The organism is Actinomadura chokoriensis (assembly GCF_041463665.1).
GTDB lineage: Bacteria > Actinomycetota > Actinomycetes > Streptosporangiales > Streptosporangiaceae > Spirillospora > Spirillospora chokoriensis_A.
This window is the reverse complement of record NZ_JAXCEJ010000018.1, coordinates 1-111,025: the sequence shown is the minus strand read 5'-3', so window position 1 is coordinate 111,025 and position 111,025 is coordinate 1. Positions and strand designations below refer to the sequence as shown.

110 protein-coding genes, 2 tRNA genes, 7 pseudogenes and 1 riboswitch (1 of these 120 cut by a window edge) are annotated in these 111,025 nt (G+C 70.4%); of the genes and pseudogenes, 63 read left to right on the top strand and 56 right to left on the bottom strand.

Annotated elements, in window-relative coordinates; translation table 11 throughout:
- Positions 1–163, top strand: the 3' end of a protein-coding gene (locus tag SM418_RS25925; RefSeq protein WP_371943726.1) for a bacterial proteasome activator family protein. It extends 377 nt beyond the left edge of the window; 163 of the gene's 540 nt are visible here — the last part of the coding sequence; the start codon falls outside the window, past its left edge; it ends in the stop codon at positions 161–163.
- Positions 164–220: 57 nt separating this feature from the next.
- Here the strand turns inward: SM418_RS25925 and SM418_RS25920 are convergent, their stop codons facing one another.
- Positions 221–1,024, bottom strand: coding sequence for a Cof-type HAD-IIB family hydrolase (locus tag SM418_RS25920; protein WP_371943727.1), 804 nt, complete (start codon positions 1,022–1,024; stop codon positions 221–223).
- Between the two features lie 129 nt (positions 1,025–1,153).
- On the opposite strand from SM418_RS25920, the gene SM418_RS25915 reads away from it, so the two are divergent.
- Positions 1,154–2,038: a tyrosine-protein phosphatase gene (locus tag SM418_RS25915; RefSeq protein WP_371943728.1), complete on the top strand. Its 885-nt coding sequence runs from the start codon at positions 1,154–1,156 to the stop codon at positions 2,036–2,038.
- Between the two features lie 49 nt (positions 2,039–2,087).
- On the opposite strand, the gene serS is transcribed toward SM418_RS25915, so the two are convergent.
- The 6 genes from serS to SM418_RS25885 form a co-directional block, all read right to left on the bottom strand.
- Positions 2,088–3,347, bottom strand: a complete 1,260-nt coding sequence (gene serS, locus SM418_RS25910) for a serine--tRNA ligase (RefSeq protein ID WP_371943729.1) — start codon at positions 3,345–3,347, stop codon at positions 2,088–2,090.
- 111 nt (positions 3,348–3,458) lie between these two features.
- Positions 3,459–4,265, bottom strand: coding sequence for a class I SAM-dependent methyltransferase (locus SM418_RS25905; protein WP_371943730.1), 807 nt, complete (start codon positions 4,263–4,265; stop codon positions 3,459–3,461).
- A 71-nt stretch (positions 4,266–4,336) separates the two neighbouring features.
- The gene (locus tag SM418_RS25900; RefSeq protein WP_371943731.1) at positions 4,337–5,050 is read right to left on the bottom strand and encodes a DsbA family oxidoreductase; all 714 of its coding nucleotides are present in this window, start codon (positions 5,048–5,050) and stop codon (positions 4,337–4,339) included.
- Positions 5,051–5,116: 66 nt separating this feature from the next.
- Positions 5,117–6,055 (bottom strand): prephenate dehydratase, encoded by a 939-nt coding sequence (gene pheA / locus SM418_RS25895; RefSeq protein WP_371943732.1) that lies wholly within the window; start codon positions 6,053–6,055, stop codon positions 5,117–5,119.
- 140 nt (positions 6,056–6,195) lie between these two features.
- Positions 6,196–6,651, bottom strand: coding sequence for a DUF4446 family protein (locus SM418_RS25890; RefSeq protein ID WP_371943828.1), 456 nt, complete (start codon positions 6,649–6,651; stop codon positions 6,196–6,198).
- Between the two features lie 26 nt (positions 6,652–6,677).
- Entirely contained in the window at positions 6,678–7,955 is a 1,278-nt protein-coding gene (locus SM418_RS25885) for a glycosyltransferase 87 family protein (RefSeq protein ID WP_371943733.1), read from the bottom strand.
- A gap of 53 nt (positions 7,956–8,008) precedes the next feature.
- Here SM418_RS25885 and SM418_RS25880 point away from each other — a divergent pair, with 53 nt between their 5' ends.
- Entirely contained in the window at positions 8,009–10,243 is a 2,235-nt protein-coding gene (locus tag SM418_RS25880) for a hypothetical protein (RefSeq protein ID WP_371943734.1), read from the top strand.
- Between the two features lie 505 nt (positions 10,244–10,748).
- Here the strand turns inward: SM418_RS25880 and mptB are convergent.
- The 3 genes and pseudogenes from mptB to SM418_RS25865 all read right to left on the bottom strand — a co-directional run.
- Positions 10,749–11,489, bottom strand: a pseudogene (gene mptB, locus SM418_RS38035) (polyprenol phosphomannose-dependent alpha 1,6 mannosyltransferase MptB); the annotation flags it as partial.
- 80 nt (positions 11,490–11,569) lie between these two features.
- Complete coding sequence (locus SM418_RS25870) at positions 11,570–12,301, bottom strand: glycosyltransferase family 2 protein (RefSeq protein WP_371943735.1); 732 nt, start codon at positions 12,299–12,301, stop codon at positions 11,570–11,572.
- A gap of 132 nt (positions 12,302–12,433) precedes the next feature.
- Positions 12,434–12,769: an STAS domain-containing protein gene (locus SM418_RS25865; protein WP_371943736.1), complete on the bottom strand. Its 336-nt coding sequence runs from the start codon at positions 12,767–12,769 to the stop codon at positions 12,434–12,436.
- Positions 12,770–12,990: 221 nt separating this feature from the next.
- Between SM418_RS25865 and SM418_RS25860 the strand changes: the two genes are divergently transcribed.
- The 3 genes from SM418_RS25860 to SM418_RS25850 all read left to right on the top strand — a co-directional run bounded on the left by SM418_RS25860 (position 12,991) and on the right by SM418_RS25850 (position 15,349).
- Positions 12,991–13,356 carry a hypothetical protein gene (locus SM418_RS25860; RefSeq protein ID WP_371943737.1) on the top strand — a complete coding sequence of 122 codons (366 nt, stop codon included), beginning with the start codon at positions 12,991–12,993 and terminating at the stop codon, positions 13,354–13,356.
- Positions 13,357–13,504: 148 nt separating this feature from the next.
- Complete coding sequence (locus SM418_RS25855) at positions 13,505–13,675, top strand: hypothetical protein (protein WP_371943738.1); 171 nt, start codon at positions 13,505–13,507, stop codon at positions 13,673–13,675.
- An 87-nt stretch (positions 13,676–13,762) separates the two neighbouring features.
- The gene (locus tag SM418_RS25850) at positions 13,763–15,349 is read left to right on the top strand and encodes a long-chain-fatty-acid--CoA ligase (protein WP_371943739.1); all 1,587 of its coding nucleotides are present in this window, start codon (positions 13,763–13,765) and stop codon (positions 15,347–15,349) included.
- Between the two features lie 34 nt (positions 15,350–15,383).
- On the opposite strand, the gene SM418_RS25845 is transcribed toward SM418_RS25850, so the two are convergent.
- From SM418_RS25845 to SM418_RS25835, 3 genes are all read right to left on the bottom strand, one after another.
- A complete protein-coding gene (locus SM418_RS25845) occupies positions 15,384–16,262 on the bottom strand; it encodes an endonuclease/exonuclease/phosphatase family protein (RefSeq protein ID WP_371943740.1) in 879 nt (292 codons plus the stop codon).
- Between the two features lie 168 nt (positions 16,263–16,430).
- Complete coding sequence (gene tuf / locus SM418_RS25840; RefSeq protein ID WP_371943741.1) at positions 16,431–17,615, bottom strand: elongation factor Tu; 1,185 nt, start codon at positions 17,613–17,615, stop codon at positions 16,431–16,433.
- Positions 17,616–17,880: 265 nt separating this feature from the next.
- Positions 17,881–19,143, bottom strand: coding sequence for an MFS transporter (locus SM418_RS25835; RefSeq protein ID WP_371943742.1), 1,263 nt, complete (start codon positions 19,141–19,143; stop codon positions 17,881–17,883).
- A 34-nt stretch (positions 19,144–19,177) separates the two neighbouring features.
- Between SM418_RS25835 and SM418_RS25830 the strand changes: the two genes are divergently transcribed.
- A complete protein-coding gene (locus SM418_RS25830) occupies positions 19,178–20,386 on the top strand; it encodes an arginine deiminase (protein ID WP_371943743.1) in 1,209 nt (402 codons plus the stop codon).
- 342 nt (positions 20,387–20,728) lie between these two features.
- Here the strand turns inward: SM418_RS25830 and SM418_RS25825 are convergent, their stop codons facing one another.
- The 4 genes from SM418_RS25825 to SM418_RS25810 all read right to left on the bottom strand — a co-directional run bounded on the left by SM418_RS25825 (position 20,729) and on the right by SM418_RS25810 (position 25,641).
- Positions 20,729–21,274: an ATP-binding protein gene (locus SM418_RS25825; RefSeq protein WP_371943744.1), complete on the bottom strand. Its 546-nt coding sequence runs from the start codon at positions 21,272–21,274 to the stop codon at positions 20,729–20,731.
- A 320-nt stretch (positions 21,275–21,594) separates the two neighbouring features.
- Positions 21,595–23,652 carry a sensor histidine kinase gene (locus tag SM418_RS25820; protein ID WP_371943745.1) on the bottom strand — a complete coding sequence of 686 codons (2,058 nt, stop codon included), beginning with the start codon at positions 23,650–23,652 and terminating at the stop codon, positions 21,595–21,597.
- Between the two features lie 76 nt (positions 23,653–23,728).
- Entirely contained in the window at positions 23,729–25,141 is a 1,413-nt protein-coding gene (locus SM418_RS25815; RefSeq protein ID WP_371943746.1) for a purine-cytosine permease family protein, read from the bottom strand.
- A riboswitch (TPP riboswitch) is annotated at positions 25,134–25,249 on the bottom strand. It overlaps the preceding gene by 8 nt.
- 56 nt (positions 25,250–25,305) lie before the next feature.
- Positions 25,306–25,641 (bottom strand): rhodanese-like domain-containing protein, encoded by a 336-nt coding sequence (locus SM418_RS25810; protein WP_371943747.1) that lies wholly within the window; start codon positions 25,639–25,641, stop codon positions 25,306–25,308.
- Between the two features lie 46 nt (positions 25,642–25,687).
- On the opposite strand from SM418_RS25810, the gene SM418_RS25805 reads away from it, so the two are divergent.
- On the top strand, positions 25,688–26,149 hold the full coding sequence (locus tag SM418_RS25805) for an SSI family serine proteinase inhibitor (protein ID WP_371943748.1): 462 nt from the start codon (positions 25,688–25,690) through the stop codon (positions 26,147–26,149).
- 135 nt (positions 26,150–26,284) lie between these two features.
- On the opposite strand, the gene SM418_RS25800 is transcribed toward SM418_RS25805, so the two are convergent.
- On the bottom strand, positions 26,285–27,139 hold the full coding sequence (locus tag SM418_RS25800; RefSeq protein ID WP_371943749.1) for an LURP-one-related/scramblase family protein: 855 nt from the start codon (positions 27,137–27,139) through the stop codon (positions 26,285–26,287).
- A 98-nt stretch (positions 27,140–27,237) separates the two neighbouring features.
- The gene (locus SM418_RS25795; protein WP_371943750.1) at positions 27,238–28,101 is read right to left on the bottom strand and encodes an Fpg/Nei family DNA glycosylase; all 864 of its coding nucleotides are present in this window, start codon (positions 28,099–28,101) and stop codon (positions 27,238–27,240) included.
- Between the two features lie 189 nt (positions 28,102–28,290).
- Here SM418_RS25795 and SM418_RS25790 point away from each other — a divergent pair, with 189 nt between their 5' ends.
- The 3 genes from SM418_RS25790 to SM418_RS25780 all read left to right on the top strand — a co-directional run bounded on the left by SM418_RS25790 (position 28,291) and on the right by SM418_RS25780 (position 31,836).
- Positions 28,291–28,497 carry a heavy-metal-associated domain-containing protein gene (locus tag SM418_RS25790; RefSeq protein WP_371943751.1) on the top strand — a complete coding sequence of 69 codons (207 nt, stop codon included), beginning with the start codon at positions 28,291–28,293 and terminating at the stop codon, positions 28,495–28,497.
- Between the two features lie 61 nt (positions 28,498–28,558).
- Positions 28,559–29,533, top strand: a complete 975-nt coding sequence (locus SM418_RS25785) for a DUF8832 domain-containing protein (RefSeq protein ID WP_371943752.1) — start codon at positions 28,559–28,561, stop codon at positions 29,531–29,533.
- 32 nt (positions 29,534–29,565) lie between these two features.
- Positions 29,566–31,836 carry a heavy metal translocating P-type ATPase gene (locus tag SM418_RS25780; RefSeq protein WP_371943753.1) on the top strand — a complete coding sequence of 757 codons (2,271 nt, stop codon included), beginning with the start codon at positions 29,566–29,568 and terminating at the stop codon, positions 31,834–31,836.
- A gap of 76 nt (positions 31,837–31,912) precedes the next feature.
- Here SM418_RS25780 and SM418_RS25775 read toward each other — a convergent pair whose 3' ends face one another.
- Positions 31,913–32,350, bottom strand: coding sequence for a MarR family winged helix-turn-helix transcriptional regulator (locus SM418_RS25775; protein WP_371943754.1), 438 nt, complete (start codon positions 32,348–32,350; stop codon positions 31,913–31,915).
- A 97-nt stretch (positions 32,351–32,447) separates the two neighbouring features.
- Here SM418_RS25775 and SM418_RS25770 point away from each other — a divergent pair, with 97 nt between their 5' ends.
- Both SM418_RS25770 and SM418_RS25765 read left to right on the top strand, forming a co-directional pair.
- A complete protein-coding gene (locus SM418_RS25770; RefSeq protein ID WP_371943755.1) occupies positions 32,448–32,831 on the top strand; it encodes a RidA family protein in 384 nt (127 codons plus the stop codon).
- A gap of 5 nt (positions 32,832–32,836) precedes the next feature.
- Positions 32,837–33,964 carry an alkene reductase gene (locus SM418_RS25765; protein WP_371943756.1) on the top strand — a complete coding sequence of 376 codons (1,128 nt, stop codon included), beginning with the start codon at positions 32,837–32,839 and terminating at the stop codon, positions 33,962–33,964.
- A gap of 3 nt (positions 33,965–33,967) precedes the next feature.
- On the opposite strand, the gene SM418_RS25760 is transcribed toward SM418_RS25765, so the two are convergent.
- Entirely contained in the window at positions 33,968–34,576 is a 609-nt protein-coding gene (locus SM418_RS25760; protein ID WP_371943757.1) for a TenA family protein, read from the bottom strand.
- Positions 34,577–34,771: 195 nt separating this feature from the next.
- Positions 34,772–36,763 (bottom strand): bifunctional polysaccharide deacetylase/glycosyltransferase family 2 protein, encoded by a 1,992-nt coding sequence (locus SM418_RS25755; RefSeq protein WP_371943758.1) that lies wholly within the window; start codon positions 36,761–36,763, stop codon positions 34,772–34,774.
- An 803-nt stretch (positions 36,764–37,566) separates the two neighbouring features.
- Between SM418_RS25755 and SM418_RS25750 the strand changes: the two genes are divergently transcribed.
- Positions 37,567–38,172: an RNA polymerase sigma factor gene (locus tag SM418_RS25750; protein ID WP_371943759.1), complete on the top strand. Its 606-nt coding sequence runs from the start codon at positions 37,567–37,569 to the stop codon at positions 38,170–38,172.
- Positions 38,169–38,819 carry a hypothetical protein gene (locus tag SM418_RS25745; protein ID WP_371943760.1) on the top strand — a complete coding sequence of 217 codons (651 nt, stop codon included), beginning with the start codon at positions 38,169–38,171 and terminating at the stop codon, positions 38,817–38,819. Before SM418_RS25750 ends, SM418_RS25745 begins: the two co-directional genes overlap by 4 nt.
- Before the next feature lie 20 nt (positions 38,820–38,839).
- Here the strand turns inward: SM418_RS25745 and SM418_RS25740 are convergent, their stop codons facing one another.
- The 3 genes from SM418_RS25740 to SM418_RS25730 form a co-directional block, all read right to left on the bottom strand.
- Entirely contained in the window at positions 38,840–39,643 is an 804-nt protein-coding gene (locus SM418_RS25740; protein ID WP_371943761.1) for a transporter substrate-binding domain-containing protein, read from the bottom strand.
- A 178-nt stretch (positions 39,644–39,821) separates the two neighbouring features.
- Complete coding sequence (locus tag SM418_RS25735; RefSeq protein ID WP_371943762.1) at positions 39,822–40,232, bottom strand: phosphoribosyl-AMP cyclohydrolase; 411 nt, start codon at positions 40,230–40,232, stop codon at positions 39,822–39,824.
- A 65-nt stretch (positions 40,233–40,297) separates the two neighbouring features.
- Complete coding sequence (locus tag SM418_RS25730) at positions 40,298–40,876, bottom strand: TetR/AcrR family transcriptional regulator (protein WP_371943763.1); 579 nt, start codon at positions 40,874–40,876, stop codon at positions 40,298–40,300.
- 81 nt (positions 40,877–40,957) lie between these two features.
- Here SM418_RS25730 and SM418_RS25725 point away from each other — a divergent pair, with 81 nt between their 5' ends.
- The 6 genes from SM418_RS25725 (at position 40,958) to SM418_RS25700 (ending at position 45,441) form a co-directional block, all read left to right on the top strand.
- Entirely contained in the window at positions 40,958–42,349 is a 1,392-nt protein-coding gene (locus tag SM418_RS25725) for an MFS transporter (RefSeq protein ID WP_371943764.1), read from the top strand.
- A gap of 82 nt (positions 42,350–42,431) precedes the next feature.
- Positions 42,432–43,448 (top strand): MDR family NADP-dependent oxidoreductase, encoded by a 1,017-nt coding sequence (locus SM418_RS25720; RefSeq protein WP_371943765.1) that lies wholly within the window; start codon positions 42,432–42,434, stop codon positions 43,446–43,448.
- A gap of 18 nt (positions 43,449–43,466) precedes the next feature.
- Positions 43,467–43,865 carry a MerR family transcriptional regulator gene (locus SM418_RS25715; protein WP_371943766.1) on the top strand — a complete coding sequence of 133 codons (399 nt, stop codon included), beginning with the start codon at positions 43,467–43,469 and terminating at the stop codon, positions 43,863–43,865.
- Between the two features lie 99 nt (positions 43,866–43,964).
- Entirely contained in the window at positions 43,965–44,810 is an 846-nt protein-coding gene (locus SM418_RS25710; RefSeq protein WP_371943767.1) for a GNAT family N-acetyltransferase, read from the top strand.
- A complete protein-coding gene (locus SM418_RS25705) occupies positions 44,810–45,127 on the top strand; it encodes a nucleotidyl transferase AbiEii/AbiGii toxin family protein (RefSeq protein WP_371943768.1) in 318 nt (105 codons plus the stop codon). Before SM418_RS25710 ends, SM418_RS25705 begins: the two co-directional genes overlap by 1 nt.
- The gene (locus SM418_RS25700; protein ID WP_371943769.1) at positions 45,124–45,441 is read left to right on the top strand and encodes a hypothetical protein; all 318 of its coding nucleotides are present in this window, start codon (positions 45,124–45,126) and stop codon (positions 45,439–45,441) included. Before SM418_RS25705 ends, SM418_RS25700 begins: the two co-directional genes overlap by 4 nt.
- A gap of 92 nt (positions 45,442–45,533) precedes the next feature.
- Here SM418_RS25700 and SM418_RS25695 read toward each other — a convergent pair whose 3' ends face one another.
- Both SM418_RS25695 and SM418_RS25690 read right to left on the bottom strand, forming a co-directional pair.
- Complete coding sequence (locus SM418_RS25695; RefSeq protein WP_371943770.1) at positions 45,534–45,737, bottom strand: DUF397 domain-containing protein; 204 nt, start codon at positions 45,735–45,737, stop codon at positions 45,534–45,536.
- A pseudogene (locus SM418_RS25690) lies at positions 45,734–46,614 on the bottom strand (helix-turn-helix domain-containing protein). Before SM418_RS25690 ends, SM418_RS25695 begins: the two are co-directional and overlap by 4 nt.
- Before the next feature lie 171 nt (positions 46,615–46,785).
- On the opposite strand from SM418_RS25690, the gene SM418_RS25685 reads away from it, so the two are divergent.
- Positions 46,786–47,217: an ATP-binding protein gene (locus tag SM418_RS25685; protein ID WP_371943771.1), complete on the top strand. Its 432-nt coding sequence runs from the start codon at positions 46,786–46,788 to the stop codon at positions 47,215–47,217.
- Between the two features lie 81 nt (positions 47,218–47,298).
- Positions 47,299–47,823: a GNAT family N-acetyltransferase gene (locus tag SM418_RS25680; RefSeq protein ID WP_371943772.1), complete on the top strand. Its 525-nt coding sequence runs from the start codon at positions 47,299–47,301 to the stop codon at positions 47,821–47,823.
- Between the two features lie 118 nt (positions 47,824–47,941).
- Here the strand turns inward: SM418_RS25680 and SM418_RS25675 are convergent, their stop codons facing one another.
- Positions 47,942–48,748, bottom strand: coding sequence for an SDR family NAD(P)-dependent oxidoreductase (locus tag SM418_RS25675; RefSeq protein WP_371943773.1), 807 nt, complete (start codon positions 48,746–48,748; stop codon positions 47,942–47,944).
- Between the two features lie 151 nt (positions 48,749–48,899).
- Positions 48,900–49,349, bottom strand: coding sequence for a hypothetical protein (locus SM418_RS25670; protein WP_371943774.1), 450 nt, complete (start codon positions 49,347–49,349; stop codon positions 48,900–48,902).
- A 132-nt stretch (positions 49,350–49,481) separates the two neighbouring features.
- Between SM418_RS25670 and SM418_RS25665 the strand changes: the two genes are divergently transcribed.
- Entirely contained in the window at positions 49,482–50,666 is a 1,185-nt protein-coding gene (locus SM418_RS25665) for a site-2 protease family protein (protein ID WP_371943775.1), read from the top strand.
- A gap of 82 nt (positions 50,667–50,748) precedes the next feature.
- On the opposite strand, the gene SM418_RS25660 is transcribed toward SM418_RS25665, so the two are convergent.
- Positions 50,749–52,212, bottom strand: a complete 1,464-nt coding sequence (locus tag SM418_RS25660; RefSeq protein WP_371943776.1) for an MFS transporter — start codon at positions 52,210–52,212, stop codon at positions 50,749–50,751.
- Positions 52,213–52,409: 197 nt separating this feature from the next.
- Between SM418_RS25660 and SM418_RS25655 the strand changes: the two genes are divergently transcribed.
- Entirely contained in the window at positions 52,410–52,883 is a 474-nt protein-coding gene (locus SM418_RS25655) for a MarR family winged helix-turn-helix transcriptional regulator (protein ID WP_371943777.1), read from the top strand.
- 52 nt (positions 52,884–52,935) lie between these two features.
- On the opposite strand, the gene SM418_RS25650 is transcribed toward SM418_RS25655, so the two are convergent.
- Positions 52,936–55,728, bottom strand: a complete 2,793-nt coding sequence (locus SM418_RS25650; protein WP_371943778.1) for a TIR domain-containing protein — start codon at positions 55,726–55,728, stop codon at positions 52,936–52,938.
- Positions 55,729–55,730: 2 nt separating this feature from the next.
- The gene (locus SM418_RS25645; protein WP_371943779.1) at positions 55,731–56,363 is read right to left on the bottom strand and encodes a hypothetical protein; all 633 of its coding nucleotides are present in this window, start codon (positions 56,361–56,363) and stop codon (positions 55,731–55,733) included.
- Between the two features lie 231 nt (positions 56,364–56,594).
- On the opposite strand from SM418_RS25645, the pseudogene SM418_RS25640 reads away from it, so the two are divergent.
- From SM418_RS25640 to SM418_RS25625, 4 genes and pseudogenes are all read left to right on the top strand, one after another.
- Positions 56,595–56,879, top strand: a pseudogene (locus SM418_RS25640) (RNA polymerase sigma factor); the annotation flags it as partial.
- A 285-nt stretch (positions 56,880–57,164) separates the two neighbouring features.
- The gene (locus SM418_RS25635; protein ID WP_371943829.1) at positions 57,165–57,971 is read left to right on the top strand and encodes a phytanoyl-CoA dioxygenase family protein; all 807 of its coding nucleotides are present in this window, start codon (positions 57,165–57,167) and stop codon (positions 57,969–57,971) included.
- A 54-nt stretch (positions 57,972–58,025) separates the two neighbouring features.
- A complete protein-coding gene (locus SM418_RS25630; RefSeq protein ID WP_371943780.1) occupies positions 58,026–58,892 on the top strand; it encodes an AraC family transcriptional regulator in 867 nt (288 codons plus the stop codon).
- 312 nt (positions 58,893–59,204) lie between these two features.
- Positions 59,205–59,471 (top strand): annotated as a pseudogene (locus tag SM418_RS25625) (GNAT family N-acetyltransferase); the annotation flags it as partial.
- Between the two features lie 98 nt (positions 59,472–59,569).
- On the opposite strand, the gene SM418_RS25620 reads toward SM418_RS25625, so the two are convergent.
- A complete protein-coding gene (locus tag SM418_RS25620) occupies positions 59,570–60,541 on the bottom strand; it encodes a LysR family transcriptional regulator (RefSeq protein WP_371943781.1) in 972 nt (323 codons plus the stop codon).
- 89 nt (positions 60,542–60,630) lie between these two features.
- Here SM418_RS25620 and SM418_RS25615 point away from each other — a divergent pair, with 89 nt between their 5' ends.
- The 3 genes from SM418_RS25615 to SM418_RS25605 are packed head-to-tail and all read left to right on the top strand — an operon-like array spanning position 60,631 to position 63,283.
- Complete coding sequence (locus tag SM418_RS25615; RefSeq protein WP_371943782.1) at positions 60,631–61,551, top strand: zinc-binding dehydrogenase; 921 nt, start codon at positions 60,631–60,633, stop codon at positions 61,549–61,551.
- Positions 61,548–62,540 carry an alpha/beta hydrolase family protein gene (locus tag SM418_RS25610; RefSeq protein ID WP_371943783.1) on the top strand — a complete coding sequence of 331 codons (993 nt, stop codon included), beginning with the start codon at positions 61,548–61,550 and terminating at the stop codon, positions 62,538–62,540. The genes SM418_RS25615 and SM418_RS25610 overlap by 4 nt, the downstream gene beginning before the upstream one ends.
- Positions 62,537–63,283: an SDR family NAD(P)-dependent oxidoreductase gene (locus tag SM418_RS25605; RefSeq protein ID WP_371943784.1), complete on the top strand. Its 747-nt coding sequence runs from the start codon at positions 62,537–62,539 to the stop codon at positions 63,281–63,283. Before SM418_RS25610 ends, SM418_RS25605 begins: the two co-directional genes overlap by 4 nt.
- Before the next feature lie 119 nt (positions 63,284–63,402).
- Here SM418_RS25605 and SM418_RS25600 read toward each other — a convergent pair whose 3' ends face one another.
- Entirely contained in the window at positions 63,403–64,248 is an 846-nt protein-coding gene (locus SM418_RS25600; protein ID WP_371943785.1) for a class I SAM-dependent methyltransferase, read from the bottom strand.
- Positions 64,249–64,558: 310 nt separating this feature from the next.
- Positions 64,559–64,914 (bottom strand): annotated as a pseudogene (locus SM418_RS25595) (transposase); the annotation flags it as partial.
- A 125-nt stretch (positions 64,915–65,039) separates the two neighbouring features.
- Here SM418_RS25595 and SM418_RS25590 point away from each other — a divergent pair.
- Together SM418_RS25590 and SM418_RS25585 are read left to right on the top strand one after the other, a co-directional pair.
- Positions 65,040–66,134, top strand: a complete 1,095-nt coding sequence (locus SM418_RS25590) for an NAD(P)/FAD-dependent oxidoreductase (RefSeq protein WP_371943786.1) — start codon at positions 65,040–65,042, stop codon at positions 66,132–66,134.
- Positions 66,131–66,418 (top strand): aldo/keto reductase, encoded by a 288-nt coding sequence (locus tag SM418_RS25585; protein WP_371966115.1) that lies wholly within the window; start codon positions 66,131–66,133, stop codon positions 66,416–66,418. The genes SM418_RS25590 and SM418_RS25585 overlap by 4 nt, the downstream gene beginning before the upstream one ends.
- Before the next feature lie 188 nt (positions 66,419–66,606).
- Here SM418_RS25585 and SM418_RS25580 read toward each other — a convergent pair.
- Positions 66,607–66,692, bottom strand: a tRNA-Leu gene (locus SM418_RS25580).
- 128 nt (positions 66,693–66,820) lie between these two features.
- Here SM418_RS25580 and SM418_RS25575 point away from each other — a divergent pair.
- Genes SM418_RS25575 through pknB form a run of 7 tightly spaced genes read left to right on the top strand, consistent with a single transcriptional unit; the run spans position 66,821 to position 75,966 of the window.
- Positions 66,821–67,576 carry an FHA domain-containing protein gene (locus SM418_RS25575; protein ID WP_371943787.1) on the top strand — a complete coding sequence of 252 codons (756 nt, stop codon included), beginning with the start codon at positions 66,821–66,823 and terminating at the stop codon, positions 67,574–67,576.
- 11 nt (positions 67,577–67,587) lie between these two features.
- Positions 67,588–68,085 (top strand): FHA domain-containing protein FhaB/FipA, encoded by a 498-nt coding sequence (locus tag SM418_RS25570; protein ID WP_371943788.1) that lies wholly within the window; start codon positions 67,588–67,590, stop codon positions 68,083–68,085.
- Positions 68,082–69,656, top strand: a complete 1,575-nt coding sequence (locus SM418_RS25565) for a Stp1/IreP family PP2C-type Ser/Thr phosphatase (protein ID WP_371943789.1) — start codon at positions 68,082–68,084, stop codon at positions 69,654–69,656. The genes SM418_RS25570 and SM418_RS25565 overlap by 4 nt, the downstream gene beginning before the upstream one ends.
- The gene (locus tag SM418_RS25560) at positions 69,657–71,243 is read left to right on the top strand and encodes an FtsW/RodA/SpoVE family cell cycle protein (protein WP_371943790.1); all 1,587 of its coding nucleotides are present in this window, start codon (positions 69,657–69,659) and stop codon (positions 71,241–71,243) included.
- A gap of 10 nt (positions 71,244–71,253) precedes the next feature.
- Positions 71,254–72,735 carry a peptidoglycan D,D-transpeptidase FtsI family protein gene (locus SM418_RS25555; RefSeq protein WP_371943791.1) on the top strand — a complete coding sequence of 494 codons (1,482 nt, stop codon included), beginning with the start codon at positions 71,254–71,256 and terminating at the stop codon, positions 72,733–72,735.
- Positions 72,732–74,123 (top strand): serine/threonine-protein kinase, encoded by a 1,392-nt coding sequence (locus SM418_RS25550; protein WP_371943792.1) that lies wholly within the window; start codon positions 72,732–72,734, stop codon positions 74,121–74,123. Before SM418_RS25555 ends, SM418_RS25550 begins: the two co-directional genes overlap by 4 nt.
- A 22-nt stretch (positions 74,124–74,145) precedes the next feature.
- A complete protein-coding gene (gene pknB, locus SM418_RS25545) occupies positions 74,146–75,966 on the top strand; it encodes a Stk1 family PASTA domain-containing Ser/Thr kinase (RefSeq protein WP_371943793.1) in 1,821 nt (606 codons plus the stop codon).
- Between the two features lie 236 nt (positions 75,967–76,202).
- Here the strand turns inward: pknB and SM418_RS25540 are convergent, their stop codons facing one another.
- Genes SM418_RS25540 through SM418_RS25530 form a run of 3 tightly spaced genes read right to left on the bottom strand, consistent with a single transcriptional unit; the run spans position 76,203 to position 77,857 of the window.
- Positions 76,203–76,406 carry a hypothetical protein gene (locus tag SM418_RS25540; RefSeq protein WP_371943794.1) on the bottom strand — a complete coding sequence of 68 codons (204 nt, stop codon included), beginning with the start codon at positions 76,404–76,406 and terminating at the stop codon, positions 76,203–76,205.
- A gap of 8 nt (positions 76,407–76,414) precedes the next feature.
- Positions 76,415–77,059, bottom strand: a complete 645-nt coding sequence (locus SM418_RS25535; RefSeq protein WP_371943795.1) for a class E sortase — start codon at positions 77,057–77,059, stop codon at positions 76,415–76,417.
- Between the two features lie 48 nt (positions 77,060–77,107).
- The gene (locus SM418_RS25530) at positions 77,108–77,857 is read right to left on the bottom strand and encodes a DUF881 domain-containing protein (RefSeq protein WP_371943796.1); all 750 of its coding nucleotides are present in this window, start codon (positions 77,855–77,857) and stop codon (positions 77,108–77,110) included.
- 110 nt (positions 77,858–77,967) lie between these two features.
- Between SM418_RS25530 and SM418_RS25525 the strand changes: the two genes are divergently transcribed.
- A complete protein-coding gene (locus tag SM418_RS25525; protein ID WP_021597057.1) occupies positions 77,968–78,225 on the top strand; it encodes a cell division protein CrgA in 258 nt (85 codons plus the stop codon).
- Positions 78,226–78,372: 147 nt separating this feature from the next.
- Here SM418_RS25525 and SM418_RS25520 read toward each other — a convergent pair whose 3' ends face one another.
- The gene (locus SM418_RS25520) at positions 78,373–79,269 is read right to left on the bottom strand and encodes a rhomboid family intramembrane serine protease (RefSeq protein ID WP_371943797.1); all 897 of its coding nucleotides are present in this window, start codon (positions 79,267–79,269) and stop codon (positions 78,373–78,375) included.
- A 73-nt stretch (positions 79,270–79,342) separates the two neighbouring features.
- Positions 79,343–79,867 carry a peptidylprolyl isomerase gene (locus SM418_RS25515; protein WP_371943798.1) on the bottom strand — a complete coding sequence of 175 codons (525 nt, stop codon included), beginning with the start codon at positions 79,865–79,867 and terminating at the stop codon, positions 79,343–79,345.
- Between the two features lie 178 nt (positions 79,868–80,045).
- On the opposite strand from SM418_RS25515, the gene SM418_RS25510 reads away from it, so the two are divergent.
- Positions 80,046–80,519 carry a hypothetical protein gene (locus tag SM418_RS25510; RefSeq protein WP_371943799.1) on the top strand — a complete coding sequence of 158 codons (474 nt, stop codon included), beginning with the start codon at positions 80,046–80,048 and terminating at the stop codon, positions 80,517–80,519.
- A gap of 123 nt (positions 80,520–80,642) precedes the next feature.
- Positions 80,643–81,482, top strand: a complete 840-nt coding sequence (locus SM418_RS25505) for an acyltransferase (protein WP_371943800.1) — start codon at positions 80,643–80,645, stop codon at positions 81,480–81,482.
- 97 nt (positions 81,483–81,579) lie between these two features.
- Here the strand turns inward: SM418_RS25505 and SM418_RS25500 are convergent, their stop codons facing one another.
- A complete protein-coding gene (locus tag SM418_RS25500; protein ID WP_371943801.1) occupies positions 81,580–83,073 on the bottom strand; it encodes a DEAD/DEAH box helicase in 1,494 nt (497 codons plus the stop codon).
- Positions 83,074–83,240: 167 nt separating this feature from the next.
- Positions 83,241–83,693 (bottom strand): rhodanese-like domain-containing protein, encoded by a 453-nt coding sequence (locus SM418_RS25495; RefSeq protein WP_371943802.1) that lies wholly within the window; start codon positions 83,691–83,693, stop codon positions 83,241–83,243.
- A gap of 111 nt (positions 83,694–83,804) precedes the next feature.
- On the opposite strand from SM418_RS25495, the gene SM418_RS25490 reads away from it, so the two are divergent.
- The 6 genes from SM418_RS25490 to cydC all read left to right on the top strand — a co-directional run bounded on the left by SM418_RS25490 (position 83,805) and on the right by cydC (position 91,983).
- Complete coding sequence (locus SM418_RS25490; RefSeq protein WP_371943803.1) at positions 83,805–84,782, top strand: helix-turn-helix domain-containing protein; 978 nt, start codon at positions 83,805–83,807, stop codon at positions 84,780–84,782.
- Between the two features lie 273 nt (positions 84,783–85,055).
- On the top strand, positions 85,056–85,922 hold the full coding sequence (locus SM418_RS25485; protein ID WP_371943804.1) for a S1 family peptidase: 867 nt from the start codon (positions 85,056–85,058) through the stop codon (positions 85,920–85,922).
- 160 nt (positions 85,923–86,082) lie between these two features.
- On the top strand, positions 86,083–87,513 hold the full coding sequence (locus SM418_RS25480) for a cytochrome ubiquinol oxidase subunit I (RefSeq protein ID WP_371943805.1): 1,431 nt from the start codon (positions 86,083–86,085) through the stop codon (positions 87,511–87,513).
- An 11-nt stretch (positions 87,514–87,524) separates the two neighbouring features.
- Positions 87,525–88,541, top strand: coding sequence for a cytochrome d ubiquinol oxidase subunit II (gene cydB, locus SM418_RS25475; RefSeq protein WP_371943806.1), 1,017 nt, complete (start codon positions 87,525–87,527; stop codon positions 88,539–88,541).
- Positions 88,538–90,187, top strand: coding sequence for a thiol reductant ABC exporter subunit CydD (gene cydD, locus SM418_RS25470; RefSeq protein ID WP_371943807.1), 1,650 nt, complete (start codon positions 88,538–88,540; stop codon positions 90,185–90,187). Before cydB ends, cydD begins: the two co-directional genes overlap by 4 nt.
- Positions 90,188–90,240: 53 nt before the next feature.
- Positions 90,241–91,983 carry a thiol reductant ABC exporter subunit CydC gene (gene cydC / locus SM418_RS25465; RefSeq protein WP_371943808.1) on the top strand — a complete coding sequence of 581 codons (1,743 nt, stop codon included), beginning with the start codon at positions 90,241–90,243 and terminating at the stop codon, positions 91,981–91,983.
- Positions 91,984–92,067: 84 nt separating this feature from the next.
- Here the strand turns inward: cydC and SM418_RS25460 are convergent, their stop codons facing one another.
- The 3 genes from SM418_RS25460 to SM418_RS25450 form a co-directional block, all read right to left on the bottom strand.
- Complete coding sequence (locus tag SM418_RS25460; protein ID WP_371943831.1) at positions 92,068–93,213, bottom strand: RNA polymerase sigma factor; 1,146 nt, start codon at positions 93,211–93,213, stop codon at positions 92,068–92,070.
- An 8-nt stretch (positions 93,214–93,221) separates the two neighbouring features.
- Positions 93,222–93,629: a YciI family protein gene (locus SM418_RS25455; protein ID WP_371943809.1), complete on the bottom strand. Its 408-nt coding sequence runs from the start codon at positions 93,627–93,629 to the stop codon at positions 93,222–93,224.
- Between the two features lie 232 nt (positions 93,630–93,861).
- Complete coding sequence (locus SM418_RS25450) at positions 93,862–94,254, bottom strand: VOC family protein (RefSeq protein WP_443098398.1); 393 nt, start codon at positions 94,252–94,254, stop codon at positions 93,862–93,864.
- A 131-nt stretch (positions 94,255–94,385) separates the two neighbouring features.
- Between SM418_RS25450 and SM418_RS25445 the strand changes: the two genes are divergently transcribed.
- The 3 genes from SM418_RS25445 to SM418_RS25435 all read left to right on the top strand — a co-directional run bounded on the left by SM418_RS25445 (position 94,386) and on the right by SM418_RS25435 (position 96,089).
- Positions 94,386–94,736: a hypothetical protein gene (locus SM418_RS25445; protein WP_371943811.1), complete on the top strand. Its 351-nt coding sequence runs from the start codon at positions 94,386–94,388 to the stop codon at positions 94,734–94,736.
- A gap of 205 nt (positions 94,737–94,941) precedes the next feature.
- Positions 94,942–95,301: a hypothetical protein gene (locus SM418_RS25440; protein ID WP_371943812.1), complete on the top strand. Its 360-nt coding sequence runs from the start codon at positions 94,942–94,944 to the stop codon at positions 95,299–95,301.
- A gap of 299 nt (positions 95,302–95,600) precedes the next feature.
- The gene (locus tag SM418_RS25435) at positions 95,601–96,089 is read left to right on the top strand and encodes a hypothetical protein (RefSeq protein ID WP_371943813.1); all 489 of its coding nucleotides are present in this window, start codon (positions 95,601–95,603) and stop codon (positions 96,087–96,089) included.
- A 247-nt stretch (positions 96,090–96,336) separates the two neighbouring features.
- On the opposite strand, the gene SM418_RS25430 is transcribed toward SM418_RS25435, so the two are convergent.
- Positions 96,337–96,537: a translation initiation factor IF-2 N-terminal domain-containing protein gene (locus tag SM418_RS25430; RefSeq protein ID WP_371943814.1), complete on the bottom strand. Its 201-nt coding sequence runs from the start codon at positions 96,535–96,537 to the stop codon at positions 96,337–96,339.
- Between the two features lie 516 nt (positions 96,538–97,053).
- Between SM418_RS25430 and SM418_RS25425 the strand changes: the two genes are divergently transcribed.
- The 3 genes from SM418_RS25425 (at position 97,054) to SM418_RS25415 (ending at position 98,945) form a co-directional block, all read left to right on the top strand.
- The gene (locus SM418_RS25425) at positions 97,054–97,680 is read left to right on the top strand and encodes a response regulator (protein ID WP_371943815.1); all 627 of its coding nucleotides are present in this window, start codon (positions 97,054–97,056) and stop codon (positions 97,678–97,680) included.
- Between the two features lie 147 nt (positions 97,681–97,827).
- The gene (locus SM418_RS25420) at positions 97,828–98,535 is read left to right on the top strand and encodes an HAD family hydrolase (protein ID WP_371966114.1); all 708 of its coding nucleotides are present in this window, start codon (positions 97,828–97,830) and stop codon (positions 98,533–98,535) included.
- 104 nt (positions 98,536–98,639) lie between these two features.
- Entirely contained in the window at positions 98,640–98,945 is a 306-nt protein-coding gene (locus SM418_RS25415; RefSeq protein ID WP_371943816.1) for a tyrosine-type recombinase/integrase, read from the top strand.
- 52 nt (positions 98,946–98,997) lie between these two features.
- Here SM418_RS25415 and SM418_RS25410 read toward each other — a convergent pair.
- Positions 98,998–99,070: transfer RNA gene (locus tag SM418_RS25410), tRNA-Ala, on the bottom strand.
- Positions 99,071–99,398: 328 nt separating this feature from the next.
- Between SM418_RS25410 and SM418_RS25405 the strand changes: the two are divergent.
- Positions 99,399–99,479: pseudogene (locus SM418_RS25405) on the top strand (hypothetical protein); the annotation flags it as partial.
- Positions 99,480–99,490: 11 nt separating this feature from the next.
- Here SM418_RS25405 and SM418_RS25400 read toward each other — a convergent pair.
- On the bottom strand, positions 99,491–99,877 hold the full coding sequence (locus SM418_RS25400; RefSeq protein WP_371943833.1) for a hypothetical protein: 387 nt from the start codon (positions 99,875–99,877) through the stop codon (positions 99,491–99,493).
- Between the two features lie 160 nt (positions 99,878–100,037).
- Here SM418_RS25400 and SM418_RS25395 point away from each other — a divergent pair, with 160 nt between their 5' ends.
- A complete protein-coding gene (locus SM418_RS25395) occupies positions 100,038–100,379 on the top strand; it encodes a PH domain-containing protein (protein WP_371943817.1) in 342 nt (113 codons plus the stop codon).
- A gap of 1,191 nt (positions 100,380–101,570) precedes the next feature.
- Here the strand turns inward: SM418_RS25395 and SM418_RS25390 are convergent.
- Complete coding sequence (locus SM418_RS25390) at positions 101,571–102,287, bottom strand: HAD family hydrolase (RefSeq protein ID WP_371943818.1); 717 nt, start codon at positions 102,285–102,287, stop codon at positions 101,571–101,573.
- Positions 102,288–102,309: 22 nt separating this feature from the next.
- Positions 102,310–102,429 carry a DLW-39 family protein gene (locus SM418_RS25385; RefSeq protein ID WP_217711122.1) on the bottom strand — a complete coding sequence of 40 codons (120 nt, stop codon included), beginning with the start codon at positions 102,427–102,429 and terminating at the stop codon, positions 102,310–102,312.
- Between the two features lie 207 nt (positions 102,430–102,636).
- Between SM418_RS25385 and SM418_RS25380 the strand changes: the two genes are divergently transcribed.
- Both SM418_RS25380 and SM418_RS25375 read left to right on the top strand, forming a co-directional pair.
- Positions 102,637–102,846, top strand: a complete 210-nt coding sequence (locus tag SM418_RS25380; protein ID WP_371943819.1) for a hypothetical protein — start codon at positions 102,637–102,639, stop codon at positions 102,844–102,846.
- Positions 102,828–103,655: an SDR family NAD(P)-dependent oxidoreductase gene (locus SM418_RS25375; RefSeq protein WP_371943820.1), complete on the top strand. Its 828-nt coding sequence runs from the start codon at positions 102,828–102,830 to the stop codon at positions 103,653–103,655. Before SM418_RS25380 ends, SM418_RS25375 begins: the two co-directional genes overlap by 19 nt.
- Positions 103,656–103,884: 229 nt before the next feature.
- Here SM418_RS25375 and SM418_RS25370 read toward each other — a convergent pair whose 3' ends face one another.
- The 5 genes and pseudogenes from SM418_RS25370 to SM418_RS25350 all read right to left on the bottom strand — a co-directional run bounded on the left by SM418_RS25370 (position 103,885) and on the right by SM418_RS25350 (position 107,673).
- Positions 103,885–104,853, bottom strand: a complete 969-nt coding sequence (locus SM418_RS25370) for a DMT family transporter (RefSeq protein WP_371943821.1) — start codon at positions 104,851–104,853, stop codon at positions 103,885–103,887.
- Positions 104,854–105,070: 217 nt separating this feature from the next.
- A complete protein-coding gene (locus SM418_RS25365) occupies positions 105,071–105,565 on the bottom strand; it encodes a helix-turn-helix transcriptional regulator (RefSeq protein ID WP_371943822.1) in 495 nt (164 codons plus the stop codon).
- A gap of 70 nt (positions 105,566–105,635) precedes the next feature.
- Positions 105,636–106,034: pseudogene (locus tag SM418_RS25360) on the bottom strand (AraC family ligand binding domain-containing protein); the annotation flags it as partial.
- Complete coding sequence (locus SM418_RS25355; RefSeq protein ID WP_371943823.1) at positions 105,991–106,224, bottom strand: hypothetical protein; 234 nt, start codon at positions 106,222–106,224, stop codon at positions 105,991–105,993. The gene SM418_RS25355 and the pseudogene SM418_RS25360, both read right to left, overlap by 44 nt.
- A 744-nt stretch (positions 106,225–106,968) precedes the next feature.
- On the bottom strand, positions 106,969–107,673 hold the full coding sequence (locus SM418_RS25350) for a bleomycin resistance protein (protein WP_371943824.1): 705 nt from the start codon (positions 107,671–107,673) through the stop codon (positions 106,969–106,971).
- A gap of 267 nt (positions 107,674–107,940) precedes the next feature.
- Here SM418_RS25350 and SM418_RS25345 point away from each other — a divergent pair, with 267 nt between their 5' ends.
- From SM418_RS25345 to SM418_RS25335, 3 genes are all read left to right on the top strand, one after another.
- The gene (locus SM418_RS25345) at positions 107,941–108,822 is read left to right on the top strand and encodes a dioxygenase family protein (protein ID WP_371943825.1); all 882 of its coding nucleotides are present in this window, start codon (positions 107,941–107,943) and stop codon (positions 108,820–108,822) included.
- Between the two features lie 586 nt (positions 108,823–109,408).
- On the top strand, positions 109,409–109,987 hold the full coding sequence (locus SM418_RS25340; protein WP_371943826.1) for a hypothetical protein: 579 nt from the start codon (positions 109,409–109,411) through the stop codon (positions 109,985–109,987).
- A gap of 370 nt (positions 109,988–110,357) precedes the next feature.
- Entirely contained in the window at positions 110,358–110,771 is a 414-nt protein-coding gene (locus SM418_RS25335; RefSeq protein WP_371943827.1) for an SgcJ/EcaC family oxidoreductase, read from the top strand.
- Positions 110,772–111,025 lie beyond the last annotated feature (254 nt).

Genomic DNA, 111,025 nt, shown 5'->3' with positions numbered 1-111,025 from the left:
GCTGGAGGGCCTGTTCCACGGCATCCAGACGACGCTGTTCGCCCAGCAGATGGCGGCGCGGGCCCAGCTCGAGCAGATGCGGCGCGCCCTGCCCGCCGGCATGATGCCGCCCACGGAGGACGAGCACCAGCCTGGTCCGCACTCGTCCGGCCCCTACCTGTAGGACATGAACACGGCCGCACCCCCTTCCGCAGGGGGTGCGGCCGTCCCGTTGGGCGAACTACGGGAAGAGGCGTTCCAGGACTTCGGCCACGCCGTCGTCGTCGTTGCGGGACGTCTGGTGCGTCACGGCCGCCAGCACCAGCGGGTGCGCGTTCGCGACGCCGTAGGAGGTGCCCGCCCAGGTGAGCATCGGCAGGTCGTTGGGCATGTCGCCGAACGCGATGACGTCGTCGGACACGAGGCCGTGCTCGGTGCAGAGGGCGGCGAGCGCGCTGGCCTTGGTGACGCCGAGCGCGCTCATCTCCAGCAGCCCCCGCCCGGACGAATGCGTCACCGTGACGATGTCGCCCACCGCCTGGACCGCCTTCTCCGACAGCGTGTCCGGGTCGGAGTCGGGGTGGAAGGCGAGCAGCTTGGTGCCGGGCCTGCGGACGAGTTCGTCGGCGTCCACCCGGCGCCCGCCGAGGGCCTCGGCGTCCCACCGGCCGAGGTTGTAGGTGGTCTCGAAGTAGAACCCGGCCGGGTGCTCCACGGCGAACTGCAGTTCGGGCGCGATGGCGCGCAGCCGCCCGACGGCCTCCGCGATCACGTCCGGGGGGATCTCCCGGGCCTGCAGGACGCTCTCGGTGTGCAGGTCGTAGACGACGGCGCCGTTGGCGCAGATCGCGACGCCGTGATGGTCGACGGCCGCGGCGATGTCGGCCATCCAGCGCGGCGGCCGCCCGGTGACCATGACGAGCATCGCCCCGGCCCGCTCGACCCGGGCCAGGGCGTCGACGGTCCGGGCGGAGATCGTGCCGTCGGAGCGCACGATCGTGCCGTCGAGGTCAGTGGCGATCACGCGCGGCGAGAGCAGACTCATGTCACCTTCCTGGGCAGATGCCACAAACCATAAGCGACGCCTCGCCGAGGCCGGGATCTTGGGTCTGGACTGGAGGCGCGATTGGGCCCGAAACTTCTTCGGGTTCGTTGTCGCGTGGAAGGTCGTTCCATGTTCGCCAGATCCCCCCGGCTGGCGTCGGCAGCCCTCGCGGGCGCCCTCGTGCTCAGTCCGCTCACCGTCCCCGTCCAAGCCTCCGCCGCACCCGTCGCCGCGCCCGTCACAGCTCCTGCGTCGGCGTCCGTCCAGGTCGAGGGCGCCGTCAACGTCCGCGATGTGGGCGGCTACACGTCCGCGGACGGGCGCCGGGTGCGGGACGGCCTGGTCTACCGTGCCGCGTCCCTCAGCGAGGTCACGCCGACCGGAGTCACGCAGCTCGGACAGCTCGGGCTGTCGGCGTCCGTCGACTTCCGTTCCAGCCTGGAAGTGATGCTGAGCGGTCCCGACAAGCTCCCCTCCGGCGTCACACCGGTCGCCGCGCCGATCGGCGTCGTGTCGGTGACGCTGCTGGAGATGATGCCGGACGTGCTTAAGGCGATCCTCGCGGACGACAGGCCCGGCGAGTTCATGGCCCTCACCTATCGCGGCTTCATCCACGACGCCGACTCGCGCAAGCAGTTCGCGGACACGCTGCGGCGCATCGCGTCCGGCCAAGGGCCCGTCCTCTACCACTGCACCGAGGGCAAGGACCGGACCGGCGTCATGACCGCGATCCTGCTCACGCTCCTGGGCGTGGACAAGACGCAGGTCTACGACGACTACCTGCGCTCCAACAAGGAACTCGCCGCCAAGACCGAAGGGGAACTCGCCGAACTCGCCAAGTACGGCATCGACCCGGCGCTCGTCGAACCGCTCCTGACCGTCCGCGCCTCCTACCTGGACGCCGCGTTCGACCAGATCCAACGGGACTACGGGACGTTCGACGCGTTCCTCACGAGCGGCCTCGGCATCGACGCCGCCACCCAGCAGACCCTCCGCGAGCGGCTCCTGCAGTAGACGCGAACGGGGCCCGTCCAAGGCAGGACAGACCCCTTCGAAGCGAAGGTCAGCGCTTGACGGGCTCCAGGACGTCCAGCCCCAGGAACTTCTGCAGAGCCTCGGGAACGCGCACCGAACCGTCGGCCTGCTGGTGGTTCTCCAGGATCGAGACCATCCAGCGGGTCGTCGCCAGCGTGCCGTTGAGCGTCGCGACCGGCTGGTTCTTGCCGTCCGCGTCACGGTGCCGCACCGCGAGCCGCCGCGCCTGGAATTCGGTGCAGTTCGACGTCGAGGTGACCTCGCGGTAGGTGTTCTGCGTCGGCACCCACGCCTCGCAGTCGTACTTGCGGGCAGCGCTCGACCCGAGGTCGCCCGCCGCCACGTCGATCACCCGGTACGGGATCTCGACCTTGGCGAGCATCTCCTTCTCCCACTCCAGCAGCCGCAGGTGCTCGGCGTGCGCGTCGGCAGGGTCGCAGTAGGAGAACATCTCCACCTTGTCGAACTGGTGGACGCGGATGATGCCGCGCGTGTCCTTGCCGTAGGACCCGGCCTCGCGGCGGAAGCACGACGACCACGCCACGTACCGTCGCGGCAGCTCGTCGATGATCTCGTTCATGTGGTAGGCGGCGAGCGGCACCTCGGACGTCCCGACGAGGTACAGCTCGTCCTGCGGGAGCTGGTACACCTCGGCGGCGTGCGCGCCGAGGAACCCGGTGCCCTCCATCGCCTCCGGCTTCACCAGAACCGGCGGATACATCGGGATGAACCCGGCGGCGACGGCCTGCTCCATGGCAAGGTTCAGCAGCGCGTACTGGAGCCGCGCGCCCACGCCCGTCAGGTAGTAGAACCGGGCGCCGGACACCTTCGCGCCGCGCTCCATGTCGATGGCGCCGAGGCTCTCGCCCAGCTCCAGGTGGTCCTTCGGCTCGAAGTCGAACGACGCCGGCTCGCCGACGTGCTCCAGGACGACGAAGTCCTGCTCGCCGCCGGGCGGGGCGTCCTCCTCGATGAGGTTCGGGACGCCCCGCAGCACCGCGTCGAGTTCCTCGCCGAGCCGGTCGGCCTCCGCCTCGCGCTCCTTGACCTGCTGCGCCAGCTCCTTCGCGCGGGCGAGCAGCGCGTCCCGCTCCTCGCCCTTGGCCCTGGACACCGACTTGCCGAAACTCTTCTGCTCCGCCCTGAGCTGCTCGAACGACGTCAGCGCCGAGCGGCGCCTGCCGTCCAGGTCGAGCAGCCGGTCGACGACGGCGTCATCCTCACCGCGGGCGCGCTGCGACGCGCGCAGCCGCTCCGGATCCTCTCGAAGAGCTCGCAGGTCAATCACAGACCCGAGGCTACCGGTCCGGCCGCCTCGCCCGCGCGCACATAACGCCGCGCGTAGCGCACACGACACCGCGCCTGGAGCACATGCCACCGTGTCTAGCGGACGCCGCGCCTAGCGGACGCCGCTCGCCAGCAGCGCGTGCGCGGGCAGCGCGACCTTGCCGCCGTCCACCGCGTAACCGGCGACGATCGCGTCGTAGGCGTCCTTGATGCGGGCGACGGTCTGCGCGTCCTGCCGTCCGACGATGACGCCGTTCGTGCCGACCCGGGACAGCGCGCCCGTCTCCCACCACTCCTCGGGGTCGACGACGTGCTCCCAGGTCACCTCCTCGACCGCCACCTCGGTGAGCCTGGCCTCCGTCACGAGGCGCCGGAACGCGACCGCCTCGCCGTGCTCCATGAACGGCGACTCCGGGATGTCGTCCGGCCAGGCGACACCGGCCCGCTCGATCGCCTCCCGGACGATCGCGAGGGCCCCGCTGCCCGGCATCACCCAGCAGCTCAGCGCGAGCCGCCCGCCCGGCCGCAGCACCCGCATCAGCTCGACGATCGCCGCATGGGGATCGCCCACGTGGTTGATGACGAAGTTGCCGGCGACCGCGTCGAACGAGGCGTCCTCGAACGGCACCTCGGGCAGGACGGCGACCCGCACGTCCAGCCCGGGAACGTTCCGGCGGGCCGTCTCCGCCATGCCCTCCTCGGCGTCCACGGCCGCCGCCCGGGCCCCGCGCCGGACGGCCTCCTGGGAGACGAACCCCGGGCCCGTCCCGACGTCGAGGAACCGCGTCCCGGCGGTCACCCCGGCCGCGTCCAGCAGCGGACCGACCAGATGACGGGTGAGCCGGGCGAACCCCCGCTCGTACGCGGCGGCCCGCCCGGCCCACAGCTCTCGCTCGTAAAGATCGAAGTCCTTGCCCACCCGGGCAGCCTACGCGTCAGCGCACGTCCACGTAGTCGTCCCCGCAGGTCTTGGACGTAGCTGGACGTCCGTCATTGCGGGTGGGCGGGGGCGGCGCAGGTGTCGTCGGTGCAGGCGGCGGCGTCCTCGCCGACGGTGGTGAGGGTGGGGCGCGAGTCCGCCCAGGCGCGGGTGAGGACCTCGGTGAACGTCTCGGACGGCTGGGCGCCCGAGACGCCGTAGCGGCGGTCGACGACGAAGAACGGGACCCCGTTCGCGCCGAGTTCGCGGGCCTCTCGCTGGTCGGCTTCCACCTCGGCGGTGAACGCGCCGGTCGCGAGCGTCTCGCGGGCGGCGCCGGCGTCCAGGCCCGCCTCCTCGGCGATCTCGACCAGGGAGTCGCGGTCGAAGATCGAGCGGCGGTCGGTGAAGTGCGCCTTGTAGAGCGCCTCGACGACCTCGTCCTGCACGCCCTGCTTCGCCGCGAGATGGACGAGCCGGTGCGCGTCGGCGGTGTTGCCCGCACGGCCGCCTTCCAGGTGGTACTCCAGGCCCACCCCTGCCGCGCGCTCCTCCATCTGCCGGTTCATCTCGACGGCCCGCTCGCGCGTCATGCCGTACTTCCCCGCAAGCATTTCGGCCACGTCGACGGTCTCCCCGTGCGGGAAGGACGGGTCAAGCTGGAAGGAGCGGTGCACCACCTCCACCCGGTCGCGGTGCTCGAACTCCTGGAGCGCGTGCTCGAACTGCCGCTTCCCGATGTAGCACCAGGGGCAGATGACGTCCGACCAGATCTCAACGCGCACGGGGAACACCTCTCGTTAGACGACCTGACGTCGTCAACGCGGTGCGGCCCGGATCGATTTCCTTAATCAGGCGCCGGGGGTGCGGATCGCCGCCAGCCAGGCGGCGGCCTCGGTGAAGTCGGTGTCGTGGGTGCCGCGGCGGATCTCGGGACGCGTCTCGTCTGCGCGGGCGTAGGAGCCGACGAAGCGGAGGTCGGCGCAGATGCGGCGCAGGCCCATCAGGGCCTCGCCGACGCGGGCGTCCGAGACGTGGCCCTCGAAGTCCATCCAGAAGAGGTAGGAGCCGAGGCCGGCGCCGGTGGGGCGCGACTGGATCAGCGTCAGGTTGATGCCGCGCACGGAGAACTCGGTGAGGATCTCCAGCAGGGCGCCCGGGTGGTCCTCGCCGATGAACGCGACGACGGTCGTCTTGTCCGTGCCGGTGGGGGCGGGCGGCATGCAGGGGCGGTTCAGGACGACGAAGCGGGTGACGGCGTCGGCGACGTCGTGGATGTCCTCGGCGAGGACGGACAGGCCGTAGCGGGCCGCCGCGAACGAGCCGGCGAGCGCGGCGTCGTAGTGGCCGTCGGCGACGTGCTGGGCGGCCTCGGCGTTGGACGTGGCGGCGCGCCATTCGGCGTCCGGGACGTTGTCGAGGAGCCAGCGGCGGCACTGCGGCTGCGCGATCGGGTGGGACGCGACGGTCTTGATGTCGTCCAGCGTGGTCCCCGGACGGACGAGCAGCGCGAACGAGACGGGCAGGTGGATCTCGCCGACGATCTGGAGGGGTTCGCCGGTGGCGAGTTCGTCCAGCGTGGTCGGGACGGAGCCTTCGACGGAGTTCTCCAGCGCGACGACGGCCGTGTCGACCTCGTTGGTGCGGAGGGCTTCCAGAGCGGCCGGGACCGTCGAGTACGGGACGTGCTCGGCTCCGGCGGCGCCGGGGAGAGTGAGCAGCGCGGCCTCGGTGAACGTGCCCTGCGGACCCAGGTAGGCGTAGCGCGCTGGCCTGCTGTCTGCGGTCACGGGGTCCCCCGGGCGAAGAGTTTCGGGTGTGCGGAACGCGCCTCGATTCGAGGCGAGAAAGCAGAGTTTACTTCCCGGCGGGTAAAGCCATGCCGCTGCGGAAGGCGTACGCGGCCCCGCGCGGGCAGACCTGCGGGCGGCTACGCGCGGGCGGACGTGCGGTCGTCGGTGCCGAAGTCGGCCAGCGGGTCGTCCATCGACACGATCGGGCCCTTGCCGAGCCGGGCCGCGCGGAGGGCGTGGCTCTCCTCGGGGGAGAGCCTCTCGACCGGGTGCCCGCCCTGGACCGACTTGGCGTAGGTGCGCGTCTCGGTCCGCCCGTTGATGGAGCTGAGCACGACCCCGTCGCCGACGGCGTTGATGAGGGCGAGGGAGAAGGACCGGTGCCCGGACATCTCCTTCAGCGCGTCGTAGTGGACGATCGCGAGGTCGCGCAGTGCGCGCTCGTCCACCGATCCGCTGGCGACCTGGAGCTGGCGCCGGAGCATTTCACCGCACTCGTCGACGACCTGGTTGACCCGGTTGTGCGCGACCACCGCGATGGACAGCCCCGCTACACCGGCGACCAGGCCCGCGACGGCCACCGCGACAAGCATCACGGGGCGAGCGTACCCACCCCCGCCTACGGTTGCGAAGGATCCTCTCGATCGGCGCCCGGTTTGACCCGTTTCACCAGCCAGACGCCGAGGACGGCGATGGACGCGAGCGCGGCGAGCCCGAACGAGTCGCGCAGCACCTGGCCTCCGAATTCCGCGATCACGGAGTGCTCCGGGCCGATCCAGGCGCGGCCCCACCAGGGCAGCGGCCACAGGAACAGGAACCACAGGCCGCCGGCGATCAGACATCTTCGCGTGTCCCGGCCGTCGCCGACCAAAGCCCCGATGACAGCGATCATCCAGACAAGGTGGTGGATCCACCCCACCGGAGACAGCGCGACCGACAGCAGCCCGACGACCGCGACGCCGCCGAGGAGGAGGCTGGCGGAGTCGGGCCCGGCCAGGTCGTCGGCGGCCAGGGTCAGCCGGCGGGCCCACACGAAGCCGAAGTAGGCGACGACCAGGGCGAGGACGAGCCACACCAGCGTCCGGACCGGCCCCTCGTCGAAGATCCGGGCGACGATCCCGTGGATCGCCTGGTTGGTGGTGCCGTCCACCGCGCCCGTCCGGTCGCCGCCCTGGAGCAGCGCGCCGAACCAGTAGGCGGACGAGTCGGCGGGCAGCAGCGCGAACCCGGCCAGCGTCGCGGCGGCGGCGGTGAGCACCGCGTTGACCAGCGCGTCCCGCCGCCCGGTGAGCAGGAAGTAGATGAGGAAGACGCCCGGCACCAGCTTGATCGCGACGGCCAGGCCGACGAGCATGCCGCGCGGCCAGCGGGCCGTGCGGGCGCAGCAGTCGGCGAGGCACATGGCGAGGAGGAACAGCCCGACCTGCCCGAAGCGCACCTGGTCGCGGACGGGGTCGAGCCAGGCCATCGCGGCGAACAGGACGCCGGCGGTGAGCGGCGCCCAGCGTCCGGTCCGGCGGAGGAGGTCGCGGAAGGCGTACCAGACCACGATCGCCAGCGAGAGGTAGATCAGCCCGACCCACGCCCACTGCGCGGCCCGCCAGGGCAGGAGGGTGAACGGGACGGCCAGCGCGGCCGCGATCGGCGGGTAGGTGAACGGCAGCAACTGCGGCGGCTGCGTGAGGAAGTCGTACAGCGGCGCACCGCGCAGGACGGCGAGGCCGCCCTCCCGGTAGACCTCCAGGTCGACGAGCCGCTGGTCGGGCGGGTTGGTCAGCCATTGGCCGACGATGGGGACGACCGCGACGACGGCGACGCAGACGCCGGCGCATACGAGGAGCCGGCGCAGGCGTGCGCCGCGGGCATCACCGATCACTTGCGCCATGGGACCGTCCACCGCCGCAGGATATGGCCCCTGTGCGGTCGTGCGGCTCTTGTAACCTGAACGCCATGATGTCCGGGGGAACGAAGATCGCCGTGTTCCTCGCCACCCTCGCCACGGTGCTGACCGGTGTACTCGGCTGGTCCGCCGCGTCCCCCGCACAGGCCGACACGCGCACCGCGACCGGACGCGTCGTGATCGTCGGGGTGCCGGGGCTGATGTGGAGCGACATCACCGAGAACAACACGCCGACGCTGTGGGGGCTGACGGCGGAGGGGTCGGCCGCGGGCATGAGCGTCCGGACGACCCGGGTCAACACCTGCCCCACCGACGGCTGGCTGTCGGTGTCGGCCGGGCAGCGGTCCCGGCTGCCGCACGGCGACTGCGCGCTGCCGTCGGCGCCGATCCTGCCGGGGCAGAACTCCCCCACCGGCCCGGTGCCGGCGGGCGGCGCGGTCGCCGCCGGCTGGCCGGCCATCAAGAACGACAACGCGGGCACCAACTACCACGCCGAGATCGGGCTGCTCGGCGACGCCGTGCACCGGGCGGGCGGCTGCACGACGGCGGTCGGGCCCGGCGCGGTGTTCGGCGTCGGCGACGGCGGCGGGCGCGTGGACCGCTACATCGCCTCCCCCGACAAGGTCACCGCCGAGGACTGGGTGCGCTGCCCCCTCGCCGCGGTCGACGTCGACGACCTGTTCCGCGGCTACATCGACGCGGGCGTCGATCCGCACGGCGACCAGGTCCCGCTGTCGGACGCGAAGCGCGCCGACGCCGCGGCCGCCGCCGACCGCCGCGTGGCGCAGGTCGTCACCGGCGTCCCCCAGGGCACGACCATCCTGCTGGCGGGGCTGTCGGACACCGGCGTCAACCCGCACCTGCGCGTCGCCGTCGCGAAGGGCGACGGGTTCGAGCCCGGCTTCATGACGTCCAGCGCGACCCGGCAGGAGGGCCTCGTCACCCTCACCGACGTCACCGCGACCACGCTGAAGCTGCTCGGGCTGCCGCAGCCGAAGCAGGCCGTCGGGTCGGGATGGAAGTCGCAGCCGTCCAAGGCGTCCACGCAGGAGCGGGTCGACGCGCTCGTGGACGAGGACGTCGCCGCCCAGGCGATCCGTGCCGTGCAGACGTCGTTCTACTGGGTGCTGTTCGCGACGCAGCTCGTCCTGTACGGGATCGCGGTACTCGCGCTGCGGCGCCTCGGCGGCGACCGCCGGTCCCGGGCCCGGATACTGGGCGGCACCCGCGTGATAGCGCTGCTGGGCGGGGCGGCGCCGGGCGCGTCGTTCCTCGCCGGGCTGCTGCCGTGGTGGCGCGCCGAGCATCCGACGCCCGTCCTGATCTGCACGGTGCTGGGCTTCGCGGGGCTGCTGACGGGCGTGGCGCTCGCCGGCCCGTGGCGCCGCTCCGTGGTCATCCCCGGGCTCGTGATCACCGGGGTGACGGGCGTCGTCCTCGCGCTGGACGTGATGACCGGCTCCAACCTCCAGCTCAACACCCTCATGGGGTACACGGCGCTCGTCGCGGGCCGCTTCTACGGCTTCGGCAACCAGGCGTTCTCGCTGTTCGCCGTCGCCGCGATCCTGACGGCGGCGTGGCTGACGGAGTACCCGCTGCGGCAGGGCCGCAAGGCCGTCGCGGTCGGGATCGTCGCCGTGATCGGGGTGTTCGCCGTCGTGGTGGACGGGCTGCCGTCGTTCGGCAGCGACTTCGGCGGCGTCCTGGCGATCGTCCCCGCGTTCGCCATGCTCGGTCTGATGGTCGCCGGCCGGCGCGTCTCCGCGCCGAGGCTCGGGATCTTCTTCGTGGTCGGCGCGGCGATCGTGCTGTTCATCTCCTACCTGAACGCGCGGAGCGCCAACCCCACGCACCTCGGGCGGTTCTGGCAGGACCTCATGGACGGGGACGCCTGGAGCATCGTCACCCGCAAGTTCAACGCGATGCTGAACAGCCTCGGGTACTGGCCGTACACGCTCGCGGTCGCCGCCGCCGTCGTGTTCCTCTTCTTCGTCCTGGCGCGGCCCACGCGGTGGCGGGTGTCGCTGCTGCAGGGCGTCTACAAGCACAGCCTGTCGATGCGGCCTGCGCTGATCTGCGCGCTGTCCGTCGGCGTCATCGGCACGCTGGTGAACGACTCCGGCGTGGTGATCCTGTCGGTGGCGTTCAGCCTGGCGACCCCGCTGATGCTCGCGGCCGGGCTCCGGTCGCTGGAGATCGACCTGAGGAACGCAGACACGCCGCCACCAGCGCCGTCAGGATCGCCAGAAGCGTCCACGGGACCACGGTCGGCCGAACAACGGTGAACAGCCACTCCAGGTCGTCCGGCAGCCGGATGCGGGCGGGGGCGCGGGCCGGCAGGTAGGCGAGGCTGAGGGCCGCGGTGTGGGCGAGCAGGATCCAGTCGATGCGCGTCCAGGGGAGCAGGGCCAGCACCGCCCAGCCGAACCCGTCGTACCAGGGCAGCGCGTAGGGCGCGACCAGGAGCCAGGCGAGCACGACCGCGGCCGCGACGCGCTGGTCCTCTTCGACGTTCTGTTTGGGCAGCGCCCGGACGAGCAGCAGGAACAGCAGCACCCCGAGCAGCGCGGCGCCCGTCTTGATGATGTCGCGCTGCGAGCCGCGGCCGAGCGACTCGTCCAGCAGGTGCCAGGGGGTGGCGAACGACACCATGTTGCTCGCCTCGCGGACCTGGTCGAGCGCGTGCGGCCCGCCGAGCGCGTACGAGGCGGCCATGACGGCGAGGGCGCCGCCGGCCAGCGCGGCCAGACCGCCGAGCGACCGCCATCTCCGCTCCCGGACCATTGCCCAGGCGGGCCCGCCGGCGACCAGCCCCGCCGGGAGCTTGATCGCCGCGCCGAACCCGGCGAGGGCGCCGGCGGCCAGGGCGCGCACCCACCCCGCCCGGTGCCCGAACACGGCCAGCGCGGCCACCATCGGGGCGATCGCGAGGACGTCGTTGTGCGCGCCGGCGACCAGGTGGAACAGCACCAGCGGGTTGCACGTCCACAGCAGCACGGTGCGGAGCCGCCGCTCCTCGGTCCTGGACGTCCGGTAGAGGATCAGTGCCGTCACCGCGAACGCGAGTACGTTCACCACGGACATGACGAACACCGTCAGCCGGACGGAGCCGTCGCCGATCCACGCGGCGAGCGCCTGCTCGCCCGTCGCGATCGGCCCGTACACCGACGGCGTCGTCCGCCACTCCTCGGGCGCCCCCGCGACCGGGTCGCGCGGCAGGTCCTCGGCGCTCGTCGCGTACGGGTCGTGGCCCGTCGCCGCCATCCGCCCGTAGGAGGCGTAGTTCAGGTGGTCGGTGGACCCGACCGGCGGCATGCACATGAACGCGACCGCCGCCAGCAGCCCGGCGACGGCGAGCGGCAGCGCCCGGACGCGCCAGCCCTTCCGGACGGCGGCGAAGCACAGCCCGAGGCCCGCGGTGCTCGCGACCACCCCCGCGACCACCAGCCCGATCACCAGGTACGGCGACGGATGGACGGCCAGCGCGTACGGCGGCTGGGCGCGGGAGCCCTCGAGTTCCGGCTGGAACACCGACGGGCCGAGCAGGGCGGTGCCGAGGAAGCAGGCGATGCCGGCCCCGATGCCCCACAGCCCGCCCGTCCCGAGACGGGTCACTGGCGGCTGCCGCGCAGCCGGCCGAGCCGCCCCGCCACCGCCGGGTCGCGGCCGGCGAGCGCCCGCGCCACGTCCCGGAACTGGCGGCCGCGATGCAGTTGGGCGCGCCAGTCGGTGCCGGTGGCGCGGTGCGCGAGCGGCACCTCGACCTCCCGCACCCGGAACCCCTGCCGCAGCAGGTCGATGGTCAGCGCCGTCTCGACGCCGAACCCGGCGGCGAGCGGGAGCGCCGCGTCGAACGCGGCCCGGGTCAGGCAGCGCTGCCCGTTGAGCGGCGCGTCCGGCTCCCAGCCGGTGGCGCGGCGGATGCCCTCGCGGGACAGCCGCACCACGAACCCGTGCCCGCCGAGCTTCACCGTCGTGGTGAACACCGCGATCGTCATGTCGGCGTCACCGGCCCGGACGGGTTCGACGAGCGGCGCGGCCTCGCGGGCGGTCTCGGCGAGGTCGGCGTCGAGGAACAGCAGGTGGCGGGGCTGGTCGCGGCCGTCGTCGAGCAGCCGCACGGCCTCGGCGCCGGTCTCCATCGCGGCGCCCTTGCCGCGGTTGCGGCTGTGCCGCACGACCCGCGCCCCCGCCTCGCGGGCCACCCGGCCGGTCGCGTCGGCGGAGCCGTCGTCGACCACCACGACGAGGTCGGCGCCGGGAAGCTCCTGCGCGGCCTTGACCGTGGCCGCGATGCGGTCGGCTTCGTCCTTGGCCGGGATGATCACCGCTACGTCCTGCATATCCGCGATGGTAGTCCGGGACGGGCGCGCGGTGCGGGAGGGTACGGCGAACAGTTACTTGAGCGCCGACGCGGCGACCCCCGGGGTTCACCCGCGGGCCGCCGCTGGTCGCAGGATCGGATGGTCAGGCGGTCAGCCGGCGTCCAGGACGGGCGCGGCCTTCGTCACGGTGAAGACGGTGTCGAGGCCGGTGACCTGAAGGATCCGCTGAACGGCGGGGCGCGGAGCGGCGAGCTCCAGCGAGCCGCCCTGCTCCTTCAGCCGCTTCATGGCCGAAAGCAGCACGTTCATGCCCGTCGAGTCGCAGAACTCGACGCCGCTCAGGTCCACCACGATGCGGGTGACCTGCTCGCGAAGCAGCCCCGCGAGGGCCGCCTGCAGCCTGGGCGCGGTGTACAGGTCCAGCTCGCCGGTCGCTGTGACGACGGCGTGACCTCCTTGAGACGCGGTCGAGACATTTAGCTCCACGTTCGGCACACTATCTCGCGGACGGCGCATGGGCCAGGCAGTTCGCCAAGTCCCGTGTGGCGTGGGCGTTTCCGGGGCGTGTCGCCCCCTTGCCGGTCCCACACGCTTTGATAACTACATATGGTGATGTCCTGATTTCGGGCGCGACGCCGGCTCGGGCCCGGCCGCGCGATCTCCTGGTTCCCCTCTCGCCGGGGCCCGGAGTAAGAGAGGCTGAACAGGTGCAAGAGAAGGCCGATCCGAGAGAGACCCGGCTGCGCGAACGCCTGGAGACGATCCGGGCCCGCTCGGCGAAGTCGAGCTCGTGGCGGACGTCCACCCAGGTGCTGTCCCGGCTGGTGAACCGGAACGGCTTCGTCCCCGTCCGGACGCGGCTCTCCCGCGAGGACCTCGCCTTCCTCGCCGGCGCCCGGGAGGAGGTCATCGCGTTCGCCGACCTCGGCGTCCGGCTGCTCGACCTGCACCGTCCGCTGGAGTCCGGCGGCATCACCAGCGACCCCGACCGCCCCATCCGGCGCTGCCGGGCCTGCATGTCCCGCTGGCCGTGCCCCACCTTCCGCACGATCTCCGAGACCCTCGATCCCTAGACGGTGATCTCGATCCCTGGACGGTGACGGGGTCGGCGCCCCTGAGACGGCTCAGGGTCGGGGCCCGCCCGCAGTGGGGGGCGAGTAGGGGTAAGGGTCGTCCAGAAGGGTGATGCCCTTGGTGGTGCGGGGCGCATACGGTGGAGGCATGGGTAAGACGATTCTGACCATCATCGGTGTGGTGCTCGCGGTGTGGCTGGCCATGACCCTCATCGGCGCCCTCATCTCGATGCTGAAGTTCTTCTTCTTCATCGGACTCATCGCCGTCGTCGTGGTACTCGCCGTGACCGCCGTCTCCAAGATGTCCAAAAACCACTGATCAGGCAGCTCATCTCCCTTGCAGGCCGTCGCCGGTGACCGCATGATGCCGGAATAACCCGGCGGTTCATCGGCGAAGGGACATATCGTGCCCGGCCTGACAGCGGTGCTGCGCGAGCGCGCACGCTCACATCCAGATCGCGTCGCGTACATCGCGGGCGACACCGAGATCACCTTCCGTGACTTCGACCGGCGCGCCGACCGGGTCGCCAACGCGCTCGCGTCCTCGGGCGTGGGGCACGGCGACCGGGTCGCGATCCTCGACAAGAACTCCCTCGAATACGCCGAGCAGCTCTTCGGCGCGGCACGCATCGGCGCCGTCCAGGTCCCGGTGAACTACCGGCTCGCCCCCGACGAGGTCGCCTACATCGTCAACAACGCGCAGGCGAAGGTCTTCGTCGTCGGATCCGAGTTCGTCCCCGTCCTGGACGCGATCGCCGGCAAGCTCGAACACACCACCCACATCGTGGTCATCAACGGCCCGGACCATGCCCACCAAGAGCATGCCCACCAAAAGCATGCCCACCAGGACTACGCGGCCTGGATCGACGGGGCGTCCGACACCCCGCCCGACCACGAGCCCGACACGGGGGACGTGTTCGTCCAGCTCTACTCGTCCGGCACCACCGGCCTGCCCAAGGGCGTCATGCTGACGCACGACAACTTCGTCGCCGCGCTGGACGTCACCACCGACATGTGGGAGCTCGACGAGTCGTCCGTCCTGATGGTCGCGATGCCGATGTACCACGTCGCGGGCAACGTCCTCACCGTCTCCGCCGTCTACAACGGCATCACGGGCGTCATCGCGCGCGAGCCCGATCCGACTCTGATCGCCCAGACGATCGAGCGGAACCGTGTCACGCACATCTTCCTCGTCCCGGTCCTGCTGCAGTTCATGCAGCTGATCCCGGAGGTCGGCGCGTGCGACCTGTCCAGCCTGAGACTCATGCTGTACGGCGCGTCCCCGATCAGCGAGGACGTCCTGCGCGGCGCCATGCGGATGCTGCCGAACACCGAGTTCATGCAGGTGTACGGGCTGACGGAGGTCACCGGCGCGATCACGATGCTGCCCGCCGCCGACCACGACCCGGACGGCCCGAACACCCACCGGCTGCGCAGCGCCGGCGTCGCCAACGCCACCACCACCCTCAGGATCGTCGACCCGGCGACCCAGAAGGAGGTCCCCGCCGGGCAGGTCGGCGAGATCCTCTGCCGGACCCCGCAGAACATGAAGGGGTACTGGCGGATGCCGGACGCGACCGCCACCGCCCTCTCCGGCGACAACTGGTTCCGCACCGGCGACGCCGGCTACCTCGACGAGGACGGCTACCTGTTCATCCACGACCGGGTCAAGGACATGATCATCTCGGGCGGGGAGAACATCTACCCGGCGGAGATCGAGAACGTCCTGATGAGCCACCCGGACGTCGCCGACTGCGCCGTCATCGGCGTCCCGTCCGAGCGGTGGGGCGAGACCCCGAAGGCCCTGGTCGTGCTCTCCTCGGACGTCCCCGAGCAGGACATCACCGACTACTGCCGCGAGCGCCTCGCCCACTTCAAGTGCCCGAGCTCCGTCGAGCGGCGCGACGAGATCCCCCGCAACCCCACCGGCAAGATCCTCAAACGCGAGCTCCGCGCCCCGTACTGGGAGGGCGAGGACCGGGAGGTGCACTGACTTTCGGGGGCCGCCTCGGCGCCCCCCGGACGGCTCAGTCGAAGCGGATCTCGGCGGACAGGGGGCGGTGGTCGGAGGCCGCGGTGCGGGCGGTGGGGACGCTGCAGGAGGCGGCGGCCGACTTGGTGATGAAGAGGTAGTCGGTCTTGTCGATGGCGGTGCCCTGCCAGTTCTGCCGGGTCTTCGCGCCGGTGCGGGACGATCCGGACTGGTCGCATTCGGCGTAGGCGCCGTAGAGCGGGTCGAGGGCCGAGCTCTCCGGGCCGTCGGCGAAGTCGCCGCCGAGCAGGACGCGTCCGCTACCGGCGAGGGTCGCCAGGGCGCGCGCCTGCTTCTGCCGCCATTCGCCGCCCTCGGCCGGGCTGAGCTGCGTGACGCACACCCGGGTCGTCCAGGACGGGACCTCGCCGCACAGGGCGATGCGCGTCCGCCCGGCGGGCGCCGGAAGCTTGGCCTGGCGCGGCTCGGTGAGCTTGGCTTCGGTGCCGATGGCGACGCCCGCCCGGCCCTGGCCCTGCGCGCAGGCCCCGCCGTCGGAGGACGCGGCGAACGCCCACGTCCACGTGCCCATGGTCTTCTTGAACGCGCGGACGTGGCCCTCGCACACCTCCTGCAGGAGGACGGCGTTCGTCTTGACCTTGCGCCCGCCGACCTCGGTGGCGCGCATCCGCTGGACGATCTGCTTGGTGAGCTGCGCGGGCGCGGTACCGGACGGGCAGCCGGGGCCGCCGCAGACGTTCCAGGTGACCGCCTTGATCGTCACTGCCTCGGGGGGTTCGGCGGCTCCGTCGGCGTGGGCGGGGCCTCCGCCGCCTGGCAGGCCCTCGATGGTCGCGCCGGTGGCGGCCGCGGTGACGACCGCGGCGGCCGCACAGACCGAGAGCAGGGGAATCAGGGCGCGGGGGGATCGCACACGTTCTCCAGTATGGGGCTATCTGCGGGGGTGATGCCGGAATCTCACCACATCAAGATCCCGTTCCGCCACCGGTTCGCGACCATGCGGTCACTCCTGTTGTGCCGTTTTCGGGCCGTCCCCAAGGCCAAGGGGCCCGGCGGACGTTCCCGCCGGGCCCCCGCCCCGCTAGTCGAGCAGCGCGCTGACCGTGCCCGCGCCGACCGTCCGGCCGCCCTCGCGGATCGCGAAGCCGAGCCCCTCGGTCATCGCGACCGGCCTGCCCAGCTCGACGGCCATCTCGACGGTGTCGCCGGGCAGCGCCATGCCGCCCTCGCCGCCGAGGTCGATGCCGCCGACCACGTCCGTCGTGCGGAAGTGGAACTGCGGCCGGTAGCCGTGGAAGAACGGCCTGGACCGTCCGCCCTCGCCGGCCGTCAGCACCCGGACCCGCGCCCGGAACCGCAGGTGCGGCCGGATCGCGCCCGGCGCGCTGATCACCTGACCGCGCCGGACCTGGTCCCGCTTGACGCCGCGCAGCAGCATCGCCGTGTTGTCGCCGGCCTCGGCGTGGTCCATCGTCTGCCCGAACGTCTCCAGCCCCGTCGCGACGGTGCGCAGCGACTCGCCGAGCCCGACGACCTCCACCGCGTCCCCGACCCGGACCGCCCCCTGCGCCACCACGCCGGTCACGACGGTGCCGCGCCCGGTGATCGTGAGGACGCCCTCGACCGGCATGAGGAACGGCTCGTCCAGCACCCTTCGCGGGACGGGCACGTAGCGGTCGATCGCGTCGAGCAGGTCGCCTATCCGGGCCGTCCAGTACGGGTCGCCCTCCAGCGCCCGCAGCCCGGACACGCGCACGATCGGCACCTCGTCGCCGGGGAACCCGTACTCCGACAGCAGTTCCCTGACCTCCAGCTCGACGAGGTCGAGAAGCTCGGTGTCCTCGACCATGTCGGCCTTGTTCAGCGCCACCACGATGTGCCCGACGCCGACCTGCCGCGCGAGGACGATGTGCTCCCGCGTCTGCGGCATGGCCCCGTCCTGCGCGGAGACCACGAGAATCGCCCCGTCCACCTGCGCGGCGCCGGAGATCATGTTCTTCACGTAGTCGGCGTGACCTGGCATGTCGACGTGGGCGTAGTGCCTGGTCGCGGTCGCGTACTGGACGTGCGCGACGTTGATCGTGATACCGCGGTCACGCTCCTCCGGGGCGCGGTCGATGCGGTCGAACGGCACCGCGGACGCCAGCCCGCGCTCGGCGAGCACCTTCGTGATCGCCGCGGTCAGCGTCGTCTTGCCGTGGTCGACGTGCCCCATCGTCCCGATGTTGAGGTGGGGCTTGTCGCGCTCGTAAAGCTGCTTGGCCATCGGCCTCGTCCTCACTGGTGGATCCGGTGAGAACCCGTGCGCGTGCGCGCATCGCTTGACCAACCCCCCTCCGCTGGTTCTCCGAAGGGTGGGACGGAGAGGGGTCAGCTTCGCAGGCCGCCGACGACGGCAGCGTCCGCTGCGACTGCCGAGAAGGCAGCCGGCACCGCGCTCAGCGGGCTGATGCCCGCGAGCGTCCTGGTGCCGGCTGCGAAGAACATGTTCCGGACACTACGTCCGCCCTCCACCGAAGTCGACCTATTTTTCACGCACTCGCTGGACGCACGCGCAGGAGCACCAGGCCGACGGCCGCGCCCGCGAACTGGAACCCGGCGATCGCCAGCACCAGCCGGGCGGGCCCGACCGCGTCCGCGGAGGCGGCGGTCAGCGCGGCGCCGAGCGCCGACGCGCCGATCTTGAGGCTGCCCGCCGTCGTGTTGACCTGGCCGAGCCGGTCGGGCGGCGACTCGCGCTGCCGGAGCATCAGCGTCGCCGCGAACACCGGCCCCTCCGCGATCCCCGCCGCGACGAACGCCGCCGTCGCCCACGGCAGCGACGGCGCGACGGCGACGGCCGCGAGGGACGCCCCGAACGCGACCAGCCCGGCGATCATGACCGGTTCGGCGTGCCTGGGCGTCAGCCACCGGCTGGACGCCAGCGACCCGATCAGCGACCCGACGGCGAGCGCCACGAGCAGCCGCCCGCCCGCACTCGGCGGGGCCCCGATGTGCCCGGCGAGCAGCACGGCCGTGACCGCGACCCCGCCGAACCCCATCCAGGAGAGCGTCGTGGCCGCCGTCAGCGCCCGGAGCACCCGGCCTTCGACCAGCACGACCAGCCCACCGGTGATCACCGAGACCCACGCGGCGGCCCCCGCCTTGGCGGACGAGGCCATGTCCGCCCCCGCGACGCCGACCGCGCTGCCCGGCTCGTTGATCGCATCCGCGGAGCGCGTCCCCCCGGCCGGACCCGGGAAGGGGAGGAGCGGCAGTGTCAGCAGCCCGAGGACCCCGACGGCGACAACGGCGGTCCCCGCGTACTGGCCGCCGGCCAGTGCGGCCAGGCCCGCGGCCAGACCGGGGCCCGCGATGCCGGCGAGGTTGTAGCTGGACGCCTCCAGGCCATAAGCCCGCGAAAGTCGTGCGGCCGGGACGAACCGGGGCAGCAGGCTGGTCAGCGCGACGACGATCGGCTCGGTGCAGCCGATCACGACGGCGACGCACAGGGCGAGGACGAGCGGGGAGCTTCCCGCCGTCGCCAGCAGCAGGCCGGTCGCGAGGGCGTAGCAGCCGGCCAGGGCGACCGCGACGGTACGCGGTCGCCGGACCCGATCCAGCGCGTTCCCGATGATGGGCCCGCTGAGCACGTACGGCAGCGTCATGGCGGTCTGCAGGTATCCGGCGGTGGCGGCGTGCCCCGTCCGCGCCTGGACGGTCAGGACCAGCGCGGTCGCGACACCCTCGGCCGAGACCCGCAGCAGCGTCGCCGACGTCAGGTGGAGCGGCAGCGCCGCCGTCCTCGCGATCACGCTGGCATGCTGGCACACGCCTAGACTGCGAAGAGTGACGGCAGCGAAGACAGCGCACGAGCACCGGGTCACCAGCGAGGTCGGACGGCTGCGGACCGTCCTGCTGCACCGTCCCGGAGCGGAACTGAAACGCCTCACCCCGCGCAACAGCGACAAGCTGCTGTTCGACGCGATCCCGTGGGCCGGTCGCGCCCAGGAGGAGCACGACGCGTTCGCGGAGGCGCTGCGTTCCCGCGGCGTCGAGGTCCTCTACCTGACCGAGCTGCTCCAGGACGCCCTGGAGTACGAGGCGGCGCGCGACCAGGCGATCGCCGACGCCATCGTCGACCTCCGCCTCGGCGACCAGCTCCGCCGCATCGTCGAGGACTACCTGCGCGACCTCGACCCCGAGAACCTCACCCAGACCCTGATCGGCGGCCTGGCCCACGAGGAGCTCAAGTCCGGGCACGGCCTGGTCTACCGCCTCATGGACACGCTCGACTTCATCGTCGACCCCCTGCCCGGCCTGCTCTTCACCCGCGACAACAGCACCTGGATCGGCGACCGCGTCGCGGTGACGAGCCTGGCCATGGAGGCGCGGCGCCGCGAGTCGGCTCTGACCGGCCTCATCTACGCCCACCACCCGCGCTTCGCGGGCGTCGAGCCGGTGTACTCGCCGTCCCTGGAACACGTTGAGGGAGGCGACGTCCTTCTCCTGTGCCCCGGCGTGATCGCGGTCGGCACCGGTGAGCGGACGACCCCCGCCGGCGTGGAACGCCTGGCCCGCCAGGTCTTCAACGCCAATCTGGCGCACACCGTCCTGGCCGTCCCGATCGCCCAGGAACGCGCGACCATGCACCTGGACACGGTCTGCACCATGGTCGACGTCGACACCGTCGTCATGTACCCGCCGGTGGCCCACTCCCTGATGGCCCACAAGGTCACCCTCACCAACGGCGACCTCCGCGTCTCCGAACCGCGCCCCTTCCTGGAGGCGGCGGCAGAAGCCATGAACCTCGACCGGCTCAAGGTCATCGACACCGGCCTGGACCCGGTGACCGCTGAACGCGAGCAATGGGACGACGGAAACAACACCCTCGCCGTGGCCCCCCGCCTCTGCGTCGCCTACGAACGCAACATCGAGACCAACGCGCAACTGGAGGCGTCCGGCATCGAGGTCATCCGGATCAGCGGCAGCGAACTGGGCACCGGCCGGGGCGGCCCCCGCTGCATGTCCTGCCCCACCCTCCGCGACGACATCTAACCCCGGACGAGGCGCGCGCGCCTACACCAAACCGGCGGCTCAGCCACGCGACGACCGTGAGGGGAACGTCCTTAACCTGAGCTCTCGGGGACCGGGACGTTGCGATCGCGTCCGAAGGCAGGTTTCGAGCCTGCGAGAAACCTGATCGCGCAGCGAGCCGCTAGGCGAGCCGGAGCGATGCAGCGATCGCCGCGTCGCCCGTTGAAGGAAGGCGCCCCAGCGCCTGACGCTGAGGGCAAAGCAATAAATAAGAGCTCGGGCGGTGTCGACGGGGGCACGACAGCGCCCGAGCTTGGGAGGACCATACAAGGTTGGGCGGGGTTCCTTCCAGGCAGGGCCCTCTTATGCCGGATATGCCCTACTTGTGGCGGTTTCATTCCTGGATCCGCCGCACAGATCTTCGCCTGGCTCGTCCAGGAGGTCCGGGAAGTCGGCCAGATCGGGGATGACGGCGTGCATCCCGACAGGGGCGGATCTTCCGTTGGCCCCTGATGACCTGGGGGCGCGCAGCACGGCCCACACCGTGGTGGCGCCTTCCTCGTGGCGCACTCCCCAACCGTCGGCGAGGGCCTCGACGATGCCGAGCCCGCGCCCGCCGAGCGAGGACAGCGTGCCCGGGCCCCGGCGGGGTTCGGTCATGGCGCCGCCGTCGCTGACTTCGAGTTCGAGGATGTCGCCGCTGCGCAGCCAGCAGACCCGGACCTGGCCGGACGGCAGCGGCCGCGCGTGCCGCAGGGCGTTGCTGATGAGTTCGCTGACGATGACGCTCGCATCGTCCACGACCGATTCGTAGACACCCGAGTCGACCAGTTCCGAACTGAGGCGCCTGCGGGCGACCGCGACGCTGGACGGTGCGTGTGGCAGCAGTACGACGCTCGACGCCCTCACCTCCCCGTGGTTCCGCTTACTCGGACGAGTCCCGGCATCGCCCTTCCGGTACGACCGAAATGCCCTGATGGCCATACCCGGAAACCAGGACGATTCAGTTCATCACCCGCACAACGAGTCACCGGCCGTCCGGTCACGATGATCACCCCCGGAACGGAATCTCGTCACCAACGGCAACCAACAAAGGATCTATCCAGCCAACGGCGGACTTACTCCTCGCGCACTCGTTTCGTCCGTCACAGCCTGCGGTCACCGTACTTTCTCGCACCAGCCAAGGTTGCCACCCGCTGAGACCGCAGAACGCCCAGGTCACAACGGTCTCACCGGGGTGCACCGGAGGGAGTGTCGTCACGGTGAGTAACCATGGCGGGTTCACCGGCGCTCCGCAGCACGAGGCGCATGCAGGTTCCCTCGCCCGCACGCGCGCCACCTGCGGGTCCGCGGCCGTCCGAGACCTGGAGTAGGGGGTTCGGACGGTCGATGGCTCGTTCCATTTCGCCCATTTCACGGCGTGCGGAGGCTTCGTGGTAATCCCTGTGATTTCCCTCACGTTCGGCCGGATGGGCCGAGATTCTCCCGCCCTGTGCCTCCGTCAGCCGTTTGACGATGTACAGACCGAGCCCGATGCCGCCGAAGCGCCGGCGGTCGCCGGAGTCCCCCTGGACGAACCGCTCGAAGACCCGCTCGTGGTCGCCGGCCGGGATGCCGACCCCCTCGTCCACGACCGTGACGACGATGTCGGAGCCCTCGCACCGGGCGTGGACGCTGACCGTCCCGCCGTCCGGCGAGTACTTGAACGCGTTCTCCAGCAGCTGCCCGAGGACGATGTCGGTCGCCATCGCGTCCCCCCGGCAGGACGGCAGGTCGGGCGCGATCTCCAGCTCCACGCGATGCAGCGGCGACAGGGAGCGGAAACCGGCGACGACGCCTTCCAGGACCCGGGTGAGGTCGAACGTCTCGATCGTCACGGCCAGCTCGTCGGCGCCCGCCCGCGATCCGAGCAGGAGGTGCTCGACGAGGCGGCCGAGCGACTGGGCGCGTTCGGCGATGGTGGCGACGGCGGCGCGGCGGTCGGCGTCGGCCATCTCGTCCCACCTGTTGACCAGCGTGGACGCGAAGCCCTGCACGACGGTGATCGGGGTGCGCAGCTCGTGGCTGGTCGTCGCGAGGAACAGGTCTTTTGCCTCTTCGAGGGCCTTCGCCTCGGACACGTCGCGGAAGTCGACGACCAGCTCGCCGGTCTCCTCGATCTCGGCGGCCAGCACGTTCAGCCACGTCCCCGACTCCAGCCGGAACGTCAGCATCTCGCCGAGCGCGGGCATGCCGAACGGCAGCGGGCGGCCGAGCGCGTCCTCCGGCGGGATGCCGGTGAGGGTGTGCGCGGCCGGGTTCCACTGCCGGACGACGAGGTCGTGGTCGAGCACCGCGATGCCGTCCGCGCTGGAGTCGATCACAGCGCGCTCGTGCGCGCGCTGCCGGACGACCTCCGCGTACGCGACGGCGTTGCCGACCGCGACCCCGGCGTGCCCGGCGAGCAGTTCCAGCAGTTCGAGCTCGGTGTGCCCGGCCTTGCTTCCGGAGAAGAGCGCGTAGAGCGCGCCGTACGGCCGGTTCTGCAGGTAGGACAGCCCGAGCGCGATCGTGTGCAGGCCGGGCAATTCAGACCAGATCAGGTCGCCGAGGCGCTGCTCACCGGTCGCGAGCTTGACGGTCTTGCCGGACCGCAGCAGCTCCCCGACCAGGCTCGACCGCAGATCCGCGGACCGTCCGCGCATGTGCTCGGGCAGCCCGGTCATGCTGACCAGCCGCAGCCGCTCGCCCTCGATCCGCACGAACCCGCCCGCGTCGGCGCCGGTCAGCTCGATCAGCGCGGCGGTGATCCGGTCGAGGACGACGGCGAGGTCCAGCTCGGCGTTCAGGTCGGCGACGATGTCGTTCAGCCGCCGGACGAGCCGGGCCCGCTCGGCCATGTGGTGCTGGACGATCTCGTCCTCCTCGACGGGGTGGTACACGCCCACCCAGCCGAGCAGCGTCCCGTTCGGGTCCTTCAGCAGGCTCGTGTCGATGCGGACGTCGATGAGGCGGCCGTCCCGGTGGAACCGGCGGGTCGCGATCGAGATCTGCCCGCTGTCGCCCTCGCCCGCGGGCCGGGTGAGGAGCCGTTCCTGGACGGCGTTGTGCTCGGCCTTCAGCTCGTCGGGGACGATCGGCGGGACGCGCCCGACCATCTCCGCGGCGGTCCAGCCGAACATGCGCTCGGCCGCCGGGTTCCACACGGTCACGCGGTGCCGCTGGTCTACCGCCACGATCGCGTCGGCGGCGCTCTCGATGACGGCCCGCGCGATCGGATCGTGGACGTGCTGGTACACGCCTGTCATCGTGCCACCGGACTCCGGCACGCCGCCGGGTAACTTGCATCGAAAATTGCCACGTGAACCTTACCTTTTGGTAAGGCTACCGCCTGGTAATCCGCCCGATGAGCAGCGCGGCCACCCCTGCGACCAGGAAGGACAGCAGCGAGGCGCTCATCCAGCCCTGCGGGGCGAAGTGCAGCGCGTCCCGCACGTCCAGCCAGAACCCCGCCCAGCGCTCGACCGTGCCCGGGTTGATCAGCTGGTAGACGACGAACCCGACCGCCCAGGCGGCGATCATCCCCCACCGCGACGGCGCCCGCCGCGACACGTCCCACCCGTCCAGCCCCGCCGCGGCCCCGGACGTGCCGTCCGGGGCGCCCGAGCCGGCGCCGGAGGACGGGGACGGGTGATGGCGGCGGCCCAGGAAGAAGTCGGCGGCGAGGACGCCCAGCATCGGCACGAAGACCGAACCGATCAGGGTCAGGAAGCCCGCGTAGTCGCCGATGTCCAGGACCAGCGCGAGGACGGTGATGCACGCGCCGAGCAGCACGCTCAGCACCCGCCGGTCGGCGCGCGGGAACAGGTTCTGGATCGACACGGCGGTGGAGTAGGTGTCGGCGAACGACTGGTCCGCCTCCCGCAGCACGAAGATCGCGAAGAACACCACGCCGAGGGCGGCGCCGAGGAACGGGTCGAAGATCCGGGTGCTGTCGCCCGCGACCAGCGCGAGCGCCAGCAGGCCGAGGACGTAGGCGACGATCTGCGTGACCGAGTAGCCGACGGACGCCGCGCCGAACGCCGCCCGCTCCGTCCGGGAATGCCGGGTGTAGTCGGCGGCGACCGGCACCCAGGAGATCGACACCGCCAGCGCCGCGTCCGCCCCCACCCAGAAGCCGCCCCACGAGCCCTGCGCCAGGTCGGGCAGCGGCTGCCGGACGAGTTCCACATAGAAGTAGACGAGCGCGATCGCCACCGCGACCGTCACGTACCGGCGCAGCAGCCGCACCGAGCCGAGCGGCCAGATCGTCAGCACGGTCGTGAGGAGCCCGGCGGCCACCACATACCCCCACCGGGGCACGCCGTCCCACAGCTCGCGGGCGGCGTCGGCGATGACGATCAGCTCGAACGTCCCCCAGCCGACGAGCTGCGCGATGTTCAGTATCGTCGGCGCGTACGACAGCCGCGCGCCGAACAGGCCGCGCAGCAGCACCATCGCTGGCTGCCCGGTGCGCGCTCCGGGGACGGCGGCGAGGCCGAGCATCAGCCCGCCGAGGATCGTCCCGACGGCCATCGCGACGATGCCCGCCATGATGGAGATGGTCGGCTTGCCGTCGGCGTCCGGCGCGAGGACGGTGTAGGCGCCGGAGAAGGCCAGAAGGCTGACACCGAGGTTGGCCCAGAACGCGCTCTGGTCCCAGAACCCGAGAACCCTGGGGGCGGGTTCGTCGAGGGTGAAGGGGACCTCGTTGTCCGGCCGTTCGCTCCGCAGGCGCTTTTCGACATCGGACGTCACGGGACACGCTCCCTACGCCGGCATTACCCGGACAGGTTCATGCGGTCGGCGACGCCTTGGAGGCCGCCCTCTCAGCCCGGCTTGGCCCGAGCTCCCGCGGTTATCGGTCAGTCCAGATCGTACAACCGCCCGCCATCCCCCAAAAGAGGGCAAACGGTGTTAGATCAAGCGACGAACGGGGGGCCGTCGCCGGTGCTCTCCATCGGACGTCCGGCCTCCGCCCAGCCCTTCATCCCGCCGTCGACGTTCCTCGCCATCCAGCCCGCCTGGTTGAGCGCCACCGTCACCTGCGCGGACCGCGCACCGGACCGGCAGATCACGAAGACCTCCTGGTCACGGGGGACCTCGCCGGCACGATCGCCCAGCTGGCGCATGGGGATGTGGACCGCCTCGGGCGCGTGACCCGCGTCCCATTCGTCCTGCTCGCGGACGTCCAGCAAGTAGCCGTCCTGCGGGACGTCGGCCGCGACCACCGCCGGTACGTCTTCCCCGAAATTCATCACACCCCCATGGAACCGCGCGAACCCACCCTGCGTCGAATCACGCATGCGGTATCGGACGCTCCTTTTCGCAGCGCCCGGGCTGGCCTTGCTCCTGAGCCTGGCCGCCTGCGGCGATGAACAGGCCACCGGAAACCCCGCCGAAGCGCCGTCCGGCACGACGTCCGTGCAGCCCTCCGGCACTCCGGCGGACTCCCTCGCCATCTCTGTCAAGGCCTCCGCGGAGGCCCCCGCCAAGACGTGGAAGCTGACCTGCGATCCTCCAGGCGGTACCCATCCGAAGGCCGCCGACGCGTGCGCGGCCCTGGCCAAGGCCAAGGACCCCTTCAAGCCGGTCCCCAAGGAACAGATGTGCACCAACATCTACGGCGGCCCTGAGATCGCCACGGTCAAGGGCACCTGGCAGGGCAAGGACGTCGACGCCAAGTTCACCCGCGAGGACGGCTGCCAGCTCCACCGCTGGACCGAGGTCGCCCCCGTCTTCGGCAACGTCCCGAAGGTCCGCTGAACGAGCCATCCCCGTTCCGGCTCCGTTCACCGCCCCCAGGCCCCGGCACCCGCCCGGGGCCTGACTCATCTGCGGCCTCTGGAGGACCGGGGGCACCGGGCGGAGGGCCTGGTGGCGTTGCCGTCCAGTGCTGGTCTAGATCCAGCCGCCGATGCTGCGGTTCTGGGAGACCGCGGTGTCGAAGGCCAGGGGGCAGGCCAGGAGGAGGGTGCGCATCGGTTCGTGCTGCTGGGCGTACATCCGCAGGACGTAGCGGTCGGCCCCGGTGAACATCTGCGAGAGCAGCTCGCCCATGCCGTCGAAGCCGCGCTGGATGCGGGCGATCTCCTGCTGCTGCCAGTCGGTGACCCGGCCGCTCAGCAGTTCGTAGTAGCCGATCTGCTGCTCCTGCGCGGTGAGGATCTCCCAGCCTCGCATCGCCCGCTTGCGCAGGTGCCCGATGAGGCCGCCCTGAGCGGTGAGCACCTGCATCCTGGGCGTGCCCATGAACCCGTACGGCTTGTAAAAGTGGAAGTACGGCATGCCGTCGGGCCGGTAGATCGTCAGTTTCCGCTCGGCCTTGGTCTGGCTGGCCTGGTTGATGACCCGGAGCGCCTTCTTGGCGCCGCTCACGCCCTCTTCCCGGACGTGGGCGGCGGGCTGCCCCTGCGGGCTCCAGATCGTGTAGTTGGCCTCGGTCGAGAAGAACTGCGCCGGCTGGTCGTAGACGAGGATCGGCGAGCCGTAGAGATCCGCGGCCGTCTGCGGGACCTGCTGGTGTTGCGGCGGGTGACCGGCCTGGTGCTGGGGCGGGTAACCCGGCTGCTGGGGCGGATAACCGGGCTGCGGCGGATAACCGGGCTGCGGCGGGTGGCCGGGCTGGTGCGGCGGCGGATATCCGTACCCGGGCGCGTACGGCGGGGCGGGCACGCCGCCGGGGCGCGGAGCTCCGTAGCCCGGGTGCGGTGGGCCGTACCCGGGGCCGCCGGGTGGGGGTGGGGGGTATCCCATGGTGGCTCCTGAGCAAGGCGATCACCGGGGTCGTCCGCGACACGATACGCCGCCCCCCGCGCCGTCCCTGCCCGGCGGCCGGATTCAGCCGGGGCGGTTCACTTGAGCAGCCGGGACATGCGGCGGTCGGCGAGGGGCTTGCCGCCAGTCTGGCAGGTCGGGCAGTACTGCAACGCCGAATCCGCGAACGACACCTCGCGGATGGTGTCACCGCAGACCGGGCATTTCTGGCCGGCCTTCCCGTGGACGCGGAGACCGGTCTTCTTCTCGCCCTTGAGATCCTGGGCTTCGAGGCCGCGCGAGCGTTCCACCGCGTCCCGCAGCGTGGTGACGATCGCCTCGTGCAGGACGGCGACGTCCTCCGCGGTCAGCGACGCGGCGATCTTGAACGGGGACATCTTCGCGGCGTGCAGCACCTCGTCCGAGTAGGCGTTGCCGATGCCGGCGATCACCTTCTGGTCGCGCAGCAGCCCCTTGATCTGGGTGCGCTTGCCGCCCACGATCTCGCCGAGGACCTCGGGCGTGAACGCGTCGTCCAGCGGGTCGGGGCCGAGCGTGGCGACGCCGGGCACGTCCGACGGGTCGCGGACGACGTAGACCGCGAGGCCCTTCTTCGTGCCGGCCTCGGTGAGGTCGAAGCCCGACCCGTCGTCCAGGTGGACGCGGAGGGCGAGCGGATTCTTGCCTCCCGGCCGGACGGGCCTGGCCGGGATCTCGTCCCGCCAGCGCAGCCAGCCGGCGCGGGCGAGATGGATCACGAGGTGCAGCCCGTCGACGTCCAGGTCGAGGAACTTGCCGTGCCGGGCCGCGCCCGTCACGGTGAGCCCGCCGAGTGCGGTCACCGGCGGGTCGTAGGTTTTCAGCGCGGAGATGGCGAGAACATCGACACGGGCGACGGCATGGCCGACCACGCGCTCCCGCAGGAACCCCGCCAGCGCCTCCACCTCAGGTAGCTCAGGCATGCCCTCAGTATCGGCGAACCGGGCGGGGAAGTCGTCCACAGGGCTGTGGACACCTGTGGAAAACCTTGGGGAGCGTGTGACCGGGATCTCGAAATAACCCATAGGGGGTACCCGTTGCCAGAGTCGAAGCGCTATGGCACGATAAAGACCGGCAGATACCCCCTAGGGGTAAAAATGAAGGAGACTCCGATGAGCACCGCCACCTACACCGTCACCGGGATGACCTGCGGCCACTGCGTGAGCTCGGTCACCGAGGAGGTCGAGCAGATCGCGGGCGTGACCGCCGTGGACGTCGACCTCAAGACCGGCAGCGTCACCGTCACCAGCGAGGCCCCTCTCGACGACGCCCAGGTCAAGGACGCCGTCGAAGAGGCCGGATACGAACTGCAGTCATGACCGGTGTGCGCCCCCTTGCCCGGGGGCGCACCCGGACGCACATGGAGCGGAGTTGATCGGCATGAACGGCGCGACCAAGGTAGGCGCGTACGCCCTGGGCCTCGCAGTCGTCTTCGGCGGCGCCGCCGGGATCGGCAAGGCGGTCGGCCCCGTCGGCGGCACCGCGGAGACGGCGTCCCACGAGGGCGACGGCGGCGGGCACGGCGGCGGCGAAGGCGGGCAGACCAGCGCGGCGTCGTCGTCCGTCCCCGGTGGCCTCCAGGTGTCCGAGGGCGGCTACACGCTGACGCCGCACAAGACGACCCTGACCCCCGGCAAGAAGACCGACTTCCGGTTCACCATCGACGGGCCGGACGGCAAGCCCGTCACCAGGTTCCAGCTCCTGCACGGCAAGCGGCTGCACCTGATCGTCGCGCGGCGCGACCTGTCCGGCTTCCAGCACCTGCACCCAACCGAGATCGGGGGCGGCGTCTGGACCGTCCCGATAGAGCTACCGAAGCCCGGCGTGTACCGGTTCTTCACCGACATCCAGCCGGACGGTGTGGCGCGGCAGCTCACCCTCGGCACCGACGTCTTCGCCTCGGGGAACCTGCAGCGAACGCCGCTGCCGAAGCCCGAGCAGGTCGCGAAGGTGGACGGGTACGAGGTCAGGCTCACCGGCGGTCTCACTCCCGGCAAGTCCACCGAAATCACTCTCACAGTAAGCAAGGACGGCAAGCCGGTCACCGACCTGCAGCCGTACCTGGAGGCGTACGGGCACCTGGTCGCGCTGCGGCAGGGCGATCTCGCCTACCTCCACGTCCACCCGGACGGCGAGCCCGGCGACGGCAAGACCAAGCCGGGCCCCGGCGTCACGTTCTTCGTCGAGGCGCCCAGTACCGGCGCATACCGTCTGTACCTGGACTTCCAGCACGACGGCAAGGTCCGCACGGCGGAGTTCACCGTCCACGCCGGCAACGCCGGGGTTCCCGCCGAAGAGCCGGCGGACAAGCCGGCGGAGGAGCCGGGCCACGACGATCAGCCGCACACGCACTGAACGTCCCACACGATCGAGGCAGAGGAGGAGCGATGAGCACGGACATCGAGTCCGGGCGTGTCGAGCTGGCGATCGGCGGGATGACGTGCGCGTCGTGCGCCAACCGCATCGAGCGGAAGCTCAACAAGATGGACGGCGTGACCGCGACGGTCAACTACGCCACCGAGAAGGCCAGCGTCGAGTTCGCCCCGGGGGTGTCCCCGGACGAGCTGATCGCGACGGTCGAGAAGGCCGGCTACACCGCCGAACTCCCGGCTCCGCCGAAGCCCGATTCCGGCAAGGAGGAGGAGCCGGACGACGGGCTGCGCCCGCTGCGCCAGCGGCTGGTCACCGCGGTCGTGCTGTCGTTGCCGGTCATCGCGATGGCGATGATCCCGGCGATCCAGTTCGAGGGGTGGCAGTGGCTGTCGCTGACGCTCGCCGCACCGGTCGTCGTGTACGCGGGCTGGCCGTTCCACCGCGCCGCAGCGATCAACCTGCGGCACGGCGCGGCGACCATGGACACGCTGATCTCGCTCGGCACGCTCGCCGCGTTCGGCTGGTCGCTGTGGGCGCTGTTCTTCGGCACCGCCGGTGAGCTGGGCATCAAGCACGGGTTCGAGTTCTCGATGACCCGCTCGGACGGGTCGATGAACATCTACCTCGAGGCCGCGGCCGGCGTGACCATGTTCATCCTGGCCGGACGCTACTTCGAGACCCGCTCCAAGCGCCGCGCCGGCGCCGCCCTGCGCGCCCTGCTCGAACTGGGCGCGAAGGAGGTCACGGTCGTCCGGGACGGGCGCGAGGAGCGCATCCCGGTCGACCGGCTCTCGGTGGGAGACGTGTTCGTCGTCCGTCCCGGCGAGAAGGTCGCCACGGACGGGACGGTCGAGGAGGGGTCGTCCGCCGTGGACGCCTCCATGCTGACCGGCGAGTCGGTCCCGGTCGAGGTCGGGCCCGGCGACACCGTGGTCGGCGCGACCGTGAACGCGGGCGGGCGCCTGCTGGTGCGCGCGACCCGCATCGGCGCCGACACCCAGCTCGCGCAGATGGCGCGCCTGGTGGAGGACGCGCAGACCGGCAAGGCGCAGGTGCAGCGGCTCGCCGACCGGATCTCCGGGATCTTCGTCCCGATCGTGATCGCGCTCGCGATCGGCACGCTCGGCTTCTGGATCGGCACCGGCGAACCGCTCGCCGGCGCGTTCACCGCCGCGGTCGCCGTGCTGATCATCGCCTGCCCGTGCGCCCTCGGCCTCGCCACCCCGACCGCCCTCATGGTCGGGACGGGACGCGGCGCGCAGCTCGGCATCCTGATCAAGGGCCCGGAGGTGCTGGAGTCCACCCGCGCCATCGACACCGTGGTCCTGGACAAGACCGGCACCGTCACGACCGGGCGCATGGCCCTGGTCGACGTCATCACCGCCGGCGGCGTGTCCGAGAAGGAGGTTCTGCGGCTGGCGGGGGCGCTGGAGAACGCGTCCGAGCACCCCATCGCCCAGGCCATCGCCAAGGGTGCGCTGGAGAGGGCCGGCGAGCTGGGCACGGTCGAGGACTTCGCCAACGTCGAGGGTCTCGGCGTCCAGGGGATGGTGGACGGTCACGGCGTCCTGGCGGGCCGTCCGCAGCTCCTGGCCGAGTGGTCGCAGCGGCTCACGCCCGACCTGGAGGCCGCCATGGCGGACGCGCAGGCGCTCGGCCGCACCGCGGTCGCGGTCGGCTGGGACGGCGAGGCCCGCGCGGTCATCACGGTCGCGGACCAGGTCAAGCCGACCTCGCGGGAGGCGATCGAGCAGCTGACGGGGCTCGGGCTGCGCCCGGTGCTGCTGACCGGCGACAACGAGAAGGTGGCCCGGACGGTCGCGGACGCGGTCGGCATCGACGAGGTCATCGCCGACGTCCTACCGCAGGACAAGGTGGACGTCGTCAAGCGCCTCCAGTCCGAGGGCCGCACGGTGGCGATGGTCGGCGACGGGGTCAACGACGCCGCCGCGCTCGCCCAGGCCGACCTGGGCCTCGCGATGGGCACTGGGACGGACGTGGCGATCGAGGCGTCCGACCTGACCCTGGTGCGGGGCGACCTGCGCGCGGCGGCGGACGCGATCCGGCTCTCCCGCCGCACGCTCGGCACCATCAAGGGCAACCTGTTCTGGGCGTTCGCCTACAACGTGGCGGCCCTGCCGCTCGCGGCGACGGGCCTGCTCACCCCGATGATCGCCGGCGGCGCGATGGCGTTCTCGTCGGTCTTCGTGGTCAGCAACAGCCTGCGCCTGCGCCGCTTCAAGGCGCTGACGGGTGCCGCGGACCGCTCCGTCGCGGCGAACTGACCCCCGGTCCACGAGCGCGCGGCCCCCACCCGGGGACCGCGCGCTCACGCATGTCCGGCGCCGGAACGAACGCCGGTCAGGGGCGGAGGACGGCCAGCAGCGAGGCCAGGGCCGGATCCCGCGCGGCGTCGTCGAACGCTTCGGTGAGGGTCGCGGCATAGGTGGGGGCGGCGTCGCGCTGGGCGGCGCGGCCCTCGTCGGTGATGACGGTGTAGACGCCGCGCCGGTCCTTGGGGCACATGTCGCGGCGGGTGAGGCCGGCGGTCTCCAGGCGGGCGACCAGGCGGCTGACGGAGCTCTGGTTGAGCCCGATGAGGTCGGCCAGCTCCTGCATCCGCAGTTCGCCCTCCTCGGCGCGGGACAGGCGGCAAAGCGCCCGGTACTCCGAGAGGCCGAGGCCGTGGCGGCTTTGCAGCGCCTTGGCGAGCCGGTGCTCGACGCGCCCGTGCAGCGTCACGACGCCGTCCCAGAGCAGCCCGTCCGCCGTGACCGGCGCCTTCTCGTCCACGTTCATCCCGCACCCGCTTCCTGGTTGACACCACCTTACATGCAGTGCCAATATCTGCATGTACATACAAGACATGCTTGTACATGCAAGTTGGGAGCCAACAATGATCGAACGCATCGCCACCACCCCCGACTGGTACGAGCCGTACCGGATCTCGCAGGCCGTCCGGGCCGGCGGGTTCATCCACGTGTCGGGACAGGCCGGCATCGACGAGCACGGGCGGACGGTTCCCGGCGGCTTCCTCGACCAGGGACGCCAGGCGTTCCGGAACGTCCAGCGGGTGCTGGCGGAGGCGGGGGCCGACCTGACCGACGTCGTGAAGATCGGCATCTTCGTCCGGGACATGGCGGCCGACCTCGACGGCGTCGTCCGGCTCCGCGAGGAGTTCCTCAGCAAGCCCTACCCCGCCGACACGCTTCTCGAGGTGTCCTCCCTGGCCCAACCGGATTGGCGGATCGAAGTCGAAGCCGTCGCGGTCGAACGGTGAACACGATGACCAGCCCGCTTCTGACCCCCTACGAGGGGCCTCGCATGAAGCTCCGCAACCGGATCGCCATGGCGCCGATGACGCGCGGGCGTGCGGACGACGCGACCGGCGTGCCACACCCGCTGACCCGGACCTACTACGCGCAGCGCGCGTCGGCCGGGCTGATCGTCACCGAGGGGCTGTGGCCGCATGTCCTCGGCAAGGGCGGGCCCGGCGTTCCCGGCCTGGTCACGGACGCGCAGGTCGCCGGGTGGCGCGAGGTCACCGAGACCGTCCACGCGGCCGGCGGGACGATCTTCGCCCAGCTCTGGCACGTGGGACGGATGACGCATCCCCTCAACCTGCCGGGCGGCGCGACGCCGCTCGCTCCGTCGCCGGTCCGGATCGAGGGGGAGCCGATCTACACCGGCGAGGGCGACGTCGAGCACGTCACGCCGCGCGCCATGACGACGGCCGAGGCGGAGGCGACGGTCGCCGACTTCGCCGCCGCCGCCCGCAACGCCCTCCGCGCCGGGTTCGACGGCGTGGAGGTGCACGGCGCGAACGGCTACCTCGTCCAGCAGTTCCTCGCCGAGAACACCAACCGGCGCACCGACCGGTTCGGCGGCTCCCGCGCCGGGCGGCTGCGGTTCGCGCTGGACGTCGTGGAGGCCGTGGCCGCCGAGGTGGGGGCCGGACGGGTCGGGCTGCGCATCTCCCCGCACAATCCGGAGAACGAGATCGCCGAGGAGGACCCGCAGGGCACCTACCGAGCGCTCGTCGACGCCCTCGACCCGCTCGGCCTCGCCTACCTGCACGTCATCGAGCGGGGCGCCTACGAAGCGCTGTCCGATCTGCGTCCACGCTGGTCGGGAACCTTGATCGGGAACTTCAACGGGCCCGACCCCACGTCCCAGGAGGCCGGTGAGGCCGCGGTGGCGGCGGGCCTGGCTGACGTCTTCTCCTTCGCCCGCCACTTCATCGCCAATCCCGACCTCCCCGCCCGCTTCGCCACAGGCGCGCCCCTGGCCGCCCCCGTCAGAAGCCTCATCTACGGCGGCGGCGGCGAAGGCTACGTCGACTACCCGGCGGCTCCGCCGCCCCAGCCGATCAACACAGAGCACCCTGCCGCGAACGCCCCGGCCTATGACTAGGGGTTACAGGGGGACGTCCCAGAAGGCCAGCTCGTGGCGCATGCCCTCCAGGAAGAAGCGCTCGGCCGTCGCGGTGTCGGCGCCGGACTCGTCGATCATCTGGGCGATGCGCGCGGTCAGTTCGGCGAAGCCGGGGTCCGCGTAGGTGTCGACCCAGCGGCGGTAACGCGGCTCGGACGGCGGGTTCTCGGCGAGACGCCGTCCGAGCGTGGAATAGCCCCACATGCAGGGGTAAAGGGCGGCGAGACCTTCGGAGTAGACGGCGGCGCTGTCCAGGAGGAAGGACGTGTAGGCGGCGCAGGCCGGGCCCATCTTCGCGCCGTCCAAGTCGGCGCCGAACTCGGCGGAGAGGGAGCGGTGCAAGTCGAGTTCGTCGTGGAAGGTCGAGTGGGCCAGGTCGACGAGGTCACCCACATGGGCGTTAGGAGCCTGCCACGCCAGGCGGGAGAACACGCGGACGTAGTCGTGCAGGTAGAGGTAGTCCTGTTCGAGCCAGGAGCGGAACACGGCCTCGTCCAGGTTCCCTTGGGCGATGCCCGCCACGGTGGGGTGCCTGAGCTGTTCCTCGACGAGGGGGCGGCCGAGTTCTTCCAGATGCGCGGCGAGGCTCATGACCGCCAGTCTGCCCCAGCGACCAGTCTGGCCCCAGCGACGACCAGACCCCGCCGGATCGTACGACCCGGCGGGGTCCTGGTCTTGCGGCCGGTGTGTGGGTCGCCTCTCGGCGAAACGCACAACACGGCTCCAGCCGGACGGTATTCCGTGAAGGCAAAAGGTGAGGCCCGGGGACACCAGGCACACCAGCCGTCATGTGTAACCGACGGGCCCCCGGGATTGTTCCCGCATCTCTGTGAAGGTTCCGGTACGCCGGATCGTGTGCCACCCCAAGCGTGACCCCAGGAGCGCGGTGACCACTGACTGGACGACCACCAGGTACATGAGCTGCCGGTAGACGAACTGTTGGAGCGGCAGTGCCCACAGTGGACGGACGGGTTCGCCGTCCAGCCATAGAGCGTAGGCACCGGCGGCGGCCTGCGCGGCGACGAACGCCGTCCAGGTGAGGACGGGCGTTCCGGGGTCTAGGAAGAACAGGCCGAACAGGGCGAAGAGGTCCACGGCCGGTGCGAACAGGGGAAGGAGCACCTGGAACACCGTCAGGTAGGGCAGGCAACGGCGTCCGAAGCGCCCCGAGACACCGGTCTCGATGACGGAGCGGCGGTGCTTCCACATCGCCTGCATCGTGCCGTAGCACCAGCGGTAGCGCTGCCTCCACAACTGCCGCAGCGAAGACGGAGTCTCCGTCCAGGCAATCGCCTTCTCCTCGTAAACGACGCGCGCCCCGGTGCGGCAGATCGCCATGGTGAGGTCGGTGTCCTCGGCCAGAGTGTCGTCTGGCACGCCTCCCACCTCGTCTAGGAGCGACCTCCGGAACGCGCCGATCGCACCGGGGACGGTCGGCATGCACTGCATGATGTCGAACATCCGCCGGTCGAGGTTGAATCCGATGACGTACTCGATGTGCTGCCAGCGTCCGAGGATTCCGCCCCGGTTGGCGACTTTGGTGTTGCCGCTGACCGCCCCCACGCTCGGGTCCACGAACGGCGCGACGAGATGCCGGATGGTGTCGCGCTGGAAGACCGTATCGCCGTCCACCAGCACGAGGATCTCGGACCGGGCCACGAACATGCCCGTGTTGAGCGCGCTGGGCTTGCCGCCGTTCGGCTTGCGGATCAGGTGGACACCCGGCAGGCCGATCGTCTCGACGATGGCGGGGGTGCTGTCGGTGGAGCCGTCGTCCACCACGATCACTTCGACGGTGCCCGGATAGTCGGTGTCGAGGAGGGACGCGATCGTCGCCGCGATCCCCACCTCCTCGTTGTAGGCGGGGACGATCACCGACACGGGCGGGAACGGATCGGGCGGCAACTCCCCGATCTCCCTTATCTCCGGCATCACGGGCGGACGCGGCCGGCGGACGCGGCGCACGTGGACGTGCGCGAACACCACCAGCAGCAGGAGCCTCAGCACGTACAGGATCCCGGCGACGGCGAACAGGACGCCCATCGTCCCGGTGAGCGCGGACGCGGCGCGCTGGGCGGCGACCAGCGTCCAGCCGACGGCCTTCTCGGGCGCGGGCACCGAGACCTCCGCCGGAGGCATGCCGAGCGCCTGCGTGAGCGTGGTGAACCGGTATCCCTGCGGCTGGAGCCGGTCGAGAATCCGCTCCACCGCCGCGACGGTCTCGGCCCGGTCGCCGCCGGAGTCGTGCAGCATCACGACCGCGCCCTCGCCCCGCCGCTCCGCCGCCAGCGCCGCCTGGACGATCTTCGCGGCGCCGGGACGCGCCCAGTCCTCGGTGTCGCGGTCGGCGAGGACGACGATGTACCCGTCCGCCCCCGCCCGTTCGGCCGCGCGCCACTCCGGCGCGGTCAGGCCGTCCGGACGGGACGAGTACGGCATCCGCATCAGCCGGGTGTGGACCCCGGCCGCGCCCGCGAGCGCCCGCTGCGTGAGGCCCATCTCCAGCCGTCCCCGCCACGCGGGCGCGGTGGCCAGGTCGACGTGCGTGTACGTGTGCGAGCCGATCTCGTGGCCCTCGCGGAGGATGCGGCGGGTCAGCGCCGGGTTCTCCGCGACGTGCGCGCCGACGGTGAAGAAGGTGGCGCGGGCGCGGCGGCGATGCAGGACGTCCAGGATCCGCGGCGTCCATTCGGCGTCGGGCCCGTCGTCGAACGTCAGCGCGATCGTCTTCGGCGGCATGCGGCGGCTGCGCGCCGTTCCCTCGGCGAGATTGAGCACCGGCCCTCCGCCACGAACCTGAGCTGGAGCCGGTGCCGGACGCTTTGGCGCGTCCCTGGGCGCCTCACCGACGGCACCGTGCGCGAAGCCGTCCAGGAGAAGGAGCACGGTGATGGCCAGCCCACCGAGCAGGAGCAGAACCCAGTGCCCCCGTGGTTCGCTGCGTCGCACGGTCAGCCGTTCTTCTTCTTGCGGCCCCATGCGGGCGGGGTCGCAGTGGAGTTGCCCGGATGCGCCGTGGACGTGCTGCCCGCCTGCGTCGGCGCCGCCGTAGACGACGGCGCAGGCGAGGACGTAGGCGCCACAGGAGAAGTCGTAACCACGACCCGTCCGGGAGGTACCGGCGGCCTAGCGGCGGCGGGCGGTTGCGTGGTTCTGGTCGGCGTGACCTGGGGGTGGCTCACTTTCACGCGCGGATGAGGGGACGGCTCACTCCACGGCGTCAACGGCACATCCGGCCCCGTCGCCATGCCGAGGCCCAGTGCGCTCAGGAACACGATGAGGAGAGCACCGGTGAGCAGGCCCACCCGCCGTCCGAGCCGCCCCCGCCATCCGGACGCGTCGACGAAGACGGGGGCCGAACCGTGCAACGGTCGTGTCTCGGTGGCCGGTTCGGCCAGCGGCTCCGCAACCGGCGGTATGCCGGTGACAAGGAGTTTGTCCCGGTTTTGCGGGGAGTTACGGGTCATCATCGTCCAGTAATCGGAGCGGGAGGGGACGTACCGGCGCGCGGACGTCACTCGTTCAGCGCGAACCCGCGCGTACGTGTCACACCACGCTGAGAATTTCTGCACAATGGCGCGATGGACGAGGACGAACTCGGTCGCGCGCTGCGAGCGGCGCAGGACGGCGACGAGGAGTCCTTCCGCCTGCTCTACCGCGACGTCCAGCCGCGCCTGATCAGGTTCGCCGGCGCGCTCGTCGGCGCGGACGCCGAGGACGTGACGTCGGAGGCGTGGCTGCAGATCTCCCGCGACCTGCGCTCTTTCCGCGGCGACCTCGACGGCTTCCGCGGCTGGACCGCGACGATCACCCGGCACCGCGCCCTGGACCATCTGCGCCGCAAGTCCCGCCGGCCCGGCTCCGACCTGCCCGTCGAGGAACTGGTCACGATCGCCGCGCGCGGCGACACCGAGCTGGACGCCCTGGACGGCATCGCCACCGAGGAGGCACTGAAGCTGATCTCCGAACTCCCCCCCGACCAGGCCGAGGCGGTGTTGCTGCGCGTCGTCGTGGGCCTGGACGCCAAGTCGGCGGGCAAGGTCCTCGGCAAGCGCCCCGGGGCGGTCCGCACCGCCGCCTACCGGGGCCTGCGCCGCCTCGCCGACCGGCTGCCGGACCCGGGCGCCGCCCGGCCGCTGGTTCAGGGTGACAAAAGGGGCGGTACCGGCGCTGAAGGGGTGACATGAGCGACCACACCGAGTCCGGACGGCTCGACCAGCGCACCGCCGAGCGCCTGCTCGACGGCGGGGACGGGCACGCCCCGCTGCACGCCCCGCTGCAGGCACTGCTCTCGGCCGCCGCGGCGCCCGGCCGCGCCGGGGAGTTCGCGGGCGAGGACGCCGCCGTCGCCGCCTTCCTGGCCGCCCAGGCTCCCGCGGGCAGGTCCCGGCTGGCTCTGCTGCGCGGGCTCCTGACCGCCAAGGTCATCGCGCTGGTCGGCGGCTCGCTGCTGCTGACCGGGGGTGTCGCCTTCGCGACCGGGAACTTTCCCGGCCAGAAGCCGCTGCCCGCCCCGTCCCCGACGCATGGCCGGGACGGCGGCGGCCACGACAGCACCCCGGCGACGCGGTACACGCCCACGCCGCGGCACACCTCACCGTCGCCCTCGCCCTCTCCCTCGGCCACGAGACAGCGCGGCAAGTCGGGTGCGCCCGGCCAGCAGAAGAAGCAGAGCCCGACCCCGCGAAGCACCAGCACTCCGCCGCGCAGCCCTGGAATCAACAACGGCAACACGCCGACCGCCAACCCCGGCAAGGCGAAGGGCAGGGCCACGAACAACACCGGCGCCGCGAACAACACCGGCGAGAACCCGGGCCAGAGCGACAAGTCATAGGGACGGCCCCGGCACGGCGATCAGAGGCAGCCTTCGAACTGGGGTACCTCCACGTCCGACAGGTCGAGGCCGGACGTGCCGAACCACTTGTGCATGAACTCGGCCATCGTCCCGTCCTGGTACATCTGCGTGATGGCCCGGTTGAGCGCCTCGCACCCGCCGGGGTCGCCCTTGCGGATCGCGATCCCCGTCCGCCGCTCGCCGAACCTGGCGTTCAGCAGCCGGAACCCGTCACCCTGCCGCGTCTTCAACCCGGCCAGGATCGTGTCGTTCGTCGTGATCGCGTCGATGCGGCCGTCCCGCAGCATGGTCATGCAGTCGTCATAGGACCGCGCCGCGACCGGCACCGCCGGCACCTGCCGCTCCACGGTCACGGCCTCGGCCGCGCCCGACCCGGTGACGGCGCAGATCTTGCGGCCCCGGAGGTCGCGCACGCCCTTCACGTCCTTCTCGCCGGCCCGGACGAGGATGTCCTGGTACGACAGGAGGTACGGACCGGCGAACGCGAGCCGCTGCGTCCACTCGGGCTCCAGCCAGAACGTCAGGACCATGTCGACGTCGCCCTCGCGGAGCAGGCGCTCGCGATCCCGCGCCAGCGCCGGAACGAACCTGACCTTCTTCCCCATCCGTTCGGCCAGGTAGCGGGACACGTCCACGTCCAGGCCCTCGAACGTCCCGTCGGGCCGCTTCAACCCGATGCCCGGAAGGTCCGGCCGGACGCCCGCCACCAGCGTCTCCTTGCCGAGGATGGACGTCCCCTCCCCGCCGCCGCACCCGCTCAGCACGAGGCAGGCCGCCAGCACCACCGCGATCGGTCGCCGCATCCTCCGGCCTCCCGACTCCAGGCGCCCTGATCCCAACGAGCAGGGAGCCCCACGGAAAGCGTCGCAGCCAACAACGTCGCAGCCAACCGAACGGCCCTCCACCCGCTGACCGCATCCGGCCCATCGCCCGGGTGATGGGCCGGTCGGCGCGTTCGACCGGCTACGTCGCGCCGCGCTCCTACTGCGTGACGGGGCGGAGGGTCTCGGCGTCGGTCACCGAACGGTAGTAGCAGGTGGGGCGGGCCTCGCCGGACGCGTCCTTGGTGTGGCAGGCGCCGCCGGTGGTGCGGTTGACCAGGTACAGCAGGGAGTTCTGCTCGCAGTTGACGCGGACGTCGACCAGTTCCAGGACGTCCCCCGAGGTCGCGCCCTTGCGCCAAAGCTCGTTGCGGGACGTCGACCACAGCACGGCGATCTTCTCGTCCAGCGAGGCATTGAGGGCCTGGTCGTTCGCGTAGCCGATGAACAGGACATCGCCGGTGGCCGCGTCCTGCAGGACGACGGGGACGACCCGCGCCCCGGTCGCCGCGACGCCGGCGAGCTTGTCGAAGTCCAGGGTGAGGCGGGTGCCTTCTTCGAGTTCGTTCACCCCGCCATCCTGCCCGGCGCGCCGGCCCGCGTCGTCCCGACACTCGGCCGCCGCCGGGCCGTCCGCTACGCGGCCAGGATCGACCGGACGGTCGCGATCACGATCCGGCCGGTGTCCTCCGGCTTCAGGCGGTCGGCGCGGTTCTCCTCCGCGGCGCCGTGCAGGACGTATTGCACGACGTTGACCAGCCATGTGACGGGCATGTCGGTGCGGAAGACGCCTTCGTCCTGGCCCCGGCGGACGAGCTCCTCGAGACGTGCCGCGGGCCCGGCGTGCAGTTCGCGGACACGTCCGGCGGGAAGGGTGCCCTGGGCCGCCGTCAAGAGCGCCGTCGACTCGGCCACAAGGGACCAGCTGGACTCCAGCAGCCGGACCAGGACGTCTTGCGCAGGCCCGCTGAGATCGACCTCCGACAGCACCTCTTCGCCGGCGCGCAGCGCGTCGGCCATGGCGGCCTCGACGAGTTCCTTCCGGTTGCGGAAGTGGCCGTAGAGCGTCATCCGTCCCACGCCGGCTGCCTTGGCGATGTCGTCGATGCTCGCGTTCGGGTCCCTGCTCAGGCACTCGCGTGCGGCGGACACGATGCGGGCGATGCTGCGCTCGGCGTCCGCGCGCCGGCGCCGGCCGGTAGGGGCGGTTGGCATGCCCCTCACCCTAACTCGTACACGAAAGTACGTGTTACTCTCCACTAAGTCGTATGTAGACGTACGAGTTAAGGAGTTGTGATGACATCGGAGGCACCCGCGCCCGCAGCCGCGCATCCGCTGCGCTGGCGCATCCTGGGATTCCTCGGCGTGGCCCAGCTCATGCTGATCCTCGACGTCACCGTCGTGGCCATCGCGCTGCCGCACATCGGGACCGACCTGGAGCTGAGCCGCCAGGCAGTCACCTGGACGGTCAGCGCCTACACCCTGACGTTCGGCGGGCTGATGCTGCTCGGCGGACGGACCGCCGACCTCATCGGCGCCAAGCGCGTCGTCCTCGCCGGCCTGCTGATCTTCACGGCCGCGTCCCTGGTGACCGGTCTCGCCGGGACGGGCGGCATGCTGATCGGCGGCCGCATCGCGCAGGGGCTCGGCGCGGCGCTGCTGTCGCCCGCAGCCCTGTCCCTCGTGGTGGGCCTGTTCGACGGCGACGAGCGGAACAGGGCGCTCGGCGTCTGGTCCGCGCTCGGCGGTGGCGGGGCCGCCCTCGGCGTCCTGCTCGGCGGGGCGCTGACCGCCGGTCCCGGCTGGCCGTGGGTCTTCTACGTCAACGTCCCCATCGGGCTGGTGATCATCGCCGCGCTCGCCCGGATGCTGCCGCACCAGGCCGTCGCCGCGCCCCGTCCCCGGCTGGACGTCCTCGGCGCGCTCCTGGTCACGGCCTCGTCCGCCGCCCTGATCTACGCGTTCATCCGCGCCGGAGACGACGGCTGGCTCACCGCCGCGACCGGCTGGCTGGTCCTGCTCGCCCTGATCGGCTACGCGGCGTTCGTGACCAGGCAGAAGACCGCCAGATCACCCATGATGGACGTGTCGCTCCTGATCAGGCGGCCGGTGGCGACCGGCACCTTCCTGATCCTCATGGCGACCGCCCTGATGATCGCGGTGTTCTTCCTCGGCACGTTCTACTTCCAGCACGGCGAGGACTACGGCGCCCTGCGCACCGGCCTGATGTTCCTGCCCGTCGCGGTCGCGACGATGCTCGGCGCCGACCTCACCGGCCGGACGATCGCCAAGGCCGGACCGCGTCGCCTCGCCGTCGCCGGCCTGCTGACCGCCGCCATCGGCATGGCCCTCCCCGCCCTCTCCCTGAACCCGTTGACCGTCGTGATCGGCACGGCCGTCGCGGGCGCCGGGACGGGCGCGATGTTCGTCGTCGCGTCGGCGACGGCGCTGGGCCAGGTGGCGCCGCACGAAGCCGGCATCGCCTCGGGCATCGTCAGCACGTTCCACGAGTTCGGCGCGTCCATCGGAGCCGCGGTGATCTCCAGCGTCGCCGCGGCGAGCCTGACCGGCGACACCCTGGACGGCTTCACCGACGGCTTCGTCCTCGCCGCGATCGCCGCCGCCGTCGCCGCCCTCGCGGCCGCCGCCCTCACCCCGCCCCGCAGCCACGCGCCGCAAGGCACTTGACCTTGACCCGCGGGTCAGGGGTTAGCGTCTCGGCGCCGTGTCCGGGTGCCAAGCCCGGACCCCCAGGGTCGAGGAGCGTCCCATGTCGTCCACTACCTCCCGCATAGTGCAGCTCGCCGCACTGCCGGACGGCCTGCCGAGGCCGGAGCATTTCGCCGTCGTCCAGGCGCCCATGCCGGTGCCGGACGACGGCGAAGTGCTCGTCCGGAACCGCTTCTTCCAGGTCTTCCCCGCCTTGCGCACCCTGATCGGCGGCGGTGTGAAAGGCACCCCCTTCCCGCCGCTGCGTCCAGGCGACGCGTTGTTCGGAGCGGCGATCGGCGAGGTCGTCTCGGCGCCGCCGGACGCCGGGGTGCGCCCCGGCGACCTCGTCCAGCACTGGCTCGGCTGGCGCGAGCACGCCGTCATGCCCGCCGCCGAATGCACGCCCCTGGACGGCACGCTCCCCGACCCGGCCGCCCATCTCGGACAGGCGGCCGTCGTCTACACGGCGCTGACGCGGGACGCGCCGGTCCGTCCCGGCGACACTGTGTTCGTCTCAGGCGGCTCCGGCGGAGTCGGTTCGCTGGCCGGCCAGTTCGCCCGCCTGCTCGGCGCCGACCGAGTGATCGGGAGCACCGGCTCGCCGGACAAGGCCGCCCGCCTGGTGTCGGAACTCGGGTACGACGCGGCGTTGGTCCGGGGCGAACGGCCCATCGCGGAGCAACTGGCGGAAGCCGCACCCGAGGGAATCGACGTCCTCGTGGACAACGTCGGCGGCGAGCAGCTTCGCGCCGCGATCACCGCGGCTCGTCCGGGCGCGCGGTTCGTCATCGTCGGGACGCTGGCCGGACAACTCTCACCGAACGGGACCGGCACCACGGCCCCGGTCGAGATCGACACGTTCCAACTGATCGCCAAGCGCATCGAGATGCGCGGTTTCGCCGGGCTCGACGACACCGGCCCGCACCCCGAGTGGGCCGAACGCTTCGGCGCCTGGCTGCGCTCGGGCGCCGTCACCTTCCCGCACGCGCGCATCGCGGGCATCGATCAGGCACCGCGGGCGTTGCACGAACTGATCAGCGGACAACACCTGGGAGCCGTCATCGTCGAACTGTAGGCGGCTGGAGGAGGACCCATGCAGATCAGCGACGCGGCGGCGGCCGCCGGGACGACCCCGCGGGCACTGCGCTTCTACGAGCAGCGCGGACTGCTGCCCCCGCCGTCCCGCACCCCCGGCGGGCAGCGCCGGTACGGCCCCGCCGAGGTCGCCCGCGTGCTGACCATCCGGCGGCTGCTGTCCCTGGGTCTCACCGTCGAGGACGTCCGCGGCTGCGCCGACCGGCTCCACCTCCTGGACGGCGACGAACTCCCGCCCTACGACGGCCCCGCCTGTGCGCAGAGCACCGGAACCGCCCGCCGCCGCCTCGCCGCCCTCGACGCCGAAATCACCCGCCTGACCCGCCTCCGCAACGACCTCGCCGCCCGGATCGGCGTCCCGCCACGCGATGCCCCGGCCGACGAGCCCGCCACGTGACCGCCGTACGAGGTGGCCGGGTCGCCGGGGAAGTGGCCGGGTCGCCGGGGAAGCTGCGGGGCCGCCGTCCGGAACGTGAAGCCCGCGCACACTGTGATCATGACGGTAGTGGAGACCGAGCGTCTGACCCTGCGTCCTCTGACGGGCGACGACTTCGACGACTACGCGGCGATGATGGCCGATCCCCAGGTGGCGGACGGCCTGGCCGAGCCGGTCGGCCGGTCCCCGGCCGACGCGTGGCGCAGCCTGGCGCTTTTCATGGGGCACCGCGAGATCCGCGGCTACTCCCACTGGGCCGTGGTCGAGCAGGCGACAGGCCGTTTCGTCGGACGCGCGGGCCCCTGGAAGCCGCACGGCTTCCCGGGCCTCGGCGTCGGCTGGTGCCTGGCCCGCGCGCACTGGGGCAAGGGCTACACCGCTACCTCCGCGAAACCGACCACAAGGGCGCGCCGGCCCTCATCTACGGCCAGCAGAATCCCGCCCGGTAGAGCGCACATCGAGTCGTTGTCGTGCCACGAGGACTTGAGCCGAACGACGATCCGCAGTGGCGCGCGGTCTCACGTGGACGACGGCCGTTTCGTATCCTCCGGGGCTGCGATCGGGCACACTGTGTGTATGAAGGGGCAGAGTGCAGCGCCGTTCAGTTACGCCCAGACCAGGCCGTACGAGGTGGCCGGATCGCTGGACGAGTTGCAGGGGCCGGAGCACGGCGTGGTGGTGCTTCCACTGGAACTGGCCTGGGGAGGCCGGACCGAGTTCGATCTCGATAACGACTACGACCGGTCGGCCGTTTACAAGATCGTGTTGGAAGAGGGCGGTGTGGAGCACCAGCGGCGGCTGATCAACGGACGGCTGCTGATGGAACACTGGGACGAGATCCTCCCGGCGCGTCCAGTCCGGGCCCTGTGGGAGCGGCGCTTTCCCCAGCTGCGGCATGCCGCCTGATGGATCGCTTCCAGCACCGGCTGGCCGGCATCGCGCTGGAGGTCGTCGGCGACCGGGGGTTTGTGCTGGGCGGGGGACATGCCGTCCAGCTCCACGGGATGGGCACGCGTCCCTCGGAGGACATTGACCTGTTCTCCTCTCAGCGAGGCAGCCCAGAGCAGGTGGCCGACGACGTCATCGCCGCCTACACGCAGCAGGGTCTACGAGTTGAGGTGGCCCGGCGTACTCCGGATCTCGTCCAGATGACGGTTGCCGATTCCAATGGCCATGCCTGCAAAGTGGATCTTGGGGTGTTCTGGCAGGCTCACGCCCGGTGATACTGGAGATCGGTCCGGTGCTGCACCCTGACGATGCCGTGGCCGGCAAGATGGACGCCCTGTTCAACCGCTGGGCACCGCGCGATTTCCTGGACATCGACGCGATTCTAGTCAGCGGGCGGTACGGCCACGACCGCCTCCTGGCCGTTGCGGCTCAGCACAATCCGGGCTTCGAGACTGCGCTGTTCGCCGAGTCACTCTCCTACCTGCACCGCATTCCAGACCGGGACTTCACCGCCTACGGCGTCACCAGTGCGGAGGTCAGGGCGATGAGGGACCGATTCGCTGCCTGGGAGCGAATGGTTTCACCATAGGAGTACATACTGCTGCGTAGTTTGCAAGTAGGGCTGCGTGGCCCTTTCGCCAGTAAATCGACTGTCGGGAAGCAGAGCCTTCTCCAATCGCTTCAGACTGTGCTCTCCGAAGCGTTGCCCTTGAGATGACTGAGCAGTGCTCCCCACGCCTCCGGACTCAAGGCGAGACGCGGTCCATCTGGGTCCGTCGAGTCGCGGATGCCGACTATGGCATGGTGCCCGGTCGGCAGGCGAGCACACTCAACACAGTTCTGGGACTGACTGCCGCTGCGGCTGCTCTTTCGCCAGTAAATCATCTACTGCTCCTCTCGAGCGCCAGAGTCTGAAGCTCGCGGATAGCCTGTTCGATTCGTTGGCGGCTCTCAGTCTCCGGCAGAGCGACCTTACACAGCTCTGCCTGAATGTCTCGGTACGCTGCGATGTCGTCCTCCTCCTCGACGAAGATCGTCCGCCGGAGCGCGTCAACGATAGCGATGGGGAAGTTCCCTGCTTCAACGTCCAGGATCGTGAACGATCCGTCAACACCCGGGTTCTTGGGGGCTGCGAACGGCAGGAGTTGCAAGTGGACGTTCGACCACTCCATGAGTTCGAGCAGGTACCGGAGTTGGTCGACCATGACCAGGCGTCCACCCATGCATTGGCGGACCGCAGCCTTACCACCACTTTGATCGTCAACGGATCCGGGCGCGTGAGGGCCTCCTTGCGAGCCATGCGGTATGCGACGCCTTCATCAATGTCGCTCAGCCCGCTGCTGGGGACGGATGCCATGACGGCGTACGCGTACTCGGGGGTCTGGAGGAGCCCGGGGATGAGGTCGGCGTGGTACGTGAAGAGTTCCGAGGAGTCCTGTTCAAGCATCACATATTCGCCGTAGTTAGGTCCTTTCCCCGGGAGCTTGTGACGCCGGATCCAGTCGCGGGAACGGCCGCCGGTGGCGAGGCCGACCAGCGCGCTTCTCAGGTCGTCGCCCTCCTCGATGCCGTACATCATGAGGATGTAGTTGACCTCGTGGACGCGGGCCACGACCTGGGCGTTCTCCATCCGGCTGAGGGCGGACTTGGAGATGCTGAGGAAGGCGGCGGCCTCGTCGAGGGTCAGGCCGCGCTCTTCGCGGATCTTGCGTAGCTGGACACCGAGTCGCCGGCGGCGAACGGTCGGGGGTCGTTTCGCCATGACACTGATTGTCACTGAGACAACACGGACCGTCATGCGACTTCCAAGAAGCGGGAAATCCCGCTTTCCGTAAGTCTCGCGGGGCCGTCCTCCCCCTCTCGATGAAGCGGTTGTGGGCTCTCACCTGGGCATTCATGCTTGCGGGCGTTGCTTACCGAAGGGAGTGAGGCTATGACGCCTTGCGAGCCGGGGCCCGAGGACATGCGGTTGCTCGGGACGATCACGATGCCCGGTGTGCCGAGGTCGGCGCAGACGGCGCGGGCATTCGTGCGTAGGATCGCGCCGCACATCGAAGACGAGGCCATGGCCGACGTCGTTCTCTGTGTGGACGAACTGGTCGCGAACGCGTGCGAGCACACCGCGTCCGGCACTGGCGGGCAGGTCACCGTCGTGGTGAGCGCCCGTGAGGACGTGCTGCGCGTGACCGTCCTCGATCAGGGCGGCGCCCAGGAGCAGCCGCGCGTGCGCACCGACACCTTCTCAGAGGACGGCCGGGGCCTGTTCCTCGTGGACGCTCTCTCGAAGAGTTGGGGGTCGCACCCCGCGTTGAACGGCACCGTCGTGTGGGCGGAGTTCCATGCTGTGCCAGTGGTGGGTAGCTGAGCAACCTCGCCATGATGGTGCAGGGCCACGGGACCGTGCCGCTCCGCGCGACACAGGGCCGCCGTCCGGGAGGGGAAGACGATGATCGTGAGACCTGCCGAACCCGCCGATCTGCCGACGCTCGCGCCGCTGTGGCGGGCGGCCTGGCTCGACGGGCACGTGGGACACGTCCCCGCCGAGCTGATGGACGAGCGGGGCCCCGAGCACTTCGCGGTCCACGCCGAGAAGTACGCGGCCTCCACCCTCGTCGCCACCGGGCCGGGCGACCGGATCCTCGGCTTGATCATCCTCGGCGATGACGACGGCGAGGTGATCCAGCTCGCCGTGGACGGCTCCGCTCGCGGTCAGGGCGTCGGCGGCGCGTTGTTGCGGAGTGCGGAGGATCGGTTCCGGGGCGGGCATCGCCAGGCGTGGCTCGCGGTCGTCCCGGGCAACACGCGGGCCCGGCGCTTCTACGAGTTGCACGGATGGCGCGACACCGGCCCCCTCACTTACCGCGCCCCCACCGCGACCGGCACGGTCGACGTCCCCGTCCACCGCTACGTCAAGGACCTGAACGCCGGGGACGCAGAAGCCCCCGGCCGGTCGGCCGGGGGGCCTGCGTGAGAGCCCGGGGACGCCGGTCGGTCCGCGGGGACTCGCGTCCTCACCCCCAATCCTGGGGCGTCCTCAGACAGAAGTCCAAGAGATAGAACTGATCGAATCGAGCAGTGTCCCTTATAGGTCAGATCTCCTTGAGGAAGCCGGAGTCGACCGCGTAGTCGGCGCCGGTCGTGCTGGCCGAGCGCGGGGAGGCGAGCAGGGCGACCACGTCCGCGACCTCCTGCGGCGTGGCGAGACGCCCCGTCGTGAGGCTCATCATCTCCGCGGCGCCACCGTCCAGCACCGCGTCACGGTCGGAGCCGGTCGCCGCGGCGATGATGTCGGCGGCGCCGCCCTCGTCCGTCCACCACGGAGTCCGGACCGGGCCCGGCGAAACCGCATTGACCCGGATGCCCTGCGGCGCGTACTCCTCCGACAGCCCCTTCGTCAGGTTGTTCAGCGCCGCCTTGGCCGCGTTGTAGTCGAAGTTCATCGGGCCTGGCCGCCGCCCGTTGCCCGACGAGACGTTCACGATCGCCGCGGCGTCACTCTCCAGCAGGTGCGGGATCGCCGCCCGCACCGCCCGGACCACCGCGAACAGGTTGAACTCGAACATGGCGCGCCAGTCGTCGTCCGACGGGGTCAGGAAGCCGAACCGGGGCAGCTCCGCGCCCGGCGGCGGACCGCCGGCGTTGTTGACCAGCACGTCGAGCCGCCCGAACGCCTCCACCGCGCGCTCGACGGCCGCCGCGGGGGCGTCCGGGTCCATGAGGTCGGCCGGGACGTGCAGCAGGTTCGGCCCGGCGAGGGCGTCCAGTTCCGGCCCGCCCTTGCGCGACACGGCGACCACGCGGGCCCCTTCGTCCAGCAGCGTCCGCACGACCGCCAGCCCGATCCCCTTCGACGCCCCGGTGACGATCGCAACGCGTCCGGCAAGCCGCAAGTCCATGAGTTCCCCTCCCAAGAGCGAGCACGCCCGATCGAGCGTTCGCCCCAAGAACCCCACCGCGCGCAGGCCGGTTGCACTGCGTTGCGCCAGCCCGCTTCGCTGCGGCAAACCCTCAAGCGTCCGAATTCAGGAGAGCGGTTGTGAACAGGCGCTAACGGAGGGCGTCGTAGACGCCGGCGGCGACGGCTCCGTAGGCCAGGTGAGGGACGGCGTCGACGATCCAGTCCGAAGCCGACCAGTCACGGGGATCCGTCAGCCCCAGCACGGTCATCGGGACGCTCGACCCGGCCATCGCGAGCCCTGTCAGCACCATGGCCGCGACCGGTTTCGGAACGCTGCGGCGTCCGGCGACCAGGCCGTACGCGAGCGCGGCGCCGAGCCCCGTTCCGAAGCCGAGCATCGGCCCCAGGCCCGCCTTCCGGTTCTCCGCCTTCTCGCCGTCGCCGAGATCGACTCCGGCGGCGTCCGCCAGCTTCTCCACGCTCTGCTCGGGCGTCGTGCTGGCGGGACGCCCCCGAACCGCCATGTCCAGATATGTCACAACGTTGAGGGCGGTCGTCCCGGCGGCTCCGGCGATCAGTCCACGCGTCAGCTTGTCCATGCCTTGGCGCTACCCGCCCATTCCGCGAACCCACCACGTCCCGGGACCGATCGGACGGGACGGCATAGAGACCCAGGCAGCGGGTAGCCCGTGCGCATCTCGGGGGAAATCGTGGGGGGACGAGGTAGACCGATGAAGGAGTCGATCCGGCTCGGTCACATCGCCGGTATCAGGATCGGGCTCAACTACAGCGTGCTGCTGATCGTGGTGATCCTGGTCTTCGGGCTGGCGTTCGGCCGGTTCCCCGCGGTGCATCCGGGACTCTCCACGTGGGCCTACGTCGTGGCCGGCCTGGTGAGCGCGATCTTCCTCCTGGCGTCGCTGCTGGTCCACGAACTGGCGCACGCGATCGTCGCGCGCCGCAACGGCATCGAGGTCTCCGGCATCACGCTGTGGCTGCTCGGCGGCGTCGCCCAGCTCCGCGGCGAACCGCGCAGCGCGGGCGCGGACCTGCGCATCGCCGTCGTCGGCCCGCTCGCCAGCCTGGCCGTGGGCGGCGTCTTCGCGATCGCGGCGGTCGTGGCGCACGCCGCCACCGGACCCGGCCTCGGCGTGGACACGCTCGCCTACCTGGCCGGCATCAACGGGATCCTCGCCGCGTTCAACCTCGTCCCCGCGGCCCCCCTCGACGGCGGCCGGGTCCTGCGCGCGTTCCTGTGGTGGCGCCACGGCGACCGGACCTCCGCCGCCATCACCGCCGCCCGCGCCGGACGCGTCTTCGGCTACCTCCTCATCGCCTTCGGTTTCCTCCAGTTCGTCGTCGGAGTCGGCTTCGGCGGACTCTGGCTGGTGCTGATCGGACTCTTCCTCGTCGGCGCCGCCAGCTCCGAGGAACAGCAGACGCGGGTCAACGCGGCACTGCACGGCTTGCGCGTCCGCGACGTCATGACCCCGAGCCCCGTCGTGACCGACGCCGCGCGTTCGGTGCAGGACCTCATCGACGAGGTCGTCCTCACCCACCGCTTCTCGACGTACCCGCTGGTCGAGGACGGCCGCCTGGCGGGCCTGGTGACGTTGAACCGCATCCGTTCCACCCCGCCCGAAGAGCGCGCGACGCGCCGCCTCGCCGACATCGCCTGGCCGCCGGACGAGGTCCCGACCGCCCATCCGGACGACCCGCTGACCGACCTGCTGCCCCGCATGGCCGGCCGCGCCGACGGCCGCGCCGTCGTGCTGGGCGACGGCGCCCAGGTCGTGGGCGTGGTCAGCCCGAGCGACATCAGCCGGGCGATGCACACCAGCGACTTCCGCGGCAGCCGCCCCTACCCGCCCCCGCGCGGCGCCGACATGACGTTCCCGCACGACAGAGGCCCCTGACCGCACATAGGTCCGCCCGCCACGACGTCGTGGCGGGCGGACCTATGTGCGGTCACGGGTGGACGGCCCGGGTCACCGGCGATCAGGTGTCGCTGGTGACCTGCTCGGAAACGGCGGCGTGCTTGGCGTGTGCACCGTGGCCGCCGAGGTCGGCGCGCCGTCCGGCGGGAATGGCACCGGCGATGGCCGCGGCCAGCAGGGCGACGCCGCCGCCGATCAGCAGGCCGACGCGGAAGCCGTTCTCGGAGGCGAGCTCGTGGCCGCCGAGGTTGATGGTCAACTCGGCCAGGACGACGCCGATGACGGCCGCGCCGATCGAGGTGCCGAGCGAGCGCATGAGGGTGTTGAAGCCGTTGGCGGCGGCGGTCTCGCTGAGCGGCACCGAGCCCATGATCAGTGCGGGCATCGCGCCGTAGGCGAGCCCGACCCCGCAGTTGATGATCATCAGGCCGACCATGAGGCCCCAGGCCGCCCCCATGAGCGCCAGGGACGCGCCGTAGCCGGCGGCCACCACCAGGATTCCGCAGATCAGGGTGAACTTGGGGCCGCGGATGTTGGTGAGCTTTCCGCCGAACGGGGAGACGAGCATCATCATGATCCCGGCGGGCGCCATCCACAGGCCCGCGGCCAGCATCGACTGGCCGAGGCCGTAGCCGGTCGCCTTGGGGTACTGCAGCAGCTGCGGCACGATCAGCATCGACGAATACATGCCGACGCCGACGAAGATCGAGGCGAGGTTGGTCATCAGCACCCGGGGGCGGGCCGTGGTGCGCAGGTCGACGAGCGGCTGCCGGGTACGGATCTCCCAGAATCCCCAGGCGACCAGCATCACGACCGCGGCGACGAACAGGCCGAGCGTGGTGGCGGAGGACCAGCCCCAGTCGGCGCCCTTCGACACCGCCAGCAGCAGGCAGACCAGGCCGATACCGAGCCCGATCGCGCCGGGGGCGTCGAAGCGCTCACCCTTCGCCCCGGCCGGGACGTTCGGGATCAGCCGCCAGATCAGGACCGCGATGATCACGGCCATGGCGGTCGCCCCCCAGAACAGCACGCGCCAGCTGGTGTACTCGGCGACCGCGGCGGCGACCGGCAGGCCGAGGCCGCCGCCGATGCCCATCGACGCGCTGACCATCGCGATGGAGGAGCTGAGCTTCGCCGGCGGCACCACGTCCCGCAGCAGGGCGATGCCGAGCGGCACCATGCCCATGCCCATGCCCTGCAGGCCACGTCCGATGATCATGGGGACGACGGAGGACGACAGCGCGCACACCACCGAGCCCGCGATCAGCGGCGCGGCGCAGACGAGGAGCATGGGGCGCTTGCCCACGAGGTCGCCGAGACGGCCGAAGACCGGCACGCAGACGGCCCCCACCAGCAGGGTGACCGTGATGACCCACGCACTGTTGGACGGCGAGGTGTGCAGGATCCTGGGCAGGTCCGCGATGAGCGGCGTGACCAGTGTCTGCATGATCGCCGCCGTGATGCCGGCGAAAGCCAGCGTGGCGACCACGCCGCCCGATCTGGCGGCGTGCTGAGGGGCGTCCATGACGCGACTCCTTGGCTTGTCGTCGTATCCGTCCGGCCGTCGGACCGGAACCGCACGTGCACGATACACTTAATATGTATCCGGCACATATTATGTGTGTTGCATACCTCTCCGCAGTGGCGGAGATCTCTCTGCGAGGATGGAGGCGGGACGCCCCGAAGGCGCGGGCTCCCCCGGCGGGAGGAGGCGCACCGGCCATGATCAGGCCCACGCACGAGGTCGAGTACGAGCAGATGCTGCTCAGCCGCCACGAGGTCATGCCCCGCCGGGCCAGGCTGCTGGAGCGCAGCGCCTACGTCCTGCTAAGCCGAATCCGCCTCCAGGGGCCGATGACGATCGGGGAGCTGAGCGACGCCTTCGGGCTGGACGCCTCCACCCTCAACCGGCAGACCGCCGCGGCGATGCGCGCCGGACTCCTGGAGCGCATCCCCGACCCCGAGGGCGGCATCGCCCGCAAGTTCCGCATCACCGGCAAGGGCGCCCGCCTCCTCGACGAGGAGCGCGCGATCATCACCAACGGCCTCGACAAGGTCATGGCCGAATGGTCCGACGAGGACATCGTCACCTTCGCCGCCTACCTGCGGCGCTTCAACACCGACATCGAACGCCTCAGCGGGCGCCCCTGGCCGCGTCCCGCCGACACGGACGCCAGACCAGTGGAAAGCGTCTGACCGATCTCCCCGGAGCCGCGCCGGCAGGCGGGTGGGCTGTCGCGCCAGTCGCTCAGGTGCGGCACCCGTCCCGGTACGGGACGCCCGGGGCGTAGCGGGCCCACGTGGCCGGATCGAGTGGGGCGGATACCCGCTGGCAGGCCCAGCGCAGAGGATCGGCGCGCAACCGGCTCAGGCCGCGCAGATCCCACAGGACGGCGGCGTGACCGGCGCCTCCGGCGGCCAGCGTCAGACCGTCTCGCGAAAAGGTGAGGGCCTGCCCGGCCGCCGGCAGCGGGTCGCCGAGTGATCGTGGACGCCTGCGGTCGGTCATGTCCCACAGCCGGACGGAGCCCGCCGCCACGGCCAGGGTGCGGCCGTCCGGCGAGAACGCCAGCCGCTGGACGTACTGGCGGGGGCCGGCCAGAGGCTGCCCCAAGGGTCTCGGCCGCGTCCGGTCGGCGAGATCCCACAGCAGCACTCCCGGTTCCTGCCCGGCGGTGGCGAGAGTCCTGCCGTCCGGGGAGAACGCCACCCTGGCCGACTCGACCTGCCCCCGCAACCTGGCGACCGGACGGGACACGTCGCCGACGTCGTAGAGCGCGACCTCCGATCCGAGTGCCGCCGCGATGGTGCGGCCGTCCGGCGAGAAGGCGAGATCGGCCGTCGTGGTCGTCTGCCCCGCGGGCACCCGGCCCAGCCTGCGCGGACGGTCCGGTTTCGTCACGTCCCACAACGTCACCGCCGGGTATCCGGCGATCGCGAGAAGCCTGCCGTCGGGCGAGAAGGCCATGGCGTGCGGGGCGTTGGTGTAGTCGGTGAGCGCGTCCGTCAACAGCTTCGGCCGGTCGGGGTCCTCGACGTCCCAGAGGGTCGCGGCCGGATCGCCGGTTCCGACGGCAAGGGTCCGCCCATCCGGGGAGAGTGCCATCGCCTCGACGGCCTGCCCGGGCCGCCGTATCGAGCGGGAAGACAGAGGACGTGCGCTGGTGTCCCACAACCGCACCGTGTCACCTCCGGCCACCGCCGCCAGCGCCGTCTTCCCAGAGAGGACGGCCTCCGACACCTCAGTGGGGAATCCGCCGAGCGCGATGCCCGTGTTCCGGGGGCGGTGCGGCGCGATCATGTCCCAGAGGATCACCTGGCCCGCGCGGCCGGCGGTGACGAGCAGGTCACCCCGGGGAGACAAGGCAGCGTGGTCGATGTCGCCGGAGTGCGCGACGGTGAGACGCTCGGTGACGCGCGGCGGCCCCCCGGGGACGAGCTCCGACCGCACCACGGACTGTCCGATCGCAGTGATCAGCGAGCCGCCCTGGGGCGGGAAGACGGAAGCCCTGGTCGTCCAGAAGGCCCCGGTGGGCCGTTTGAAATGCTTCAGGCGCCGCACCGTGTTCTTCGCGACGCCGAAGACGGACGTCCCGTCCATGCCGGACGCGGCGACGACGGCGCCGTCCCGCGACATCGCCAGTTGCATGATCGCGCCTCTGCTGGCGGCCCACGGCCCGGCCACCCGGTGGGGCTTGGCCGGGGTGCGCACATCCCACGTCGAACTGAGGCCGCTCCGGTATCCGACCGCCATGGTGGGTGAGGCGTCCGCGAACGCCACGGACATCACGGGGTCGCCCGATGCGCTGGTGATGGACGCGGCGGTGCGACGGCGTGTCACGTCCCACAGGACGAGCCGGCTGCCGTAACAGGTGGTGAGGATCCGGCTGTCCGCCGAGAACGCCAACCCGCTGACAGGGGCGATCTCCACCTCGGGCAGTGCGATCGGTACGGGCCGGGCAGGGACGGCGATGTCCCACAGTCGCAGTACACCGTCGCCTCCCGCGGCCAGGAACCGGCCGTCCGGCGACAGCGCCAGCTCGTCGACGAAGAGCCCCGGGGACGGGATGCGGCCCACGGGTAACGGTCGCCGGCCTTCGGGCAGGCTCCACAGGTGGACCGAGTAGCCGTCCGCGACGGCGAGGATCCGGTCGTCCGAGGCGACCGCGATCCCGCTGACCGCCCGGAACCTGACCGGGAGGACGGTGGCCAGGGAAGTCCCGGCGAGGGTCTGGATCAGCGCCGCCTGCGTCTCGGGACCCGGCAGAGCGGCGTACGCGGCGGTGGTCAGCCGCAGCGCGGTGTCGACATCGGGCGGCGCGGCGTTCCGGGCGGCCTCGGCGGCGGCGACCAGCGCCCGCGCGGCCGCCCTCCCCTGCTGGTCCCGAGCCCGCCTGGTGGCGCCGACCGCGAGCGTCGCGGCCACCAGGGCACCGACCAGCAGCACGCACGACACCGAGAGCACGGACGCCGCGACCCGGCGGAACAGCCGTCGCTGCCTGCGTTCCACGCCCTCGATCTCGTCCTTTCCGACCCCGTGGACGGCGGCGGACAGCCCGGCGGCGTCGTTCCGGAACCGCCGGTCCCCGGCGGGGCCCTCCCGGCCGTCCCGGGCCCAGCGGAGGTCCACGAAGTTCGGTTCGTCCGGCAGCCAGCCCGAGAGGCACCGCGGGAGGGCGGTGGTCCGCGCCCAGTCGAAGTCGGAGGCGTCCTCGTCCCAGTCGATGTCGCCATCGGTGAGCGCCAGCAGCAGCGTTTCCGACGTCCGGTTGTCCCGCCACCAGGTGACCTCTCGCGCGACCCAGGGCGACGCGGCCGCCTTGGACGAGGCGAGCAGGATCAGATACTCCGAACGTTCGAGGGAGCGTTCGATGGCGCTCCAAAGGCTCGGATCCGCTGGCAAGCTCGTCGTGTCGCGGAAGACCCGGAGCGCGTACGGCCGATACCAGGGACGGGCGATCACCCGGAGTTCGTGTTGCAGAGCCTTCGCCGTCTCGATGTCGGCTTCGTGGCTGTAGGAGATGAAGGCGTCGTATCGCATGGTCAGCAGAGGGTCATGCCGTCCGCTTCGCACACGCCCGGCGGGAAGCTCCACAGCAATCTGCTGCTCACCGGATCGCGAGTGAACTTGGGGGGAGCCTTGGGCAGGCGACTCAGCACGCCGGACTCCCAAAGCCGCGTACACGAGTCGTATCGCACGACCGGATCGACGCCGGTGATGCACACACCCCCCGGCCTGGTCACCGTGAAGGTGCAGGTCTTCGATTTCGGCCCTTCGTCGCACCCGTACCAGACGAACCCGTCGCGCGGCGGCCGGTCATAGATGAGGTTCTTGCGGAACCGTGCCTGGAGGTGCAGCACCGAGCGGTTTTCCGGAATGAGGAGGCTGCACGGCGGCATGGTGTGCGTTGCCGCGAGCCCGCAGGTGGCGCCGCCCTCAGAGGTGATGGTCATCGCCCAGGGGTAATCGCCGGCCGTGAGGATGTTCAGCTTCGACCCGGGCGCTATGGTTCCCCGTGGAGCGGCGCCGGGTTCCCCCTCCTGCTCCCCGCCGTCGAAGAGCATCAGCACCACCAGACCTGCGCCGAGCAGAAGCACCACCACCAGCACGCCGATGACGATTCGGCCCTTCGCGCGGGATTCGGGCGGTTTTTCGGTGGGGGTCTGCTCGGTCATCGACCACTCTCCCGGAGGCGGTTACCGACGGTGATCCGTCATGCGGTTGAAGTTATCCGCAAATCCAAGGTCGTTTCACTGGACCGGCCGCCACCGGTCACCGGCGCCCCACGCCCATGTCACCTCACGGGCCGGAATCCTCCGTGACCGTGAACCTTTGACCGGGATGCGGATGATGACGGGGTGACCGTGCGAGTTCCCGCGCGGTGAACCCTGCGAGGACGGAGCCATATGACCGCCAGTCCCAGGGGCACACCTCCCCTGCTGGTGCTGCCCGAAGGGAGCAGCCCCGCGCCAGATGACGACGCGCGCCTGATCGAACGATCCCGGCTCTGTCCCGAGGCGTTCGCGGACCTGTACGACCGGCACGCGCCGTCCATCCACCGGTACGTCGCGAGACGTCTCGGCGCCCAGGCGGCCGATGACGTGGTCGCCGAGACGTTCCTGGCCGCTTTCCACAAGCGGGATCGCTACGACCTGGCCCGCCCGGACGCACGGCCCTGGCTGTACGGGATCGCGGCGAAGCTCATCGGCAGAACGCCGGGCGCCCGGCCGGCTCCCGGCGGATCTCGGTGGCATCGCTGGCCTCGGAGTGGACCCCGACCGCAGCCAACTGATCGACTCGTCCCGCCTCACGCGCCCGCGCTCCCGACTCCGGGACGTGGGCGCGTGATGCGCTCGAGCCGCACACCAGGTCACCCGGCGGTCCGCTCTGAGGGGAAACGGCTCGGTGAACACCCGACAAAGGCGGTGCGGAGAATGTCGGGTGGTCGAGACCGGTGTCGTCGCACGATGGGGGGCATGGACGACACGATCTTGGTATCCCGTTTCCTCCGCGACGGCTTCGTGAAGTTGCAGGGCGCCGTCGCGCCGCGCGTGGCCGCGGACTGCGCGCGGCTGCTGTGGAAGGAGACGGGCTGCGCCCCGGACGACCCTTCGACGTGGACGCGGCCCGTGCACTGGGTGACCGGCATGGCGCAAGGGCCGTTCGCCGCCGCGCCCAACTCCCCGTCCCTGCATCACGCGTACGATCTGCTCGCCGGCGCAGGATGCTGGGAGCCGCGCTACTCGCTGGGCACCTTCCCGCTGCGCTTCCCCCACGAGGACGAGCCGGACGACGCGGGCTGGCACATCGAGGGCAGCTACCTGCCGGAGGGCGAGAGCTGGTACTTCACCAATCTGCGCTCCCGGGGCCGGGCGCTGCTGATGCTGTTCCTGTTCAGCGAGGTCGGTGAGGAGGACGCCCCGACCCGGATCCGGGTCGGCTCACACCTCGACGCGCCGAAGGTGCTGGAGAAGTACGGGGAGGACGGGGCGAGCGGGCTGACCCTCGCCCCCGATCTGGTGGCGGCGTCCGACCACCGGCCGCTCGCCCTCGCCACCGGGTCCCCGGGCGACGTCTTCCTGTGCCATCCGTTCTTGGTGCACGCGGCACAAGCGCACCATGGGGTGCGGCCGCGCTTCATGGCCCAGCCGCCGCTGATGCCCGCCGCGCCGTACGAACTGGAGCGGGCCGACAGCGCGTACTCACCCGTGGAGATTGCGATCCGCCGGGGCCTGGGACAGGACACCCCTGGTCCGGACGGGGACGGTACCGGCGCCGGATAGACGTGCTTCACGACCATCGCTGGTCGTGAAGATAGAAGAGGAAGGAGGCCGGGCATGCTGGAGCGGCTGAACAGGGCCATGGAGCACATCGAGTGCCATCTCGACCAGGCCGTCGACGTGGAGGAGATGGCACGCCTTGCGGCCACCTCGGAGCACCACCTACGCCGGATGTTCTCCGCGCTCGCGGGCATGCCCTTGTCGGAGTACATCCGGCGCCGAAGGCTCACCCTCGCGGGCGCCGAAGTACTCGCGGGGCGTAAGACGCTGCTGGAGATCGCGGTGCGTTACGGCTACGGCTCCGGCGAGGCGTTCGCGCGCGCGTTCCGTGCCATGCACGGCATCGGACCGGGCGAGGCCCGACGCACCGGTGCCGCGCTCAACTCCCAGTCCCGGATGGCCTTCCGCCTCACCATCGAAGGGCGCAGCAGCATGCGCTACCGCGTCGTGGACCGGGCGGACTTCACCGTCGTCGGGTTCAAGGCCCGGGTGCCGCTGGTGCACGCGGGACCGAACCAGACGATCATGGACTTCGTCCGCAGCATCGACCCGCACGCCCTGGAGCACCTGGAGAAGCTGTCGGACCAGGAGCCTGACGGCATCGTCGCGGTCTGCGACGGCATGGACCCCAGCCGCGCCGAGGGCACCGAACTCGACTACCACCACGGCGTGATCACCTCCGCGGCCGCTCCGGAGGGCACGACCACGTTGGCCGTCCCGGCCGGCACCTGGGCGGTCTTCACCACCTCCGGCCCGGCACCGCAGGCCATCCAGGAGCTGTGGCGGGACGTGTTCACCGAGTGGTTCCCGTCGAACCCGTACCGCACCCGCACCGGCTCTGAGATCTTGCGCACCCGCCTTTCACCGGACAAGACCGAGGCCAACGCCGAACTGTGGCTCCCGGTGGAACCCGAACACGCCTGAACACGGCCCTTCAAAGCAGCACCCCTGAGGTGCACCGGGGGACGGGCGTCGGCGGGGGATCCCGAGCATGTGGGGACGTACCGGCTCTTGGCCAGGCTGGGCGGCGGGGGGCATGGGGCAGGTGTTCCTGGGGCGGTCGCGGGGCAGCAGGCTCGTCGCGGTCAAGGTCGTACGGCCCGAACTGGCGGGGGACGAGCGGTTCAGGGAGCGGTTCGCGGCCGAGGTGGCAGCGGCGCGCAGGGTGGGCGGGTTCTATACGGCGCAGGTCGTGGACGCCGATCCCGACGACGATCCGCCGTGGCTGGTCACCGCGCCGTCAAGCCCGAACATCAGCGGCGGGGCGCGGGGGCCGCCGCCATCCGCGCCGCCTTGCACGCCGCCCGCGAACGGGGCGAGAACCTGGTGCTCGTGCTCGGCCACGCCGAGTACTACCCGCGCTTCGGCTTCACCCCGGCCTCCGGGTACGGCATCCGCCCGACCTTCGACGTCCAGAACGAGTACATGATGGCGCTCGCCCTCGCCCCTGAGTGGCCGGTCCCGAGCGGCGTCATCCGCTACCCGGCGGTGTTCGGCGTCTGATCTCCCGATCCTTGAACGCGGCGAACGGCCCCCAGCCAACTGAGGGCCGTTCGGTCGCCGCGAAGGACACCAGCGGTACATGGGGCGGCGGTGCCGGCTCAGGGGGCGGTGTGCTCGATGGCGTTCGTTCCCGGTGCCGCGGGGAGACGGTTCGCTGGAGGTTCGGGCAGCCAATCACGGGTCGGGTCGTATTCCAGCCATCGGCTTCGTCTGGCCTCCGTGGCGCAGGCGGCGGTGAGGCCGCCCAGGCCCGGGTGGCCGTTGCCGGTGCGCCACAGCAGCGACCAGGCGTACAGCGGCGTGGGGTCGAGCAGCGGGACGGACGACAGCCCGGGGATCTCCGGTAGGGGCACGTCGGCGGGCAGCAGCGAGAAGCGTCGCGGGTCGCCGGCGACTTCGGTGAGGAAGTGGACGAGGCCCAGGTTGATGCTCGCGGCCCTGTCCTGGATGCCGAATCGGTCGGCGAACTGGTGGAGGAAGTCGAGCCGGTCCAGCGCGCCGGGCACCCACAGCACGCTACCGCGCAGTTGGTCCGGTCGCAGCGCCGGTTCGGCGGCGAGCGGGTGGCCTGTGCTCAGTACGGCGTCCACCGGTTCGAGGCGGACGAGGCGGTGCGCCAGCCCGGCGTGCAGCGGAGGGTGGACGCGGCCGAAGGCGGCATCGATGTCGCCGTGCAGCAGGGCCGTCGTCACCGCCGGCAGATCACGGCCGTGCCCGAGTTCAAGGTCCCCGGCCGGCCCGGCGACCTGGGCCAGCGTCCGCATCGGCGCGTAGAGGTGGCCCCAGACGTCGACGCGCAGCGGACGGTCCGTCCCGATGGCCTCGGCGACGGCGGCCTCCGCGACTGCGAGGGTCTGCCGGGCCGGCCGGAGGAACCGCTGTCCGGCTTCGGTGAGGAGGATCCCGTTGCCGCCGCGCTGGAACAGTTGCGTGCCGAGCAGCGATTCCAGCCGCGCGATCCGTTTGGACAGTGCCTGCTGGGAGATGGCGAGCGTCCCGGCGGCCCGTCCGAAGTGCAGTTCCTCGGCGGCGCGTACGAAGGCACGTACCTGCGCCAGGTCGAGATCCATGGCGCTCACCATAGGTGACAACTGAAAGTTGTCGGATACTTCCGGCTGTTGTTGGATCGCGGGGCGGCCGCGGGGGTTGCATTCGCGGCATGCGAAGACTGATTCCGACGGGGGAGGCGGCGCGGCCGGTCGCCTTCGCCGAGGCTCCCCAGCCCGTCCCGGAGCCCGGTGAGGCACTGGTCAGGATCGAGGCGTTCGCGCCGAACCGGGGCGAGACGTTCCTCCTGGAGAACCCGCGGGCGGGGCTGCTGCCCGGCAAGGACATCGCGGGGCTCGTCGTGCAGGCCGCGGCCGACGGCTCAGGCCCCGGCGTGGGCGCCCGCGTGGTCGGGCATCCGGGGCAGGGCGGCTGGGCCGAGTACGCCGCCGTTCCCACGCACTCGCTCGCGGTGCTGCCGGACGGCATCGACAGCGTCCGGGCGGCGGCCCTGCCGCTGGCCGGGATCACCGCGCTGCGGCTGCTGCGCACGGCCGGTTCCCTGGCGGGACGGCGGGTGCTGCTGACCGGTGCCTCGGGCGGGGTCGGCCACTACGTCACGGAACTGGCCGTCGGAGCGGGAGCCGAGCTGACCGCGGTGACGGCCACGCCGGTGCGGGGCGAGCGGCTCGCGGAGCTGGGCGCGCATTTGGTGTACGACGTCGCGGCGGCCAGGGGACCGTTCGACGTCGTCCTGGAGTCGACGGGCGGCCCGGCGCTGCCGGCCGCCCTGTCCAAGGTGCGTCCGGGCGGGCTGCTCGTCTGGTTCGGGCAGGTGAGCCGCACTCCGGCGACCCTCGACTTCTTCGATCTCCTGAACGGACCCGAACGGGTCGCCATCCAGCACTTCCACTACGCCGGCGCACCCTACGGCGCCGACCTCGCGGCCCTGGTGCGCCTGGTGGAACAGGACCGGCTGCACCCGGAGATCGGTCGGACCGCCGACTGGGCCGAGACCGCCGCCACCCTGGTCGACCTCCGCGAGCGCCGGATACGCGGCAAGGCCGTCCTGCTGACCGAAGGAGCGATGTGAGCGTCACCGAGTTCGCGGCCGAGCAGTGGACGCGCGCCACCGGCGCCGGCGTCGACCCCCACGAATACCGTCGCATCACCGATGGCCTCGCCTCCGTCGCCGACTGGGGCCCGGCCTTCACGCGCAGCGGGCGCGCCTACCTACAGCGCGCGGAAAAAGCGGACTCGCCCGTCTCCGCGGGCGAGCACCTGCTGATGGCGGCCCGGTGGTTCCACCTGGCCACCCTGGCGCCATACCCGGAGGCCGCCCGTGCCGCCGCCGCCGCGGACCACGCCCTGAGCAGGGCGATCACACTGCTGGAGCCTGATGCCCAGCTGGTGAAAGGCGAGGGGTTCACCGGCTGGCTGCGCGGCCCCGCCGACGCGCCCGCCACCGTGGTCGTCGTCCCCGGCCTGGACTCCGCCAAGGAAGAGTTCCTGGACCTGACGGCCGCGCTGCTGGCCAGAGGACTGGCGGTGTTCGCGATGGACGGCCCCGGGCAGGGCGCACTCGCGGCCACGACGACCCTCAGACCGGACTACGAGCAGGTCGTCGGCCGGGTCATCGACACCCTCGGCGTCGCCCGCATCGGGCTCGTCGGCCTCAGCCTGGGCGGCTACTTCGCCGCGCGCACGGCGGCGCTGGAACCGCGCGTGGCGGCGGTCGCCACCGTCAGCGGCCCCTTCCGCCTCGACTGGGACGAACTGCCGCCGCCGGTGAGGGACATCATGGCCGGGCGCACCGGCGGCCCCGGTGCGGCCCGCGAGTTCGCCCGCCAAGTGGACCTTACAGACCTCGCACCCCGCATCACCGCCCCGCTGCTCGTCGTGGACGGGGAACAGGACGTCATCCCCGGCGTGACGAACGGCGAGCCCCTGGCCCGTCTCGCGCCGCACGGCACCTACCTGTCCGTCCCGCACGGCGACCACCTGCTCGGCAACGCACGGCCCGACTGGCTGCCCCACCTCGGCGACCAATTCGCCCACGCCCTGATCGGAGTACCGGCATGAACCGGTTTGCCAGGAAGACCGTCCTCATCACCGGCGGCACCAGCGGCATGGGGCTGGCCACCGCGCACCGCCTCATCGGTGAAGGCGCCCAGGTCATCGTCACCGGCCGCACCCAGGCTCGGGTGGACGCCGCCGTCCGCAACCTCGGACCCAACGCCTCGGGCGCCGTGGCCGACATCGCCGACCTCAGCGCGGTGAACGCGCTGATGGACACGGTCCGGGACCGTCACGGCCACCTGGACAGCCTGTTCGCCAACGCGGGCACCGGCACGTTCCTCCCCTTCGAGCACATCACCGAGCCGGACTTCGACCACGGCGTCGACGTCAACTTCAAGGGCGTGTTCTTCACCGTGCAGAAAGCGCTGCCGCTCCTGGTGGACGGCGGCTCGATCGTCATCAACGCGTCGTGGACCCTCCACCGCGGCAACAGCGTCCTCACCCTGTACTCGGCGACCAAAGCCGCCGCGCACAACCTGGCCCGCACCCTCGCCGCCGGACTCGCCCCGCGCGGCATCCGCGTCAACTCCGTCAGCCCCGGCTACATCGACACCCCGATGTACCCCGCCACCACGCTGAGCCCGGCGGAGGCACAGGCGATCACTGGCCGGATCGTCGCCGGCCGCTTCGGGCACCCCGACGAGGTCGCGGCGGCCGTGGCCTTCCTCGCCTCCTCCGACGCGTCCTACGTCAACGGCCACGACCTCGTCATCGACGGAGGCCTGGTCGGAGCCATACCCGCCTGACCAGCGGCCTGTCCCGCAGTCGAGCACGTCGAGTCATCCGCCGTGATCCGCTCACCCGGCAGTACCTTCACCGCCTGCCCCTCGAAGAGGGTGAAGTCGCCGGACGTGGCTGCGTTCGCTCAGGTGACCCGCGCGGCCACCAGGGTCTCGAAGGTATAGGGCCGCAGCCCATCGGTACGGCCGGCGAAGTACCGCTGCTGGAGGTCTGCACGTGCGGGATGGTCCACGACCTTGAGCCCGCACCGGCTGATCAGCCTCTCGATCTCGATTACCGGCCAGCCGGGCTGAAGAGGCTCGTCGGCAGAAGCCGCGATCGGCGTGTAGATCCGGGCGAATTCCGTCCCCACGTCGTCCAGCACACAGTCCTCGGCCCGGTAGGAGAACACCACCTCAGACCCGGGAGCAGCCGCCGCGATCGTGCGCAACGTCGACTCGATCGCCTGCGCCGTCAGATAGGGAGCGACACCCGTCCAGCAGAACATCGCCGGCTGCGCCCAGTCGAACCCGGCCGCGCCCAGGACATCCCGAACCGGTTCGGCCTCGAAATCGGCCGGCACGAACACCTGCGAGTCGCTGAGCGGCAGACCGAGCTCCCTGACCCGCTCGAGCTTCCATGCCTGGGAAGCAGGATGATCAACCTCGAACACCGTCAGCGAGCCGAGCAGATCCGGCTGCCGCCACGCGAACGAGTCAAGCCCCGCGCCAAGAATCACGTACTGCGTGAAGGCGCCAGCAGCCAGCCGGTCCTCGGCGTACCGGCTGCGCGTGCAGACAGCCGCGCGGGACTCGCGAAGGACTGGGCCGGGGAACAGCGGATCGAACCGGTCTCGCAGCTCCCGCCATACCGGGCCGACAAGCACCAGGGCCAGCACATCATCCAGTACCCACGGCGCCGCCGTCTCCAGGCGAAACAATCCACGCGACACGGCCGCGAACATCGCCGTCCTGCTCGGCGCGCTCTCCATGCATTCCTCCTCGCCGGCCAGAACCCACGCGTGCCCACTCTGCGCACTTCACAGGATGCGACTGAAGCGGCCTGACGGCCACAGCCAGATCGCCTGCCGCCACGATCTGCTCGCCATCGGGATCCTCCAAGAAGGGCTGGACGATCCTCGGCCCGATCGATGACATCGGCCGCGAGGAGAAGCAGTTCCCGTAGGAGGGCTCGCGGAACGCTTCGCCGGGAAGCAGCAGGCACGAGAGGAGACCTCCACCTCCGTGAAGACGTTACTGATCACCGCCGACCGTGTCATCGCAGGCCCCGCGGACCGGGTGACCGCCGGCGGTGTCGGTGCGGATCAAAGTGCGGCGGCCGCGCCGGTAGCGGCGCGGCAGCTGGGCCAGTGCCAGTTTCGCGGCGGCGCTGTGGTCGGCTGCGGTGTTGGACCGGCGTTGCCGGGGCGCAGCAGACCCGCGACCGGCTCGCCGGATCCGCCGTCGCCGTGGTCGAGGAACCCGATCAGCGGGTGGTGCCCGAAGGTGCGCTTCCAGGTCGGGGCCGCGTCCTGCTTGTCCGAATGCGCGATCACCAGCACCCCGTCCAGGTCCACGGTCACGTGCCCGTCTGCGTCGGGGGCGTTGACGCCGGCCGGCGTCCACACCCGCTCGCGCACCTGGGCGCGGGCCCGGCGCGACGAAGGAGCCTCCGCCGCTCACGGGCACTGAGACACGGACACGTTCCAGGGCTTGCGGTTCGTGCCACGAACTAATATAGTTCGTGGCACGAACTCAAATCCTTCCTGGGGAGCGTCAAATCATGAGTCGTACAGTCGCGGTCATCGGCGGAGGCTACGGAGGTGCTGCGGTCGCCAAGGCGCTGGAATCGGAAGCCGACGTCGTCCTCATCGATCCCCGGGAGGCCTTCGTCAACTCGGCAGGGTCGCTGCGGGCGCTGGCTCGGCCTGACTGGGCGCACAACATGTTCTTCCCCTTCGAAACGTTGCTCACGCAGGGCAGGGTGGTGCGCGATCGTGCGGTCTCGGTGGATCCCAGCGGTGTCACCCTGGCCTCCGGCGAGCGTGTCCCGGCGGACTACCTGGTCTTGGCCACCGGCTCCAGCTACGCCTATCCGGCCAAGCCCGGCTCCGACTCGATCATCGAGGCGATGGAAGATCTCCGCTTGACGCACAAGGAACTGCGCCAGGCCGACAGGGTGCTGATTCTCGGCGCGGGCCCGGTCGGCCTGGAACTGGCCGGGGAGATCAAAGAGGTCTGGCCGGGCAAGCAGGTGATCATCGCCGACCCGGCCGAGGAGCTGCTCCCCGGTTTCCAGCCGGAGGTGGTCGAGGACCTGAGCGGCCAGCTGGACGCCCTTGGCGTCGAGCTACGTCTGGGGACAGGCCTCGCGGCCCCGCCGAGCACCGAGGCCGGCCAGGCCGGCGCGTTCACTGTCACGACCACCGACGGCGGCCAGATCACCGTCGACATCTGGTTCCGCGCCTACGGCAAGAGCACGAACAGCGGCTACCTCGCCGACGGCAGGCTCACGACGCTCAACGCTCAGGGCCAGGTCTCCGTGACCGAATCCCTCAACGTCGAGGGGTACGACCACGTCTACGCGGTCGGCGACATCACCGACGTCGCGGAGGCCAAGATGGCCGGCTACGCGATGCAGCACGCCGAGGTGGTCGCCAAGAACATCACCGCCCGGTTGAACGGCGAGCGGCCCACGGCCACCTACCAGCCCCTGCCGCATCCCATGATCCTGCTTCCGCTCGGTACGAACGGCGGTGTCGGACAGTTGCCCTCTCCGGAGGGCCCGTTCGTCGCCCCGGTCGCGATGGTCTCCGAGTACAAGGGCACGGATCTGTTCACTGGCCGCTTCATCGAGCAGTTCGGCCCCACCGTCTGAAGGGTTCGCTGTGCGCCGACCTCGGCGAGGACCCGGCCCACGTCGGACTCGCCTGGCTGCTCGCCCAGGACGGGGTGACTGGACCCATCATCGGCCCCCGAACGACCGAGCAGCTCGACGGCTCACTGCGCGCACTGCGGATCACGCTCGATGACGCCACCCACGCCAGGCTGAACGAGCTCTTCCCGCCGCCGGCGCCCAACGGCGCCAAACCCGCGCCCGGCGCCGTAAGACCAAAGCCCTGGGCACCCGCAGGCCACATCGACGAGCCACCCGCCGCCTGACCACGATCGCAACACACCATACGCACCAAAACCAGGGCCGGGCGGCCACCACAGCCACCCGGCCCTGACGCGCCCAAACGCCCCCACACCCCAGAACGAGGAGACCCCCGCAACGACGAAGGCCCTGGAGCTTGCCGCTCCAGGGCCTGTTCCGTCACTCTGGGAGTACGACTTTCGTCTGTACCCCTTGGTGGGCGAGGAGGGATTTGAACCCTCACATCCTTTCGGACACACGGACCTGAACCGTGCGCGTCTGCCGTTCCGCCACCCGCCCAGGGGTGCCGTCCCGTTTCCGGGTGCCTGAAAAGGCTAGCACGCGCGGGGCAGTGGTTAGGTATCCAGATACGTCGAGCGAACCTTCGCACCGATACGATCGTCTACCAGTGGGGAAGGGAGGTGCCCGTGGGCGTCATTCAGCGCTTCGAGCGACGGCTGGAGGGCATGGTCGAAGGGGCCTTCGCCCGTGCCTTCAAGTCCGAGCTGCAGCCGGTCGAGGTGGCCAGTGCTGTGCAGCGCGAGATGGACGATAGGGCGGCGATCGTGGCGCAGGGCCGTACGCTCGTGCCGAACGACTTCGTCGTGGAGATCTCTCAGCAGGACGGGCAGCGGCTGCAGGTCTACGCCGACAGCCTGAGCCAGGAGCTGGCGAACCTCGCGCGCGAGTACGCGAAGGAGCAGGGGTACTCCTTCGTGGGGCCGGTGCGGGTTCGGTTCGAGAACGCCGGGGATCTCGCCACGGGCATGTTCCGGATCCGGTCGGGGGTGATCCGGGGCTCGACGGTCGAGGGCGGAGAGATCCGCCGGCCGGTGAGCGATGTTCCGCAGGGCGGCCGGGGTGGTGTCTTCGGAGGGCATCCGCGGCTGCTGGTGACGACGGCCGTGGAGGGTACGGACACGACTCAGCGCACCTATGAGATCAACACCCCAGTGACTCTGCTTGGTCGCGGCACGGACTGCGACCTGCGCCTCGTCGATCCGGGCGTGTCCCGGCACCATGCCGAGATCCGCGTAGAAGGTCCCGAAATCGCTCTCGTGGATCTAGGGTCGACCAACGGCTCGTTCGTGAACGGGCAGCCGATCCGGCGGGTCACGCTGGTCGACGGCTCCCGGGTCACGATGGGTCGGACAACCCTTGTGTTCCGCCGCGATAGGGAGTAACCCCGACTCCGATGTCCCCATTCACCCTCACGCTGATCAAGCTGGCGTTCCTCGCGGTGCTGTGGCTGTTCGTCATCGCGGCCGTCGGCGTGATCAGGGCCGACCTGTTCGGCTCCAAGGCCGCCACGAAGGCGGCCGCGCGCCCGTCCCAGTCCAGGCCCCCCAAACCGGCCAGGCAGCCGAAGCCGCCGCGAGCGCAGCGCAGCGCCCAGCACGGCGCCCCGACGAAGCTGGTGGTGGTCCAGGGTGAACGGGCCGGCACCGTCATCGACCTCACAGGGGTGCCCATCACCATCGGCCGGGCGAATGACGCCACTCTGGTCGTGACCGACGACTACGCTTCGAGCCGGCATGCCCGACTTTTCGCGCAGGACGGTCAGTGGATCGTGGAAGATCTCGGCTCGACCAATGGGACGTACCTCGGACGCACGAAGGTGAGCCGGCCGATGCCGGTCCCGCCGGGCGTACCGGTCCGTATCGGCAAGACCGTGATCGAGCTGCGCAAATGACTATGGGAATCCGCTACGCCGCGCGCTCCGACGTCGGCATGCTGCGCGAGGGCAACGAGGACTCGGCGTACGCGGGCGCGCACCTGCTCGCGGTCGCCGACGGCATGGGCGGGCACGTCGGGGGCGAGATCGCGAGCGCCGCGGCGATCGAGGCCCTGCGGGCGCTCGACAAGAACCTGCCCGCGACGGAGCTGCTGGCCGCGCTGGAGCACACGGTCAAGACGGCGAACGACAACCTGCACCGCATCGTCGAGTCGGACCCGGCCCTTCAGGGCATGGGGACGACGCTGACGGCGATGCTGTGGGCGGGCAACCAGGTCGCGCTGGTCCACATCGGGGACTCCCGCGCCTACCTGCTGCGCGACGGCAGCCTGTTCCAGATCACGCACGACCACACGCTGGTCCAGTCGCTGGTGGACGAGGGCCGCATCAGCCCGGACGAGGCCGCCTCGCATCCGCAGCGTTCGCTGCTGCTGCGGGCCCTGGACGGCCGCGGCGAGGTCGATCCCGACCTGTCGCTGCGCGAGGCGATGGTCGGCGACCGGTACCTGCTGTGCTCGGACGGCCTGTCGGGCGTCGTCACGGCGGAGACGATCTTCCAGGTGCTGACGGACGTGGACGACCCGGAGCAGGCCGTCCGGCAGCTGATCGACCTGGCGAACCGCGGCGGCGGCCCGGACAACATCACCTGCGTGGTCGCCGACGTCATCGATCTGGAGCGACAGCCGCCGACGGGCGGTCCAGGCCACGCGGTGGGGGCGGCGGCGAACGCCGCGCCGCCGGAGCCGCAGGGCGGCGGGCCGGGCGCGAACACGACGGTGGCCGACACGCCGGCCGGACGGGCGGCGCAGCTGCGCGACACGCGGCCGCAGCCGCCCGTCGTCGTTGACGAGCGCCCGCCTCCTCCGGCGCCCGCGCCGATGGCCGATCCGATGGGCGGCCCGCCGGGGCCGATGCAGCAGGCGACGATGGAGCAGCCGAGACGCGGCGGCGCCCGCCGCTGGACGTGGCTGGTCATCGTCGCCGGGGTGGTCGTCGTCGGCGTCGTGGCGGGCGGTTTCGCGCTCGTGCAGAACGTCCGGAACGGCTACTACATCGGCGCCGAGGGCGACGACGTCGTCCTGTACCGGGGGACGCCGCAGAAGGTCCCCGGCCTGAAGATGTCCCGCAAGGCCGACGCCAAGAACCTGCAGCCGATCAAGGTGGCCGACCTCCCGCAGGACCTCCAGCAGCAGGTCAAGGACACCTATACGGTGGAGGGGCCCGCCGCGTGGGAGACGCTGGTGGGGCGTGTCTGCAGGTACTCGCTCGTGGACCTGTCCGGCAAGGTCGGCATCGTCCGGGGCCGCAGCCAGCAGAGCTGCGCGGAGACCAAGATCCAGGCCAGCGACATCCAGCTCGACCAGCTGCCCACGTCGGACGCGGCGAAGGTCAGGAAGGGCGAGCTCGTGTTCATCGGGCAGAACGCGGCCACGACCGGGCTGACCGGGCTGAAGGCCCACCGCGACCAGTGCGCGAACAACCAGGCGGGCAAGCCGAAGGACTGTCCCTCCAACGGGGGGAGCTCGTAGATGCACTCGCTCGGGGAGCAGATCAGGGCGCGCCTGCCCTACCAGCAGCGCAACGGGGCCTCGCTGTCCCTGCTGATCTTCGCGATGGTGCTGACGCTGTCGGCGTTCGCGGAGGTCGGGCTGGCGCGCGACCGCAACATCCCCGCCGGGCTGTTCGTGTACGGCGGTGGCCTCGCGGTGCTGGCGCTCATCGCCTACTTCGTCCAGGCGAAGTTCACCCCGTACGCCGACCCGCTGCTGCTGCCGCTCGCGGTGGCGCTGAACGGCCTCGGGCTGACGATGATCTACAGGCTCGACCTCGACACCAGCGCCGACAACAAGGCCGCGGCGCTGGCCGGCAAGAAGCTCATACCAGATGCCGCGGACGCGCCCAGCCAGCTGATGTGGACGTTCGTCGGCATCGTGCTGTTCGTCGGCGCCGTCCTGATCATGCGGGACACCGACAAGACGGACGCGCCGCTGTCGTTCACCCCGAAGACGGCGCAGCGCTACACGTACCTGATCGGCCTCACCGCGGTCATCCTGCTGCTGCTCCCGATCGTCCCCGGCATCGGCGCGGAGATCAACGGCGCCCGGGTGTGGATCCATCTGGGCCCGTTCTCGGTGCAGCCGGGCGAGTTCGCGAAGCTCCTGCTGGTCGTGTTCTTCGCGGGCTACCTGGTGAACAAGCGGCAGGCGATGTCGCTGATCGGCAAGAAGGTCGGCCCGTTCAGCCTGCCGCGCGGCCGCGACCTCGGCCCGATCATGGTGATCTGGTTCTTCTGCCTGGGCGTGTTGTTCATGCAGAAGGACCTCGGCACCGCGCTGCTGTTCTTCGGCCTGTTCGTGTCGATGCTGTACATCGCGACGCAGCGGGTCTCCTGGGTGGTGATCGGTGTCGGGCTGCTCGCGGTGGGCGTGTTCGTCGCGACGCTGCTGCCGTTCATGGGCCACGTGAACCAGCGCATCGACATCTGGCAGAACCCGAAGCCCTACTTCGACGGCGGCTGCCTGCTGGAAAGCGGCAAGGTCGTCCCCGTCAACCCCGACACCGACATCTACAAGCAGAACGCCGTCGAGGGCGTGATCTCGCCGGGCTTCACGGCCTGCGCGAAGCTCGGCGGCGAGTACTCCGACAGTGCGCAGCTCATGAAGGGGCTGTTCGCGCTCGGCCAGGGCGGCGTCCTCGGCACGGGGCTCGGCCAGGGCGAGCCGTGGCGGACGCCGCTGTCGTTCAGCGACTTCATCTTCGACTCGCTGGGCGAGGAGCTCGGGCTGACCGGGCTGATGGCGATCCTCCTGGTGTACGCGTTGATCGTGCAACGCGGGATGAAGACCGCCGTGGCGGCGCGGGACCCGTTCCTGAAGCTGTTCGCGGGCGGCGTGTCGTTCGTGCTGGCCCTCCAGGTCTTCGTGATCGTCGGGGGCGTCACCCGGCTCATCCCGCTGACCGGCCTGACGACGCCCTTCCTGTCCCAGGGCGGTTCGTCGCTGATGGCCAACTGGATCCTGATCGCGATCCTGGTGCGGATGAGCCATGACGCGCGCAAGCCGGCCCCGCAGGCGATCCAGGACGAGGGCATGACCCAGATCGTGAGCACGAGGTGACTTCCCCCCTATGAACATGGACAAGCCGGTTCGACGGGTGGCGATCTTCGCGCTGCTGCTGTTCTTCGGGCTGATGGCGCAGATCAACTACGTCCAGGGCAGCCAGGCGGAGGATCTGCGGACCGACGCCAAGAACAGCCGGCAGTACGCGGACGTGTTCAACTCGCCGCGGGGGCAGATCTCCGCGGGCGGCGAGGTGCTGGTGACGTCCAAGAAGACCGGTAAGGACAACCCGAAGTACGGCCGGACCTACAAGGACGGGCCGATCTTCGCGCCGGTCACCGGGTACTTCAACGGCAGCGCTACGCAGGTCGAGCGGGCTTACAACTCGCTGCTCGGCGGCAAGGACAAGCGGATCACCCAGCAGCACTGGTTCGACCTGTTCATCGGCAAGAAGGCCGACGGCGCGAACGTCGAGCTGACGCTCGACCCGGCGGCGCAGCGTGCGGCGTACGAGCAGCTGAAGGCGCGGACGGCACCGGGCCGCCGCGGCGGCGCCGTGGTCATCGATGTGAAGACGGGCGCGGTGAAGGTGGCGGCGTCGTGGCCGTCCTTCGACCCGAACGAGGTGGCTCCGCAGACCGGTACGAAGGGCGGGAAGCGGCTGGAGGAGCTGGACAAGGGCAACGGCGTCATCAAGCCGCTGGTCGACAACGCGCTCAGCCAGACGTTCCCGCCCGGTTCGTCCTTCAAGACGGTGGTGTCGGCGCTGGCGATGCAGAAGCTCGGCATCAGCAGCTCCACGACCGTCAGCACCGGCCAGCTGATCCTGCCGGAGTCGGGACGTCCGCTGCCGAACTCCCACGACAGCGGCAGCTGCGGCGGGGCGGCCTCGCTGCGCGGCGCGTTCGCCGAGTCCTGCAACACCACGTTCGCGAAGATGGCGCTCGACATGGGCATCCAGGACCTGCACGACGGCGCCACGAAGTTCGGGTTCGGCAAGCGGGTGGAGCTGGAGCCGGACTTCTACACGGCCGAGAGCGACATCCCGGTGGCGTACACGGACGCGAGCGGCAAGACCACCCCGACCGGCCGGGACGGGGTGGCCCGGTCCGGCATCGGCCAGGAGAACGTGCGCGCCACGCCGCTGCAGATGGCGCTGGTCGCGGCCGCGGTCGCCAACGACGGCAAGATCATGAGCCCGTACATGGTGGAGAAGGTGCGGGCCAAGGACCAGAGCGAGCTGTACAGCGCGTCCCCGAAGGAGTTCGGCGAGGCGATGACCGGCGACCAGGCCGGGCAGCTGGAGGACATGATGCGCGCGGTGGTCTCCGAGGGCACCGCGAAGAACCTGCAGGGCATGCGGATCGCCGGTAAGACCGGTACCGCCGAGCAGGGCCCCGGCAACCCGAACGCCAACTGGTTCGTGGGGTTCAGCCCGACGGAGAACCCGCGCTACGCGTTCGCCATCATGACCGAGGCGCAGGGCTCCGGCGCCGGCAACGCCGGCCCCATCGCGGGTGCGATCATGGCTAAGGTCTTGCAGAAGTGAGCACGCGCCTCGTCCTGGGCGACCGGTACCGGCTGCTGGAGCGGCTGGCCACCGGCGGGATGGGCGAGGTGTGGCGCGCGTCGGACGAGCGGTCCGGACGGCAGGTCGCGGTGAAGCTGCTGCGGCTGGAGTTCGGCTCGGACATGCGGGCCCGCGACCGGTTCGAGTCGGAGGCGAGGTTCGCGGCGGAGCTGCGGCACCCCGGGATCGCGCGGGCGTTCGACTTCGGCGAGCACAGCGGCCGGATGTACCTGGTCATGGAGCTGGTGCGGGGCGAGCCGCTCGACGAGATCCTGGCGCGCGACGGCGGGCTGCCGCTGGAGGCCGTCCTGGACCTGGTGGTGCAGGTGGGACGGGCGCTGGAGGTCGCGCACGAGGCCGGGATCGTGCACCGGGACGTCAAGCCGGCGAACCTGATGGTGTCCGGGGACGGCACCGTGAAGATCACCGACTTCGGGATCGCCCGGCGGCTGGCGGCGGCGTCGCAGACCCAGACCGGGATGGTCATGGGGACGGCGCACTACATCTCGCCGGAGCAGGCGCAGGGCAAGGAGCTGTCGCCGAAGGCGGACCTGTACTCGCTGGGCGTGGTGGCCTACGAGTGCCTGACGGGCGCGCCGCCGTTCGACGGGTCGACGCCGGTGGAGGTGGCGCTCCAGCACGTCCGGGACGCGCCGGCGGAGTTGCCGGGGCGGGTGCCGCCGGCCGCGCGCGAGCTGGTCATGGAGATGCTGGCGAAGGATCCGCTCGCCCGTCCGGCCGACGCGGGGTCCCTCGCGGCGCGGGCGCTGGCGATCCGCGCGTCGCTCAGCACGGGCCGTCCCGTGGGGACGACCACCGGTGTCCCCAGCAGAGACACCATCGTTACCCAATCGGCTCCTTTGTCGGGATTTGACGCTGACTTGACGGCGGATAACCTCGCCAAGGGGTCCGTGCAACGGCGCACGGCGCTGACCTATACGTCGGTCGCGGCCGCTCTGCTGGTCTCCGTGATCGTCGCCGGCTCCCTGTGGAAGGGGCCGCTCCTCACGGGTTCCGGCAAGGACGAGCGGGATCCGCCCGCCGCCCCGGCCGCCAGCCCGGTCGGCGGCGACCTCGTGGACGATCCCGCGGCCCGTCCGAGCGCCCCGCCCAAACGCCGGGCGAGCGGCACTCCCCGGCGGCCGGCTGTGACGCCACGGCGCCCGACGCATAGGATCCGTCCGTCAACGCGAGTGACGCCCCAGACGTCTCCTTCACACAAGCCAACCACCAAATCGCCCCGGGCGACTCCCACCGCCCCCAAGCCCACACCCACACCGACGGTGACCACCACGACTCCGTCAACTTCGAGCCCGGCGCCCACGCCGATCCAGAGCGGGGGGCTAGGTTCGGAGGACAAGGTGTAGACGTACGAGGGAAAGTGCACATATGAGTCAACCTCGGCTGCTCGGCGGCCGCTACGAGCTCGATTCGGTGATCGGGCGGGGCGGCATGGCCGAGGTCTACCGTGCCCGAGACCGGCGCCTGGATCGTGTCGTCGCGGTCAAGACGCTCCGGTCGGACCTCGCCCGCGATCCCACGTTCCAGGCCAGGTTCCGGCGCGAGGCCCAGTCGGCCGCGTCGTTGAACCATCCCTCGGTCATCGCCGTGTACGACACCGGCGAGGACATGATCGGCGACACCTCGATCCCGTACATCGTGATGGAGTACGTGGACGGGAGCACGCTGCGCGATCTGCTGCGGGAGAACCGCGCGCTGATGCCCGACAAGGCGCTGGAGATCACCGACGGGATCCTGCGCGCGCTGGACTACAGCCACCGCGGCGGGATCGTGCACCGCGACATCAAACCGGCCAACGTGATGCTGACCCGGCAGCACGAGGTCAAGGTCATGGACTTCGGCATCGCCCGCGCCATGGCCGACTCGGCGTCCACGATGACGCAGACCGCGCAGGTCATCGGCACCGCGCAGTACCTGTCCCCCGAGCAGGCGCGCGGCGAGCGGGTCGACGCCCGCAGCGACATCTACTCGACGGGTTGCGTCCTCTACGAGCTGCTCACCGGCAAGCCGCCGTTCACCGGCGACTCCCCGGTCGCGATCGCCTACCAGCACGTCCGGGAGGAGCCGGTTCCGCCGTCGCAGGTGGACCCGCAGATCCCGCAGTGGGCGGACGCGATCGTGCTGAAGGCGATGGCGAAGGAAGCCGACCACCGCTACCAGAACGCGACGGAGTTCCGCCAGGAGATCCAGCGCGTCCTGCAGGGGCAGCCGGTGGCGTCGACCGCGGCGTCCACGATGCTGATGGGCGCGCAGCAGCCGCAGGGCACCCAGATGATGGGCGCATACCCGCCGGGCGCGTCCCGCACGCAGGTGCACCGCCCGCCGGACGACGGCTACGGCCTTCCGCCCGCCCACTATGACGACGACCTGCCCGAACGGGACGGCGCCGGCAAGAAGGCCGCGCTGTGGGTGGGGCTCGCCGTGCTGTTCATCGGCGGGGCGGCGCTCATCGGCTGGATGCTGAGCGGCGGCGGGGACGAGAAGAACACGCAGGTCGCGATCCCGCAGAGCATCGTCAACGTCTCGCAGAGCGAGGCGACGGCCGAGCTCACCAAGCTCGGTTTCCAGGTCGGCGAGCCGAAGACGGAATTCAGCGACGACATCGACGAGGGTAAGGTCATCAGCTCGGACCCGAAGCCCGGCACGGAGGCGGCCAAGGGCGCCACGGTGACGCTGCTGGTCTCCAAGGGCAAGAAGCCGCCGACGGAGATCGCGGTCCCGAACGTGGCCGGGCAGCCGTACGCGACGGCCAAGAAGCTGCTGGAGGCGAAGGGCTTCGAGGTCGAGAGGCGGGCCGAGTCGAGCGACACCGTCCCGCGGCTCAACGTGATCAGCACCGACCCGGCCGGCGGCACGAAGGCACCGAAGGGCTCGACCGTCACGGTGGTGTTCTCCAACGGGCCGTCGAACCTGAAGGTGCCGAACCTGTTCAACAACAGCCAGCGGGCGGCGTGCGGCAAGCTGGAGGCGGCAGGGTTGAAATGCCACGTGGAGAAGGGCGCGCCGCCGCCGGACAAGCAGGTCGCGCCGGGCTTCGTCTACGACCAGCAGCCGGGCGAGGGCGCCACGGTCGCGCCGGGCGACACGGTGACGATCTACGTGGCCGAGAAGCCGCAGCCGACCCCGACCCAGCCGGGCAACACCCCGACGCCCGGCATCCCGGGCCTTCCGGGCAACGGCGAGGGCTGACCCGCGTAAGCGACAGGGCCCCGGTCTCCACTGAGGAGACCGGGGCCCTTCGCATGAACGAGCTGCGCATGAACGAGCTGCGCATGAAAAGGGGCTTCCGCCACTCGGGGGCAATGGCGGAAGCCCTCGTTATGGTCTTCGGTACGCGGCCCTGGGACGTTACGGATTTCAACGAATATTTTTCAGCTTTTCCGGCGGACGTCGCTCCGCGCGGCGACTTCGCAGGTCAGCCTGGGTCACCCGCCCGGGATGGTGGAGGTGGAGGTGGAGGTGGACGGCGCCGGCGTCTGGACGACGCCGTGGTCGAACTGGATCTTGGTCTCCAGCCGGGGGAACGCCACGTACCACAGGACGGCGGCGACCGCGAGCACGATGCCGAGCGCGGCGGCGGCCTTGGCGGGCCACGCGCCGGGAAGACGGCGCCAGATCCAGGCGTACACGGGACCTCCTACTTTCCGGCGGCGGGCCGCACCCGGGGCCGGGCTTCGGCCAGCTCGCCAAAGATGATCATTCGTTCGGCGGCGGAGTACTTGGGATGGCAGGTGGTGAGGGTGATGAGCCGCCCGGTCGGCTTCCGCTTCGGGTGGAACGGGACGGGCGCGGTCACCTCCGTCGCCGACGGCTTCACGATCCTGCGGTCGGTGACCTTGTAGACGTACTGCTCGTCGCGGGTGTCGACGAGGATCCGGTCGCCGCGGTCGAGTTCGCCGAGCCGGTTGAACGGGGCGGAGTAGGTCGTCCGGTGCCCGGAGAGGACGAAGTTGCCGAGCTGGCCGGGCAGCGCCGTGCCCGGGTAATGGCCGGGCCCCTTGCGCAGGTCGGCGCGGTCGACGCCCTCGATGACGACGAACTCGTAGTCCTCGCCGAACCGGGGGATGCGGATCATCGCGAGCCCCCTGCCGAGCCTCACCTTCTCGGTGGTGACCTTGCCGACCTTGCCGGTGCGCCAGCCGTTCAGCATCTCGTCCTGGAGGCGGTCCTGCTGGCCCTGGGTGTACCGGCCGGTGCCCCACAACTCGTAGGTGACGAGCAGCATGACGATCAGGCCGGCGGTGATGCACACCTCGCCCACGCCACGGATCACCGTCCGCACGCGCGTCCTCCTCCCTCGCCGACCACGTCGCCGGCTCCCTCGCCGGGGTCAGCCGCCCGGCTCCGGCGGCACCGTAGCGTGCTTCATCGTCACGTTGCCGGTGTAGGGCGGCAGCGTCGCCCGTTCCACGGCCCCCACCGAGTAGCCGAGCCCGTACGCGCGGACGTACTTGCGGTAGACGGCGATCTCGGGGGACGCGCCGAGCGCCGCGCGGAGCCGGGCCGGGTCGCCCACGGCGGTGATCCGGTACGGCGGGGAGTACACGACGCCCTGGAGGATCAGGGTATTGCCCACGCACCGGACCGCGCTCGTCGAGATGATCCGCTGATCCATGATCTGCATCGCCCGTGCGCCGCCCGCCCAGAGCGCGTTGACGACGGCCTGGACGTCGCCCTGGTGGACGACGAGGTCATCGGGACGGACGCCGTGCGGCAGACCGTCCGATTTCGGCAGCGGCGCGTCGTCCAGCGTGACGCGGACGGCGGGGCCGGTCAGCGGGGTGAACCCGGCGCCGGCCGCGAGCCGGTCGGCCGCCGCCCGCGCACTTTTCACGCGCGCGTCGTGACGTCCGGCCTCCCGGGAGATACGGTCGACCTGGTCCCGGAGCCGCCGGTACTCGGCGCGCTCCTGGTGGCCGCGGCGCTGCTCGGCCGTGATGAGCTCGGTGATCCTGGTGCGGCCCTGCTCGCGCAGGCTCGTCCCGCGGGCCGTGCTCGCGCTCGCCGCGAACAGGGTCCCCGCGAGGAGCGTGAGAACTGGGATGATGCTTCCCCACGCCGAACGCCGTACGCTGCTCATCGAGAATCTGCTCATCAGACAGTGCTCACCAGCGACTACGCTAACCGACAAAACACCCATGCGCGGTCCGGCGCTCCGGCCGCCGGACGCACGAGGAGATCGATCCCACCGTGGCCAAGTCGAAAGTGCGCAAGAAGGCCGTTTACACGCCCCCGCAGAAGTCCAAGGCGCCCGAGGTCAGCCCCCGCTGGCTGGTGCCCACGATGGTCGGCCTGTGGCTCGTCGGCCTGATCTGGATCGCCGTCTTCTACGTGACGGCGAGCACCGGCACCGACGTGCCGTACATGACCGACCTGCACAACTGGAACCTCGGGATCGGCTTCACGGCGATCATCCTTGGCGTGATCCTGTCGACCCGCTGGCGCTGACCGCGAGTTGTCCACAGGCCGGGAATCCCCTACCCCGGCTTTCCCCAGGTTTTCCACAGATCTTTTCCACAGGGTCGGACGTGCATGGGTGCGCGGACGCCGTCGCGGATGGACGGCGTCCGCGCCACCACGTTCATATGGCCACGTCTACATGGCGGGGCCCAGCTCCGCCGTTCTGACCACCACGAGCGCCGCGAGCAACGCCAGCATGAGCACCGGCGCCCCGATGTGGATCAGCCGGCGCCGCGCGGCGGGAGCGTAGGCGTAGGCGGCCGACAGCAGCGCGCCCACCGCGAGACCGCCGACGTGCCCCTGCCAGGAGATCCCCGGCACCGAGAACGTGATCACCAGGTTGATCACCAGCAGCACCACGATGGGCCCGACCGGGCCGCCCAGCTTGCGGCCGATCACGAAGTACGCGCCGAACAGCCCGAAGATGGCGCCGGACGCGCCGACCGCGGCGTCCTGCGGAGCGCCGACCAGGTACAGCAGCACGGATCCGCCGAGGCCGGACAGCATGTAGAGCGCCAGGAAGCGCCATCGTCCGAGCAACTGCTCCAGCGCGGGGCCGACCGCCCACAGCGCCCACATGTTGAACAGGATGTGGGTGATGCCGAACGACCCGCCGCGCTGGTGCAGGAACATGGTGGTGAGCAGCCGGTACCACTCGCCCTCGGCGACCCCGCCGAGGTGACCGTCCGGCAGGACGCCCCGGCCGAGCATCATGAACTCCCAGACGACCCGCCATGACGCCAGCTCGGCGACGTACGCCGCCACGCACGCGCCGATGAGCGAGTACGTGACGACCGGCACCGCGGACGCGGGAGCCCGTCCGCCGAGGACCGTCCTCGGCACCGCCCTGCGGACGTCCCGGCGCCCCTCGGCGACGCACTCCACGCACTGGTGCCCGACCGCAGCGTCCCGCATGCAGTCCGGGCAGATGTAGCGGTCGCACCGGGTACAGCGCACATACGTCTCGCGCCCCGGGTGCCGGTAGCAGGTCGGCACCGAGGTCTCGGGGGCGGGACTGTGGTCTGTGCTCATCTGGGGCTCCGTCGGCCGGAGGGCGTCACCCGGTGGGGGCGCACCCTTCGCGGGTTCTCACCTTCACGAACGTCTAACGACGCTCGATCGTCACCGATTCCAGGACGACGTCCTGCTGCGGACGGTCGTTGCGCCCGGTCGGCACCTTGCCGATGCGGTCGACGACGTCCGTCCCCTCGATGACCTTGCCGAAGATGGTGTGCCGGCCGGTCAGGTGCTGGGTGTGGCCGACGTCCAGCGTGATGAAGAACTGGGAGCCGTTGGTGCCGGGCCCGGCGTTCGCCATCGCCAGCAGGTAGGGGCGGTTGAACTTCAGGTCCGGGTGGAACTCGTCCTTGAACTGGTAGCCGGGGCCGCCGGTGCCGGTGCCGAGCGGGTCACCGCCCTGGATCATGAACTGGTCGATGACGCGGTGGAAGATCGTCCCGCTGTAGAGCGGGGCGTCGGACTTCTGCCCGGTGCGCGGGTCGGTCCAGGTCCGGGTGCCCTCCGCCAGCTCGACGAAGTTCGCCACCGTCTCCGGCGCCTGCTCCGGGTAGAGCTGGATCACGATCTTGCCGAGCGACGTGGTGAACGTCGCGAAGATCTCGTTGGCCACGCTGGCCGCCTCCTCATGAGGTGGATGTCTGAACTTGAACTCTGAACGTTACGGTCTCGGTCACGCGCGAATCGACTACCCGGCGTGCACAGGTCGTCACGCTCGCGGGGTTTGCCTGCCGATTGCTGGGAAGGCTGCATGACAGGACCTCGCAAACAGGGAGGTTAGCGTGTCCCTAATGATCAGTATCCGCCGGAAGCCGCAGGACGAAGTCCTCTCGCGGTTCGGCCGCGTCCAGGACGCGGCCCGGCACGGCGCCGACGTGTGCCGGCAGGGCGCCTCCAACGCGGCGGAGCGGATCGCGCCCGCCGCCGAGGAGCGGCTCATGCTGGTGCGCGGCTGGAGCGCACCGAGGCTCCGGCGAGCGGCCCGGTACGTGGAGTCCGGGATCGCACCGCGGGTGAGCACGTTTCTGAGCGACGTCGCCGGACGGGTGGAGCCCCCCAAGCGGGGCGGGCCCGGCCGCGGCGCGCTCATGGCGATGATGGGCGTGGTCACCGCGGTCGGCGTGGCCGGCGTGGTGGCGACGCGGCGCGGCGTCATCCGCGACATGACCAAGGGTTCCGGTGAGCACCGGGAGGACGCCACCTCGGCCGACTCCATGACGGTCTCCGGCGCCGATGTCGACGGTCAGGTGCATTCGTCGCACTAGCGCGCACACCGTGGGGCCCGGCCGTTACCGGCCGGGCCCCACGGTGTGCGGGCGGGTCGCCGCCGTCGCGCGCATCCCCACCGCCGTGTCCCAAGGCGGCTACTACCCGGTACGGTAACGGCCATGTCGCCGAAAAGCTCCGTCGGGCAGGTGCTGGCGGCCCGCGCGAGACAGCGGGCGCGCCAGGGCGTGCACACGGCCGTGCACCGCACCTGGGAATGGATCCAGCGGCACGGCGAGATCACCCCGCACACCCCCGGCCGGCGCAGGTTCGCCTATCTCGGCGAGGGCGCGTGCATCGGCTTCCCGGTCGGCTCGATCTACGGCGAACCGTGGATATCCATCGGCGACCACACCCTGGTCGGCACGCACGTCACGATCTCCGCCGGCTTCGTCCCGGGGCTCGACCTCGGCCCGGACGTCATCGTCCGGATCGGCGCCAGCTGCTCCCTCGGCCGCGGCACCCACATCGTCGGCCACCAGTCCATCGAGATCGGCGACGACGTCTTCACGGGCCCCAACGTCTACATCACCGACCAGAACCACACCTACGGCGACCTCCACGTGCCGATCGGCCGGCAGTGGCCGGAGAACAACCCGGTCGTGATCGGCGACGGCTGCTGGATCGGCACCGGCGCGATCATCCTGCCCGGTACCCGGCTCGGCCGTAACGTCGCCGTCGCCGGCGGCGCCGTCGTCCGCGGCGAGTTCCCCGACCACTCGGTCATCGGCGGCGTCCCCGCGAAGGTCCTGCGCAGCCATGACAAGGAGAACGGCTGGCAGCCGCCGCTCCGCAACGATCCGCTGATCTCCCTGGACGAACTCGCCGCCCTCTCCGTGGACGGCCTGGAGGGCCTCCAGATCCTCCAGGACAAACTCCGCGAAGAATCCGCGACCCGCGCCGAGGCCCTCCGGAAGGACGACGCTTTCCAGGAAGACGCCCTCCAGGAAGAGGCCGGCTGAACCGTCAGCGGTCGCGGGCTGTGCCCGTGGACGTGACAGGCCCCGACGTGACAGGCCCCGCCCGGCGATGCCGGGCGGGGCCTGTCGGGGTCGCGGGTCAGTTGTAGCGGGCCGCGCGGCGCTCGCCGCCGTTGTAGGGGGCGCCGCCACGGCGGTTGCCGTGGGAGCCGCCGCCGGTGCGGGGGCCGCCGCCCCGGCGGTCGCCGCCGGAGTAGGTGCGGTGCTCGCCCCGGCCGGCCTCGCCCTCGCGGCGGCGCCCGCCGTCCTGGCGGTCGAAGGAGCGCGGGCCCCGGCGCCGCCCACCGCCCTGGCGGCCGCGGCCGCCCTCGCGGCGCGGACGCTCCGGAATGATCGGCTCCTCGATCGGGATGCCGGACGGCGGCCGGGCGCCGGTCAGCTTGACCAGCTCGGTGTCGCCCGTGCTCACCCGGACGCGGGGCGCGTTGATCCCGGCCCGGCGCGTCATCGCCGACGTCGAGCGCACCTGGTGCGGCAGGACGAGCGTGACGACGGTGCCGTGCTCCCCGGCGCGGGCCGTGCGTCCCGCGCGGTGCATGTAGTCCTTGTGGTCGGCGGGCGGGTCGACGTGCATGACCAGGGACACGTCGTCCACGTGGATGCCGCGGGCGGCGACGTCGGTGGCGACCAGCACGCTGATGGAGCCCTCGCGGAACTCGGCGAGCGTGCGGGTGCGCAGGCCCTGGGACTTGCCGCCGTGCAGGCCCGCCGCGCGGACGCCGGCCTGGACGAGCTGCTTGGCGAGCCGGTCGACGCCGTGCTTGGTGCGGGCGAACAGGATCGTCCGGCCCTCGCGGTTGGCGATCTCGGCGGTGATGGCGCTCTTCTCCTTCGGCGCCACGAGCAGGAGGTGGTGGTCCATCGTGGAGACGGACTCGTCCACCGGGCCGATCGCGTGCGTGACCGGGTCGTTCAGGTACCGCTTGACGAGGACGTCGACGTCCTTGTCGAGGGTGGCGGAGAAGAGGAGGCGCTGGCCGTCGCGCTTGGCGGCGTCCAGGATGTCGGTGACGTCGGGCAGGAAGCCCATGTCGGCCATGTGGTCGGCCTCGTCCAGCACGGCGATCTCGATGTCGGACAGGTCGCAGGCGCCCTGCCGCATCAGGTCCTTGAGCCGGCCGGGGGTGGCGACGAGGACCTCGACGCCGCGGCGCAGCGCGTCGATCTGCTTGAACATGGACGTCTGGCCGATGACGGTCTTGAAGCGCAGCCCGAGGCCGCGGCCGAGCGGCTCCAGGTTGTTCTGCACCTGCTGGGCGAGTTCGCGGGTCGGCACGAGGATCAGCGCCAGCGGGCGCTTCGGGGCGGCCTTGCGGCCGGAGAGGCGGGACAGGAGCGGCAGGCCGAACGCCAGGGTCTTGCCGGAGCCGGTCTTACCGCGGCCGAGAACGTCCCGTCCGGCCATGACGTCGGGGATCGCGGCGGCCTGGATGGGGAAGGGGGCCTCGATGCCCTGGCGCTCCAGGGCGTTCACCAGCACCGGCGGGATGCCGAGCTCGGCGAAGGTGGGAACCCGCTCCTCGTCCGCGGTGGCGGGCATGGACGGGTTCTGTGCAGCGGCAGCTGTGGTCACGCATTACCTTCCGAGAGGGGGGCACGTCTCGGGAGGCACCACGATGTGCGCGGCCTGCAAGGACGAGCCTGGCGCCATGGGTGCGCCGAAGAGTGATTCCTAGAGTCTAACGTCGCCGGGGGACCTGCTTATGCCCCGTCCCCGCCGGAACATGCGTCAGCTCAGGCTCAGCAGCCGCAGGAGATCGCGGTGGGGGCGGTCAGCGGGTCGGCGGGTCGCCGCGTGACGGACCCGTCGCCGGTCTCGACGGGGAACCCCTCGCGCGCCCAGTACTCGAACCCGCCGATCATCTCCTTGACCGGACGGTCGAGCTTCGCGAACTCCAGCGCCGCCTTGTGGGCGCCGTTGCAGCCGGGTCCCCAGCAGTAGACGACGACGGTCACGCCATCGGGGATCAGGTCGCCGGCGCGTTCGGCGATCTCGGCGGTGGGGAGGTGGATCGCGCCGTGGACATGGCCCTGCGCCCAACTCTCGGCGCTGCGCGTGTCGGCGACGACGATGCCGGGCGCCTTCGCGGCGAGGTCGGCGGCGACGTCGGACACGTCCGTCTCGAAGGCCAGGCGTGCGGCGAAGTGCCGGCGCGCCTCGGCGGGGGTCGCGGCAGGTGTGACAGCGCTCATGGCGGGCTCCTTCGTGTCCGGGTCATGCGTGTTCGGGGTCATGAACGATCTTCGGATGCCCGGCGCCGATCGGGCAGTGGCATGAATGCCCGGCACCGCTAAGATCTGGCCATGCTGGTTCCCCCCGTCCGGCGGCACACGATCTCGGTGCTGGCGTTCGACGGCATGGCGCCGTTCGAGCTCGGCTCCGTCGTCGAAGTGTTCGGGCTGCCCCGCCCCGAACTGGACGTCCCCTGGTACGACCTGCGGGTCTGCTCGATGGAACGCGGTCCGATGCGCGCGGTGGGCGGCTTCGCGATCACGGCCGAGCACGGGCTGGACGTGTTCGCGTCCGCGGACACGGTGCTGGTCGTCGCCGTCCCCGACGTCCGGCGCGACCCGGCGCCCGAGGTCGTCGCGGCGCTGCGGGACGCGCACGCGCGGGGCGCCCGCGTCGTCTCCATCTGCTCGGGCGCGTTCGCCCTGGCCGCCGCCGGCCTGCTGGACGGACGCGAGGCCGCCACCCACTGGCAGTACGCGGACCTTCTGCGCCGCCGCTACCCGGACGTCCGCGTGACCCCGGACGTCCTCTACGTGGACGGCGACGACGTACTCACCGGCGCGGGCAGCGCCGCCGGACTCGACATGTGCCTGCACCTCGTCCGGAAGGACCACGGCGCCCGGATCGCCAACATGGTCGCGCGACGGCTGGTCGTCCCGCCGCATCGGGACGGCGGGCAGGCGCAGTTCGTGGAGGCCGCCGTGCACCGTCCGGACGAGGACGACCCGGTCGCGCGCAGCATGGCCTGGGCGCTGGCCCACCTCTCCGAGCCCATCACGATCGCCCGGCTGGCGCGCGAGGCGTACCTCGCACCCCGCACGTTCATCAGGCACTTCAACCGGCAGACGGGCACGAGCCCGCTCCGCTGGGTCATCCGCCAGCGCGTCCTGGCCGCCCTGCCGCTCCTGGAGGAGGGCGTCACACCGATCGAGGAGATAGGCGCGGCCGTCGGCTTCGAGAGCCCGGCGACGTTCCGCCACCACTTCGCCCGGGCGATGAAGACCTCCCCGTCCGCCTACAGGCGCACCTTCCGCCCCACCGCCCTCTGACCGCCGGACCACGCGGGTCCGCCGCCGTCACCGGTGGCGGACCGGGGCCTGCCCGTCGGCTGCGGGGCGCGTTGCCCGGACGGTCCCGTCCGGTGCCGGATCGACGAGTTAACCAAGTCTGTCGGATCGGCTCCTTTCCGGGCGTCAAGGGCGCGGTTATGATCATGCTGCTCACGTCCGCCGCCGACTTGGACGATGCCCGCTCCTAGTGCGTCACCGTCATCGCCGCTGATCGGCCCAGCCGCTGCTCCTTCCCAGGAGAGGACACCCGCCATGCCCAGACGCCTCCTCGGCGTGCTCGCCGCCGCGTTCCTCGGGACCGCGACCCTGACCGCCGGCGCGTCGACCGCGTCCGCCGCAACGTCGACCGCACCGTCCGCCCTGGCGCCGCTCAAGGTCGCCGCTGTCGACTTCCACGGGATCGTCGCGCTGAGCAACTGCTCCGGTTCGCTGGTGCGCACCCCGAACTCCGCCGACAGCGATCCGGCGCTCGTGCTGACCAACGGCCATTGCTACGAGGGCGGCATGCCGTCCGCCGGGCAGGTGATCAAGAACCGGTCGTCCAGCCGCACCTTCACCCTCCTGAACTCGAGCGGCACGGGCTCGCTCGGCACTCTCCGCGCGAACTCGATGCTGTACGCGACCATGACGGACACCGACGTGGCCCTGTACCGGCTCAACCGGACCTACGCGAGCATCCAGCAGACCTATGGAACGACTGCCCTGGAGTTGTCGCTCCAGCACCCGACCGCCGGAACCGGGCTGCGCGTCGTCTCCGGGTACTGGAGGCGCATGTACTCCTGCAACCTCGACGGTTTCGCCTACCGCCTCCGCGAGAGCCAGTGGACCTGGAAGGACTCGGTGCGTTACACGTCCTCGTGCAACACCATCGGCGGGACGTCGGGGTCGCCGGTCATCGACGCGGCGTCCGGCAAGGTCATCGCCGTGAACAACACCATGAACGAGGACGGCGCGAGCTGCACGCTGAACAACCCGTGCGAGGTGGACGAGGCGGGCAACGTCACCGTGCGCCAGAACATCGGGTACGCGCAGGAGACCTACATCCTGGGCGCCTGCATCGCTCCCGGCAGCGTGATCGACTTCAACCGTCCGGGCTGCCTGGTTCCGTCCGGCGCCTGACCTGACTCCATGGACCCGCGGCCGAGCCCCGGCCGCGGGTCCACGCGCGTCCGGGCATGTGAGGGAAGTTACGACCGGGCGTAGTACTACAAGCCGTAGTATCTCTGGCAGGGTGAAGTACTACCGCTTGTAGTAGATAGCCGGAGAGGCGTCTGGGGCCATGGATTCGGTCGACATCGCACGGTGGCAGTTCGGCATCACCACCGTCTACCACTTCTTGTTCGTCCCGCTGACGATCGGGCTGTCCGCGCTGGTCGCGGGCCTGGAGACGGCATGGCTTCGGACGGGCAAGACCAAATACCTGCGGGCCACCAAGTTCTGGGGCAAGCTCTTCCTGATCAACTTCGCGATGGGGATCGTCACCGGCATCGTGCAGGAGTTCCAGTTCGGAATGAACTGGAGTGACTACTCCCGGTTCGTCGGCGACATCTTCGGGGCGCCGCTCGCCATCGAGGGGCTGCTCGCGTTCTTCGTCGAGTCGACCTTCCTCGGCTTGTGGATCTTCGGCTGGGACCGGCTGCACCCCAAGCTCCACAACGCCTGCATCTGGCTCGTCCACATCGGGACGCTGCTGTCGGCGTACTTCATCCTCGCCGCCAACTCGTGGATGCAGCACCCCGTCGGCTACCGGATCGACCACGAGACCGGACGGGCCGTCCTCACCGACTTCTGGGCCGTCCTCACCAACTCGACGCAGCTCGTCTCGTTCCCGCACACGATCACGGCGGCGTTCGTCACCGGCGGCATGTTCATGGCCGGCGTCAGCGCCTGGCACCTCGCCCGCCGCAAGAACGTCGAGGTCTTCCGCCCGTCCCTGAAGCTCGCGCTCGCCGTCACCGCGATCGCCTCCATCGGCGTCGCCATCAGCGGCGACATTCAGGGCAAGGTCATGACCGAGCAGCAGCCGATGAAGATGGCCGCCGCCGAAGCCCTCTACGAGACCGAGCAGCCCGCGGCGTTCTCCGCCTTCACCGTCGGGACGCCGAACGGCCGCGAGGAGGTCTTCGGGATCAAGGTCCCGCGCGTCCTGTCGTTCCTCGCCACCGGCAGCTTCGACGGCGAGGTCAAGGGGATCAACGACGTCCAGGCCGCCGAGGTGGCGCGCTACGGGCCCGGCGACTACCGGCCGGTGATCCCCGTCGCCTACTGGAACTTCCGGATCATGGTCGGGGTCGGGATGCTCACCGCGCTCGTCTCGCTGGCCGGGCTGTGGCTGCTGCGCCGCGGGCGGCTGCCCTCCAGTCCCTGGGTGTACCGGGCCGGCGTGCTGTCGCTGACCCTCCCGTTCATCGGCAACTCCGCCGGATGGATCTTCACCGAGATGGGACGGCAGCCCTGGTCGGTGTTCGGCGTGCTGAAGACGTCCGCGAGCGTCTCGCCCGGGGTGTCGCCGACGTCAATGCTCATCTCCGTCATCTCGCTGACCGCGCTGTACGGCGTCCTCATGGTCATCGAGGCGGGGCTGATGCTGAAGTACGCCAAGGCCGGGCCGCCGTCCGAGGAGGAGGCGCTGCCACCGCCGCCCCCCGGCTCCGGTCCGGGCTCCGACTCCGACTCCGACGATGAGCGCTCGCTCGCGTTCGCCTACTGAGGAAGCCGGCCATGGAACTCACCACCGTCTGGTTCATCATCATCGCCTTCCTGTGGACGAGCTACTTCTTCCTGGAGGGATTCGACTTCGGCGTCGGGATACTGCTGCCCGTCCTCGGCCGCGACGACGTCGAGCGCCGCGTCGTCATCAACACCATCGGCCCCCTCTGGGACGGCAACGAGGTGTGGTTCATCGTCGCCGGCGCCGCCACGTTCGCCGCGTTCCCCGAGTGGTACGCCACCCTGTTCAGCGGCTTCTACCTGCCCCTGCTCGCCATCCTGATCGCGCTGATCATCCGCGGCGTCGCGTTCGAGTACCGCGGCAAGAAGGACGACGCGCGGTGGCGGTCGCGCTGGGACAAGGCCATCTTCTGGGGAAGCCTGCTGCCCGCGTTCCTGTGGGGCGTCGCGTTCTCCAACATCGTCCGGGGCGTGCCGCTCGACCCCTCGCACGAGTACGCGGGGACGCTCGTCGACCTGCTCAACCCGTACGCGCTGCTCGGCGGGCTCACCACGACGACCCTGTTCGTCCTGCACGGGGCGGTCTTCCTGGCGCTGAAGACCTCCGGCGACATCCGGGTCCAGGCGCGGCGCGTCGCGACCGTCGCGGTCGTCGCCGCGATCGCCGCGGGCGGCGGCTTCCTGCTGATCACCCAGGTGCAGCACGGCAAGCCGGTGACCTGGCTGACCGTGGCCGGCGCCGCCGCCGGGCTGGTGCTCGCCGCCGTCGCCAACCGGCGCGGGCGCGAGGGCTGGGCGTTCATCGGCACCGGCGCCGCCATCGTGCTCGCCGTCGCCACCCTGTTCACCGCGCTGTTCCCGGACGTCATGCCGTCCACCCTCGGGTCGGGTGGCCTGACCACGCAGAACGCCGCCTCGACCGGCTACACGCTGAAGATCATGACGTGGGTCGCGGTGGTGTTCACCCCGATCGTGCTGATCTACCAGGGGTGGACGTACTGGGTGTTCCGGAAGCGGATCGGCACGTCGCACATCCCGGTCGCGAAGAAGCCCGAGCCGGTGCCGTGAAACCCCTCGACCCCCGGCTGCTGAAGTACGCCCGGACGACGCGGATCTTCCTGGTGTCGTCCGTGGCGCTCGGCACCGCCACCGCCGGACTGATCATCGCGCAGGCGACGCTGCTCGCCGACATGCTCACGCGGGCGTTCCTGCACGGCGCCGCCCTCGCCGACCTGCGCACCCCGCTCCTGCTCCTGCTGGCCGTCGTCCTCGGCAGGACGCTGGTCGCCTGGCTGCAGGAGGTCGCGGCGCACCGCTCCTCCGCCGCGGTGAAGTCGCAGCTGCGCGGCCGGCTGCTCGCGCGAGCCCTCGGGCTCGGGCCGCGCTGGCTGTCCGGCGAGCGCAGCGGCGAACTCGCCACCCTCGCCACGCGCGGGATCGACGCGCTGGACGACTACTTCTCCCGCTACCTGCCGCAACTCGTCCTCGCGGTGATCGTCCCGGCGGCCGTGGGGCTGCGCATCCTGCTCGGCGACTGGCTGTCGGCCGTGACGATCGCGGCGACGGTGCCGCTCATCCCGATCTTCGCGATCCTGGTCGGGCTCACCACGCAGCGGAAGATGGACCGGCAGTGGCGGACGCTCTCCGTCCTCGCCGCGCACTTCCTGGACGTCGTCGCGGGCCTGCCCACGCTGAAGATCTTCGGCCGGGCGCGAGCGCAGGCGGAACGGATCCGCGAGGTCACCGACCGGCACCGGCGCGCGACCATGTCGACGCTGCGGATCGCGTTCCTGTCGGCCCTCGTGCTCGAACTGCTGTCGACCCTGTCGGTCGCGCTCGTCGCCGTGTCGATCGGGCTCCGGCTGGTCGAGGGCGGTATCGGGCTGGAGACGGCGCTGCTCGTCCTGATCCTGGCGCCGGAGGCGTACCTTCCGCTGCGGCAGGTCGGCGCGCAGTACCACGCGAGCGTCGAGGGCCTCACCGCCGCGGCGCGGATCTTCGGGGTGCTCGAAACGCCGCTGCCCGCCACCGGGACCCGCTCCGACATCCCCGACGTCTCCCGCGCGACCCTGCGCCTGGACGGGGTGACGGTCACCTACCCCCGAGGCCCCGCCCTTCGCGATATCTCGCTGACCGTCCACCCCGGGGAGACGGTCGCGCTGGTGGGGCCGAGCGGCGCCGGGAAGTCGACCCTGCTGTCGGTACTGCTCGGATTCGTCCAGCCCGACTCGGGACGCGTCCTGGTCGACTGGGCCGACCTGGCCGAACTCTCCCCGGACGCCTGGCGTGCCCGGATCGCCTGGGTCCCGCAGCGTCCCCACCTCTTCGCCGGGACGGTCGCCGAGAACATCCGGCTGGGCCGCCCGGACGCGTCCGAGGCATCCGTGCGCGCCGCCGCCGAGGCCGCGAACGCGCTGGAGTTCATCGAGGCGCTCCCCGCCGGCTTCGCCACCGTGCTGGGCGACCGGGGCGCGGGACTGTCCGCCGGCCAGCGGCAGCGCCTCGCCCTGGCCCGCGCCTTCCTCCGCGACGCGCCGCTCCTCCTGCTGGACGAGCCGACCTCGAACCTGGACGTCGAGAGCGAAGCCGCGGTCATCGACGCCGTGCGGCGCCTCAAGGCCGGCCGGACCGTGATCCTCGTGGCGCACCGCCCGGCCCTGACCGCCCTCGCCGATCGCGTGATCAAGGTCGCGCCCGCGGCGGTGACGGCATGACCGCACCGGCTGATGATTCACGTGAAACCTCGTGGGGCAAGGGAGGCGGCGGCATGATCCTGCGGCTCATCAAGTTCGCGCGGCCGGCCCGGGGGCGGTTGCTCCTCGCCGTGGTGTTCGGCGTGCTCGCGCTCGGCAGCGGGGTCGGTCTGATGGCGACCTCTGCGTGGCTCATCTCTCGCGCAGCGCAACATCCACCCGTCCTCATGCTGATGGTCGCGATCGTGGCCGTCCGCGCCTTCGGACTAGGACGCGGAGTGTTCCGCTACGTCGAACGTCTCGTCGGGCACGACGCGACCTTCCGCATCCTGGCCGACCTCCGCGCGCGCGTGTACGAGCGGCTGGAACGGCTCGCACCCGGCGGACTCCCCGCCTTCCGTGGCGGCGACCTACTGGACCGGCTCGTCGCGGACGTCGACGCCGTCCAAGACCTGTTCCTCCGCGTCCTGTTGCCGTGCACGGTCGCCGCCGTCGTCGGTGGGGCTTCGGTGGGGCTCGCGTGGGCGCTGCTCCCCTCGGCGGGGATCGTCCTACTGCTCGCCTTGCTGCTGGCCGGTGTCGTCGCCCCCTGGCTGTCCTCCGCCATCGCGCGCCGGGCCGAACGCCAGACGACCGACCTGCGCGGCGAACTGACCTCCCACGTCGTCGACACCCTCCAGGGCGCGCCCGAGCTCATCGCCTACGGCGCGGCCCCCGCACAGCTCGCCGAGGCCAACCGCCTGGACCGCGACTTCACGCGAGCCACCGCCCGTTCCGCCGCCACCGCCGGCATCGGCGCGGCCATCTCCGCCCTCGCCGGCGGCCTGGCCGTGTGGGGCACCCTCGCCGTCGGCGTCCCGGCCGTCCGCTCGGGCGCGTTGGACGGGGTGCTGCTCGCCGTGATCGTCCTGCTCCCGCTGGCCGCGTTCGAGGTCGTCGCCGGGCTGCCGCTGGCCGCCCAGTACCTGGAACGGGTCCGCCGCTCGGCCACGCGGATCTTCGCCGTCCTGGACGCGCCACCGCCCGTCCACGACCCGGCCGACCCGTCGCCGCTCCCCGCGTCCCCGTACACCCTCAAGGTCGAGAACCTCCGCGCCCGGTGGACGCCCATCGCCCCCTATGCGCTCAACGGCATCTCCCTGGACCTGACCCCCGGCCACCGTTGCGCGATCGTCGGCCCGTCCGGTTCAGGCAAGACGACCTTGACGTCCGTCCTGCTGCGCTTCCTTGAACCCGCATCAGGTGAGGCGTCCCTGAACGGCATCGACCTCCGCACGCTGAATGGCGACGATGTCCGGAAGGTCATCGGCCTGTGCGCGCAGGACGCGCACCTGTTCGACTCGACGATCGGGCAGAACATCCGCCTGGCCCGTCCTACCGCGACCGACGGCGAGATCCGCGACGCTCTGCGCCGAGCCCGGATCCTCGACTGGGTCGACTCCCTGCCGCAGGGGCTCGACACCCACGTCGGTGAGCACGGCGCACAGGTCTCTGGTGGCCAACGCCAGCGCATCGCCTTGGCGCGAGCCCTCCTCGCCGACTTCCCGATCCTCCTCCTGGACGAGCCCGCCGAGCACCTCGACATCGCGACCGCCGACGAACTCACCGCCGACCTCCTGACCGCCACCGAGGGCCGCACGACCCTCCTCGTCACCCACCGCCTGGCCGGACTGGACGCCGTCGACGAGATCATCGTCCTCGACGAGGGCCGCGTAGCCGACCGCGGAACCCACGCCGACCTGGTCTCCCGCCCCGGTCTCTACCGCTCCCTCTGGCAACGCGAACGCGCCGCCGCCCCCGAACCTCAACTCAAGTGAGCAGGGAGCGAACCACCTACGCGAAACCTGAAGATCCCTGGCCCACCCCTGGGACGAGTCGACCGCCACCGCAGAACAGTCCCGTCAGCGTGACCGACGGGTGTTGAGGCGGGCGGCCTGGCGCGTCAGGTGGTCGCGTTCGGCGAGGTTGGCTGCCTTTCGTGCCGCTTCGACGTACAGCCGCGCCGCCGTCGCCACATCGCCGTCGCGTTCGTGAAGGTACGCCGCCACGGCGGTATGGCGGGGCAGTGAGTCATCCACCGTCGAAAGCGCCGCCAGCCCGGCGCGCGGCCCGTCGGCCTCGCCGACGGCCACCGCGCGGTTGAGCCGGACGACGGGGCTGTCGGTGAGGCGCGCGAGTTCGTCGTACCACTCGACGATCTGGACCCAGTCGGTCTCCTCGGCGGTGAGCGCATCGGCGTGGAGGGCCGCGATGGCGGCCTGGGCCTGGAACTCGCCGAGCCGGTCGCGGACGAGCGCCGCCTGCAGGATCTGGATGCCCTCGGCGATCATCCCGGTGTCCCAGCGGCCGCGGTCCTGCTCGGCGAGCGGCACGAGGCTGCCGTCGGGCGCGGTCCGGGCGGCGCGCCGGGCATGGTGGATCAGCATGAGGGCGAGCAACCCCGCCACCTCGGGGTGGTCGATCGCGGCCGCGAGCTGCCGGGTGAGCCGGATGGCCTCGGCGACCAGGTCGACGTCACCGGAGTAGCCCTCGTTGAAGACCAGGTAGAGGACGCGCAGCACGGTGGCGACGTCGCCGGGCCGGTCGAACCGCACGTCGGAGACGGTGCGCTTGGCCCGGCTGATGCGCTGCGCCATGGTCGCCTCCGGCACCAGGTAGGCCTGGGCGATCTGGCGGGTGGTCAGCCCGCCGACGGCGCGCAGCGTGAGCGCCGCCGCCGACGACGGCGTCAGCGAAGGGTGGGCGCACAGGAAGTAGAGCTGGAGCGTGTCGTCCACCGCGGGCGCGGGCCCGGGCTCCGGCTCCTCGTCGACGATGTCCTCACGCCGGCGGCGGGCGGAGTCCGCCCTGGTCGCGTCGAGGAACTTGCGCCAGGCCACGGTGACCAGCCAGCCCTTCGGGTCCCGCGGCGGGTCGGCCGGCCAGACGCGAACCGCCTCGACCAGCGCGTCCTGCACGGCATCCTCGGCCGCCGCGAAATCGGCTCCGCGGCGGACAAGGATCCCCAGCACGCTCGGCGTGAGGCTCCGGAGCAGAGCCTCGTCCATCCGGGAGGTCACTCGGTGATGGTGGGCGGCTCGGTCAGGAACGGGCGCAGCTCGAGCCACTCGTGGATCGGCCTGCCGCCCGCCCCGGGGGCGGCCGACAACTCCCCGGCCAGCTCGACGGCGCGCTCGTAGCTGTCGACGTCGATCACCATCCACCCGGCGATGAGGTCCTTGGTCTCGGCGAACGGGCCGTCGGTGACCGGCGGACGCCCCTCCCCGTCGTACCGGACGAACGTTCCCTCGGGCGCGAGCGCCTGACCGTCGACGAACTCGCCGGTCTCCTCGAGCCGGGCCGCGAAGTCCCGCATGTACTGCATGTGCGCCGAGATCTCCTCCGGCGTCCACTTGTCCATCGGTACGTCGTTGACCGCAGCCGGGGCGCCGCGGTAGTGCTTGAGCAGCAAGTACTTGGCCATCGCGATTCTCCTCGGTGCTGATGCGACCCATTTTCGTCGCGTTCACCGCTGGGACGAAGCCGCCCACGGGATCTCGACATCCCGCCCGAAACTTCTTGGGCCTCCTTGGACGAGCCTAGGTGAGCCGCCCTCCCGGCACCCTCACCTACGCCGCGCACACGCCACCTGACCTGCGCAACCCGTGCGACCGCTCCATCGCACCGCTCCCCGCCGGAGGCATGGTCGTAGCCTGTCAGGCGGAACCGAGCAGATCCCACCGGTTGCCGGCGACGTCGAGGAATACGGCGACCCGCCCGTAGGGTTCCGTGCGCGGCAAGGTGACGAAGTCGACTCCGGCGGCGATCATGCGGTCATAGGCAGCATCGAAATCGTCCACTTGGAGAAAGAACCCGACGCGCCCCGCAACCTGGTCACCCACGGCATCGGATTGGCGCTCGCCATCCGCACGGGCCAGCAAAATCCCAGTCTCGGCCCCTGGCGGTCGGACGACGACCCAGCGCTTCGGGCGGCCGTCGTTGGTCAGTGACGGCGAGTCTTCGACCAGGTCGAATCCCAAGGCGACGGTGAAGAACTCGATAGCTTCATCGTAGTCGCGGACAACGATCGTGATCAGGCCAAGTCGCACCCGCATGAGAGTAGTGACGCCCGGCGAGGACGTATAGCCCAGCGCGGCGGCACGCGCGGCCCGCCACGACCGGCCGGTGATCCGGCGCCAACGCCGCCCGCTTCGGGGCGGCCTGGCAATAGCCTCATCCCATGAGCGACCACATCCAGCAGGTTCAGCCGCTCGACTCGGCGATAGCCGAAGAGTGGGTACGCAAGACAGACGAGCCAGACGTCCGCGCGGTATCGGCATACAAACTTCGAGAGGCGCACTGGTGGACGGTCAGCGTTCCGGTCATGGAGTTCATCCGAACCGACCCGCTCGAACCTGACCTGCGCCGTCGCATCGCCGACGCGTTGACGGCTGTCAGCGGCGTTACCGATGTCGAGGAGGAAGACCGAGAAGTGTGGGCGGTGATCGGCTCTCCGACAGGCAGAGCGTTGGTTGAGGCAGTCGCGCAAGTAGTAGACGACATGGCCGACCAAACCCGCAACGCCCTTTAGCAAGCCGTCCCTCGCGTGCGTAAGAGGCGCAACAGGTACGAACCCCGCCCCGGAGGGCACTGACTCGTTTCGGCTGACTCTAAGCGCTGACCTGCGAACGAACGTGTACCCCCGCTTGCTGATCCCTGGGCCGTTCCGTGTAGGTTCCGGATCTTGCTCCCTGACCGTGGTGCTGAGCCCTCGGCTGCCCTATAGCGTCTGTCGCATGGAGATGCCCGACCTTGCGGACCTGATCTGGCTCTTCGAGGACGAACCGTTCTCAGAGTACGAGGACATGGTTTGGCCCGTCGGGCTGCAGTCGTTCCGTCTCCGGCGAGGAACCCGTGAAGCGCTCTTCTCGCTCGATCCCACGTCGGATGAGGCGTACCTGACGATGTACGAGGCGGGCGAAGAGACCATGTCGATTGGTCGGCTTCGCAAGTTGGAGAGCCTCACCATTGAGAAGCGGGATGAGTATGAGGGCCTGGTCCTCCTCTTCGCGAGTGGCGACCTTGATCCGTTGCGGTTGCAGACGCGTCCCGTCATTCGTCTGTCGTGGGACGTCATGCCGCTCGGAGTTTGGTGACCTGCGCTCTCGCGTGCGATGCCCCTGCCTCAACCCTCAGCGACGGCCATGGACACGGCCCGTCCTTCCCGGAGCCGCAGTGCCCCGCCGGGGCTTGTTCGAAACTCGGTACGCGGGACATGACGATCTGCAGCTTCGCAGGGTGGAGCGACCAAGAGGAGCTTGATCCCTACCTGACCAGCGAACGGCCAGCCTCACCACGCACGACCGGGGCCGTCTGTTCCGCGACGGTCCCGCAATTACGGCCGTGAAAGGCTACAGACCGACCTGATGAACAGCGTGATGATCGAGGGGCGTGCATGGCCTACCGGCTCATGTTCTTCTGCAAGAGAGCAGAGGAGGAGACCGGCGCGGCTGCCATGGACCGTGTTCTTGATGCCGTGCTGGAAAACGGGCCGCCTCTACTCGGGGAATCCCTGGGCCCTCCAGAGCCCCGACCGGGCGAGTGGCTGGGCCCCGAAGCCGATGCCATCCATAGCTTCAAGCTGGTCACAGGGACCGAGCGGACGGGGCCGGCGGCTGACTATCTCTTGCTTGAGATCCATGTTGGCGTGCGGTTCATCGCCGAGGATGTGATCGCGGTGGACCCGGATGACAACCATGCCGTGTGGGGTAGCGATCTCATGGCGATCGTCACGTTGAGTGGTGACCATCCGGATTGGCCGCTGGTTGATCGAATATGGACGGCGCTGGAAGGTCTCTGGGCGGCGGTGCCATGGGACGAGATGTCGGGCTTCACGATTGCGGCTGACACTCGAAGGCCACTTGGCGTCGACACGTCCTCCTGAGCTTCACGTCTGCCGCCGTCCCGCGCTCCGCGCTGCCGGGCCAAGGCCAGGGGGCCCAGGTGGAGCGCCCCACCGGACGAAGGACCTTGGCCCCCTGGCCCTGGTCTGGTAGATCTCCGATCGGGACGTCGGCAGACGGGAAGCTCGGGCTTCTCCGTCCAACCCACAGCGACCGTCAAGGCTCAGGCTGAGCTTCCCGGAGTCGGAGGCCCCCGCCGGAGGCGTGTTGGAACCGCAGCCCTTGCGGTCAGCCGGTACTCGGGCGGCGGCGCGAACCCTGGCCCTTGTCACGGATCACGTGAAGCTTTTCGCGGATCTGCTTCTCTTCTTCTGGTGTGATGGACGATGCCGCACTGCGTATGAACAGGCCGAGCTCATACATGGTGTTCAGGATTACCCTGGTCTCGACGTCGAGTTCCTTTGCGAGTTCGTAGATACGCATCGTCATCGCATCGGGCTCCTGTCCATAGATTGGCTCAGCCGGAACCAGAGTATGACGCGCGGGCGGGCCAGATAGCCCCCATGGGACGCCGACAAGGTACGGGTCGGCGGCGCGGACCCGGTGACCGCCGGCGACTGCGGACGGGGCGGCGGTGGCAGGGTGCGCGGTCCGGCGCAGCCGTCCGGTGACCGGCGCCCACGCCGCACGCTCCGGGCGGCCTGGCGCGGGGCCGCGCAGCGGCCTGAGCGCCGCCGCCCCTTGATCCCAAACGGCGCAATTCGGCAAGTGAGACGGCCACCATCACGAGCAAGACCGTTTTCATATCGAGTCCATCCGCACTTCCCTCGCGACCTGTGCGTTTTCCTTGCTGCTGGCCAGCGGATTCCATCGTCGGCCTGAATGGTGCTGGCGAACGGGACCACCTGCACCGAAGCGCTTTCCTTGGAATGATCAACAGCCGTCGTGATGGCCGTTTTGCGCCATGAGCACGCAAGGCTCTCTCGGAGGCGACATAGTGATGCCATGGACGTTGCGGAGCTGATCCTGAGCTACATCAAGGTGTTGATATGGCCTACTTTGCTAATAATCGTCCTGACGTGCTACCGGCGGCAGGTCGGTGACTTGATCACTCGAACTCGCAGTCTGGACACCCCTGCAGGAACGATCGAGTTTGTTGAACATGCCGGGGAACTGCTAGATGAGGCAGCCAAAGAAAAGAGTATTTCATTGACGGCGAGCGATCGACACGGTGTAATGCGACGATTGGAGCATGCGGCGAAAATTCTTGAAGGCGGAAAGATATTGTGGGTGGATGACCACCCCCGAGGGAATTTGAGCCTCATATCCCTGTTTCGCACTTCCGGCATGGAAGTGGATACAGTGAAGTCAAGCAAGGACGCTCTAGAGAAACTTCGTGTCATGTCGTATGACATACTTCTGACAGACCTGCAACGGGGCAGCGATTCCAATGCAGGCAACTTCCTATTGCAAGAGTTGGTGCGACTTGACTTGAAAGTTCCTGCCGTGGTTTATTCTCGGACATCCCGCATCGTGCAAGGTGTCGACCCGCGCGCCTTTGCGGTTACGGCATCCCCCGATGAAGTTGTGCACTATGTTATCGACTTGATGGAGCGCATTGTTTTTAGCTAATATTGAAAATGGAAGCAAAATGGTCGGCGATATTGACTGAAGGAAGTTGCTGAGAGCGGCCGCCCAGCGTGCAGGGATGGCCATTGGTGATGCGAAGTGGCGCTTTCTGGAGCGACGAGGAGTCCTGATCGACCCTTGTTCTCAAGGGTGCGGGTGGGCCGAGGCGGTGTCGGGGTGAGTCGTAGGGTGGGCGGCCTGATCCGTGCTGTGGTGTTCGATGTGGGCAAGTGTCTGGTTAACGAGACTCGGGAGTATGGGACGTGGGCTGACTGGTTGGGGGTGCCTCGGCATACGTCCTCGGCGATGTTCGGGGCGGTGATCGCTCGGGGGTCCGACTACCGGGAGACGTTCCAGGTGTTCGCGCCGGGGTTCGATCTGACGCAGCAGCGTGAGGAGCGGGTTGAGGCGGGGCGGCCTGAGACGTTCGGGGAAGAGGACTTGTACCAGGATGCGCGTCCGACGCTGGCGAAGCTTCGGGGTGATGGGCTGTGGGTGGGGATCGCGGGGAATCAGACGGTGCGGGCCGGCGGGATTCTGCGGTCGCTGGATCTGCCTTCCGACTTGATCGCTACGTCGGATGACTGGGGTGTGTCCAAGCCTGATCCGGGGTTCTTCCGGTGTGTGGTGGACGCGGCGCCGTGTGATGCGGGTGAGGTGCTGTATGTGGGTGACCGGTTGGACAACGACATCATGCCTGCGGCTGCGGCGGGGTTGCGGACCGCGCTGATCCGGCGAGGGCCGTGGGGGATCGTTCAGCAGGACGACCCGGAAGCCGACCGCGTTCCGACGATGCGGATTGATTCGCTGGCCGAGCTTCCGGGCCGTATCGCTGCGTTCAACGCTGGAGCGCGCTGAGCGTGGTCTGCCATCCGTACAGGCGGTCGTCCAGGCGGCGGACGCATTCGGTCTCGGCCCACGGTTGGAGGGCGCGGCGGACGTCGTGCACGCGGTCCATGCCGGTGGCGTACGCGAACTTCCGGCGCAATTGGGTGCGGGCCTTGGGCAAGGCGGGGCTCAAGGGTGTGCGCTTCCACGACCTGCGGCACACGGGGAACACTCTCGCCGCGATCGCTGGGGCGACGCTCCCGGAACTCAAGGAGCGCATGGGCCACGCCAGCGACCGCGCGGCCATGATCTACCTGCGCGCGACGGACGAGCGGCACCGGGAGATCGCCGACACCTTGAGTGCGATGGCCAAGGCCGAACTCAAGGGGAAGAAGCGATCGGGCACGCAACGGGCACGGAAGCGGAAGAAGAGATCGTGAGACACGAGAGCCGAGGTCGGAACGTAGCTTCTGACCTGGGCTTTTCGGTGGGTGGAGCCTAGGGGATTCGAACCCCTGACACCCGGCTTGCAAAGCCGGTGCTCTACCAACTGAGCTAAGGCCCCTCGTCTTCTGTTGTCTGACCTGCGGTGACGCCGAACCGGCGCAACCGGTGACGATCGTACACCGTAGTGACAGCACAGGCTTTCCGGACGGGTCGGCCGGTGGGACGCCAGCGGCCGACAACCCCTCCGGGAGGCGAGGGCCGTTTTCGCCGTCCCTTACCAGCACCACGCTTTCACGGCACGGATCACCTGCCGGGTCTGCCGCTCGTCGATCGTGGCCTCCCCATAGGACAGCATCACCACCGTGTACGTCGACCGAGGACGAGGCGCGGCGGATCCGGTCGCACCCCGCACGATACGTGAGCTGTTCGCCGCCTAGCGGCCGCTGTTGCAGCCGCTGCCGGTCGAGGCGTTCGAGACCGGCCGGCACTTCTCGCTGCGAGTCGACCGGCACAACCAGATCAGCGTCCGCACCGACCGCTACTCGGTGCCGGTCCGGCTGATCGGCCGACTGGCCAAGTCGTGCTGCACGCCTCGGAGCTGGTCGTCTATGACGAACGCGAGGAAGTCACCCGGCTCGAGCGCATAAGAGCCAAAGGTGGCCGGCAGTTGGAGCTGGACCACTACCTGGAGGCCCTGGGTCCGCAAGGCCTGCGCGTGGCCGGGCGCGACCGCGAGGGCACCCGCGCCCTGATCGACGTGCTCCTGTTTAGCCCGCCGATGAATCACGAGCACATCGCCGTCGGAATCGCCGCGGCGCTGCGGCCCGGCGCGCTCACCGCCTACGCGGTCTCGCTGGAGGCCCTCAAGGCCGCCGAGGCCGACGACTCCGCGCCGGGACGCGGCCGCGACGGTGACCTCGCTCACCGAGCGGCGGCTGGCCCAGCTGCCGCCGTCCGCGACCAGATGACCTACCGCGGGTTCCTAGCTGAGCTGCCTATGGCCGAACCTGGGGTCAGCGAGATTTGTCCTCATCCACCGTGGCCCACTCGCGGCTGCTTGGAAAACACGGCTAGGATCGACCGGGATGTCATCCGCCCAGAACGAACCCAATGTGTTCGCACAGCCGTGGTATCTGCGGGCGATGAACTTGGTTGCGGCGTCCGTTGGAGCGACGTTCGTTCTCGGGGTGGCGCTCAACCTGCCTTCGCCTAGTCCGATGCTGATGGCCCTTGCCGGGGCTGGGGTTGCTGCGTGCATGTTTTTCGGCGTCCGCGGCATGCTCTCGCAGGTTGTCGTCACCTCTGACTCAGTGCGTTACAGGGGGATTGTCGGCACCCGTACGATCCCGCTGTCGCAAGTCCTCGGTTTCCAACGCGATCGCTCCTGGCTTGCCTTGCTGGCAGGCGACGTTCCGAGCTTGCTGTGAAGACGCGAGGATGGAACGGCCGCGACGACAACCCTCTGGTGCTTCGTGATCTCCCGACAAGCCCGAGTCGGGCGCGGTTCGACCTGCGAGGTACGCGATGCACTACGACTGGCGTTGGATCCGTACATCCAGCGAAACATGTGACTCTTCGGCTGTCTTCACGGAGTCAAATCCGTTCAGCCACGCATAGCGAGATCACGATTCAGAGATAGCTTCTCGGGCCAACTGACCGCAGGGGGATATGACCGCCCCCGCGGACCCCGACCGTCGCTCAAACCGACGCACACGTTCCTGCTTCTCGCGGCCACGACCAATCTGCGCGATGGTCGCGAGGTACGCCTGTGCCTGCGCGCGTCGGGTGCAGCGCGGGGACACTGGGATGGCATCGGCGTCGAGATGCTCGACGGCGAGGAGGTTGCGGCGCCCGACTGTGCTCGTCCTCGCCCAGTGCCACGGCCAGGCCGCCGAGAACGGGCAGCATGACAGCCGCGAGGCCGGCGGTGATCCGGCCTCGCCGGGGCTCGTGCGGCCGCGCATGCGCCGGCCGGTATCCAGGCATCGGCCCGTTGGGGGTGCCGTGCATTCCGGGGGCTCCCCTCTCGGAGGGGGCTGGCGGCGGGAAAGGTTCTGGGACGTGCCGGGCGCGCGTCCGGCACGTCCGCGAGGTCCGTGATCCCGGCCGAGCAACTGGGCGAGTCCCTCGGAGCGCTCGTAATGGTGATTCAGCGGATCTACACCGGTGACCGTCCGGTGGAGACCGCCGACATCGTGGTCCCGGTCGACCGGTACGAGCTGGCCTATGTGATCCCCGTCGAGTGACGGCTACAGGTAGCCCACGACGCCCCGCGAGGACGATCAGCGCCGTTCAGAACGCATAGACCGCGCTCACCGCAAACATCTGGCGGAGGCAGTCCAGCCAGATCGCCGATGCCGTGACGTGCGCCGGTCCGGTGGGTTCGCCGTAGTCGTAGGGGAATGCGGTCGCGGGGCGGCTGCGCACGATGGCACGGCATTGGTCGGGGTCGCCGTCGGCTGCTTTCCATGCCGCACGGCGCGGAGGCCGGCAAGCCTGGGTCTGCGCGAGCCATCAGGTACGTGCGTCGAGCATCTTGTCTCGCTGACAGGAGACAAGGAACCCGGCATTACGGGCACCGGCTTGTCGATACCGATAACGGCGAACTCGGCAATCCCCTACCCCTGGCCGGGGGCGGGCGTGGCATCGGCCGGGGCGCGGAGGACGAGGGCGGGGAGGTCGGCGACGCTGGGGAGGATGTGGGTGGCGCCGGCGGCGCGGAGGCGGTCGCGGGAGTGGGCTCCGGTGAGGACGCCCGCGACGATGGACGCGCCGGAGCGGCGGCCCGAGGACAGGGCGGGCGCGGTGGCGCCGCAGACGGCGATGTGGCGGACGTCGTCCACGCCCAGGTGGAGGGCGGCGGTGAGGACGATGTCGGGCCAGGGGCGGTCGCGGCGGACGTCCTCGGGGCTGAGCGTCAGGTCGGCGCGGTCCCACCAGCCGAGGGCGTCGATGACGCGGGCCTGCGTGCTGCGGCCGAAGCCGGTGAGCAGGCACACGCGGACGCCGGAGGAGCGGAGGTGCTTCAGGGCGTCATCCGCCCCGGGCACAGGAAACAGGCCGCGACGGTCGACGAGCTGGTCGTAGGACCGCTCGAACGCCAGGTGCGCGGCCTGGGCGCGGGGCTCGTCGAAGAGCGAGCGGAAGATGCCGATCTTCGATTCGCCGCGCGCGTCACGGAAGCGGGCGACGGCCCGCTCGAACGCCGCCGTGCCCGAGACGATCCCCAGGGTGGCGATCGCCTCGGCGAAGGCGATTTCGACGGTATCGCCGTCCGCGACGGTGGTCCCGGCGAGATCGACGCAGACGACAGTGATCGGTTCTGCGTCGGTCACGCCGGGGCCTGTCGTCGGCGTGTCAGCTGTCGGACGAGGTGGCCTCGGTCCACAGGTCCAGCTCGGCGCGGTCCTGCTGCATCCGGCGCCAGACAGCGAAGCCGCCGAGTGCGACAACGGCGAGAATGAGCAGCTTCTTCACGGTGGGACCCCTTCACCTCGACTATGAAGTCAAAAGCCGGGGATGTGCGGATCAGTATCTGCTTCCCCAGGCTCTTCGAAGCCTAGCAACCGTTGCCGGGCGATCCGCACCCGCTCGCGGTTATCGGACTGGGCGTCTGATGGGCGGTCTCTTCGTCAGGACGGCGGACGGCCGCATAATCCGAGGGGACGACCTTCGGGGGTGCCGATGGCAGAGGACGACTTCCGGGACTGGGAACGTGAACTCCACCAGGACGCGCAGGAGGAGGGCGGGTCCGGGAGCCGGGCGCTGGTGCTGGTCGCGGCGATCACCGCCGCGGGGTGCGTCGCGTTGATCGTGCTCGGCGATGTGCCGCTTGGCGCGGCCGGGCTGGTGGTGTCGTCGATCATCCTGCTGCTATGGCGGATGGGGATGTGATCGGCCATCATCTCGGCATGGAACTGCGCGGAGCGAACGTCCTGGTGACCGGGGCGAGCGGCGGGATCGGGCAGGCGCTGGCGAAAGCCCTCGCCGATCGCGGCGGCCGGGTCGTGCTGACGGGCCGCCGGACGGACGTCCTGGAACCGCTGGCTGACCGGCTCGGCGGCCGCGCCATCGCCGCGGACCTCGCCGACCGCGAGGCGGTCGAGAAGCTCCTGGACGAGGCCGGACGGGTGGACGTGCTGGTCGCGAACGCGGCGCTCCCGGCGTCCGGGCTGCTGAGCGAGTATTCGATCGACGACATCGACCGGACGCTGGACGTCAACCTGCGTGCACCGATCGTGATGGCGAAGCTCGCCGCCGCGCAGATGGCCGATCGTGGCCGCGGGCATCTGGTGTTCGTGTCGTCGCTGTCCGGGAAGACGGCGTCCGGCCACGCGGCGCTGTACAACGCGACGAAGTTCGGTATGCGGGGGTTCGCCCTGGCCCTGCGAGAGGATCTGCGTCCGCACGGCATCGGCGTGTCGACCGTTTTCCCGGGGTTCATCCGCGATGCCGGGATGTTCGCGGACGCCGGCGTGACGCTGCCGAAGGGGATCGGGACGCGGTCGCCACGCGACGTGGCGCGCGCGACGGTGCGGGCCATCGAGCGGAACGTCGCGGAGGTCGACGTGGCGCCGCTCGGGCTGCGGATCGGCGCCCGGATCGGCGGGGTCGCGCCGGTCCTGTCGGCGGCCGTGCAGCGGCGTGCGGGCGGGGCGCGCATCGCGGAGGGGCTCGCGGCCGGGCAGCGCGACAAGCGCTAGACGACCGACCCGCGATCCCGACGTGGCCATCCGCTGCCGCCCCAGTGGCGTGGCCCGGCCGAACGCGCTGCCGACCTTAGATCGAGGAGCAGGCGGCAGCACCGTGGCGCTCCCCCGAACAGCGCCCGAAGCTCGGCGTTCAGCCAGTTGGCTTTCGGCGTCACATCCGCAAGGCCACGAAACCTCGTGCACACCGGCGCTCTACGCAGCGAGGTCAGCAGGCGGCCGATCACCCCGAGGCCGGTTCGGGAGCAGTCTGCGTGTCCCCTTCCTTTGCGGTCCCTGCGTCCTCGGCGTGTGCGTCACCGACCGGCCGCACCGAGGCGGACGGCGCGGGCGCCGGGGAGCGGTGGGCGGTCGCGAGGACGGAGCCGCCCAGGATGAGCGCGAACGAGGCGATGATCGTCCCGGTGAGGGGCTCGCCGAGGAAGGCGACTCCGGCGACGACGGCCACGGCCGGGTTGATGTAGGTGAACACCATCCCGCGGGACGTGCCGACCTCCCGGATCAGCTCGAAGAACACGATGAACGCCAGTGCCGTGCAGAGTAGGCCGAGGCCGATGAGCGCGGCCAGCACCCGTCCGCTCGGCATGGCGTCCGGCCAGGTGGCGATCGCGGGGCCGGTGTAGACGAGCGCGGCGACGGCCAGCGCGAACGCGGACATGTGCAGGCTCGGCAGGTCCTGGAGCCGGCGGGTGGCGACGATCGGCGCGATCGAGTAGCCGAGCACGACCAGCATGACCTCGCCGATCGCCCACGCGCTGCCGCCCCCGAGATGCGGGCCGGCGAGCACGCCGACGCCGGTCAGGCCGATCAGCAGGCCCGTCCAGCGCACCGGGCCGAGCCGCTCCGCGTCGCCGGTGAGCATCGCCAGCACCACCCCGACGATGGGGACGGCGGCGATCAGCAGCCCCGTCATGGAGCTGGTCAGCCGGTTCTCGGCGTCCGACAGCAGCGCCCACGGGCCGAGGATCTCCGCCGCGGTGAACAGCAGCAGCGGACGCCAGTGCCTGCGGACCACGTCCAACTGCCCGGACCGGATCGCCAGCGGCAGCAGGATGAGCGCGCCGAGCGCGGTCCGCGCGAACACCACCATGGGCACCGACACGCTCTCGACCGCCACCTTGATCATCAGGTAGGGGATGCCCCAGAGCACGCTTATCAGTGCGAACAGGATCCAGCCACGGCGACTCAACACGACCTCCCGTCTCGTCCGCCCGGCGACCTGCCGAGCACCGACCGCACGCGCCCCGATCACCGGCGATCCGGGCAGCACCCGTGGCGGGGCAGCGCAACACCCGGTGGCGCCATGCGTAGGAAGCCACGGAGTGCCGCTGGTTCCCCGCACGGCTCGTCTCCGCGGGTGGGCGTGATCAGTGCCAGGAGCCGTGTCGCGCGACCGGGGGCGGACGTCGTCAGAATGCGGGGCGGCGGACCGCGCTGTCTTGAACGCTGTTGCGGTACGCCCCCGGCGTGACGCCGAGCACGCGGCGGAACCAGCGAGTGAGATGCGCCTGGTCGGCGAACCCGACGAGGGTCGCCGCCTCAGCCGGACGATACCCGACCTCCAGCAGCGTGCGCGCCCGGGTCACCCGGTGCTGGGCGAGCCACGCGTACGGCGGCATGCCCACCGCGTCACGGAAGGCGCGCAGCAACTGGTAGCGGGAAAGCTCCAGGTCGGCGGCCATTTCGGCCAGCGTCGGCGGGGCGGTCAGCTCGTCCGAGAGGCGGGTCGCGACCTGGCGCGCGATCCGGTCGGCATCGGATCGCCCGCGCCGCGTCGCCGCCCTCGGCCCGTGCACCGCATGCCGCCGGACGAGCGCGCCGAGCACTTCGAGCAGCCGGGACTCGCCCTCCAGCCGATCTTCGCCGAGCCGGAGGGCACCGTGGGGCCTGCCGCAGCGCCTCACCGAGCCGGACGTCGTCGATGATCGGGTCGCGGAAGTGAGGTCGCGCCTGGACCGGCCCGGGCTCCGTGCTCGTCGCGGCGCCCAGCAGTTCGGCACCCGGATAAAGGCACAGGTAGGCGAACCCTTCCGGACGGGCCGGACCGCCGGTGTGCGCCTCCCCGGGCTCGACCACGACGACGCTCCCCGCGGCCGAGTAAATCTTCTCGCCCCGGTAGCGCATCGTCTCCATGCCGTCGACCGTCACCCCGATGGCGTACTCGTCATGGGTGTGCGGCGCGTAGTGCCGGCGTCCGATCCGCGCCGTCAGCAGGTCGAGCGGCGCCCCCTGGATTCCGCCGACGCGGGTCCAGAAAGTGTGGTCGACGTCCGTCGCGCCGCCGCGAGCGGTGCCGCCAGCGACACCGGGATCGGGGCCCGGGAACCGGTCAGGCCGAGAAGACGTGCCGGAGCCGCCAGCGGTCCTCGTCACGGCCGAGCTCCGCGACGGCCACGCCCTCGGCGCCGGTGACCCGTACCCGGTAGACCCTGCCCTCGCGGGCCGTCCCGTAGGTCTTCAGCACCGCGTCCACCGCGTAGCGCGACCCCCGCCACTCGTACGCGGTGAGCCGTCCCGACGGGTCGTGCTCCGTCCGGACCGGCTCGTTCAGCAAGTGCCCCATGCCGGGAGCGTAGCACGCATTCGAACTGATGTTCGCAGGTGGGAAGGGTTTTTGCCGCCTGCGGCACGGGCCATCGTATGCACGTCCGCACCCGATCCGCCGGGCGTGGCGGGCCACTGGACGTCCGTTCTGCATCGAGCCGGAACACGCGGGGCCATGCACGCGACAAGGGAAACCTCCCGACTCTCATCCCCAGGCCCCGCCGCCACGGTCGCCGGGACGAGGCATGTCCGCCGGCGAGCACGAGCGACAGTGAGCCGAGGCGCTTCGGTGTGCCGTGGCAAGCTGACTCCGAGGTGTTCATCCACAGGCTGTGAACAACCTTCGCGCACACCTCCTCCGCCCTGAAAGCAGGCGGTCCGGAGGCCGCGTCCACAGGCGGATCCCCAGAACAGTCGGGCTTTCCACGGTCTGCACGGCGCATCGGACGCCGTCCCCTCCATCGTCCACACGGCCACACCGCCATACACAGAATCCACAACCTGTGGATAACTTCCGTGCACAACCTGGGTACGACCGGCCGGCTCCACGTCCACCATTCTTCCCCAGGTCACCCCCAACCGGCGCGACCAGTTATCCACGTCGTGGAAAACCTGCTGACCAGGGGAAAAGCGCCCTCCAGGGCACCAGAACCCACACCCCGCTCACAGCCTGTGGGTGAACTCTCTCCACACCCCTGACGCATCGGTGGACAACGTTGCCCACCGACCATCCCCAGCCGCGTCCCCAGGGGACATGAGCCTCTCAGGCGAGGAGGGAGTCCTCCAGGTCGGCGAGGCGCTGAAGATCGTCAGCCTGGTCGGACGTGCCCGCGACGGGAACGCCGCGGGCCTCGGCGACGAGGGTGCGAGCGCGGGCCCACTCCTCCATGTGGACGGCGGCGTCGGCGCGCAGAACCAGTGCCTTCAGGCGTTCGGTCGAGGTCATGGGGTCGTCGGAGGCCAGAAGGCGGTCGAGGATTCGGGCGGCGGCCCGGTGGTCGCCCTTCGAGTCACCGAGAAGCGCGGCCATGTGGAGGGCCTTGGCCACCGTCCCGGTCGGGATCGGCGCGTGCCCCACGTCGTCCGACACGGGTTGGCCGATGCGGAGCTGAAGGCCGTCCGGATCGGTGAGAAGGAACTGCCGCATCCCGTACGACATGTCCCGCAACGCGCTGATCCTGGGGAGCCCGCGCGCGGGAACCCTGCCGAGTGTCTCCTTGAGCCCGGCACGAAACGACTCGTACAAGTCATCCACAGCCGTGGTGATGATGTAACACATGTTCATGGACGCGGCCGGGTCGTGTTTCTTCCACCCGAAGAACTGCAACTCGACGTCGCCGCGCCGGACGACGAGGTAAGGGGACGGGCGCGTCTGCAAGGACGCCTGTTCGAAGCCGAGAGCCCGATAGAACTCCCAGGTCACCTCGACCGAACGGCACGGATAGATCGGCATCGCCTTCTCGCTCATGCCGGGGAGCGTAAGTCACCCTAAGCGGATAGTCAAACTTGACTAGCAGCGGCCCCCGTCCAAGGTCTGCCGACGCGTCGTCCACATCCGCAGAGCGGCGAAGGTGGAGGATGATGTTGCGTCATCACCGGCCGGAACCAGGACCGCGCATATCGCGATTCCATGACGGAGATGATGGAAAGAACGCCGACACCGGTCCTGGACAGCCCCGCACGAGTCGGCCGCAGGATTTTCCACAGGCTGTGGACAATGAGGTCGGGAGGCATCGTGGACTTCAACGAGCACACCGCCGCAGAGGCCGTCCAGAACAGTTTCCGCGAGACTCCCGACGCACGCCTGCGGGAGTTGCTGGACACGCTCACCCGCCACCTGCACGCCTTCGTCCGCGAGGCCAGACCGTCTGTGCGGGAGTGGGAACAGGCGATCGAGTTTCTCACCACCGTGGGGCAGACCTGCACTGACACACGCCAGGAGTTCGTCCTGCTATCGGATGTGCTGGGCGTCTCGATGCTCGTGGAAACCCTCAACGAACAAGAAGGCGGGACGGAGAGCACCGTCCTCGGCCCCTTTCACATGGTCGAGTCGCCATCGCGCGCGCTCGGCGACAGCATCGACATGGTCGGCGAAGCCGAACCATGCGTGGTGTCCGGACGCGTCCTCAACGCCGATGGGGCGCCGTTGCCTCACGCGGAGGTCGACGTGTGGCAGTGCAACGAAAAGGGCTTCTACGACGTCCAGCAACCTGGTGAGCAACCCGCCGGCAACGGGCGGGGGCTTTTCCGAACCGACGCCGAGGGACGGTTCCGTTTCCGTACCGTCCTGCCCAGTCATTACCCCATCCCGGCGGACGGCCCGGTCGGACGGCTCCTCAAAGCCACCAGGCGGCATCCCTACCGTCCAGCGCACATCCACTTCATCGTGCAGGCGGACGGGTACGTACCGCTGACCACTCACATCTTCGTAGCGGGCAGCCCCTATCTGGACTCGGACGCCGTCTTCGCGGTCAAGCGAAGCCTCATCGTCGACTTCATCGAGTCGGACGACGAGGAGGCCGCCGCGCGCAATGGCGTCCGGGCCCCCTTCCACCACGCCGAGTTCGACCTCGTCCTGAGCGGGGAGCACGGCCGAATGCCCGGACGGACGGACTGACCACGATCCCCCGGCACCTCCCTGACCAGCCGATCGTCGGTACCCGCTGCCCACCGAGGAGTAGGCAATCAAGATCGCCCGTGACCGCAACCTCCCCGCGCAGAACTCGGGCTATGTGACAAAGTTCCAGGTGACGCGACCGGCCGCATCAAGACCGTTCATGAGTTGCCGCGCGACGTGAACACCGCGCACCCCAGTTATCCACAACCTGTGGAGAAACACCCTCATCCTCTGGATAACCGTTCCTGGGCAGCACGGGCGGATTCCCTCCCCAAGGACAACGATCCACGGTTTCGCCACGCCACCCACCCCGGCGATGCGGTGCTCCGGAGCCCGCGAATCGCCCAGCCCGTCAGGGCGCGACTTGAGTGATGGGGCAACTCTGGTGGACGCCCGCGCCCTCGCCTTCCGCTTGGACCACCGGCCTCATCCGTGCCAGTTCCCTTTCAGCCAAGGTGATCAAGCTTTGGCGTACACCGACACGTCCGCCCGCAGTCTCAATCACCCGCGTCCTCTGCCAGCGTTGCGGTCACGGCCGTCAAGAAATGCCGGGGTACGCACCGGCCGTCGTTGGGATGGTCGTCTGATGGTTGATCAGGTGGCTGAGCTGATATCCGAGGTTGCGACGCTCCGGCGCGCCGTCCGCAACGAGCCGCTTCCGGGTGCCTGGGATCACGTGCGGGACGTCGATCGGTTCCTTCGGCGGAGGGTTGAAGAGTTGCACCGTCTGCCGCTGGTCGCGGTGGAGCATGCCGAACTGGATCATTATGGCTCTGGCTATGCCTCCTACATCGACGTCTTCGCCACCAAGCGCGATGGATCCACCCGGCAAACTGACGAGGACGGCGGGGTCCGCATCGAGTGCCTGAACGTGCTCCTGTGTCGCCTGGCGCCCATAGCCTGCCTGCTGCGCCCGGATGATCTGTGGCAGACCCACGACACCAGTTGGTCGCCCTCACCCAATATCAACCGGGTCATCGCTGCCCCCGATCAGTCATGGGCTGACGAGTTTCACCAGGTCAAGGATCTTCTCGATCAGCGCGGCATCAGCCTGATCGGCCCTGACCTCCTCACCCGCCCGCTGCCGGAGGGTCTTGAGGCCAAGAGCAATTTGGCGAATCCAGCGCGGACGATCTTCGACGCCTGGTTCCACTGGCCCGACTAGCGCATAACGCTGCCTGATCTTCCCGGCATGTCCTGGGTCGGCGCTGCCGGGCAGCCACTTGGGGACCGCAGCTTCGGCATCGCCAGCGGTGCCGACGCGAGTGTCCCAGTCCAGTGTCTCGATTCGACCGCCTACCGCACGGCCTACGGCCCTCGCCTGGCGGCCGGCCAGGAGAGGTCCTGGAGATCATTTGGCCGCTGCTCGCCCGGCCGGTACGGTCGCGGAAGTTTGCGCTGTGGGAGCCCATGACATGCGCACGTGGCCTCCCCGGCAGTTCCCACGCTGAGAGTAGGTTTCGTCATCCTTGGGATTGCCGTCACTGCTGCGGACGCTTGACCTCAAGCATGCTTGAGGCTTCAGGGTGATCCTCATGAGTTCAACGGACATTGCCGCACCGGCACATGAGGTTGAGATCGAAGCGATCAAGCAAGTGGTCGCCACGGTCGAGCACTCCCAGAACAACGAGCTACCCGACGAGTTCGTCGGCCTGTTCCGAGCCGACGCCATCTGGACGACGGGTGGCGGCAAGCGACTCTTCGGCCGTGAAGCGATCTCCGCCTTCACGCATCAGGTGCTCCCCGGCGGGATGCGGGGCTCGACGGTGACGTTCGAGGTGGAGCACATGCTGTTCATCCGTCCCGACGTCGCCGCCGTCAAGGTACGCCAGGTGTATGAGACCCCGGACGGGCAGAAGTTGGGCACGCCGATGTTCGTCATGTCGAAGGAGGACGGGCAGTGGCGCCTGACCGCCTGCCAAAACACCAGTGTCCTCGACGACGAGTGACCCGCCGTACGTAGCCGGGAAGACGACTTGCGCGCTCCCGTCGCACAGGCGACGGGTCGTGCTAGTGCGGTGTCCACGAACGTCGACCGGGTCGCCTACCTCGTTGACTTGCGGCGTGTCGTTGCCTCCGACGCGGCGATGTCAAGCGGCTGTTGCAACGAGGTACTCGTTGAGTGTTTGGGCTGGGGTTTTCCAGTTCAGGGTGTGGCGGGGGCGTCCGTTGAGCTGGCGGGCGATCTCGTCGAGGTCGTGCT

Excerpts from the sequence above, each read along its gene's own strand:
- SM418_RS25920 (WP_371943727.1), bottom strand. The coding sequence starts at position 1,024 with ATGAGTCTGCTCTCGCCGCGCGTGATCGCCACTGACCTCGACGGCACG.
- SM418_RS25915 (WP_371943728.1), top strand. The coding sequence starts at position 1,154 with ATGTTCGCCAGATCCCCCCGGCTGGCGTCGGCAGCCCTCGCGGGCGCC.
- SM418_RS25890 (WP_371943828.1), bottom strand. The coding sequence starts at position 6,651 with ATGCTTGTCGCGGTGGCCGTCGCGGGCCTGGTCGCCGGTGTAGCGGGG.
- SM418_RS25880 (WP_371943734.1), top strand. The coding sequence starts at position 8,009 with ATGATGTCCGGGGGAACGAAGATCGCCGTGTTCCTCGCCACCCTCGCC.
- SM418_RS25870 (WP_371943735.1), bottom strand. The coding sequence starts at position 12,301 with ATGCAGGACGTAGCGGTGATCATCCCGGCCAAGGACGAAGCCGACCGC.
- SM418_RS25855 (WP_371943738.1), top strand. The coding sequence starts at position 13,505 with ATGGGTAAGACGATTCTGACCATCATCGGTGTGGTGCTCGCGGTGTGG.
- tuf (WP_371943741.1), bottom strand. The coding sequence starts at position 17,615 with ATGGCCAAGCAGCTTTACGAGCGCGACAAGCCCCACCTCAACATCGGG.
- SM418_RS25820 (WP_371943745.1), bottom strand. The coding sequence starts at position 23,652 with ATGACAGGCGTGTACCAGCACGTCCACGATCCGATCGCGCGGGCCGTC.
- SM418_RS25810 (WP_371943747.1), bottom strand. The coding sequence starts at position 25,641 with ATGAATTTCGGGGAAGACGTACCGGCGGTGGTCGCGGCCGACGTCCCG.
- SM418_RS25805 (WP_371943748.1), top strand. The coding sequence starts at position 25,688 with ATGCGGTATCGGACGCTCCTTTTCGCAGCGCCCGGGCTGGCCTTGCTC.
- SM418_RS25800 (WP_371943749.1), bottom strand. The coding sequence starts at position 27,139 with ATGGGATACCCCCCACCCCCACCCGGCGGCCCCGGGTACGGCCCACCG.
- SM418_RS25795 (WP_371943750.1), bottom strand. The coding sequence starts at position 28,101 with ATGCCTGAGCTACCTGAGGTGGAGGCGCTGGCGGGGTTCCTGCGGGAG.
- SM418_RS25790 (WP_371943751.1), top strand. The coding sequence starts at position 28,291 with ATGAGCACCGCCACCTACACCGTCACCGGGATGACCTGCGGCCACTGC.
- SM418_RS25785 (WP_371943752.1), top strand. The coding sequence starts at position 28,559 with ATGAACGGCGCGACCAAGGTAGGCGCGTACGCCCTGGGCCTCGCAGTC.
- SM418_RS25780 (WP_371943753.1), top strand. The coding sequence starts at position 29,566 with ATGAGCACGGACATCGAGTCCGGGCGTGTCGAGCTGGCGATCGGCGGG.
- SM418_RS25775 (WP_371943754.1), bottom strand. The coding sequence starts at position 32,350 with ATGAACGTGGACGAGAAGGCGCCGGTCACGGCGGACGGGCTGCTCTGG.
- SM418_RS25770 (WP_371943755.1), top strand. The coding sequence starts at position 32,448 with ATGATCGAACGCATCGCCACCACCCCCGACTGGTACGAGCCGTACCGG.
- SM418_RS25765 (WP_371943756.1), top strand. The coding sequence starts at position 32,837 with ATGACCAGCCCGCTTCTGACCCCCTACGAGGGGCCTCGCATGAAGCTC.
- SM418_RS25760 (WP_371943757.1), bottom strand. The coding sequence starts at position 34,576 with ATGAGCCTCGCCGCGCATCTGGAAGAACTCGGCCGCCCCCTCGTCGAG.
- SM418_RS25750 (WP_371943759.1), top strand. The coding sequence starts at position 37,567 with ATGGACGAGGACGAACTCGGTCGCGCGCTGCGAGCGGCGCAGGACGGC.
- SM418_RS25745 (WP_371943760.1), top strand. The coding sequence starts at position 38,169 with ATGAGCGACCACACCGAGTCCGGACGGCTCGACCAGCGCACCGCCGAG.
- SM418_RS25740 (WP_371943761.1), bottom strand. The coding sequence starts at position 39,643 with ATGCGGCGACCGATCGCGGTGGTGCTGGCGGCCTGCCTCGTGCTGAGC.
- SM418_RS25730 (WP_371943763.1), bottom strand. The coding sequence starts at position 40,876 with ATGCCAACCGCCCCTACCGGCCGGCGCCGGCGCGCGGACGCCGAGCGC.
- SM418_RS25725 (WP_371943764.1), top strand. The coding sequence starts at position 40,958 with ATGACATCGGAGGCACCCGCGCCCGCAGCCGCGCATCCGCTGCGCTGG.
- SM418_RS25720 (WP_371943765.1), top strand. The coding sequence starts at position 42,432 with ATGTCGTCCACTACCTCCCGCATAGTGCAGCTCGCCGCACTGCCGGAC.
- SM418_RS25715 (WP_371943766.1), top strand. The coding sequence starts at position 43,467 with ATGCAGATCAGCGACGCGGCGGCGGCCGCCGGGACGACCCCGCGGGCA.
- SM418_RS25710 (WP_371943767.1), top strand. The coding sequence starts at position 43,965 with ATGACGGTAGTGGAGACCGAGCGTCTGACCCTGCGTCCTCTGACGGGC.
- SM418_RS25705 (WP_371943768.1), top strand. The coding sequence starts at position 44,810 with ATGGATCGCTTCCAGCACCGGCTGGCCGGCATCGCGCTGGAGGTCGTC.
- SM418_RS25695 (WP_371943770.1), bottom strand. The coding sequence starts at position 45,737 with ATGATTTACTGGCGAAAGAGCAGCCGCAGCGGCAGTCAGTCCCAGAAC.
- SM418_RS25685 (WP_371943771.1), top strand. The coding sequence starts at position 46,786 with ATGACGCCTTGCGAGCCGGGGCCCGAGGACATGCGGTTGCTCGGGACG.
- SM418_RS25680 (WP_371943772.1), top strand. The coding sequence starts at position 47,299 with ATGATCGTGAGACCTGCCGAACCCGCCGATCTGCCGACGCTCGCGCCG.
- SM418_RS25675 (WP_371943773.1), bottom strand. The coding sequence starts at position 48,748 with ATGGACTTGCGGCTTGCCGGACGCGTTGCGATCGTCACCGGGGCGTCG.
- SM418_RS25670 (WP_371943774.1), bottom strand. The coding sequence starts at position 49,349 with ATGGACAAGCTGACGCGTGGACTGATCGCCGGAGCCGCCGGGACGACC.
- SM418_RS25665 (WP_371943775.1), top strand. The coding sequence starts at position 49,482 with ATGAAGGAGTCGATCCGGCTCGGTCACATCGCCGGTATCAGGATCGGG.
- SM418_RS25660 (WP_371943776.1), bottom strand. The coding sequence starts at position 52,212 with ATGGACGCCCCTCAGCACGCCGCCAGATCGGGCGGCGTGGTCGCCACG.
- SM418_RS25655 (WP_371943777.1), top strand. The coding sequence starts at position 52,410 with ATGATCAGGCCCACGCACGAGGTCGAGTACGAGCAGATGCTGCTCAGC.
- SM418_RS25650 (WP_371943778.1), bottom strand. The coding sequence starts at position 55,728 with ATGCGATACGACGCCTTCATCTCCTACAGCCACGAAGCCGACATCGAG.
- SM418_RS25645 (WP_371943779.1), bottom strand. The coding sequence starts at position 56,363 with ATGACCGAGCAGACCCCCACCGAAAAACCGCCCGAATCCCGCGCGAAG.
- SM418_RS25635 (WP_371943829.1), top strand. The coding sequence starts at position 57,165 with ATGGACGACACGATCTTGGTATCCCGTTTCCTCCGCGACGGCTTCGTG.
- SM418_RS25630 (WP_371943780.1), top strand. The coding sequence starts at position 58,026 with ATGCTGGAGCGGCTGAACAGGGCCATGGAGCACATCGAGTGCCATCTC.
- SM418_RS25620 (WP_371943781.1), bottom strand. The coding sequence starts at position 60,541 with ATGGATCTCGACCTGGCGCAGGTACGTGCCTTCGTACGCGCCGCCGAG.
- SM418_RS25615 (WP_371943782.1), top strand. The coding sequence starts at position 60,631 with ATGCGAAGACTGATTCCGACGGGGGAGGCGGCGCGGCCGGTCGCCTTC.
- SM418_RS25605 (WP_371943784.1), top strand. The coding sequence starts at position 62,537 with ATGAACCGGTTTGCCAGGAAGACCGTCCTCATCACCGGCGGCACCAGC.
- SM418_RS25600 (WP_371943785.1), bottom strand. The coding sequence starts at position 64,248 with ATGGAGAGCGCGCCGAGCAGGACGGCGATGTTCGCGGCCGTGTCGCGT.
- SM418_RS25590 (WP_371943786.1), top strand. The coding sequence starts at position 65,040 with ATGAGTCGTACAGTCGCGGTCATCGGCGGAGGCTACGGAGGTGCTGCG.
- SM418_RS25570 (WP_371943788.1), top strand. The coding sequence starts at position 67,588 with ATGTCCCCATTCACCCTCACGCTGATCAAGCTGGCGTTCCTCGCGGTG.
- SM418_RS25565 (WP_371943789.1), top strand. The coding sequence starts at position 68,082 with ATGACTATGGGAATCCGCTACGCCGCGCGCTCCGACGTCGGCATGCTG.
- SM418_RS25560 (WP_371943790.1), top strand. The coding sequence starts at position 69,657 with ATGCACTCGCTCGGGGAGCAGATCAGGGCGCGCCTGCCCTACCAGCAG.
- SM418_RS25555 (WP_371943791.1), top strand. The coding sequence starts at position 71,254 with ATGAACATGGACAAGCCGGTTCGACGGGTGGCGATCTTCGCGCTGCTG.
- pknB (WP_371943793.1), top strand. The coding sequence starts at position 74,146 with ATGAGTCAACCTCGGCTGCTCGGCGGCCGCTACGAGCTCGATTCGGTG.
- SM418_RS25530 (WP_371943796.1), bottom strand. The coding sequence starts at position 77,857 with ATGAGCAGCGTACGGCGTTCGGCGTGGGGAAGCATCATCCCAGTTCTC.
- SM418_RS25520 (WP_371943797.1), bottom strand. The coding sequence starts at position 79,269 with ATGAGCACAGACCACAGTCCCGCCCCCGAGACCTCGGTGCCGACCTGC.
- SM418_RS25510 (WP_371943799.1), top strand. The coding sequence starts at position 80,046 with ATGATCAGTATCCGCCGGAAGCCGCAGGACGAAGTCCTCTCGCGGTTC.
- SM418_RS25505 (WP_371943800.1), top strand. The coding sequence starts at position 80,643 with ATGTCGCCGAAAAGCTCCGTCGGGCAGGTGCTGGCGGCCCGCGCGAGA.
- SM418_RS25495 (WP_371943802.1), bottom strand. The coding sequence starts at position 83,693 with ATGAGCGCTGTCACACCTGCCGCGACCCCCGCCGAGGCGCGCCGGCAC.
- SM418_RS25490 (WP_371943803.1), top strand. The coding sequence starts at position 83,805 with ATGCTGGTTCCCCCCGTCCGGCGGCACACGATCTCGGTGCTGGCGTTC.
- SM418_RS25485 (WP_371943804.1), top strand. The coding sequence starts at position 85,056 with ATGCCCAGACGCCTCCTCGGCGTGCTCGCCGCCGCGTTCCTCGGGACC.
- SM418_RS25480 (WP_371943805.1), top strand. The coding sequence starts at position 86,083 with ATGGATTCGGTCGACATCGCACGGTGGCAGTTCGGCATCACCACCGTC.
- cydB (WP_371943806.1), top strand. The coding sequence starts at position 87,525 with ATGGAACTCACCACCGTCTGGTTCATCATCATCGCCTTCCTGTGGACG.
- cydC (WP_371943808.1), top strand. The coding sequence starts at position 90,241 with ATGATCCTGCGGCTCATCAAGTTCGCGCGGCCGGCCCGGGGGCGGTTG.
- SM418_RS25460 (WP_371943831.1), bottom strand. The coding sequence starts at position 93,213 with ATGGACGAGGCTCTGCTCCGGAGCCTCACGCCGAGCGTGCTGGGGATC.
- SM418_RS25455 (WP_371943809.1), bottom strand. The coding sequence starts at position 93,629 with ATGGCCAAGTACTTGCTGCTCAAGCACTACCGCGGCGCCCCGGCTGCG.
- SM418_RS25445 (WP_371943811.1), top strand. The coding sequence starts at position 94,386 with ATGAGCGACCACATCCAGCAGGTTCAGCCGCTCGACTCGGCGATAGCC.
- SM418_RS25440 (WP_371943812.1), top strand. The coding sequence starts at position 94,942 with ATGGAGATGCCCGACCTTGCGGACCTGATCTGGCTCTTCGAGGACGAA.
- SM418_RS25435 (WP_371943813.1), top strand. The coding sequence starts at position 95,601 with ATGGCCTACCGGCTCATGTTCTTCTGCAAGAGAGCAGAGGAGGAGACC.
- SM418_RS25430 (WP_371943814.1), bottom strand. The coding sequence starts at position 96,537 with ATGACGATGCGTATCTACGAACTCGCAAAGGAACTCGACGTCGAGACC.
- SM418_RS25425 (WP_371943815.1), top strand. The coding sequence starts at position 97,054 with ATGGACGTTGCGGAGCTGATCCTGAGCTACATCAAGGTGTTGATATGG.
- SM418_RS25395 (WP_371943817.1), top strand. The coding sequence starts at position 100,038 with ATGTCATCCGCCCAGAACGAACCCAATGTGTTCGCACAGCCGTGGTAT.
- SM418_RS25380 (WP_371943819.1), top strand. The coding sequence starts at position 102,637 with ATGGCAGAGGACGACTTCCGGGACTGGGAACGTGAACTCCACCAGGAC.
- SM418_RS25375 (WP_371943820.1), top strand. The coding sequence starts at position 102,828 with ATGGCGGATGGGGATGTGATCGGCCATCATCTCGGCATGGAACTGCGC.
- SM418_RS25355 (WP_371943823.1), bottom strand. The coding sequence starts at position 106,224 with ATGGGGCACTTGCTGAACGAGCCGGTCCGGACGGAGCACGACCCGTCG.
- SM418_RS25350 (WP_371943824.1), bottom strand. The coding sequence starts at position 107,673 with ATGAGCGAGAAGGCGATGCCGATCTATCCGTGCCGTTCGGTCGAGGTG.
- SM418_RS25340 (WP_371943826.1), top strand. The coding sequence starts at position 109,409 with ATGGTTGATCAGGTGGCTGAGCTGATATCCGAGGTTGCGACGCTCCGG.
- SM418_RS25335 (WP_371943827.1), top strand. The coding sequence starts at position 110,358 with ATGAGTTCAACGGACATTGCCGCACCGGCACATGAGGTTGAGATCGAA.